This window comes from Candidatus Lernaella stagnicola (genome assembly GCA_030765525.1).
Classification (GTDB): Bacteria; Lernaellota; Lernaellaia; order Lernaellales; family Lernaellaceae; genus Lernaella; species Lernaella stagnicola.
In genome coordinates this window covers 230,686-346,028 of the sequence record JAVCCK010000034.1, presented here as the reverse complement: position 1 = coordinate 346,028, position 115,343 = coordinate 230,686, and the positions used below count along the sequence as shown (strand labels likewise).

General features: G+C 60.3%; 95 protein-coding genes and 1 tRNA gene (2 of these 96 only partly in view). 35 read left to right on the top strand and 61 right to left on the bottom strand.

Annotated features, from left to right (window positions below; all coding sequences use genetic code 11):
• The 6 genes from P9L99_16190 to P9L99_16165 all read right to left on the bottom strand — a co-directional run.
• Positions 1-463 carry the start of a diacylglycerol kinase family lipid kinase gene (locus P9L99_16190; protein ID MDP8224900.1) on the bottom strand. Its footprint begins 470 nt before the window's first position, so only the first 463 of its 933 coding nucleotides appear in the window; its start codon is at positions 461-463; its stop codon lies off the left edge, out of view.
• A 14-nt stretch (positions 464-477) separates the two neighbouring features.
• Positions 478-1,272 (bottom strand): ABC transporter permease, encoded by a 795-nt coding sequence (locus P9L99_16185; GenBank protein ID MDP8224899.1) that lies wholly within the window; start codon positions 1,270-1,272, stop codon positions 478-480.
• The gene (gene alr, locus P9L99_16180) at positions 1,232-2,383 is read right to left on the bottom strand and encodes an alanine racemase (GenBank protein MDP8224898.1); all 1,152 of its coding nucleotides are present in this window, start codon (positions 2,381-2,383) and stop codon (positions 1,232-1,234) included. The genes P9L99_16185 and alr overlap by 41 nt, the downstream gene beginning before the upstream one ends.
• 18 nt (positions 2,384-2,401) lie before the next feature.
• Entirely contained in the window at positions 2,402-3,496 is a 1,095-nt protein-coding gene (gene nagZ / locus P9L99_16175) for a beta-N-acetylhexosaminidase (protein ID MDP8224897.1), read from the bottom strand.
• A 61-nt stretch (positions 3,497-3,557) separates the two neighbouring features.
• A complete protein-coding gene (gene rlmN / locus P9L99_16170) occupies positions 3,558-4,592 on the bottom strand; it encodes a 23S rRNA (adenine(2503)-C(2))-methyltransferase RlmN (GenBank protein MDP8224896.1) in 1,035 nt (344 codons plus the stop codon).
• The gene (locus tag P9L99_16165) at positions 4,589-5,845 is read right to left on the bottom strand and encodes an aminoacetone oxidase family FAD-binding enzyme (GenBank protein MDP8224895.1); all 1,257 of its coding nucleotides are present in this window, start codon (positions 5,843-5,845) and stop codon (positions 4,589-4,591) included. The genes rlmN and P9L99_16165 overlap by 4 nt, the downstream gene beginning before the upstream one ends.
• 244 nt (positions 5,846-6,089) lie before the next feature.
• Between P9L99_16165 and P9L99_16160 the strand changes: the two genes are divergently transcribed.
• Entirely contained in the window at positions 6,090-7,778 is a 1,689-nt protein-coding gene (locus tag P9L99_16160; protein MDP8224894.1) for a S8 family serine peptidase, read from the top strand.
• A gap of 77 nt (positions 7,779-7,855) precedes the next feature.
• Here the strand turns inward: P9L99_16160 and P9L99_16155 are convergent, their stop codons facing one another.
• A complete protein-coding gene (locus tag P9L99_16155; protein MDP8224893.1) occupies positions 7,856-8,251 on the bottom strand; it encodes a hypothetical protein in 396 nt (131 codons plus the stop codon).
• A gap of 437 nt (positions 8,252-8,688) precedes the next feature.
• Between P9L99_16155 and P9L99_16150 the strand changes: the two genes are divergently transcribed.
• From P9L99_16150 to larC, 8 genes are all read left to right on the top strand, one after another.
• Positions 8,689-9,609 carry a nucleotide exchange factor GrpE gene (locus P9L99_16150; GenBank protein MDP8224892.1) on the top strand — a complete coding sequence of 307 codons (921 nt, stop codon included), beginning with the start codon at positions 8,689-8,691 and terminating at the stop codon, positions 9,607-9,609.
• 54 nt (positions 9,610-9,663) lie between these two features.
• A complete protein-coding gene (gene dnaK, locus P9L99_16145) occupies positions 9,664-11,547 on the top strand; it encodes a molecular chaperone DnaK (GenBank protein MDP8224891.1) in 1,884 nt (627 codons plus the stop codon).
• Positions 11,548-11,614: 67 nt separating this feature from the next.
• Positions 11,615-12,736 carry a DnaJ C-terminal domain-containing protein gene (locus P9L99_16140; protein MDP8224890.1) on the top strand — a complete coding sequence of 374 codons (1,122 nt, stop codon included), beginning with the start codon at positions 11,615-11,617 and terminating at the stop codon, positions 12,734-12,736.
• The gene (locus P9L99_16135) at positions 12,721-14,610 is read left to right on the top strand and encodes a penicillin-binding protein activator (GenBank protein ID MDP8224889.1); all 1,890 of its coding nucleotides are present in this window, start codon (positions 12,721-12,723) and stop codon (positions 14,608-14,610) included. The genes P9L99_16140 and P9L99_16135 overlap by 16 nt, the downstream gene beginning before the upstream one ends.
• A 2-nt stretch (positions 14,611-14,612) precedes the next feature.
• Complete coding sequence (locus P9L99_16130; GenBank protein MDP8224888.1) at positions 14,613-16,568, top strand: ATP-dependent DNA helicase; 1,956 nt, start codon at positions 14,613-14,615, stop codon at positions 16,566-16,568.
• Between the two features lie 21 nt (positions 16,569-16,589).
• Positions 16,590-17,552, top strand: coding sequence for a thiamine-phosphate kinase (gene thiL, locus P9L99_16125; protein ID MDP8224887.1), 963 nt, complete (start codon positions 16,590-16,592; stop codon positions 17,550-17,552).
• A gap of 5 nt (positions 17,553-17,557) precedes the next feature.
• Entirely contained in the window at positions 17,558-18,331 is a 774-nt protein-coding gene (gene larB, locus P9L99_16120) for a nickel pincer cofactor biosynthesis protein LarB (GenBank protein ID MDP8224886.1), read from the top strand.
• Entirely contained in the window at positions 18,324-19,490 is a 1,167-nt protein-coding gene (gene larC / locus P9L99_16115; protein ID MDP8224885.1) for a nickel pincer cofactor biosynthesis protein LarC, read from the top strand. Before larB ends, larC begins: the two co-directional genes overlap by 8 nt.
• A gap of 12 nt (positions 19,491-19,502) precedes the next feature.
• Here larC and P9L99_16110 read toward each other — a convergent pair whose 3' ends face one another.
• The 6 genes from P9L99_16110 to P9L99_16085 all read right to left on the bottom strand — a co-directional run bounded on the left by P9L99_16110 (position 19,503) and on the right by P9L99_16085 (position 25,884).
• Positions 19,503-20,057: a hypothetical protein gene (locus P9L99_16110; protein MDP8224884.1), complete on the bottom strand. Its 555-nt coding sequence runs from the start codon at positions 20,055-20,057 to the stop codon at positions 19,503-19,505.
• Between the two features lie 9 nt (positions 20,058-20,066).
• The gene (locus tag P9L99_16105) at positions 20,067-21,866 is read right to left on the bottom strand and encodes a hypothetical protein (GenBank protein ID MDP8224883.1); all 1,800 of its coding nucleotides are present in this window, start codon (positions 21,864-21,866) and stop codon (positions 20,067-20,069) included.
• Between the two features lie 78 nt (positions 21,867-21,944).
• On the bottom strand, positions 21,945-22,706 hold the full coding sequence (locus tag P9L99_16100; GenBank protein ID MDP8224882.1) for a rhomboid family intramembrane serine protease: 762 nt from the start codon (positions 22,704-22,706) through the stop codon (positions 21,945-21,947).
• A complete protein-coding gene (locus P9L99_16095) occupies positions 22,703-23,509 on the bottom strand; it encodes a hypothetical protein (protein MDP8224881.1) in 807 nt (268 codons plus the stop codon). Before P9L99_16095 ends, P9L99_16100 begins: the two co-directional genes overlap by 4 nt.
• Positions 23,510-23,522: 13 nt before the next feature.
• Complete coding sequence (locus tag P9L99_16090; GenBank protein MDP8224880.1) at positions 23,523-25,028, bottom strand: long-chain fatty acid--CoA ligase; 1,506 nt, start codon at positions 25,026-25,028, stop codon at positions 23,523-23,525.
• A gap of 16 nt (positions 25,029-25,044) precedes the next feature.
• Positions 25,045-25,884: a lysophospholipase gene (locus P9L99_16085; protein ID MDP8224879.1), complete on the bottom strand. Its 840-nt coding sequence runs from the start codon at positions 25,882-25,884 to the stop codon at positions 25,045-25,047.
• A gap of 167 nt (positions 25,885-26,051) precedes the next feature.
• Between P9L99_16085 and P9L99_16080 the strand changes: the two genes are divergently transcribed.
• Complete coding sequence (locus P9L99_16080) at positions 26,052-26,735, top strand: hypothetical protein (GenBank protein MDP8224878.1); 684 nt, start codon at positions 26,052-26,054, stop codon at positions 26,733-26,735.
• Between the two features lie 48 nt (positions 26,736-26,783).
• Here the strand turns inward: P9L99_16080 and P9L99_16075 are convergent, their stop codons facing one another.
• The 6 genes from P9L99_16075 to P9L99_16050 all read right to left on the bottom strand — a co-directional run bounded on the left by P9L99_16075 (position 26,784) and on the right by P9L99_16050 (position 31,625).
• Complete coding sequence (locus P9L99_16075) at positions 26,784-28,127, bottom strand: AgmX/PglI C-terminal domain-containing protein (protein MDP8224877.1); 1,344 nt, start codon at positions 28,125-28,127, stop codon at positions 26,784-26,786.
• 89 nt (positions 28,128-28,216) lie between these two features.
• A complete protein-coding gene (gene sucD, locus P9L99_16070; GenBank protein ID MDP8224876.1) occupies positions 28,217-29,095 on the bottom strand; it encodes a succinate--CoA ligase subunit alpha in 879 nt (292 codons plus the stop codon).
• The gene (gene sucC / locus P9L99_16065) at positions 29,092-30,264 is read right to left on the bottom strand and encodes an ADP-forming succinate--CoA ligase subunit beta (GenBank protein ID MDP8224875.1); all 1,173 of its coding nucleotides are present in this window, start codon (positions 30,262-30,264) and stop codon (positions 29,092-29,094) included. Before sucC ends, sucD begins: the two co-directional genes overlap by 4 nt.
• An 81-nt stretch (positions 30,265-30,345) precedes the next feature.
• Positions 30,346-30,675 (bottom strand): HU family DNA-binding protein, encoded by a 330-nt coding sequence (locus P9L99_16060; GenBank protein ID MDP8224874.1) that lies wholly within the window; start codon positions 30,673-30,675, stop codon positions 30,346-30,348.
• Positions 30,676-30,880: 205 nt separating this feature from the next.
• A complete protein-coding gene (locus P9L99_16055) occupies positions 30,881-31,447 on the bottom strand; it encodes a hypothetical protein (GenBank protein MDP8224873.1) in 567 nt (188 codons plus the stop codon).
• 104 nt (positions 31,448-31,551) lie between these two features.
• Positions 31,552-31,625 (bottom strand) — tRNA-Arg (locus P9L99_16050).
• Between the two features lie 106 nt (positions 31,626-31,731).
• Here P9L99_16050 and P9L99_16045 point away from each other — a divergent pair.
• Both P9L99_16045 and P9L99_16040 read left to right on the top strand, forming a co-directional pair.
• A complete protein-coding gene (locus tag P9L99_16045; GenBank protein ID MDP8224872.1) occupies positions 31,732-33,351 on the top strand; it encodes a HAMP domain-containing sensor histidine kinase in 1,620 nt (539 codons plus the stop codon).
• Entirely contained in the window at positions 33,351-33,746 is a 396-nt protein-coding gene (locus P9L99_16040; GenBank protein ID MDP8224871.1) for a response regulator transcription factor, read from the top strand. Before P9L99_16045 ends, P9L99_16040 begins: the two co-directional genes overlap by 1 nt.
• Before the next feature lie 88 nt (positions 33,747-33,834).
• On the opposite strand, the gene P9L99_16035 is transcribed toward P9L99_16040, so the two are convergent.
• The 9 genes from P9L99_16035 to P9L99_15995 form a co-directional block, all read right to left on the bottom strand.
• Entirely contained in the window at positions 33,835-34,638 is an 804-nt protein-coding gene (locus tag P9L99_16035) for a DUF92 domain-containing protein (protein MDP8224870.1), read from the bottom strand.
• Positions 34,639-34,641: 3 nt separating this feature from the next.
• Entirely contained in the window at positions 34,642-35,331 is a 690-nt protein-coding gene (locus tag P9L99_16030) for a hypothetical protein (protein ID MDP8224869.1), read from the bottom strand.
• Between the two features lie 300 nt (positions 35,332-35,631).
• Entirely contained in the window at positions 35,632-36,414 is a 783-nt protein-coding gene (locus P9L99_16025) for a hypothetical protein (GenBank protein ID MDP8224868.1), read from the bottom strand.
• Positions 36,415-36,574: 160 nt separating this feature from the next.
• On the bottom strand, positions 36,575-37,687 hold the full coding sequence (locus tag P9L99_16020) for a hypothetical protein (GenBank protein MDP8224867.1): 1,113 nt from the start codon (positions 37,685-37,687) through the stop codon (positions 36,575-36,577).
• 15 nt (positions 37,688-37,702) lie between these two features.
• A complete protein-coding gene (locus P9L99_16015) occupies positions 37,703-38,719 on the bottom strand; it encodes a hypothetical protein (GenBank protein ID MDP8224866.1) in 1,017 nt (338 codons plus the stop codon).
• 13 nt (positions 38,720-38,732) lie between these two features.
• The gene (locus P9L99_16010) at positions 38,733-40,112 is read right to left on the bottom strand and encodes a sigma-54 dependent transcriptional regulator (protein ID MDP8224865.1); all 1,380 of its coding nucleotides are present in this window, start codon (positions 40,110-40,112) and stop codon (positions 38,733-38,735) included.
• Positions 40,112-41,554, bottom strand: a complete 1,443-nt coding sequence (locus P9L99_16005) for a HAMP domain-containing sensor histidine kinase (GenBank protein ID MDP8224864.1) — start codon at positions 41,552-41,554, stop codon at positions 40,112-40,114. Before P9L99_16005 ends, P9L99_16010 begins: the two co-directional genes overlap by 1 nt.
• A 1-nt stretch (position 41,555) precedes the next feature.
• Positions 41,556-41,954 (bottom strand): YraN family protein, encoded by a 399-nt coding sequence (locus tag P9L99_16000; GenBank protein MDP8224863.1) that lies wholly within the window; start codon positions 41,952-41,954, stop codon positions 41,556-41,558.
• Complete coding sequence (locus tag P9L99_15995; GenBank protein MDP8224862.1) at positions 41,951-42,595, bottom strand: ribonuclease HII; 645 nt, start codon at positions 42,593-42,595, stop codon at positions 41,951-41,953. Before P9L99_15995 ends, P9L99_16000 begins: the two co-directional genes overlap by 4 nt.
• A 512-nt stretch (positions 42,596-43,107) precedes the next feature.
• Here P9L99_15995 and htpG point away from each other — a divergent pair.
• Entirely contained in the window at positions 43,108-45,027 is a 1,920-nt protein-coding gene (gene htpG / locus P9L99_15990) for a molecular chaperone HtpG (protein ID MDP8224861.1), read from the top strand.
• Positions 45,028-45,064: 37 nt separating this feature from the next.
• Here the strand turns inward: htpG and P9L99_15985 are convergent, their stop codons facing one another.
• From P9L99_15985 to P9L99_15975, 3 genes are all read right to left on the bottom strand, one after another.
• Complete coding sequence (locus tag P9L99_15985; protein MDP8224860.1) at positions 45,065-45,655, bottom strand: LemA family protein; 591 nt, start codon at positions 45,653-45,655, stop codon at positions 45,065-45,067.
• Between the two features lie 15 nt (positions 45,656-45,670).
• Complete coding sequence (locus P9L99_15980) at positions 45,671-47,557, bottom strand: GIDE domain-containing protein (GenBank protein MDP8224859.1); 1,887 nt, start codon at positions 47,555-47,557, stop codon at positions 45,671-45,673.
• Between the two features lie 99 nt (positions 47,558-47,656).
• Complete coding sequence (locus tag P9L99_15975) at positions 47,657-49,498, bottom strand: tetratricopeptide repeat protein (GenBank protein ID MDP8224858.1); 1,842 nt, start codon at positions 49,496-49,498, stop codon at positions 47,657-47,659.
• A 162-nt stretch (positions 49,499-49,660) separates the two neighbouring features.
• Between P9L99_15975 and P9L99_15970 the strand changes: the two genes are divergently transcribed.
• Positions 49,661-50,956, top strand: a complete 1,296-nt coding sequence (locus P9L99_15970) for an acetyl-CoA C-acyltransferase (GenBank protein ID MDP8224857.1) — start codon at positions 49,661-49,663, stop codon at positions 50,954-50,956.
• Here P9L99_15970 and phrB read toward each other — a convergent pair.
• The 3 genes from phrB to P9L99_15955 are packed head-to-tail and all read right to left on the bottom strand — an operon-like array spanning position 50,953 to position 55,702.
• Entirely contained in the window at positions 50,953-52,308 is a 1,356-nt protein-coding gene (phrB, locus tag P9L99_15965) for a deoxyribodipyrimidine photo-lyase (protein ID MDP8224856.1), read from the bottom strand. The two genes, P9L99_15970 and phrB, sit on opposite strands and share 4 nt — an antisense overlap.
• A gap of 11 nt (positions 52,309-52,319) precedes the next feature.
• Positions 52,320-54,416, bottom strand: coding sequence for a HEAT repeat domain-containing protein (locus tag P9L99_15960; protein MDP8224855.1), 2,097 nt, complete (start codon positions 54,414-54,416; stop codon positions 52,320-52,322).
• 26 nt (positions 54,417-54,442) lie between these two features.
• A complete protein-coding gene (locus tag P9L99_15955; protein MDP8224854.1) occupies positions 54,443-55,702 on the bottom strand; it encodes a hypothetical protein in 1,260 nt (419 codons plus the stop codon).
• A 208-nt stretch (positions 55,703-55,910) separates the two neighbouring features.
• On the opposite strand from P9L99_15955, the gene P9L99_15950 reads away from it, so the two are divergent.
• Positions 55,911-56,888, top strand: a complete 978-nt coding sequence (locus tag P9L99_15950) for an FHA domain-containing protein (protein ID MDP8224853.1) — start codon at positions 55,911-55,913, stop codon at positions 56,886-56,888.
• Positions 56,889-56,920: 32 nt separating this feature from the next.
• Here the strand turns inward: P9L99_15950 and P9L99_15945 are convergent, their stop codons facing one another.
• Complete coding sequence (locus tag P9L99_15945; GenBank protein MDP8224852.1) at positions 56,921-58,465, bottom strand: penicillin-insensitive murein endopeptidase; 1,545 nt, start codon at positions 58,463-58,465, stop codon at positions 56,921-56,923.
• A gap of 680 nt (positions 58,466-59,145) precedes the next feature.
• Here P9L99_15945 and P9L99_15940 point away from each other — a divergent pair.
• Genes P9L99_15940 through P9L99_15930 form a run of 3 tightly spaced genes read left to right on the top strand, consistent with a single transcriptional unit; the run spans position 59,146 to position 62,123 of the window.
• Positions 59,146-59,844: a hypothetical protein gene (locus P9L99_15940; protein MDP8224851.1), complete on the top strand. Its 699-nt coding sequence runs from the start codon at positions 59,146-59,148 to the stop codon at positions 59,842-59,844.
• 30 nt (positions 59,845-59,874) lie between these two features.
• On the top strand, positions 59,875-61,023 hold the full coding sequence (locus tag P9L99_15935; GenBank protein MDP8224850.1) for a glycosyltransferase: 1,149 nt from the start codon (positions 59,875-59,877) through the stop codon (positions 61,021-61,023).
• The gene (locus P9L99_15930) at positions 61,020-62,123 is read left to right on the top strand and encodes a glycosyltransferase (protein ID MDP8224849.1); all 1,104 of its coding nucleotides are present in this window, start codon (positions 61,020-61,022) and stop codon (positions 62,121-62,123) included. Before P9L99_15935 ends, P9L99_15930 begins: the two co-directional genes overlap by 4 nt.
• A gap of 58 nt (positions 62,124-62,181) precedes the next feature.
• Here the strand turns inward: P9L99_15930 and P9L99_15925 are convergent, their stop codons facing one another.
• Positions 62,182-64,248: a hypothetical protein gene (locus tag P9L99_15925; protein MDP8224848.1), complete on the bottom strand. Its 2,067-nt coding sequence runs from the start codon at positions 64,246-64,248 to the stop codon at positions 62,182-62,184.
• A 394-nt stretch (positions 64,249-64,642) separates the two neighbouring features.
• A complete protein-coding gene (locus P9L99_15920; protein MDP8224847.1) occupies positions 64,643-65,743 on the bottom strand; it encodes an alpha/beta fold hydrolase in 1,101 nt (366 codons plus the stop codon).
• 182 nt (positions 65,744-65,925) lie between these two features.
• On the opposite strand from P9L99_15920, the gene P9L99_15915 reads away from it, so the two are divergent.
• The 5 genes from P9L99_15915 to P9L99_15895 all read left to right on the top strand — a co-directional run bounded on the left by P9L99_15915 (position 65,926) and on the right by P9L99_15895 (position 72,260).
• Entirely contained in the window at positions 65,926-66,612 is a 687-nt protein-coding gene (locus tag P9L99_15915) for a hypothetical protein (GenBank protein ID MDP8224846.1), read from the top strand.
• Between the two features lie 128 nt (positions 66,613-66,740).
• Positions 66,741-67,775 carry a DUF2804 domain-containing protein gene (locus P9L99_15910; protein MDP8224845.1) on the top strand — a complete coding sequence of 345 codons (1,035 nt, stop codon included), beginning with the start codon at positions 66,741-66,743 and terminating at the stop codon, positions 67,773-67,775.
• A gap of 203 nt (positions 67,776-67,978) precedes the next feature.
• Positions 67,979-68,596, top strand: a complete 618-nt coding sequence (locus P9L99_15905; GenBank protein ID MDP8224844.1) for a hypothetical protein — start codon at positions 67,979-67,981, stop codon at positions 68,594-68,596.
• A gap of 40 nt (positions 68,597-68,636) precedes the next feature.
• Positions 68,637-70,010 (top strand): SPFH domain-containing protein, encoded by a 1,374-nt coding sequence (locus P9L99_15900; GenBank protein ID MDP8224843.1) that lies wholly within the window; start codon positions 68,637-68,639, stop codon positions 70,008-70,010.
• A 165-nt stretch (positions 70,011-70,175) separates the two neighbouring features.
• Complete coding sequence (locus tag P9L99_15895; GenBank protein ID MDP8224842.1) at positions 70,176-72,260, top strand: alpha-glucosidase; 2,085 nt, start codon at positions 70,176-70,178, stop codon at positions 72,258-72,260.
• Here P9L99_15895 and P9L99_15890 read toward each other — a convergent pair.
• Positions 72,257-72,631: a cytochrome c3 family protein gene (locus P9L99_15890; protein MDP8224841.1), complete on the bottom strand. Its 375-nt coding sequence runs from the start codon at positions 72,629-72,631 to the stop codon at positions 72,257-72,259. The genes P9L99_15895 and P9L99_15890 overlap by 4 nt on opposite strands.
• On the bottom strand, positions 72,628-73,806 hold the full coding sequence (locus P9L99_15885) for a hypothetical protein (protein ID MDP8224840.1): 1,179 nt from the start codon (positions 73,804-73,806) through the stop codon (positions 72,628-72,630). The genes P9L99_15890 and P9L99_15885 overlap by 4 nt, the downstream gene beginning before the upstream one ends.
• Before the next feature lie 148 nt (positions 73,807-73,954).
• Here P9L99_15885 and P9L99_15880 point away from each other — a divergent pair, with 148 nt between their 5' ends.
• On the top strand, positions 73,955-75,052 hold the full coding sequence (locus P9L99_15880) for a hypothetical protein (protein MDP8224839.1): 1,098 nt from the start codon (positions 73,955-73,957) through the stop codon (positions 75,050-75,052).
• A 7-nt stretch (positions 75,053-75,059) separates the two neighbouring features.
• Here P9L99_15880 and P9L99_15875 read toward each other — a convergent pair whose 3' ends face one another.
• Genes P9L99_15875 through obgE form a run of 3 tightly spaced genes read right to left on the bottom strand, consistent with a single transcriptional unit; the run spans position 75,060 to position 78,269 of the window.
• Positions 75,060-76,157 (bottom strand): DUF1343 domain-containing protein, encoded by a 1,098-nt coding sequence (locus P9L99_15875; GenBank protein ID MDP8224838.1) that lies wholly within the window; start codon positions 76,155-76,157, stop codon positions 75,060-75,062.
• Between the two features lie 10 nt (positions 76,158-76,167).
• On the bottom strand, positions 76,168-77,244 hold the full coding sequence (locus P9L99_15870; protein MDP8224837.1) for a sugar phosphate nucleotidyltransferase: 1,077 nt from the start codon (positions 77,242-77,244) through the stop codon (positions 76,168-76,170).
• Positions 77,241-78,269, bottom strand: coding sequence for a GTPase ObgE (gene obgE / locus P9L99_15865; protein MDP8224836.1), 1,029 nt, complete (start codon positions 78,267-78,269; stop codon positions 77,241-77,243). Before obgE ends, P9L99_15870 begins: the two co-directional genes overlap by 4 nt.
• A gap of 204 nt (positions 78,270-78,473) precedes the next feature.
• Between obgE and P9L99_15860 the strand changes: the two genes are divergently transcribed.
• From P9L99_15860 to P9L99_15840, 5 genes are all read left to right on the top strand, one after another.
• Positions 78,474-79,181 carry a hypothetical protein gene (locus P9L99_15860; GenBank protein MDP8224835.1) on the top strand — a complete coding sequence of 236 codons (708 nt, stop codon included), beginning with the start codon at positions 78,474-78,476 and terminating at the stop codon, positions 79,179-79,181.
• A complete protein-coding gene (locus tag P9L99_15855) occupies positions 79,178-80,518 on the top strand; it encodes a hypothetical protein (GenBank protein ID MDP8224834.1) in 1,341 nt (446 codons plus the stop codon). Before P9L99_15860 ends, P9L99_15855 begins: the two co-directional genes overlap by 4 nt.
• A gap of 149 nt (positions 80,519-80,667) precedes the next feature.
• Complete coding sequence (locus P9L99_15850) at positions 80,668-81,174, top strand: RNA polymerase sigma factor (GenBank protein MDP8224833.1); 507 nt, start codon at positions 80,668-80,670, stop codon at positions 81,172-81,174.
• Positions 81,164-81,610: a hypothetical protein gene (locus P9L99_15845; GenBank protein ID MDP8224832.1), complete on the top strand. Its 447-nt coding sequence runs from the start codon at positions 81,164-81,166 to the stop codon at positions 81,608-81,610. Before P9L99_15850 ends, P9L99_15845 begins: the two co-directional genes overlap by 11 nt.
• Positions 81,607-81,930 carry a YbjQ family protein gene (locus P9L99_15840; GenBank protein ID MDP8224831.1) on the top strand — a complete coding sequence of 108 codons (324 nt, stop codon included), beginning with the start codon at positions 81,607-81,609 and terminating at the stop codon, positions 81,928-81,930. The genes P9L99_15845 and P9L99_15840 overlap by 4 nt, the downstream gene beginning before the upstream one ends.
• A gap of 76 nt (positions 81,931-82,006) precedes the next feature.
• Here the strand turns inward: P9L99_15840 and rpmA are convergent, their stop codons facing one another.
• Both rpmA and rplU read right to left on the bottom strand, forming a co-directional pair.
• Positions 82,007-82,282, bottom strand: coding sequence for a 50S ribosomal protein L27 (gene rpmA, locus P9L99_15835; protein MDP8224830.1), 276 nt, complete (start codon positions 82,280-82,282; stop codon positions 82,007-82,009).
• Positions 82,283-82,295: 13 nt separating this feature from the next.
• Entirely contained in the window at positions 82,296-82,607 is a 312-nt protein-coding gene (gene rplU / locus P9L99_15830; protein ID MDP8224829.1) for a 50S ribosomal protein L21, read from the bottom strand.
• Between the two features lie 249 nt (positions 82,608-82,856).
• Here rplU and P9L99_15825 point away from each other — a divergent pair, with 249 nt between their 5' ends.
• Positions 82,857-83,204: a hypothetical protein gene (locus tag P9L99_15825; GenBank protein MDP8224828.1), complete on the top strand. Its 348-nt coding sequence runs from the start codon at positions 82,857-82,859 to the stop codon at positions 83,202-83,204.
• Here P9L99_15825 and P9L99_15820 read toward each other — a convergent pair.
• From P9L99_15820 to P9L99_15810, 3 genes are read right to left on the bottom strand one after another with little or no spacing between them, the layout of a single operon-like run.
• Complete coding sequence (locus P9L99_15820; GenBank protein MDP8224827.1) at positions 83,171-84,484, bottom strand: hypothetical protein; 1,314 nt, start codon at positions 84,482-84,484, stop codon at positions 83,171-83,173. The genes P9L99_15825 and P9L99_15820 overlap by 34 nt on opposite strands.
• Positions 84,481-86,103, bottom strand: a complete 1,623-nt coding sequence (locus P9L99_15815) for an SGNH/GDSL hydrolase family protein (GenBank protein MDP8224826.1) — start codon at positions 86,101-86,103, stop codon at positions 84,481-84,483. Before P9L99_15815 ends, P9L99_15820 begins: the two co-directional genes overlap by 4 nt.
• Positions 86,104-92,379 carry a tetratricopeptide repeat protein gene (locus tag P9L99_15810; protein MDP8224825.1) on the bottom strand — a complete coding sequence of 2,092 codons (6,276 nt, stop codon included), beginning with the start codon at positions 92,377-92,379 and terminating at the stop codon, positions 86,104-86,106.
• 206 nt (positions 92,380-92,585) lie between these two features.
• Here P9L99_15810 and P9L99_15805 point away from each other — a divergent pair, with 206 nt between their 5' ends.
• Positions 92,586-93,071: a hypothetical protein gene (locus P9L99_15805; GenBank protein ID MDP8224824.1), complete on the top strand. Its 486-nt coding sequence runs from the start codon at positions 92,586-92,588 to the stop codon at positions 93,069-93,071.
• Positions 93,071-93,571 carry a hypothetical protein gene (locus P9L99_15800; protein ID MDP8224823.1) on the top strand — a complete coding sequence of 167 codons (501 nt, stop codon included), beginning with the start codon at positions 93,071-93,073 and terminating at the stop codon, positions 93,569-93,571. Before P9L99_15805 ends, P9L99_15800 begins: the two co-directional genes overlap by 1 nt.
• Before the next feature lie 4 nt (positions 93,572-93,575).
• Here P9L99_15800 and P9L99_15795 read toward each other — a convergent pair whose 3' ends face one another.
• Both P9L99_15795 and P9L99_15790 read right to left on the bottom strand, forming a co-directional pair.
• Positions 93,576-95,360 (bottom strand): hypothetical protein, encoded by a 1,785-nt coding sequence (locus P9L99_15795; protein ID MDP8224822.1) that lies wholly within the window; start codon positions 95,358-95,360, stop codon positions 93,576-93,578.
• A complete protein-coding gene (locus tag P9L99_15790; protein ID MDP8224821.1) occupies positions 95,357-97,012 on the bottom strand; it encodes a hypothetical protein in 1,656 nt (551 codons plus the stop codon). Before P9L99_15790 ends, P9L99_15795 begins: the two co-directional genes overlap by 4 nt.
• 140 nt (positions 97,013-97,152) lie before the next feature.
• On the opposite strand from P9L99_15790, the gene P9L99_15785 reads away from it, so the two are divergent.
• The 3 genes from P9L99_15785 to P9L99_15775 are packed head-to-tail and all read left to right on the top strand — an operon-like array spanning position 97,153 to position 100,440.
• Positions 97,153-97,890, top strand: coding sequence for a glycosyltransferase family 2 protein (locus P9L99_15785; protein MDP8224820.1), 738 nt, complete (start codon positions 97,153-97,155; stop codon positions 97,888-97,890).
• The gene (gene asnB, locus P9L99_15780; GenBank protein ID MDP8224819.1) at positions 97,890-99,599 is read left to right on the top strand and encodes an asparagine synthase (glutamine-hydrolyzing); all 1,710 of its coding nucleotides are present in this window, start codon (positions 97,890-97,892) and stop codon (positions 99,597-99,599) included. The genes P9L99_15785 and asnB overlap by 1 nt, the downstream gene beginning before the upstream one ends.
• Positions 99,592-100,440, top strand: coding sequence for a glycosyltransferase (locus tag P9L99_15775; protein MDP8224818.1), 849 nt, complete (start codon positions 99,592-99,594; stop codon positions 100,438-100,440). The genes asnB and P9L99_15775 overlap by 8 nt, the downstream gene beginning before the upstream one ends.
• Positions 100,441-100,450: 10 nt before the next feature.
• Here P9L99_15775 and P9L99_15770 read toward each other — a convergent pair whose 3' ends face one another.
• The 12 genes from P9L99_15770 to P9L99_15715 all read right to left on the bottom strand — a co-directional run.
• On the bottom strand, positions 100,451-102,505 hold the full coding sequence (locus P9L99_15770) for an alkaline phosphatase family protein (protein ID MDP8224817.1): 2,055 nt from the start codon (positions 102,503-102,505) through the stop codon (positions 100,451-100,453).
• Positions 102,506-102,563: 58 nt separating this feature from the next.
• The gene (locus P9L99_15765; GenBank protein ID MDP8224816.1) at positions 102,564-105,236 is read right to left on the bottom strand and encodes an ATP-binding protein; all 2,673 of its coding nucleotides are present in this window, start codon (positions 105,234-105,236) and stop codon (positions 102,564-102,566) included.
• A 132-nt stretch (positions 105,237-105,368) separates the two neighbouring features.
• Positions 105,369-105,590: a hypothetical protein gene (locus P9L99_15760; protein ID MDP8224815.1), complete on the bottom strand. Its 222-nt coding sequence runs from the start codon at positions 105,588-105,590 to the stop codon at positions 105,369-105,371.
• A gap of 232 nt (positions 105,591-105,822) precedes the next feature.
• Positions 105,823-106,749 (bottom strand): tRNA (adenosine(37)-N6)-dimethylallyltransferase MiaA, encoded by a 927-nt coding sequence (miaA, locus tag P9L99_15755; protein ID MDP8224814.1) that lies wholly within the window; start codon positions 106,747-106,749, stop codon positions 105,823-105,825.
• Positions 106,749-108,284 (bottom strand): kelch repeat-containing protein, encoded by a 1,536-nt coding sequence (locus P9L99_15750; GenBank protein MDP8224813.1) that lies wholly within the window; start codon positions 108,282-108,284, stop codon positions 106,749-106,751. Before P9L99_15750 ends, miaA begins: the two co-directional genes overlap by 1 nt.
• A 9-nt stretch (positions 108,285-108,293) precedes the next feature.
• Positions 108,294-109,262: a methylmalonyl Co-A mutase-associated GTPase MeaB gene (meaB, locus tag P9L99_15745; GenBank protein MDP8224812.1), complete on the bottom strand. Its 969-nt coding sequence runs from the start codon at positions 109,260-109,262 to the stop codon at positions 108,294-108,296.
• Between the two features lie 3 nt (positions 109,263-109,265).
• Positions 109,266-111,077 (bottom strand): DNA mismatch repair endonuclease MutL, encoded by a 1,812-nt coding sequence (gene mutL / locus P9L99_15740; GenBank protein MDP8224811.1) that lies wholly within the window; start codon positions 111,075-111,077, stop codon positions 109,266-109,268.
• Positions 111,078-111,183: 106 nt separating this feature from the next.
• On the bottom strand, positions 111,184-111,603 hold the full coding sequence (locus P9L99_15735; GenBank protein ID MDP8224810.1) for a hypothetical protein: 420 nt from the start codon (positions 111,601-111,603) through the stop codon (positions 111,184-111,186).
• 109 nt (positions 111,604-111,712) lie between these two features.
• Entirely contained in the window at positions 111,713-112,300 is a 588-nt protein-coding gene (gene thpR, locus P9L99_15730; GenBank protein ID MDP8224809.1) for an RNA 2',3'-cyclic phosphodiesterase, read from the bottom strand.
• On the bottom strand, positions 112,297-113,529 hold the full coding sequence (locus P9L99_15725; GenBank protein MDP8224808.1) for a competence/damage-inducible protein A: 1,233 nt from the start codon (positions 113,527-113,529) through the stop codon (positions 112,297-112,299). Before P9L99_15725 ends, thpR begins: the two co-directional genes overlap by 4 nt.
• Complete coding sequence (locus P9L99_15720; GenBank protein MDP8224807.1) at positions 113,514-113,984, bottom strand: phosphatidylglycerophosphatase A; 471 nt, start codon at positions 113,982-113,984, stop codon at positions 113,514-113,516. The genes P9L99_15725 and P9L99_15720 overlap by 16 nt, the downstream gene beginning before the upstream one ends.
• A 64-nt stretch (positions 113,985-114,048) precedes the next feature.
• Positions 114,049-115,343, bottom strand: partial view of a phosphodiester glycosidase family protein gene (locus P9L99_15715; GenBank protein MDP8224806.1) — the 3' portion only. Its footprint extends 379 nt past the window's final position; only the last 1,295 of its 1,674 coding nucleotides appear in the window; its start codon lies beyond the right edge, outside the window; its stop codon occupies positions 114,049-114,051.

Genomic DNA, 115,343 nt, shown 5'->3' with positions numbered 1-115,343 from the left:
CGATGCCGGCCGACGCGATGTTGACGAAATACCGGACCTGCGGTTCCCCGTCGTGTCCGGTCATTTCCATGCGTCCCACGTCGATGGGTCGGACGGCGTCGCCAACCAGCCAGTCGAAGGCCGCGTCGATATCTTTGGGCAAACCGGTGGTTTTGCGAAAGTCGCCGCCGGTACCGATGGAAATTTGTCCCACGGCGATTTGCGGATTGACCGGTGTGCCGTCCTCGTTCATCAGGCCGTTGGCAACCTCGTTCATCGTGCCGTCGCCGCCGACCGAGACAATCAGGTCCGCGCCGCCTGCCGCGGCACCGCGGGCGAGTTCCATCGCGTGGCCGACGCGTTCGGTGAACAAGGTTTCAAATGTACCGAGGCGCTTTTGAGCCATGTCGGCGATCTGGGGCCATTGTGCTGCCGCGGTACCGTTGGCCGCATTTGGATTGACGACAAACACGATCTTGCCCATCACAGCGCCCTTCCCTAGAACATCAACGCGGTCAAGAAATAATTGGCGATCATCACCGCCACCGAAGCCAGCACGACGCTTTCGGTCGTTGCGCGCCCCACCCCTTCGGCGCCGCCGCTCGTGTAATAGCCTTTGTAACAACCAATCGTGGCCATAATCAGCCCAAAGACGGCCGCCTTGACGATACCGATGTAAAAGTCGTCGAAATCGACGTAGTACACGACCTGCTCGACGAACTCATCGGACGGGATGCTCAGCAAAACCGTCGTCACGAAGTACGAACCCATCGTGCCGATGAAGTCGAACAAGGTCGTGAGCATCGGCATCATGATGACCGAGGCGATCAACCGCGGCACCACGAGGTAGTGGATGGGGCTGACCGCCATGGTTTCGAGCGCATCGATCTGCTCGGTAACGCGCATCGTGCCGATTTCGGCGGCCATACTCGAGCCGACGCGGCCGATAACCATCAACGCCGTAAGCACCGGTCCCAGTTCACGCGTCAAGGCCAGCACGACCGTCGGCCCGACCATCGTGTTGGCTTCAAACAAGCGGAACGCTTGGGAACTTTGCAGCGAAAACACGCCGCCGGTGAAAAGGCTGGTCAAGAAAATGATGAAGGTCGACTGCACGCCGATGAAATCGAATTGCTTGATGAGTAGCTTGAACCGGAAGGGACGGCGGGGCAGCCATTTCATCGCCAACACGAAAATGAGCGTGATCGCCCCCACCTGCTCGACAAAGCGTAGCAGGCTGGCGCCGAGACGCTCAAACGGACGCGTAAGAATCGCCGCCGTTTCGCTTGACATAAATGCGTCCCACCCGGTGGTTGATATTACAGAATATCTCGTATGGAATCGTATTGCACAACTCGGCTACTTCTTCCGACCTGATCTCTTCGTCGCCCTGCCGCCCGATGAACACCACTTCGTCGCCGTTGGCCGCGCTGGGAATATCGGTAACGTCGAGCATGCAAAGGTCCATGCACACGGCGCCTACGATCGGCGCGCGTTTGCCGCGCACGAGCGCGGAGCCGCGGTTGGACAGAAGGCGGTTGAGGCCGTCGGCATAACCGACCGGCAATGTGGCGATCATACTTTCCCGCTGCGTGACGAATTTGCCGCCGTAGCTGATGGGCGTTCCCACCGGCACGCGGCTGAGGCGGATGATTTGCGTCGTGAAGCGAAACACCGGGCGTAGGTCCATCACCTTTTCAAAACCCGGCATTTTTGTCGCGCCCAGCAGCATGATACCCGGACGCACCATGTTGAAGGGCGGCTTGGGCGCACCGAGGATCGCCGTGGACGCCGACATGTGCTTGATCGGCGGATCGACTCCTTTTGACTGGAGTTGATCGACCACGCCGCGGAATTTGGCCAGTTGGTCCCAGTAATCCGGCCCGAGATTCGGGCTGACGGTGGCAAAGTGACTGAGCAATCCCTCGATTTCCAGCACGGGTTCGCGCGCCAGGCGCAAGATGCCTTCCACGGCTTCGCGCACCGGTATGCCCAGGCGCGTCATGCCTGTGTCGACTTTGACGTGCACTTTGATTTTCAGCCCCAGGTCCGTGGCTTCACGCGCCAATTCCAGACCGCGTTCCAAGGAGACGACCACCGGGGTCAGGCCGTGCGTGTGGGCTTTGAGCGCTTCGCCCGGGTAGATACCGCCCAATATCAGAATCGGCTTGGAGATGCCGCCATTGCGCAACTCCATGCCTTCCTCGACGAAGGCGACGCCGAAACAATCGGCGCCGTGCCGCTCCAAGGTCGTGGCGACGGGAATCGCGCCGTGGCCGTAAGCGTCCGCTTTGACGACGGCGAGAATGGCAATGTCGGCACCGACGCGTTTGCGCAAGGCGCGAAAATTGTATTCAAGCGCGTCGAGGTCGATCCAGGCAAAAGTCGGGCGGTTTGTGTACATCGCTTCTTCGGCTCCGGTTTATGTCTGCTTAGACCCCGTGTTCTGTCCCGTCAAGCCGTCCGGTGGCCGGGCGGCAATCTCACGCGATAAGGCTCGATGCGCCTGGCATCCGACGACGGATAAATCACCTGTGGCGGGCACGGGCAGCCACGCCGCCAGGCGGTCGAGCCGTTGCTCCATCTGCCCCATCCGCTCGGCCGGCAACACACCGCGCCGGGGGCCATCGTACAACGCCCGAAACACGGCTTCCTGCATATCCATCTCGAGGCAGATCAAAAGCATGTCGCACCCCGCCCGCGCCGCCGACAAAGCCGCTTCGCCGACATCGTAGTTGTCGGCAATGGCCCGCATTTCCAGGTCGTCGGAGAAGATGACTCCCGGAAAGCCGATTTCGTTCCGCAACAGGCCTAAAAGGTGCGGTGACATTGTCGCCGGAGTGGCCGGATCGATTTTCTCGGCGACTAAGTGCGCTGTCATCACACCTTGCACGCCCGCCGCCACCGCCCGCCGAAAAGGAACCCATTCCACTTGTTCCAAACGTTCTCGATCGTGGCGGACGACCGGCAACTCGTAGTGGCTGTCAGCGACGGTATCGCCGTGACCCGGAAAATGCTTCGCGCACGCGGCAACGCCCTGCCCCTGAATCGCCCGGATAAAGGCCTCAGTCAAATCCGCTACCGTCTCCGGATCGCTACCGAAGCTTCGGTCGCCGATCACCGGGTTGCCCGCATTGGAATCGACGTCGACCACCGGCGCAAAATCAATATCGAAGCCCAGGGCGCGCAACTCGGTTCCCAGCGCCGCGCCGAATTGTCGCACCGGCTCGGCGTCCGCCGCCGCGCCGATCACCCTTGCCGGAGGCCACGCGGTGCCGAACTCGCGCAAGCGCTGCACGCGCCCGCCTTCTTCGTCGATGGCGAAAAGCAACCGACGGGTTTCGGCCAGGGATCGGATTTCGGCAATCAGGCCCGCTGTTTGTTCGGCACTTTCCAGATTGCGGCGAAATAGGACGAAACCGCCGACGCCGAACTTCAACAGTTCGCGGACCTGCTCGTTGACCTGCGTTCCTTCAAATCCGACCAGCATAACGCGGCCGGGTTCGCGCCGTTTCATCGCACCCCCTCAAGTGGAATGCTCATGGTAAGCCGACGAGGCGGGAAACGGAAGCAGGTCTTCAGGTTTCGGCGTCGCAACGTGGCGCGGCCAACTGACCGCACGCGGCGAGAATGTCACGACCGCGCGGCTTGCGGACCATGCAGGTGATGTTGTGGTCGCGGAGAATTTCTTGAAAGCGACGAACGCGCTCCTCGGTGGGAGCAGCGAATTGCTCGTCGGACGGATTGACGGCAATCAAATTGACCTTGGGCCGCAGGTCGCCCACCAGGCGCACGAGGCGTTCCGCGTCGTCGTCGGAATCGTTGACGCCGGCAATCAACGCGTACTCGAAGGTGACGCGACGCCGGTGCGACATCGGGAATACTCGGCAGGCATCGATGAGTTCCCGCAGCGGCCACTTTCGATTGGCCGGCACGAGTTGGCTTCGGGTTTCATCGTCGGCGGCATGTAGGCTGACGGCCAAGCTGACGTCGACCCGCAGCGCGAGCTTCGGCAACTGCGGCACAATACCGACGGTGGACAGCGTCACCTTGCGCGGGCTGAGATTGACGCCGTGATCGGCGTAGAAAATCTCAATCGCGCGCGTCACGTGGTCCAGGTTGTCCAAAGGCTCGCCCATGCCCATCAGCACGACGTTGCTCACGCGGCGATCGCCGGCGATTCGCTGGGCGGCGAGGTATTGCTCGACGATTTCACCCGCCGTCAGATCCCGTATAAAGCCCATCTGCCCGGTGCGACAAAAGCCGCAGCCCCAGCGGCAGCCGACCTGGCTGGAGACGCACACGGTCAGACGTCGCGTTTCGGGGATCAACACGCATTCAATACGGTGACCGTCGGCTAGTTCGAGTACGATTTTGCGCGTCCCGTCCTCGCCAACCATTTCGTCGACAACCGGGAGACGGCCGATGTGAAATTTCTCGGCCAGTTTTGCGCGTAGCTCGCACGATAGATCCGTCATTTCGTCAAAGGATTCGACGTCGTCTTTGTAAAGCCAGCGGAACACCTGCCGCGCACGGAACGATTGTTCACCCATCTCCACGAACGCCGCGGCGAGTTCATCGATCGTGAAGTCTCTGATCCACGGGCGCGTCATCGCAGCTTCTCCGCCGCCGCGGTCCCGGCTACGTAACCGGTTGAAAAGGCGGCTTGAAGGTTAAACCCACCGGTGATGCCGTCCACGTCCAGCACTTCGCCGGCAAAATGCAGCCCCGGCACGAGGCGGCTTTCCAGGCTGATGGGATCGATTTCCTCCAACGCCACGCCGCCGGCGGTGATCAGCGCCTCGTCGAATCCCCGCGTGCCGATGACGCGCAGGCGCATGTCTTTAAGCAGCGAGCCCAACGCCAGCCGTGTTTTCTTGCCGACCTCGGCGCACTTCTTTCCCACGTCCAGGCCAAGCAACGAGACAAAGATCGGGATCGCGGCTTGCGGCAACAAACCGTCCAGCACCCGTTGCAGGGGCTGCTTGCCGTTGCCATCGAGGTCGCGCCGCAAACGAGCGTCGAGCTTGTCCGGCCCGAGCCCCGGTTTCCAATCAATGGCGATGTGGGGCGCGTGAAGGTCCATAATATCGCGTGAGAGGTCGAGCGGAATCGCGCCACCCAACCAGCGCGTCCGCAAGTGCGCTTCACCGAAACCATCGGCGACTTTTCGCGATCCATCCCACAGGCTGACGCCCACGTTGTGCAGCAACAAGTCGATCGACACGGGCAACGCCTCGATCACCAGCGGCACGAGGGCGGGACGCGGCGGTAGGATGTGGTGGCCGAACTTCTGCGCGAGTTGGTAGCCGTCGCCGGTCGAGCCGGTCTTGGGGTAACTCTTGCCCCCGGTCGCGATAATTACCCGGCGGGCGTGCAATTCCTCGCCCTGGGTTTGCAGCCGAAAAGCCACCGGGTCGGTGTCGATGGATATCACCCGGGCTTTGGTGCGAACCGCTGCGCCTTCACTGCGGGCGTAGCGATACAGCGCGTTGACGACATCGCGCGCCTCTCCGGATTCCGGGAACACCCGCCGCCCGCGTTCGGTGGCGCAGGGCACGCCGCGTCGTTCCAAAATTTCGATAACGTCGGGGGCGTAGAAGCGACTGAAGCAGTTGCGTAGAAAATCTCCGCCCCGCGGATACGCCGCCGGCGCTTCAGCCATCGACCACGTGGTGGTCACGTTGCAGCGGCCCTTGCCGGTGATGCCCACTTTTCTGGCGACGCGGTGGGCTTTTTCCAACACGAGCGTCTGGGCGCCGCCGCGCGATGCCGCGCCCGCCGCCACGAGTCCGGCAGCCCCGCCGCCGACTATGATTACGTCCCACTGTTCCATCGGGCGGATCGTAGAGGATTTCGGTCGCATTGCAAGTTACCCCGCGCGGGGCGCGTCGTCGCGATTCCACCGCCTTACTTTGACTCGTGAAATTGTATCTCGACGCGCGAGATTTTTTCTGATAATCAGCGAATGAGTGTTTATCTTTTTCTGCAAGTCGGTTCAGAGATTCGGCGCTACGCACGCAGGCCGGTTCCGGAAACGGGACAGCGTGTGTCCTACCTCAGCGATGCGATCGCAACCGGCGAAAACGAATATCCGAGGGAGTCTTTCGATGAAAGTATTTGCTTATACTGTACCCTTCCTACTGGTCTTGTTGACGCTGGCCCTCGCGCCCGCCGCGCAGGCGGCTTGGTTGGACCCCACGTTGTCCGATCAAATCGACGCGGCCGATGCCGAGGAGTACGTCAACATCTACGTCGTATTGAAAGAGCAAGCCGACCTCCAGACCGCCCTGGCAGAAGCGGAATTGGCCGGCGGCGATCGCGCGCAACGCCATTTCGAAGTGATTTCGCGCCTTCATGAAACGGCCGACCTCACGCAAGGTCCGATTCTTGAAATGCTGCAAATCCATCGCGCCAATGGCCTGGTCAAAGAATTCAAGGCGTTTTGGATCGCTAATGCCTTTGCGATCCAGGCCAAACCGGGTTTCGTCCTGTTGATCGCCGAGCATCCGGCGGTCGCTTCGGTTTACAACGATTACGAGATCGCGCTTGTCGATCCGACCGAAATCCATGCTGATACGCCGCGGGCCGTCGCTGCGGTAGAGAGCGGCATTACCTCTTCGCGCGCCCCCGAATTGTGGGCGTTGGGCATCGACGGCTCCGGCGCTCTGGCCTGCGATCAGGACACGGGCGCGGACGGCTCGCACGCCGCCTTTGCCGGCCGCTGGCGGGGACTTGATGCCGGTGTACCGGCGGGCGAAGCCTGGTTCGATCCGCTGGATAACGAAACCTTCCCGAGCGAATCCTGCCCCTCCTGGTGGAGCTGCAACGAACACGGCACCCACACGTTGGGCACGATGGTCGGTGACGACGGTTCCGGCAACCAAGTCGGCATGGCGCCCGGCGCGAAGTGGATCGGCGCCAAAACCATCGACACCGGTGGCAACATCTTTTCCGACGCCGTCGCCGCGTTCCAATGGATGGTCGATCCGGACGGCAACCCCGCGACGGTCGAAGACGTGCCCGACGTCTGCAACAACAGTTGGGGATTGACTCAAAGTTACTACGGTTCCTGCCGCGGTGACTTCAACACGGCGATCGACGCGGCCGAAGCGGCTGGAGTCGTAGTGGTCTTTTCAGCCGGAAACTCCGGACCGGGAAGCCAAACCATCGGCTCGCCCGCCAACCGGGTCGCAAGTTCGTGGACCGTGTTTTCGGTGGGCGCGTTGGAGCAAAACAACGCCACGATCGCCAGTTTTTCCAGTCGCGGTCCCTCCGATTGCGACGGTTACTCGATCAAACCGGAAATCAGCGCGGTCGGCGTCGATGTACGAAGCGCCAAACCGGGCGGCGGCTACCAATACATGAGCGGCACGTCGATGTCGGCACCGCACGTGTCCGGCGGCGTCTTACTGCTTCGTCAGGCCTTCCCGGATGCCACGCCGGATGAAATCAAAATGGCGCTCTACTACGGGGCTTATGACCTCGGAACCGCCGGTGACGATAACACCTACGGCAACGGGCGGTTGGACATGGTTGAGTCCTATGAGTTCCTGGTCGACTATTTTGGCGGCGGCGACGACGATGACGACGACGATAATGATGACAACGATGACAACGACAACAATGATGACAACGACGACAACGATGACAACGACGACAACGATGATAACGACGACAACGACGACAACGACGACAACGATGATAACGATGACAATGATACGGCCGGTGACGATGACGATGACGACGACAGCGGTTGCGGCATGACCGCGGGCGACGTCGTCAAATACATATTCTGACCCTTCGCCCCACCGTCACGCAATAAGGAAGGCCGCGGAAATCCGCGGCCTTTTCACTCAATATCGCAGGTTTTGTCTTATCCGCAGTTAGCTTCCCAGCAAGCCAATTCACAGTCGTTGTAGAAGTCGTCGCAACTGGTCGCGTCGCCGATGCAGGCGCAGACGCAAGCCTCGTACGCCACTTCGTCCATGTCGCCGCACGGGTCGTACCATGTGGATTCGCAAAACTCCTGCGTGCTCCAGTGGCCGTCGTCGCAAACGTTCTCGACGACAAACTCGCAAATTTCCGTTAGACCGCACTCGCCGCCGGCGTCGTCGTCGGTGGCGTCGTCGTCGGTGGCGTCGTCATCCACGGCGTCATCATCCACGGCGTCGTCATCATCGTCGTCGTCGTCGCCGCACGCGGCGAGAACAGTTCCCATAGCCATCATCGCCGCTAACGCGACAATCAACCAAAGCTTCCAATGAGTCATGATACCCCTCCCCAAACAGTGGTAAACTCCAGATTCCGCACAAACTGTAGAATAGCTCGCGATGTCTGGCAAGTAAGTGTCGACCGGTCTCAATACCGGGGAGAAGCGATTGTCAATGCCGACCGCGGGCTAGACATTTTCGGGTCACGGGGGGCAACCGGATAATTAAAATACGGGCGTTGCAAATAGAGTTATCGTAGTTAGAATACAGATCGGTCCCTTTGTTCACATAGGAATACCGGGCAAAATTCGGAAGGTTAGAGCAAAAGGAAAAAGTCTTGTTCGGCCGCGGCCTTGGGACCGCAACGGCTTTCGTCTTGACACCCTTCTGACTCATGCAATATATAAGTAAGCTTTTCTCGGGCGGGCTGGGTTCGGACAAGGACGACATAAAGACTTGGTACGTTGACTAGGGAACGCTCACGGAGACGAGAAAATTGCCTGATGACAAGAACGACGATAACGGTCTGACCGCCGATATTCCCGAGTCGGTATTCGAAGAAGCGCTTCGCGCCGTGGAAAAAATCCAATCGGAATCCCGACAAAGCGGCGGTGCCGAAACGGCCGCCCCGAAATCCAAGCCTCGGAAGAAATCTGCGGCACGTGACGACGAAGATTTAGCCGATTTAATCGGCTTGCTCGAAACCGAAGCGGACGCCCCGGCAACCGCGCCCTCCTCGCCGGCGGCAGATCCCAGCGCCAGCTTGGAATCAGACCTGCAGGTACTATCCAAGTTGCTGGAAAGGGAGTATAGTCTCGAGCGTGAGGCGGATTTTTTCCGTTCCGTTTTGTGGGAGGACCTCCGAAGCCCAGACCAGCAGGTCGACGAGGCTGTAGTCAAGCAGAAGGAAGGTCAAATTCAGGAGCTCATGGCGAACCTGAGAGAGCTCCAGTCTGAGTTTGAGAAATTCCGTACACGCTTGACCAAGGAAGCCGAAACTGCAAAACGTTTTGGCAACGAAGCTTTGATATTGATATTGTTGCCGATTATCGATAATCTAGAGCGCGCAATTGAACATGCGGACGCGACCGAGGATAAAGCTGCCATGGTGCAGGGGGTCCGTATGATTTTGAAGCAGTTGCTGGGCGCGCTCGGTGGCGCAGGGTTAACGACGGTAGCGGCAAAGGGCCGGAAGTTCGATCCGAACTTCCATGAGGCTCTGACGACTGTGGAAACGATGGAAATGCCGCCGAACATTGTGATCAGCGAATATCAGAAAGGCTACCTCTTGTTCGACCGTTTGATTCGTCCGTCGCGGGTTGTGGTGAGTATGCATCCGGAAGGGAATAACGATAACGCTAAAGGCGAGTCGTTGCCGGAAAACAGCCCGCCCGGTCCCAATGACGAGGAAGCCTAAACGCCGGGGTAAAACCTTTCGGGCCAAACTGTTTGTTTGCGAGGAGGTAGGGATATGAGCAAGGTGATCGGTATCGACCTGGGAACCACGAATAGCTGCGTGGCTCTCATTGAGGGGGGGGAGCCGATCGTAATCGCCAACGCCGAGGGGGCCCGTACGACCCCGTCGATGGTGGCGTTTACCGAAAACGACGAGCGCCCTGTCGGGCAAGTCGCTAAGCGGCAAGCGATCACCAATCCACGGAATACCGTCTTCGCGGTTAAGCGGCTAATCGGTCGCAAATTCCACAGCAGGGAAATTGAGCATGTGATGAACATGGTGCCGTTCACCATCGTCGAGGCCGAAAACGGCGACGCATGGGTCGAGGTGAACGGGCGCGCATACTCCCCGGCGCAGATCAGCGCCATGATCCTGGAAAAAATGAAGCAGATCGCTGAAGATTATCTCGGCGAAGAGGTCACCGAAGCCGTCATCACGGTGCCCGCGTATTTCGATGACTCACAGCGCCAGGCCACCAAAGACGCCGGCACGATCGCCGGTTTGAGCGTGCTGCGCATCATCAATGAGCCCACAGCGGCGAGCCTCGCCTATGGCTTGGACAAGCGCGAACAAGAGAAAATCGGCGTGTTCGACCTCGGCGGCGGTACCTTCGATATTTCGATTTTGGAAATCGGCGACGGCGTGTTTGAGGTCAAGTCGACCAACGGCGACACCTTGCTGGGCGGCGAAGACTTCGATCAGCGCATCATCGATTTCCTGGTTGCCGAGTTCAAATCGATGCACGGCACCGACCTTCGCGAAGACAAGATGGCGATGCAGCGCTTGAAGGAAGCGGCCGAGAAAGCCAAACACGAACTTTCCTCGGCATATGAAACCGATATCAACCTTCCCTTCATCACGGCCGACGCCAGCGGTCCGAAGCACCTGAACATTAACCTGACTCGCGAGAAGCTTGAGGAACTCGTCGACGACCTGATTAAGCGACTCGACGGCCCCTGCCAGCAAGCCATGGAAGACGCCGATCTCGCGTCGGCGGAAATCGACCGCATCATTCTCGTCGGTGGCATGACCCGTATGCCGCGCGTCCAACAGGCCGTGCGCGACATTTTCGCCATGGAGCCTTACGGCGGCATCAACCCGGACGAAGTCGTCGCCATCGGTGCCGCGATTCAGGGTGGTGTTCTGCGCGGCGACGTCAAAGACGTACTGCTGCTCGATGTTACCCCGCTGTCCCTCGGCATCGAAACGATGGGCGGCATCTTTACCCAAATTATCGAACGTAATACGACGATCCCGACCAAGAAAAGCCAGGTCTTCTCAACGGCCGCCGACAATCAACCCGCGGTGACGGTTCACGTCCTGCAGGGCGAGCGCGACATGGCGGTCGATAACCGCAGCCTTGGTCGATTCGAGTTGGTCGGCATTCCGCCGGCGCCGCGCGGTGTCCCGCAAATCGAGGTCACCTTCGATATCGATGCCAACGGTATCGTCCACGTTTCCGCCAAGGACCTGGGCACCGGCAAGAAGCAACAGATTCAAATCACCGGCGCCTCCGGTTTGTCCGAGGCCGACATCGACCGGATGGTCCGCGACGCGGAATCCACGCGCGACACCGACCGTTCCAGGCGCGAACTGGCCGAGTTGAAAAACAACGCCGACGGCCTGATCTACACCGCCGAAAAGAGCATGAAGGAATATGCCGACAAGCTCTCGGACCGCGAGATCGATCAAATCGAAAACGCGATTTACGAATTGCGTGAAGCTTTGAAAAACGATGATCCAAGGGTTATTCGCGCCGCGATCGACGAACTCAACCGCGCCAGTCACAAGCTGGCCGAAACGATGTACGCCACGAGCTACGAAGGTGTCGACATCGAAGACGAAGACTTCGACGATAGCTTTGACGACGAATTCGACGACGAAGACGAATTCGCCTAATTCGACGTTTCGAACTGTATAAGGGGCGCGGCCGATTGCGGCGTGCCCCTTTTCAATATGTGACACGATGCTGCAAGACCACTACAAAATCCTGGGCGTCACCCCCCGTACCGACGCCGATGCGATTCGAGCCGCATATCGGCGCTTGGTCCGTGAAACCCATCCGGACATGACCGACGATACGACTGCACATCAACGATTTAAGGCCGTCTCAGAGGCGTACCGCGTCCTCTCCGACGCCAAGCAACGACGCCAGTACGACGCGCTGCGCTTCTTCCTGCTTGCCGCCCCCCTGCGGCGACTGGCCAATGTGCTGACCGATCCACAATCCCGCACGCGCCTCGGCGGTGCGTTGCTCACCGTCGCCCGTCGCCTTGCCCGCGCGCCGTTTGAAGATGTCTCGCTCGACGGAGCGAACATCGACATGGCCCGCGGCATCAGCTTCGTGGAAAGTTTCACCGGCACAACACTGAGCTTGCGGTACGAACGCCTACTCCGCTGCGTCGACTGCGAGGGCGCGGGATGGGAAGAACACGAAGCCTGTCCTCTGTGCCACGGTCGCGGCGTGCTGACCTTCCCCATCGCGGGCGTGATTCACAAACGATGCCCCAAATGTTCGGGGCGCGGCGTGGTCGGCGCCGGTCGGTGTCGCCCCTGCCACGGCCAGGGACGTGTGCCATCGGAAACGAATGTCACCGTGCGGGTACCGCCGGGCGTCGACTCAGACACCCTGCTACGCGCCAAAGGAAAAGGGCATCAAGGCCTAGCCGGGCACGAAGACGGCGACCTGTTCCTAAGCGTGAGCGTCGACGGATCGCTTCACTTCTCGCGCAACGCCTTAGACCTACATGTCGAAAAAGCGATTCCGCTGTGCATTGCCATTTCCGGCGGTCGCGCGGCCGTGGCGCTTCCCGACGACACGGCGATTGAGATCGTCATTCCGCCGGGAACCTACCCCGGTTCGAAATTGCGGGCCGCGGCGCGGGGTTTTCACTCGCCGCCGCACAAAAAACGAGGCGACCTTATTGTCCACCTCGACGTGTATCTGCCGGATGATTTGGATCATAATCAGCGAGCGCTGGCCGACGAATGGTTCCACGCCGCACATACCGGTGACGAGGCCGCGGTGAACCGCCATGCCGCGCAATTGTTACGCCAACTTGAGGGACTAGTATGTTGCGAAGACTAATCCCGATCTTGATTCTCGTCGCGCTTGTCGCGGGCTGCGCGCCGCGCAGTGGTACTGTGAAAACCGTGCCTTCTCAAGAGGCGTCGGAGATCTTCACGCTTGCCAACACGTATTACAACAACAACCTTCCCACAAAGGCCTTACAGCATTATTTGGCCGTTCTCGAGCGCTTCCCGCAGAGCCCGGAAGCCCCGTTGGCGGCGTTGAAAATCGCGCGGATATATTACAAGAAAAAGCAACTAGCCAAATCGGCGTACTATTTCGAATGGATGATCAGTCGCTTCCCCGACCATCCCGAATCCGTGGAAGCGCACTACTTCCTGGGTGTGTGCCGGCAGCAGTTGGACAAACACGACGCGGCCATCACAGCCTTCGGTTACTACATCCATGTTGACGGCGCCAAGCGCGTCAATGACGCTCGCTTGCGACTGGCCGATTGCTATACGGCCGCGGAAAAGTACCACGAGGCGTTGCGCTACTACGCTGCCGCGCCGGTTGATCTGTCCAAGGCCGAACTGATCGACGCGTTGAAAAAAGCGCGCTGGATTATCGACGAGAAGCTCGCCCCGGCCGAACTGCTTACCCTGATTCCCGCCCTGCCCGACGGGCCCGTCGCCGATTTCGCGCGGTACCGCGCCGCGCAGGATTTGATCGCACAAGCGCGCCGTGACGAAGCGGCAAAAGTACTGAACGATATCAGCTTCTCACAGCCGATTTTCCCCTTTTATGAAAAGGCTGAGCAACTGCTCGCCGTCGCTCAATCCCGCACTCCGACGGCCGTTGTTCCGAACGCAGGTGACGCAGGCCTCGACACGCCCTTGGCGCCGCTGCCGTCCCAAGCGCAATTCGCCGTCGGCATTCTCCTGCCGCTATCGGGATCGCGAGCCGTGTTCGGCCGCGAAGTGCTGCACGGCCTGATGCAGGGTGCCGATCTGTTCCGGGTCGAGAGTGCAGGTAATTACCGCATGGTGATCCGCGACACGGAGGGCGATCCCGAAACCGCCGCGCGCCTGGTCGACGAATTGGCCGACGATCCCAGCATCCTTGCTTTGGTGGGGCCGTTGTTGGGCAAATGCGCCGCCGCTGCGGCCGAAGTGGCCGAACGGCGCGCCGTACCGTTGCTGACGCTGACAACTCGCGAAGACATCCTCGAAGCGCGGCAGTGGACCTTCCGCAATTTCCTCACGGCCTCCGAGCAGGTACGCACGCTGATTCGTTACGCCACCGACCACCAAGGCGCCCTACGCTTCGGCGTTTTGTATCCGGATACGGCGCCGGGTCGCCGATACTACCGCCTCTTCGAAAGCACGCTGAACCGAAATCGCTTCCGCATCACCGCAGTCGCCTCCTACGCCGCCGATGAAACCGATTTCCGCCACGTCGTATCTAACCTGCGCGCCCAGGGGGATTTCGACGCGTTGTTCATTCCGGACAATGCGCGCCGTGTCGCGTTGCTGGCGCCGCAGTTGGTGTATTACGGCGTGAAGAACGTCATGCTGCTGGGCATCAACTCGTGGAACGACGAGGACCTGGCGCGCAAGGCGGGAAGTTACCTGACGCGTTCGGTTTTCGTCACGGGTTTCTTTCCGCGCAGTCGGCAGAACCTGGAAGTCGCGCGTTTCGTCTCGACCTTTGAAGACACCTTTCAGCACGAGCCGAGCTTCCTGGCCGCCGTCGGTTACGACACCGCGCGGATGATCGGCGATGTCATGCGCCACGACGTGCGCGACCGCGTCGGTATGCGACGGCAACTGTTTCGCGTCCGTGATTTCGCCGGCGTGACCGGCGATTTGACCATCGATGAAACCCGCGATACCCGCCGACGGCTGTACCTGCTGCGCGTCGGTGAAAGCGGTATTGAAGAATTGCTCTGATCTTGCCTTACGATTTACCGGCGATTTTTGGCCCCGATGGAACACTGGCGCGCGTCTTCTCGCGCTATGAACACCGGCCCGGCCAATTACGGATGGCCGAGTTGGTTGCCGGCGCCCTCGCCGACGATGAAGTCGTCCTGGTCGAAGCCCCGACCGGCACGGGCAAAACCATCGCCTACCTCATTCCCGCCCTCGTGACCGACCGGCCGGCGATCATCTCAACCGGAACCAAGGCGCTGCAGGAACAAATCGTCGGCAAGGACATTCCGCTGGCCGAGCAAGTACTGAACCGGCCGATCAAAGCCGTAGTCATGAAAGGCCGGCAGAATTACCTTTGCCACCACCGCTTCGCCATGTTTCGACGCGAGCCGACGTTTGAATTCAGGTCCGAAATCAATCTGCTGCCGATCCTCGAGCGCTGGCTCGAAACCACGGAAACCGGCGACCGGGCCGAGATTAGCGAGTTGCCGGACGACGCCGCCGTGTGGCGGGACATTTGCGCAACGTCCGATACGTGTCTCGGGCAATCGTGCGGCCACCACGAGGACTGCTTCTTACTGCGCCTGCGCCGTCGCGCCGTGCAGGCCGATCTCGTGGTCGTCAATCACCACCTGCTTTTTGCCGATCTATCCGTGCGCAAAAGCACCAACGATGTGGGACGCGTCCTGCCGGAATACGACGCGGTAATCCTCGACGAAGCACACCAGATCGAAGACGTCGCCACCAGCATGTTCGGCGCCATCGCGAGCCGCTATCGTTTTATCGACTGGGAACGCGACTTGTCGCGAATGTTAGCGGCGAGCAAGCTCGCGGATCATCCGTTGATGACGTTGGTGACCCTCAACGCCCGCCTTGTCGAAGAGCTTTTCCAGCACTATGCGCAGGTGTCGGCGGACGGCGGCCGTTTGCGTCCGGAACACACGACCGATGAAATCCGCGACCTACTGGTTCGCCTGGAAAAGAACACGGAGCAAATCGCGAAGCGCTTGAACGAATTGGGTAAAGACAACGACGTGGCCGATTTGCCGATCCTCGCCCAGCGATTGCAGAATGTGGTGCGGGAAACCGACGATGTCTGTGACATCGGCAACCCGGGTTTCGTTTACTGGCGCGAGACTCGACCGCGCGCAGTCATCCTCCATAAGGACCCCATCGAGCTCGCCGAGGCGATGCAGGACACGCTGTTCGCGCAGACGCACGCAGTGGTGTTCACCAGTGCCACGCTCACGTCGCAAAACGGTTTCACGTATATGCGGCAGCGGCTCGGCATCACCTACGACGGCGTCATCGAGGAAATTTTGCCCACCTGCTTCGACTACCGGCGCCAGGGCGTATTCTATCTCCCCAAGGATATCCCCGACCCGCGCAACCCTGGTTTTCTCGAGTCCGTCATTCCGCAAATCCGCCAGTTGGTGGAAGCAGCCGGCGGTCGGACGATGTGCCTTTTCACCTCGCTGGCCAACATGGAAGCGGCCTACGAAGCCCTCGCCGACGATTTGCCGTTTCCCTGCATGCTTCAGGGCGAGGCACCTAAACACCAACTGCTGGAGCGCAAGCGGGACGAGCCGCAAAGTGTCTTGTTCGCCACGGCAAGCTTTTGGGGCGGCGTGGATATCGCCGGCGACGCCCTGCGTTGCGTGATCATCGACAAGCTGCCCTTTGCCAGCCCGAGCGACCCGGTCACCGCGGCGCGCATCGAAAAGATCAAGCTCGACGGCGGCAATCCGTTTATGGACTTTCAACTCCCGGCCGCCATCATCACCTTGAAGCAAGGGTTGGGCAGGTTGATTCGCACGATCGACGACAACGGCGTGTTGGCTCTGCTCGACAGTCGCATGCATACCAAGGGATACGGTCGACGCATTCTGGACAACCTGCCGGAGTTTTCCAAAACGAGTAAATTGCCCGATGTGCTTCGCTACCTGCAGTCGCTCGCATCGCGTGACGATAATCGTTAAGCTTTCGGCGAGGAGTAGATTGTGCGCGAGTTCACATGGATAAAAAAAGCGCGGGACCTGTTCGGCGATGCGCACGATGGCGCGCCGGTCGGCATCGGCGACGACTGCGCAGTGCTCGAGCTTGACGGCGAGACGCTCGTTAGCACCGACACGGTGGTGGACGGTGTACATCTCGATTTACATCTCATTACTCACGAAGATGCCGGATGGCGGGCGCTGGCCGTTGCGCTTTCCGATTTGGCAGCCGGCGGGGTTGACCCGCGTCGCCCGATTCACGCGCTGGTGTCTTTGCAGGCGCCGGCGAAATGCGGTGACGAGCAATACCTCGAATTGGCGCGCGGCCTGCTCGCCTGCGCCCAATCCCACGGTTGCCATATCGTCGGCGGCGATACGGTAACCACCCCCGGTCCGCTGGCGCTGACGATCACCGTGATCGGTTCGACCGACCGGCCGGTGCTACGACGCGGCGCACGCGTCGGCGATCTCGTGGTCGTCACCGGCCCGCTCGGCGCGGCGGGAGTTGGTTTGAGCGCCCTGCGCGCCGGCCTGAGCGATCCCGACGCGGAGGCCTGCGCCACGGCCTACCGCCACCCGCGCGCTCAGCTTGAAATCGGCGAACAGCTCGCTCCCGCGGCCACGGCCATGATCGACATATCCGACGGCCTTTTGCAGGACCTCGGCCATATCTGTGAGGCAAGCCGGGTCGGCGCCGACATCGTTTGGGAGCGCCTCCCGGTAGACGCGGCGACCCGTCACACCGCGTCGCGCCTCGAGATGGATCCCATAGAGACGGCCGCGACTTTCGGCGACGACTACCAATTGCTCGCTTGCATTCCGCCGACCGGTTTGGAAGAGTTGCACAATCGCATCCCCGGCCTAACGGAAATCGGCTGCGTCACGCGCGGCTCCGAGATCCGCCTTTTGCGCGGGGGACAGCCACTGGAGTTCACCCGCCGCGGCTATGAACACGGCTCACAGGAGTAGAAACGATGAGCGCCTTCAATCAATGGATTCGTGAGATTCTCGAGGGACTGGCCGCCGGCAACATCGACGTCGCCGAGGCGTTGGGGAAGCTCAAAGACCTGCCTTATGAAGACCTCGGTTTTGCCAAGCTCGACCACCACCGCGCCATGCGCGCCGGTTTTCCCGAGGTCGTTCTTGCGGAAGGCAAAACACCGAGCCAGGTCGGTGAAATTCTCGCCCATCTCGCCGATAAAGGCGGCAACGTGCTGGTCACGCGGGCCAATGCGCATCACGCCGAAGCGATGATTGAAGTCGCGCCGGAAATCCTCTACGACCCGGTCAGCCGCTGCGCCCGCTTGGTGCAGCAAGTCGTGACGCCCCGCGGCCACGGCCCGGTGCTCGTGGCGTCCGCCGGTACGGCCGACGCCTCCGTCGCCGAGGAAGCCGCGCAAAGCGCCGAACTGATGGGCAATCGCGTGGAGCGAATGTACGACGTGGGCGTAGCCGGAATACACCGCCTGTTCGGCAACATCGAGGTGATTCGTCGCGCCGCTGTGCTGATTGTCGTGGCGGGTATGGAGGGCGCTTTGCCCAGCGTCGTGGGCGGCCTGACCAATCGTCCGGTCATCGCCGTGCCGACGAGCGTCGGCTACGGAGCCAGTTTTAATGGTCTCGCGGCGCTGTTGGGAATGCTTAACTCGTGCGCCAGCGGCACGCTGGTTGTCAATATCGATAATGGTTTCGGCGCCGCGTATGCCGCAACACGCATCGCTCAACTTGGAGTGACGGACGATGAATAAGGTTTTGTATCTCGAATGCTTCGCGGGCGCGGCCGGCGATATGTTGGTATCGGCGCTGATCGACCTCGGTTTCGCGCCCGAGCGTTTGGAAGAATTACTGGATATGCTCCACTTGGAAAACGCCGGCATCAAAGTGAATCACGTCATGCGCGGCGCGATCCATGCGACGCTGCTCAGCGTGGAATCCGGCGACGAGCAACCGCATCGGCATTGGACGCACATCGACGCCCTGCTGGCCGACTCGTCGCTTCCGCCCGAGGTCAAAAAGAATGCACGCCGGGTTTTCCGGCGGCTCGCGGAGGCCGAAGGGGCGGTTCACGGTCACTCGCCGGAGACGATCCACTTTCACGAAGTCGGCGCTGTGGACGCCATTGTGGACATCACGGGCTTCTGCCTCGGTCTGTACGATTTGGGAATCACGCGACTGATCAGCAGCCCACTGCCATTGGGAGCCGGCGAAACGCAAAGCGCCCACGGCATCATTCCCCTACCCGCGCCGGCCACGGTTAAACTGCTGGCCGACGTCCCGGTGTACGCGTACCCGAAGCCGGTCGAAACCGTCACGCCCACCGGCGCTGCCTTGATCGCCACGCTCGCCGAATCCTTTGGGCCGATTCCGTCGATGGTTTTGCGCGGCGTGGGCTACGGCGCGGGCACCCGCGTCGATCCGGACGGCCCGCCCAACGTTGTGCGCGCGCTGCTTGGCGAAGACGAGTCGCAACCCGAGACGACCGAGCGAACCGTTGTCATCGAGGCCAACATCGACGACATGAGCCCCGAATATTACGAACCATTGATCGACGCTCTCGAACAGGCGGGAGCACTGGATGTCACGTTGATCCCGGTGATCATGAAGCGCGGCCGGCCGGGCGTTTTGCTCCAGGTTACCGCGCAGCAAAGTGCGCTCGACTTCTTGTTGGAGACGACTTTCACGCACTCGACGACTCTGGGCGTGCGCTACTACGCGACCGAACGTGCGGTGTGCGAGCGCCGCGTGGAAACCGTGCAGACGCCGCATGGGCCCGTGCGTATCAAGCATGCGTACTACAAGGGTAAGGAAGTCGGCGCGAAGCCGGAATACAAAGACTTGTTGGCTCTCGGTCTGCCGATCCAGGAGGCGCTGGCTGCAGTTCGAGAAGCGCGTGCGAAAAAAGATTAGGGCCGCGCCGCGCTAATCGACCGCTTTGGGTTTTCCCGACAACCGCATCACTCGCGCCGGCTTGCCGGTGAAAGTGTCCTCACCGCAATAAGCCGTCAAACCGCCGACGTAGTAGAAATTGCCGTCCCGCGCCGTCAACGCCACGCTGTAGCTCATCGGCTGCGTGCCGCACTTGCCGCCGGTGACCGCCGGTCCTTGCAGTTTCAGCGCGAGCATGTGGGCGCGTGCTTCGGGTAGCGAGAGTATGTTGCCGGTGCCCAAGAGCGAAGTGCCGGCTCCGATGACGTCGAAGGCTTTCTGCGGAACCAGCACACCTTCGAGCGTCCCGTCCCCAAACACCTTAGTACGCAGCGTGGCCTGGAAATCCACTTCAAACGTCAAGTCGAACTCGTACTGCCCGATAAGGGGCGGTGGCGAGGAATCGTTATCGTCGTCATTGTCATCGTCGTCATCGTTGCCGTCGTTGCCCGAGACGTCGTTGTTATCCTCGTCGTCGCTTTTATCACAGGCCGCGGTAATGGCCAGAAGCAGCGCCGCGAGTAGGATCAACCACATGAAGCGTTTCATCGTCGCCTCCTATCGAGCCAGCGTGGGGTGAACGTTAATGCGGTCGGCCAAGTTCAACGCTTCGTCGTCGCTGCCCTCCAGCACGTAGAAAACCCACGTGGCGCTTTCAAAATAGGGAACCGACATGTCTTCGAACGTCACGTCACTGTCGGCGCTGGTGATCTCCGCCGCGACGTGCACCGTTGACGTGTCCTTGATCACCCACCAACCGTCGCCAAGACCGATCAAGCCGATCGGCCCGGGTAGGAACCACCAATCGAAAACAAAATCACTGCGCGAATACGTTTGGATTTCGTCGTCAATAAGCGCGGTCGTCGTTTTGATTTCGTCGCCGGTGCCGGGAAAGCGCACGAAGGTGCGGCGAGCAAAGGCGAAATCGCCGCGGCTGAAATCGATTTGCAGGCGCCACGTAGTCGGACTCTCCGACACCTTGTACCAACGCGTCTCGTAACCGCGCGCGGGCGCGTCGATGGCCAGATCGAACGGACCCGCCGTCGCCAACTCGCCGGGCGCATGGTATTCACCGGCCGTAACGTTGCCGGACCCGGTGTCAATCAACACGTGCTCTTCGCCGAGCACTTCCTTCGCTTCTGCGATGATATCCGCCGCCACGCGAATCGCTTCCGCGGCGCTGGCTATGCAGAATTCAACCTCGCCTCTATACGGGTTGATGCCCGAGCCGTCGGAGACTTGCGAGCGGTGTGCGTTGCGCCAGGCTTCGTCCAGTTCGGCTTCGCGATCCAGCCCGGCAGCCGCGGCGATCGTCTCGGCCGCCTTTAGCTCCTTGTGAGCGATGTACGCAAACGAACGCACGTGGTTATCGCGTTCGTCCTTGCCCCAGAGGCCGCGGTAGCCGAGCCAACGCGAGGTGCCGCGCGTACTGTCCGGCTGCCACGTTCCGTCCAGCAGCGGCGGCGGGTCGGCAGGCTGAATACCGGCGTCGATCAGTGCGTCGACATATTCGCCGATGCCGCCGATGATGTAGTCGTCCGCCTCGTGTCCCAGCAACTTCGCTTCGTATTCCGCGACCGCCTCTTCCCGGTAACGGAAGAACCACGGGAAGTACGGGTCCCAATCGCCGGTGGCCATCAGTTCGCCGTCGTTCAGGAAGTTCCACTTCGTATAGACATCGTTCACCGAATCGTTCACGTCGCGAGACGCGGTGACCAGCAACACGTCGCCGAAGTTGTAGTACGGAGCGGGATCCCACTCTCCGTGTTGGACCTTCCAGAGGTTGACGGGCCACGCCATGATTTCGTAGCCGCTTTCCTCCATGCGCCGGGCCATGCCCTCAGCGCCCTGCCCCTCCTGACAGAACACAACCGGCGAAAGCGTCAAGCCGTGCTCTTCCATCACCGCTTGCGTACGATCGTTGCTACGCTGCCAGTCTTCGTAGGGATAGGCGATGAACAACTGGTCCGCATAGTGAAAGCTGACCAACTCCACGTTGCCCGAATCCACCAAGTCACGAAGTTGATCGAGAGTGTCGGGGTGGCGTTCGGCGAGCACCTCGACGAAATAGGCCTGCATCTCCAACGTGAGCGTCCACTCCGGATGCTTATCCAGCAAGTCCAGCACCGGCGCGAAGCTCTCCACGATGATCATGTCTTCGGCTTCGTCCGGTCCGATTTCCCACCCCGGGTAGTTCAGGTCGAAGGGAAGGAAGCCGTAAAGACCGCCGATGACGTACTCAATGTTGAAATGGAAGACCGAGAGCGAGTACTTGATCGGCGCCGCGCCGGCTGCCACTGGAAGGGCCAAGAGGGCCAGCAGACACCAGAGGAAACGTTGGGGGCGAAAAAGGCTCATGATTCATTTCCATTACGTGAAGGGGCGCAGGCCGTTTTGTTTATTTGTTGTCTCGCACGCGGATATGTCAAGGACCGGTCAATGAACGTAGGGCGGCTCGTCTTCGTCGTCTTTCACGACGAAGATGTGGCTGTTTTTCTTACGGCGCTTTTCCAGTTTCCGCCGGTAATAACGGTCGCGCATGCGCAGAATCACTTTATCCCAACGTAGGAACAGGTAACCGAAGAGCATGCCGCCCAGGTGCGCCAAATGTGCAATGTTCGTTTGCGAACCCGGATTGAACGCCATCATGAATTCCATGACACCCAGCCCGATCACCAGCCACTTTACGCGCATGGGGATCACGAAAAACAGCAACACAATGCGGTTCGGGAAAGTGATGCCGAACGCCAGCAGCATGCCGTATACAATGCCCGACGCGCCAATCACCGGCACGGGCAGCAAGGGCGTAAACAGCAACTGACAAAGCGCGGCACCTACGGCCGTAATAATCATATACGCTGCGAAACGCTTTCGTCCCCAGAGCACCTCCAGTTCACCGGCGAACATCCACAACACGAGTAGATTGAAACCGAGATGCAGGGGCGACCCGTGTAAAAAGCTATAGGTGACGATTTGGAAAAAAGCACCGCGCCAAAAATACGGCGTGTAGAGCCCGAAAAGCTCTTCGAGCGTCGGCGTCATGCCCCATCCGCGCCACAGGAACTGCAGCACGAACACACCCGCGCAGGCAATCATGAAATACTTGAGCACCGGCGTGATCGGGCCGCCGAATCGGATTTGCGGCGTCTGCGGGCGGCCGTATCCCCCGTGTCCGTAGCCGCCAGGATCGAAGGTCATGAATTCCTCCCGGAAAACGCGGTTTTCATCGCACGCGTCAACACATCCAAATGTAACGCGGTGGATCCGAAACGTGAACCCAAGTTCGGTCGAATGCCTTTTCCGCAACTGAACAAGCGGCTCCGGTCGATGCGAATCACCAGAGTGCGATCGTTTTCCTCATAGCGGTCGGCCATAAAACTCAGCGTTTCCTGCGCCTGCTCCACCGCTTTCATCATATCCAACGGGTTGCGCACCAGCATCCCGGGGTCACTGCGCTTAAGCAGAAACAGGATGACGCGAAACCAAGCCTTCAGGTCGAGCAGCCGAATTTCCAGCCGGTCGTCGCGAGATGCCGCTTCGAGCAGTGGCCCCTCGGCGGTCTCGACCGTGTAGCCAAACGCTTCGTCGGACAGCCCGCCAAGATACGCAATACACAGGTCGATGATTTCGATGATGTCTTCATATTCAACTGCCGGCTCCAAGCGCCGATGCAGTTCCATGAGGTCGAAATCGTCCTCATGTAGAAAATCGAGAATAACCCTCGCGTGCCAGCCGTCATCGTATAGCAGGCGGGCGATGACCACGTCCTCAAAATAGAGAGTCAGTCCGCCTTCACACGCCGCGGCGTACCCCAAGAGCCGGTCGGCATGGGCGCGCGGTTCGTCACGCATTTCGTCCATGTAGTCTTCCAGGATCATCGTGCCGTCGGGACAAGCGGCCTCGAAGCGAAACCCTTCGCCGAACATCCGCCGCATCAGCGGAAACACCCGCCGTTGATGGCGGCTCATATACGCGATGACGCTGTGGACAAAATTCGGCATCCGAACTCCGGAATTATTCCTCGCGTAACGCCCAGCGCCGCGTTTTCATGAGAGCCGTTTTGGGCATTTGTTCGACATACACGACCGAGGTTGGACACTTGTAGTCGGCCAAATGTTGCCGGCAATATTCCATGAGCGTGGTGCGGCTCGGCTCCTCGCCCCCCTCCGGGATAATGTACGCCGTGACTTCCTCGCCCCAAATCGCGTGGGGCCTGCCGATCACCGCGACGTCGCCGACCGCCGGATGCTTGATGAGAACTTCCTCGACTTCCCGCGGATACACGTTCTCGCCGCCGCGGATGATCATTTCTTTCTTGCGCCCGCGAATGAAGAAGAAGCCATCTTCATCTTTGTAGCCGATGTCTCCGGTGTGCAGCCAACCGTCTCGAAGTGTCTCGGCCGTGGCTTCCTCGTCGTTGAAATAGCCGAGCATAACCAAGTCGCCGTGTACGACGATTTCGCCCTCTTCCCCCGCGGGCACATCGTTGCCGTCGTCGTCGACGATGCGCATATCCACGCCATGCAGCGGCTGGCCGATACTACCGATCTTCCGCTTACCGCGGATCGGATTGACGCTGCAGGCGCAGGTGGCTTCGGTCAAACCGTACCCCTCGATGATCTTGGCTTTGAAGCGGGCTTCGAATTGTTCGAACACGTCCACCGGCATCGGCGCCGCACCGCACACGCAAAGGCGCAGATGCGACAGGTCGTATTCCTCGGCGTCGGGCAATTGGTTGAGAATCGCGTAGACACTCGGCACGCCGGCAAAGGCGGTCGCGTTGAACAAGTCAAGGGCAGGCAGGAATTGACGGGCCGAAAAGCCGCGCATCAGCACCATTTGCGCGCCCGCGTATAGAGGTGCCAAGAGCGTCACAAGCTGCGCATTTACGTGCACGAGCGGCAGAATATTGAGGATGCGGTCGCTGTCGGAAATCTCCAAGCCGTGCACGATTTGCTTGGCATTGGTGAGGTAGTTCCGATGCGAAAGCGTCGCTCCCTTGGGGCGGCCGGTCATTCCGGAAGTGAAAATAATGCACGCGGGATCGGCTTCCTCGATCTGGATATCGGGCGGTGTCTCGGGGCCGACGAGCAAATCCTCAAACAGGCGCATGCCGCGCGGCGCCTCATCATCCAGTACGTAGACTTCCTTCAAATCGGGCAAATCCATCTGCATGTCGCGGATGCGGTCCGCAAACTGTGGAATCGTAATCAACCGCCGCGCTTCGCTGCTTTGCAGAATAAAATGGATTTCTTCCTTTTTGAGCAGACTGTTGATCGGTAGCGGCACGGCGCCGGCCTTAATAATGCCGAAGAAGGTAATGATCCATTCCGGAATATTCGGCAAAACAAAGGCGATGTGCTCCCCGTGGCGGCACCGTTGCTCCAAAAGACCGCCGGCCAGCGCGTTCGCCGTCGCCTCGAGTGTGGCGAAGGATAATTGTTCGTTCTCGAAATAGAGAAATGTCTTGTCACCGTATTTCTTCGCCTGCCGGGTTAGTAGGTTACCCAGTGTGTTCAATGCGTCCTCCGGACATTCAAACGTGGCTGTCGAGCCAGGCGATCAACATCGCGAACAACTCTTCTTTGGCCAGATCGTTGTGGACCTCGTGAAATTGCCCTTCGAATAAGCGAAACGTTTTGTCCTTGGAACCGGCGCGCTCGAAGAAAAGCTGCGTGCCGGCCGGCGAGGTTAGCGCGTCCTCACCACCGTGCCAGGACAAAAGCGGCATCTGCAGTGCTCCGGCCGCTAGTAAGGTACGATCCATCGCGGCGGAAAACTCGACGAAGAACCGGCTTGATACGCGATCGTGAACCAGCGGATCGTTCTCGTATTCACGAATCACTTCGGGGTCGTGCGAAAGAGTCCCGGGGTCGATTCCGTTACCCAAGGCCAACGTCGGCAGCAGCGAGGAGAGAAGCCGGCCCACCGTGGCCTTTAGGGCCGGCACTTCCAGCGCAAGTTTGAGCGCCGGGCTCGAGGCGATGACCCCATCGATGGTGTCGGCGTGGCGCAAGGCGTACGCGAGCACAATCAGACCGCCCAAAGAGTGCCCCATGAGAAAGATTTTCTTGTCGGGATAGGCTTCGCGCGCTTCGCCGATGACCATGTATTGGTCGTCGAGGAATTGGTCGAAACGGTCCACGTGGCCGCGTCGTCCAACGGTCTTCCCGTGACCGCGGTGGTCGTGAGCGAAGATTGCGTAGCCGGCGGGTAGACAGTTGGCTACGATGTTCTTGGATCGTCCGCCGTGCGAGCCGAGTCCGTGTGCGAACACGACCACGCCACGCGGGTTCTCGACCGGCCAATGGCGCAGAAAAACTTCGGTTCGGTCGGCGGCAGTCAAGGCTTTTTCGATGGGCGCGTTGGCTGTCATCATTTCCCCCAAAAATGGAAAAATTTAGGAAGCGTGGGAATTGTAGAGGCAAGCACCAGACAGGTCAAGCTTTGCGCCATTGCGGGGCCGGTCCGCCGATAATGATTGCTTGCCACTAAGCCGCAAAATTGCTAGTGTTTTCCCACTCATGTGACGGGAGATATGACATGGCGCAATGTTCCCAATGCGGCGACGATGCCCACTGGAAGATCGTCAAGCGGCTGAATTTTGTCCCTGTAAAGCCGTTTTTTCTTTGCGACGAGCACCGTCAAGAGATGGAACGCAAGGAATTTACTTTTATTATCGCCGGGCTCGTGATTTCGCTGGTCATTGTGCTGATCAGTTTAGCCCCGTGGCGTTTTCTGTCGAAGCAGGAATCCATTGCTCCGACTCCGATCCAAGCGGAAATGGTCGTCGCCGATCTCGACCGCGATGGTCGCGTGTCGTGGTTCGAGCAGCAAGCTGTAGCCAGCGATGAAGTCATGGCCAACTTCAAACAATTCAAATATCCTTTTGCCCGCGTACTCACGCCGGACAGCCCGACCCGGCCGATCAAAAAGAAGATCGCCCTCGATGCTTTCCTCAACGCTTCGCAAACATCCGGCACCGCTGGCGGCTCCCTCGTGAACCGCTTCAATCATCCTTTGCTTTTCGATCGTTTCGTGCAGCGCCACACCGACCCGACCGCCCAATTGCAGATACGCGCGTTGTACTTGACGCACGATCCCTACCTGGCGATCGTGCTGGCCAAGCCGGATACCGAGGAACCGTCTTTCATTTGCCTCGAGCGCCTCAGCCCCGACCAGGAGCAAGCGGTCGACGCACTGGAATCCCCGGCGGACAAGAACTAATAAAAAGGTCGACCGTCTGCGGCACCCCAACAACAAACGATTCGTTCGTTAAAAAGATTGTTCGAAAATGAACGGGAAAACGAAGGTAACTTCGCCCCCTTTGGGCGGGGGAAAGTTCATCCGGCGCACTTGCCTCGTCAGACATTCGGCGAAAGGGCCGTCCCCACTTGTGTTCTCCAACACGTTGACGGTTTTCACAACGCCATCCACGCCGATTGTGAACTCCACGAACACGCGCCCGGATAAGTCGGGGATCTCGCGCAACCGACGTTCGAAGCACGCCTTCACGCCGCCCACGTTGGCGCCGATTACCGCCGCGACGACCTTCTGATTCATCGATCCCTCGCCGCGACCGGTATTGAGGGCGGAGTCCGATATCTGCATAAACACGGGCCGCTCGGCGCGCGAGCCCAATTCAATGGACGAAATCCCTTCCATCTCGAATTGAAAATCGCCGACCGACACGCTGGTACCCGGCTTGATGCCGCCGCGCGTTTCGCTGAACTCGCGGCGCGTCCGTTTGACGTCGATGCCGAGCTTCTTCAAAGAAGCCAACGCCTCTTCGTCGAGGCCCTTCATGCGGTCAACGCCCTGGGAATCGACCCGGACGTTCGAGTTCGCGAGTTGATCGGCCGTTTGTCGTGCTTCATCACCGGTGACCGAAATGCCCTCATCAAAAACGAACTCGTTGCCGTCGTCGTCGCCGCCGCCCATTTTTATGGTTTTGATCACGCCACCCTGTTCGAGCGACTGGAGAGTGGCGGCCATATAACCGGTCACATCGACATCGACCGGCGGTCGGAAAGAGTCATCATCGGTATTCAGCGGCGGCGTCACCCGCGTGCCGACCGGTTGGCCGCGGCCCAGTTCGAAACCGGCGTCGTGGGCGGCCGAAGTCCACAGGTCGACGCCGGCGTTGACATACAGGTTGAATAAGTCGGCCCAGTAACGAGCGGCTTTCTGCGTATCGTCGCCCGCCTTTACCGCTCGGCGTATCGTTTCCTTGGAGGCCGCCTCAAGCTTCTTGGCAAAGGTTTCGCGTTCGATCACGTAATGGTAGCCGTCAAAATTCGCGAGCCCGATTTCCGGACTGCGGTCCAGTTTCGCGTACAAGCCATCGCGATCGCGCGGCGCCGCCTCGTCGATCAACGCCAAACTCATCGCCACCAAGGCGGGCAGCGCCTCGCCGACCGAGCCGGAGGCCAATGCCTTCTTCGCCCTGTCGTAGTCGGCGGCCAGTGTTCGCGCCTGTGTGCTTTGGGCTTGGTTGATCGCGGACAGCCAAGCGCTGTCGTCTTGCGGCATCTGTGATTTGAGACCTTCGGGCACGAGGGCGGCGGTCGCTTTGATAGCGCGAAGCTTGAAGGTATTCGTCCAGGAATTCGCAGCCATCGCTGCGCTAAAAAGGATAGCGAGAAGAATAACGGTCAGGCTAAGGCGGCAGAGCCTCCGCACGGTTTCATCCTTTCTCAACGGCGACTTTAGTCGGCGTCGGCCAGCATCTCCTCGACGGTGGCACCGATTTCCGACGCATCTTCTACCACATGGACGCCACCTTCGGCCAGCGCGTCGAGTTTGGCGCGCGCCGTACCTTTACCGCCGGCAATGATCGCTCCGGCATGGCCCATGCGTTTTCCCGGAGGCGCCGAGAGTCCGGCCACGAAACTCACGACCGGCTTCTTGACGTTGTCGGCAATGTATCGCGCGGCCCGCTCTTCCGCGTCGCCGCCGATTTCGCCGATCATCAAGATCACCTCAGTCTCCGGGTCGCGTTCAAAGGCTTCGAGGCAATCGATGAAATCCGTGCCGACGACCTGGTCGCCGCCGATACCGATACAGGTCGATTGTCCGATGCCTAATGCTGTCAATTGTGACACCACTTCGTAGGTCAGCGTTCCGCTGCGGCTGATCACGCCGACCTTTCCCGGCAAATGGATCTGCGCCGGCATGATGCCCACTTTGCATTTCCCGGGGGAAATCAGGCCGGGACAATTCGGGCCGACCACGCGGGTGGGCAGGCACGAGGTTTGCTGCAACACGCGGATCATGTCCATCGTGGGGATGCCGTCGCTGATCACGACGCACAGCCCGACCCCGGCGTCGGCCGCTTCCAGGATCGCATCAGCGGCGAACACCGGCGGCACGAAAATCAGGCTGACATCCGCTTTGGTGGCGTCCACGGCATCGGTCATCGTGTCGAACACCGGCACATAATCGACGTTTTGATTGCCCTTGCCCGGCGTAACGCCGGCGACGATTTTCGTGCCGTACGCCGCGCACTGCCGCGCGTGGAAACTACCTTCCTTCCCGGTGATTCCCTGGACGACGACCTTCGATTTTTCGTTGACAAAGATGCTCATGACGCACCTCCCGGCAACGCGGCCACGACTTTGCCCGCAGCGTCGGCCAATCCTTTAGCGAGGATGAATTCGTGGCCGGAATCTTCGAGCAGTTTGCGGCCTTCCTGGACGTTGGTTCCCTCCAAGCGAATCACAATCGGCAATTGAACGTCAATTTCCTCCAACGCCGACAAGATACCGGCCGCGACCATATCGCAGCGCACAATGCCGCCGAAAATATTGATCAGCACGACGCGAACGCGCTTATCGGCGGTCAGCAAACGGAAGGCGTTGACGACGTTTTCCTTGTTCGCCCCGCCCTTGATATCGAGGAAATTTGCCGGCTCGCCACCGGCCAGCTTGATCATATCCATCGTGGCCATCGCCAATCCCGCACCGTTGACTAGACAACCGATGTTACCGTCCAGCTTGACGTAGTCCACGCCGTAGCGCCGGGCGAGGATTTCCAGCGGCTCTTCCTCTTCGAAATCGCGGAAGCCCCGCACATCCGCATGCCGCGGTAGGGCGTTATCATCCAGAGTTACCTTCGCGTCCACCGCCCACAGGGCGCCGGCGGAATCCAGCACCAGCGGATTGATTTCGATAAGCGCACAGTCCTTCTCGACAAACAGACGATACATATTGCTGATCAAAGCGGCGCATTGATGCACCTGCTTGCCGGTGAGCCCCAACGCGAAAGCCACGCCGCGCGCGGCAAACGGCGACAGGCCGCACAGCAAATCCACATTCCGCAAAATGATTTTCTCGGGCGTTTCGGCCGCTACCTTCTCGATTTCCATACCGCCTTCGCGGCTGGCCATGACCGTGACGGAGCGCGTGGCGCGATCGATCAGCATCGCCAGATAATATTCCTTATCGATGTCGACGGCCTTGGTGATCATTAGCTTTTTCACGACGCGGCCCTGGGGACCGGTTTGCGGCGTGACGAGCCGTTTGCCGTGAATTTCGAGCGCCAGTTCGTGAACTTCTTCGAGACTTCGCGCGAGTTTGACGCCACCGGCCTTACCGCGTCCGCCGGCGTGAATCTGCGCTTTGACGACCCAGATGTCGCCGCCTAAATCCTGCGCCGTTTCGTAGGCTTCCCACGGATTGGATATCTTTCGAAACGGCGGCACCGGTACACCGAATTGTTGTAGTAGCTCTTTTGCTTGATATTCGTGAATATTCATGGGTAGTCCTCCCCTGGACAGCGCATAAACCTTAGTCGTCGTTCTGCGTTTCTAATCGTTGGCTACAACACTGGGTAAGGGTCAGTAATCTTCCGGCGCCGGCGTTGCGATCGAAACCACAACGTCTCCTATGCCATCCACCCTTTGCCGCAGTTCTTTGCCGACTTTGAAATATGGCAAGCGTTTGGGCGGTACGTGGATCTTTTCTTTTGTTTTCGGATTACGACCTACGTAAGACTCATACTCTTTGATGACGAAGCTTCCGAAACCTCGTATTTCGATGCGACTTCCTTTGACCAACTCTTGGGTCATTTCGTTGAATATCAAATCGACGACTTCCGCAGCCCTCTTGATGGTGATCCCCGCCCGTTTGGACAAAGCCTCGACAAGGTCCGACTTATTCATCGCCATCCCCCTGGGCATATCTGATGTGATTTTCTTTACAATTACCGCATGTTGAAACCACACCTGTCAAGTTAAAATAAACGCCGTAACGCGAAAAACAAGGTCTCTTACATCAGAAAATCAAAAATATGCGTGCTGTGAAAAAACCTTTTTTCCAATCCGGCTTCCAAGACGACCGTTTTGCGACGCCGCCCACCATGGCGATGGAGCCTCACAATTCGTTCGGACGCGCCTCGCGTTTGACGTCGAAATTGTACAGGTCCTTGCTGAAATAGTTGATACGCATGGAAATACGACCGTCTTTGCCCCCCAAAATTAGGAAGATTTCCGACGTGTCGGTCTTCCAGCCGGTAACGATGTTAACCTGTCCTTTGGCCAGCGCCTCGGCGAGTTGCTTGGTTTTCGTCTTGGCATTCGTGCCGGACCAGGTTTCGGCGTTAGAGCTGGGATTGCCGTATTTTTCAATCAACAACTTGCGAACCGCGGCGTGATCCTCCATGTACCGTTCGGCTTCCACATGCTTCTGCAAGAACAAGATTGTGCCGTGATCGAGTCCCGACGAGCTGAAGTGAAAGTACACTGCCGCCGGAAATCCCACCACCTTCCCGTGAAAGACGAGTTGGTTATCGCTCTTGTGATACAATGACAACATGCGCTCGTCATGCTCGACCTGCTCCGGCTTGGCGCCCCAGACCGCACTCCGGAAATCCTCGGCACCCGACACCATCGGCCAGGCCAATACCGAGAACACCAGCAGAAGAATGATGATGCGTTTCATAGACCCTCTCCACGTGATTCCAACCGGATCCGCCTTGGAATCATATCACCGCAGCCCGCAACAAAAAAGAAACCCGCCACCTAAACGGTCGCGGGTTTGCCGGCCGCCCCCAGTAGGACTCGAACCTACGGCACCAGGATTAGGAATCCTGAGCTCTATCCACCTGAGCTATGGGGGCCCACTATGTTGCGGGATTGTACTGCAAGCAGCGATGAAATCAATTGGCAGCTCGCGTCGCAACCATTGCCTTGACGCCCCGGCTTGAACGCGAGACCATGCGGCCGATGGACACCAAACCGGCTGTACTAATCGTCTGCGAACAGACACAAGAAGTCGACCGCTTGCGGGAATCGCAGCCCGATTTCGACCTACAACACGCCTATTCCATTCACGACATGGCTCCGCCTGACGACTTGGCATTTGTCCTGGTTGACTACGCCATTCTCGACGGTATCCCCAACCTGCCCGCGTGGCGGGAACGCACGCCCGTCATCGTCTACAACGCGCCGCGCCCGGGCACGCCGCGCCGATTCCCGCACTGCCTCGCCGGAGCTCTCGGCGTCGAATCACAATCGCTCGTCGAACTCGACCTGCCCGCTTGGCAAACGATTATCCAATTGCGGCACAGCCCGCAGGTGGGAGCGTCGCTCGATCAGGTCCTGAGTCGTATTGATGAATTTAGTCGGCGTATCTTAGCAACCAATAATCCCGCACTTCTCAAGCGACGTTTGCCCGCCTTGCTTTCCACGCTCGTTTTCTTTCACGGCATGGCCTTGTGGGATTGGTCGAGTAACGAGTTGGAAGTACACCTACCCGCCGATTGGTCTCCGGAACACAATGACCGGGTCGTGGCCCATGTTCGCGAGTTGTTGGCGGCCCGAGAAGCCCAGCGTTCTCTCCCCGAAAACGCTTCCCTCGTGGCGTTTCAAACGGCGGGCGAGCCCATTTCGCAAGCCGATATCCATCACCACATCACGGCGAACGTGGGATCCGGCGACGGCCTGTTGTGCGTGTTTCGCACCGGCGGTAACCCCTTCTCCGCGATCGAAAGACAAATGCTCGTGTTGGCGGCCAACCTGGTCGCCTACGCCCTGCGCAACGCCCGGCTTTTTGAGGGGCTGGAAGCGCAAGCCCGGAAAATCATCGAGAAGAACCGGGAACTGGCCAAGGCCAGTCGTTTGAAATCAAATTTCCTGGCTAACACGAGTCACGAACTCAAAACTCCTTTGCATTCGATTCTCGGGCTTGCCGAACTGCTGCCCGAGGCCGATTCCGCCGCCGAACTCCAGCAGATGACTGAACGTATCGGCGTCAACGCCCGACGCCTTCTCGATTTGGTCACCGATATCCTCGATTTCTCGCGTTTGCTGGTTGACGAAGAGACGATCTACGTCGACCAGTTTGACCTCGATGAGTTCCTTCGCGAACTCGCCGACGGCTTCATCGATGTGGCGCGCGTCAAGGGCGTGGCTCTGCGTTGGTCCAACGAAGTGCCTGCGAAAACGTTTCCCACCGACCGCGAAAAGTTGTTCCGGATCGCGGCCAACCTGTTATCCAACGCCTTCAAGTTCACGGTGCAAGGTGAAGTTGAACTGCGTTTCTCCGCACTAAACGGCGACCTGCTCGTTACCGTGAAAGACACCGGCGTCGGCATTCCCGAGGAAGAACTCGCTCGCATCTTCGAACAATTCCACCGTGTCAAAGGCCCGCTGCAGGACGCCGCCGAAGGCGCGGGGCTCGGGCTGGCCATCGCCCACCGGCTCACCCGCGTGCTGGGCGGGGAAATTCGCGTCACCAGTGCGGTGGGTCGCGGCAGTGTTTTCACGCTGCAGGTTCCACCTTGTCGCTCCGACGCTTCGCCTGAGTCGAATGCGGCGTTTCAACAGGAGAAAGGTACAGTTTGATGTCCGATAAACGAACGCTGATTCTGTTGATTGAAGACAATCCGGACCACGCCTTCTATATCGAAAAAGGCTTGAGCAACCGTGGATTTCAAGTGATCTGGTACGCCAACGGCGCCGACGGTTTGCGCGCCGCCCGCACCGAGAAGCCGGCGGTGATTCTGCTGGACGTCATGTTGCCGCATACCCACGGCCTGGATCTGCTGCGGGAATTGAAACGCGACGCGCAAACGGTGTCGATCCCGGTCATTGTCGTCACCGCCTATGCGACATTGCAGCTAAATCGCGAAAAGGAAATGGCGATGTCTTACGGCGCTGTGGATTTCCTCAAGAAGCCGTTTAAGGTCGGTGAACTGGCAGAGAAACTACATGCGCTGATCGACGAGCAGGAAGCCTAGGGCAGCATTTCGTTGATGATGGCTGTTAGGCGCACATCGGAGACATCCGAGGTTTCAACGACTTTGACCGACCCCGCGTCGCCGGCCATCAGGCCTCCGGAAAATTGGTGAAGAACAGCGTCAGCAATGCGCCGACCACACCACCCAGGAAGTTCAACGCGCGCTTATTCGGTCGGCGTTGAAACTGGCCGAGTATGCCGCTCACGACGCTCTCGATATGGTTGGCCAGCACCGCGGCGAAAATGAGAATCAACACCGCTTTGGCGCCGAACAACAGGTCGTGGGCGTCCACGTTAAAGCCCGCCGCATGAAATAGACCGAAGGCGAACCCGACGTATAAAATGATCGTCACCGCGCCATACAAGCTGCCCTCAAGGCTCACGCCGCCGCGCGTGCCGGCGCGCACGCGTTCCAACGTAATCAACTGGTACGTGCGCTTGCCGTATGCCTGGCCCAACTCCGTGCTGACCAGATCGCCCAGCGACGTGGTAAGCGATGCCACAAACGCCAGTAGGCTAAGAAACTGATGCGGTGCTTTGGTACTGAAAATCATGACCCACGCCGCCAGCAGTGGAATCGCGCTCGGCAATAAGACGGCGCCGAAATTCAGCGCCCCTTCCTTGCCCTCGGCGATGGCCTTGCTTTTCCGTTTGAGCACGTCCATCGCGAGCCGTTTCGAGACGTCGGCGAAAATGTAATACGACAGCAATAGAACCAAGCCCGCCCAACTGAACGCCGCGTAAACGGAGGTGCCGACGACAACGCCGCCCACCATGCCGCCGCGTGTCACCACGCGCAGTTTCCAGGCGAGTATGAGCAGTACAAACGCAAGAGCTAAACCGACACGAATGTCGCCATTGAATTGGAGGTTGAGCGGAAGATTCGAATCCATTTTCTAGTGGCGCGTTTCCTTTGCTGCTTCTTCCAGTTCTTTCTTGCTGGGTTCGATGACGAAATGGCGCACTTCGCTGCAATAGTAACGAACGTTGATCAGAGACGAATCGACGGCGCCGTTTTCCGGCACGACCCGCTCAAAGCTGACTTTCGCGCCGGTCACCCAATGTCCCTCGGGACAAACATTGGCCATCGAATCAAACCCTTTGCCGTAAAGATTTGGTCCCCGGCGTTCGTCGAAAGGCTGGTAACGCCGGCACACACGCCGAACCCCGGTCAAGTGAATGCGATCGCTTGTGTAGAAATCCGAACCGGACAACATGTAGCCGACCGGACAATAGTCGTTGATGACTTCGCCCGCGAATTTGTCGCCGCCGGCACCAACGAAAGTAGGGTTGCTGAAGGCGTTCGGGTCGCTGCACACCAAGCTGAGACCGGCGAGCATTTTCTCGCCGTCATCTTCCTTGATATTGTAAATCACGGCGTGCGCCACGGTTCCTATGGGGCAATTGTAGTTGCGTTCGCAATAATTGTCCGTCTCGGCGCGACACACGTTCCCGCTGCGCTCAGTCAGCAGCATCTCGGTCGTCTTGACGTACAACTTGCCCTTCATCCCGGCCACGGCCAAAGTACTAAGCACGAGCAGAGCGATCAACGCTCCACCGAACATGACGGTCGAAATTCGGCGCATTCGTTTACCCTTATGTGCTGTGGAACCTGATGGATCCGTTTCGCGTGCGTACACTAGCAGAGACACCCGAAGCGCGCAAGAGGATAAAGCTACGGCTTTCCGGCGAAAAACGGTTTATTTATCAAGTGTTACCACGAACATTCGATGTTCATTCCAACGCGACGATAGACATTCTTCGACCTTCTTCCCACCACTTCCGTGCGGTTTCCTCGCGCGGCATCCGGTCTACGTACTGGGATTGAAGTCCTCTACGTCAAAAGAAACGCGCCTCGGCTGCGTCAACGGAGATAACCGGGAAGCTTATTCGGCGAGCGAGATCGTGGCCGGCGTCAACTTGCTGAACAGCGAATTGTTGAGTTCGGCGGCGAGTTCGGAATCCGGCGAAAAGTAATCGGGATATTGGGCCGAGTTGGTCAGCACGGCATAGATGTCATAGTCGCCGGGCTCCAAATCGAAATTGTCGATGGTCCAACTCAGCGTGAAACTCAGCGTTTCGTAGGGCTGAAGCACCACTTCCTGCGGCTCGGAACCCTGGCCGGGGAAGAGACCTCCCACGACGGTCTCACTGTTGTGGCGAACCGCAAAGGCGGCCATGGGACTAGAGAGCGATTCGAGCTTTTGGATTTCCCCGGAGACATTCGTGGCATCCAAGGTGATGACAACTGTTTCGCCGTACGTGTAATAGGGCCGCTCGGGCCGGACGTCAAAAATCACGCGTTGGTCGAGTTTCATCGGATCGAGGTCGTTCTCGGGCCGGCCTTTGACGACCGTGAAGTTCTGCTCGGCGGTGGAAAAGAACGGATACGACGCAAACAGGGTCCATTCCCCTTCGGCCAGTTCACTAATCAACGCGAACTCACCCTTCTCGTCGGTCACTAAGCTGATCCCGATTTCCGCGAGTTCCACTGAAATTCCGGAGTGATTGTGCATGTTTTCCAGCGTCGCGCTGCCCTGCGCCTCGGGCGGTACACCTTCTTCGACCGGGTCGTCAAAGCCAACGTCGATACCAACGCCGTTGTCGCCGCACGCCACGAGCATCGCCGCGAGCAGTACCAGAAATCCAATGATTATCCTTGCTTGCAAACTGACTCTCCACCGGTTGCTTCGCATTCTATCACCGCGAACAGTTGCTCGCAACATCCGTGCCACGAACAATTTACCTTTTATTTCATACATTTGACAATCCATATAAACAAGCTTCACTTCAGTTATTCGTCATATTCATCAAGTTTTTGGTATCGACTCAGAATCGAAACGTGATGCCTAAGGCATACAAATTACGCACGAAACTGAGTCGGTCGTGATCGAAATTGCTCCAAAAACGCTGATAGCTTCCGTACAGGCTGAAGTACTCGGTGAAACTATGAGTAAGCCTCGCCTGGATCTGATTGTAGTTTTCGTCGTCCTCCTCGATTGAATAACTGTGCGGAATCAAAACCTTTTCTTTCGAATCGCGGAACTGGAACGTCCCGACGAAGTGCACGCTCGTATCTTCCAGCACATATTGAGACAGGCCCACCGTCACGCGGTGGTTGTCGTAAGCGTCACCGTAGGAGTTCGAGGCGTTGTTCTGGTAGGTGTAAGTCAGCGTCGTCATAAAGGGCAAGCGCTCGAAAAAGGCGGTTTGATAGCGAACCGATGCCCGCACCTCGTTGAGGTTGTCCTTGCGCTTGTCGTCCCTTTCCACCAACAGGATATTTTCCTCGCCGATATTGCGCAAGGCGTTGAAAGGATACGTTTTCCTTTCGTAGTTATAGCCCGCCCCGACCGAGAACGTGCGCTTGAAATCATATCGAAATTCGGCGCCGTACAATTGCGTCCAGTAATCGTAGTAATCCGACCCGCGAAAATCGAATTCGCTGTACTGAGCGTGAATTCCCGCGTAGATGCTGTCGATAAACCGCTTGCCGACGAAGGCGCGGCCGATGAACTTCAAGTAATCTTCTTCGGCACTGCGAATGTTGCGCAGCTTCGCCGAACCTTGCACACCCATCTGAACCGTGCGAATCGAGTAGTTCGTGTAACCGAGTTGCAGTTGGTTGATGATCGTGTCTTCCTCGGTTTCCTGCGCGTAGAGTTTTCCTCCCAGTTGGTAGTTCGTGAGCCATATATTGTTCGGCGTGATACGCCAGTTGAGTCCGAAATCGTAGAACAGCCGCCCCAGAAAATCGGCGGTGAGGTCCCGATTCGCCTTGTACACATTGTCGTCGTACTCGGCCGACAGCGAAGCCCGATTTTTCAAATCCACATCGCCCGCCCAAGCCGCACCCGCGCCCAGCGCCGCCCACAAACAGACGAACCACAAGACGGGCCCGGCCCGCCGTCGTACTTGATCGTGTATCCAAATCAGCCGCAAAACGCAGTCCCCTTTTTAGCGTCGCTTATCATCGCGAAGCGCCACCGCCTTCAAGCGAAGCTGCTTCGCTTTTCCGGCGAGATCGCCGGCCAGTTTTTCCAACAATTTCTTCTCGGCTTTCAGTCGCTTGATTTCCGCTTCAATCGATCTCCCGGCGCGCACCGAACCCGGCGGCGCTTGTTCGGAAGAATCAATCGGCGGCACGTGCAAGCCCGAATCGTCCACCTCGGGCTGCACCGCCTCGTCGCCGTCGTCACGGCCTTCGTCGGCGCGCCGCATGAAGCGGGCACCCTCTTCAAAAAGGTTCATTTCCTTGACCATCGTGTCGAAATCTTCGCCCAGTTTCTTTTCCCGCTGCAGGCGCATGATGTCGCGGTTGATCTCGCGTATGGCGTCGCGAATCTTCCGCACGATGTCGCTGAGAATCTCCGCCTTGGCAAGCAATTCGTCGGGCCCGTCCGTGTCGTTCTCTTCGACAATCAGGCGACTGAAATCGCTTTCCACGGTGCGCGCGGTTCGCCACTTCCGCCGCGATTGCCGCAGTTCATAAAAACGATCGGCCAGATTCTTGGCATCCTTGCGGCCCTTGGCGTGACGCAACTTCCGAGCGACGCGCTCCATTTCGGTCGTGTACACCCGAAAAAGCGCCTCGCGTTTGGAGACGCGGGCTTCCTCATTGGCCGCCATGGATTTTGCGACTTCGTTGAGGCGGTTCGAAAGATCGAGATTCTCCGCCAGCAGGCGCTCTAGACGCATGCGTCCCAGAATCCCGGGATCGGAATCTTGTACCTTCTCGATTTCATCGGCGAGATCGCCTTGCTTGCGCAGTAGCTCGCGCTGCTGCTTCAGCAAAAGCCGGTGTTGGCCGGCCAGCGCCCCGTATTGAGCCTTGAGCAGCCTAATAGTTGACGTGTCGACGTCGATTCGGTTTTGCGCCGCTGCGCCGGACGGCGCGAAGAGCGCAACGAGAAACATCACCATCGCTACCGCGATTCCGCGGCACAAAAAGCGACTTCGATGTTTCTGCGTCAATGTCATCGATTCCTCAAATTAGTCCGTATTTCTCCAGTTTGTAATACAACGCACTGGTCTTGATGCCGAGCAGGCGCGCGGTTTCGGTTTTGACGCCGTTGGCTTGGTTGAACGCCTGCTTTATCAATTCGCGTTCGATATCATCGAGGATCTCCGGCAGCGGCTTGGTGCCCAATTCCGGCTTCAAGACCGCGCCGCCGTTACCGCCGGTGATAAAGCTGGGCAGATCCCCCACGTTGATGAAATCCGATTCGCAAAGCACCATCGATTGCTCGATGACGTTTTCGAGTTCTCGAATATTGCCCGGCCATTGGTAGCACCCGAGTTTCTTCATCGCCTCGTCGCTTAAGCCGCGAATTTGCTTGCGGGTGCGGGGCGCCAGTTTCGTGAGAAAATGCGTAACCAGGCGCGTCAAATCCTCGAGTCGATCCCGCAAGGGCGGCACTTCCACCGGGATAATATGCAGACGGTAGTACAGGTCCTCCCGGAAGTTGCCGGCTTTGATTTCCTCCAGCAGATCCTTATTCGTCGAAGTCACCACCCGCACGTCAACGCGGATGGTCGTCGCGCCGCCAACCCGCTCGAATTCCCGCTCCTGCAATACGCGCAACAGCTTCAATTGGATCATCGGGCTGATGTCGCCGATCTCGTCGAGGAACAACGTCCCCTTGTCGGCCAGTTCGAAACGGCCGATGCGCCGCTTGTGCGCCCCCGTGAACGATCCCTTCTCATGCCCGAACAGCTCGCTCTCCAAAACGCCCTCGGCCAGCGCCGAGCAATTCAACTTGATAAAGGGCCCCGAAGCCCGCGGGCTGGCCTCGTGAATCGCCCGCGCGATCAACTCCTTGCCCGTGCCGCTTTCGCCGCAGATGAACACTGTCGAATCGCCCTGCGCGATCTTTTTGATCGTGTCCTTGATTTGATGAATCGCGTCCGATTCGCCGATCATTTCGTCGGTGCCGAGGCTGTCGACCTCGGCCTCGCGCAGGTACAGGTTTTCGTTTTCCAGGCGCGCTTTTTCGTGAGTCAGTTCTTGATGCTCGACGGCCTTCTCGACCCGGAAGCGCAATTCGTCCTGCGAGAACGGTTTGGTGATGAAATCGAAAGCGCCCTTGCGCATTGCGTCCACGGCCGTTTCGATCGATCCGTACGCGGTGATCACCATCACGACGGTCTCGGGGCTGCGGGACTTCACCTCTTCGAGCACTTCAATGCCGTCCATCCCCTCCATGCGCAGGTCGGTCAGCACGATGTCGACGGGGTTCATTTCCAGAATCTGCAAGCCCTCGGGTCCGTTGCCGGCCGAGAACACCTTGTGGCCCATTTTAGCGATGATGACTTCCATGCCCTCGCGCATCGTTTGGTTGTCGTCGATCACCAGTACGTGTTTCATCAACTCTCCTCGCTTTCCGGTTGCGGCAACCGTATGACAATGCCGGTGCCGCGGCCGACTTCGCTTTGCAGTTTCAAATCGCCGCCGTGGCCTTCCACGATCTTGCGCGCAAAAGGCAGCCCCAAGCCGGTGCCCTTTTCCTTGGTGGTATAAAACGGACTGAACACGTTTTCCAGGTTCTCCGTCGCGATGCCGCGACCGGTGTCGGTGATGGAAATTCGCAAATCGTGGCCGGCGCGACCGACGGTCACCTCCAAGCGTCCGCCTTCGAGCATCGATTGCACGGCGTTGAGCAACAGGTTGTGCAACACGCGCCGCATGAGGTCGGGATCGAAGAAGGCCGCATTCAAATCCGGGGCGATGTCCTTGATAAGCTGAATGCCCTGCTTCTCGCAGCGCCCGGCGTATTCCATCATCAGTTCGGCGAAGAATTCATGCAAATCGACGCGCCGCACGTCCGGCACGTGGTCCCGCGTGAAATCGAGGAATTCGTTGACGACCTGCCCCAGCACGCGGATTTCGCGCTCGATCTTTCGCACGTGTTGAATGAGATCCTGCCGGTCTCTGAGTTCGTCGCTGAGGATGCCACAGTAAAGCTCCATGCCGCCGAGCGGATTCCGCACCTCGTGCGCAATGCCTCGCTGCATCATGTGCATCTCGCGTTCGCGTTCGACGATGCTCTTGCGCATGTCGTTGAGCGTCACGGCCAGCAGTTCAATTTCATCGCCCGTCTGCTCGGCGATCTCGGTTTCGTAATTCCCCTCGCCGATGCGCGCCGCGCTGCGCGCCAGCCGCCTTAGGGGGTTGGCCAGACGCCGCGCGAAAATAATCCCGGTAATGGCAAAGGCCAGCAACGACGCCAGGCTGATCAGCACCAGATTGAGACGAATGGCGCGCAAGCGCCCGAAAAAGCGCACGTCGGCGTCCACGCCCACCATCGCCACGACCTCGCCGTCCAACAGCAGCGGCGCATAGCCGGCTAAGTACATCTCGCCATCCGCGCCGCTGAACATCGTCGAAGCGACCGCCCGGCCCTGGCGTACTCGTTTGACCTCCCGCCGGTGCCCCGCGAGGTGATACATCTTCTCGCCGATCTCCCCCTGGCGCTCGGTCGTGAAAATGACCTTGTGCTCGAAATCGGCGACATACACGCGCCGCACGTCGTTGGTCTCAGCCAGCAGCGCCAGTTTGTCACGCACGGACCGATAACTGCGCGTGGCCTCATCACCGGGTAGAAAGGCGAACACCTGCGTGGCGTCGACCTGCCCGGCGGCGCTACGGGCCAGGCCGATCAGCCGGCGCGCCATTTCATCCTCGAGGCTCGCCCGCGCTTGAAAGTAGAAGTAGAAACTGATGATCGTCAGAAACAGAAAGGTCGGCGCGAGCATCACCACCAACAATTTGCCGAGCAGGCTATGGCGAATGTTCAGAGGCTCGGCCACGTCACTCCCCCGCCAGCCACGCGCCGCGAATCCACTCGATCCGGGGCGGGTCCGACCAAATCACTTCCACGACGTCGAAACGCATCACCGGCGGGTCCAGCTTCTTTTTGCCGCAAAACGCCATGGCCAGCCGCTCGATGCGCCGCCGCTTGCCGAAGTTCACTTGCTCGGCCGGGCGACCGTACTCATCGTCGCGCTTGCTTTTCACCTCCACAAAAACCAACTCATCGCCTTCCACGGCAACCAAGTCCAGTTCCCCGAGTTTCGTCGACCAGTTGCGGGTTACGATCCGCATGCCGTGACGCTTGAGATGGCGCGCCGCGAGCCGCTCGGCTTTCGGACCCAACGGTTCATCCTCACCGCGCAACCTGGCCAACAAACGGCGCCACGCGTCGCTCATTCCGGCTTCCTTACCACGCCGCGAAAGCTCATGCGGTGCAACGGACACGGCCCCACGCGCCGCAGCGCTTCGAGATGTTCGGCCGTCCCGTAGCCCTTGTTGGCGTGCCAGGCGTAGTCGCCGTAACGCTCGTGCAGGCGCAGCATCAAGTCGTCACGCGTCACCTTGGCCACGATCGACGCCGCCGCGATCGACAGGCAAATGCCGTCACCGCCGATTAGCGTCCGTTGTTGGATTGTGGTCGGTAGCCGCTGATTGCCGTCGATCAGCAAAAAGTCGGGAGCCTCCGGTAGCTTCGCCACGGCCCGCAGCATCGCGCTTTTGGTTTGCGTGAGGATATCGCTGGCGTCGATTCGCCGCGCGCTTCGCACTCCCACGCCCACGCCGCGGGCTTGTTCGAGAATCAGTGGCAACATAGAACGCCGTTGGCGGTCGCTGAGCTGTTTGGAATCCGTAACGCCGGGGAGATCCGCGTCGGCACCGAGCACGACCGCCGCCGCCACCACCGGCCCGGCCAGACAGCCGCGCCCCGCTTCATCGATGCCGGCCACGATCAGACCGTGCCGCCAGAGCGCCCGCTCGTGCGCGAGCATGTCTCCATCTTGCGGGATAAACAAAGTGTTTTCGGTCGTCTCGGCCACGCGCGCCTCCGCCCAAGTCGGCTCAGGATAGCCGCTTTCGTGCGGAGTGTCAAAAATTTGAGGGTGGTTGCGAAACCTGGATCGCGACTGAAGTCGCTCCTACGGTTTTGTGTGATGTCATTTCGCAGCCGGGCGCGGCTGCGCCACAAGTTGAGGGTTCCTGCCGTTGTGGTTTATGCAAAGCCGGTGATCGTGCATGCCGCAAGTGAGGCTCGCAAAGGCGACGAAGACGCCGGTCGCTGTGACGGCATTGTCGTCGGGTGCACGCGGTCCCCTTGTCCGGGCTCGCAAAGGCGGCGAAGACGCCGGTCGCTGCAACAACATCGTCGATAGATGCTCTCGGTCCTAGCCCCGGACCTTGTCCGGTCCAGGCTCAGCCTGGTTGCAGGGCTTACGGCACGCATCGATAAACGCGGCGGGCTTGAAATTGTGTGACGAGGTATTAAATTGCCGTTGCTCGAATCTCAAAACATTAACAATGCGTGAACCTTGAATCGACGGGAGAGATAGACATGGCGGCGAAGACGCGAAAATTCAAAGCGGAAATGAAGCAGTTGATGGATATCATCATCCATTCGCTGTATTCCAACCAGGAGATATTCCTGCGCGAACTGATTTCCAACGCGGTGGACGCGATCGATAAGGTGCGCTTTGAGGGCCTGACCAAGCCCGACGTGCTCGAAGACAACGCGGACTGGAAGATCAAACTCATTCCAAACCGGGAAACGAAGACCCTAACCATTTCGGATAACGGCCTCGGCATGTCGATGGAAACCGTCGGCGACCAGCTCGGTTCGATCGCCCGCTCGGGAACCGCTGAGTTCCTGGCCGAACTGCAGGATGCCGACGCCGCCAACCGGCCCGAGCTGATCGGCCAGTTCGGCGTGGGATTCTACGCGTCGTTCATGGTGGCCGAAAACGTGGTGGTGGAAAGCCGCATGGCGGGCGATCCAGAGTTGGGCGTGCGCTGGTCGTCCACCGGCCAGGGAACCTACAAGATCGAACAGATCCGCAAGGAAACGCGGGGCACGGACGTAACCCTGCACCTGCGCGAAGAGGCCTTGGAGTACTTGGACGAGTACTTCCTGCGCACGGTGGTCAAGAAGTTTTCGGATTTCGTCGAGCATCCGGTGGTGATGGACGTGGAAAAGACCGTGTCACCCACCAACGGCGAAGAAGACGCTCCAGAGAAGGTCGAGATCGTCGAGGAGGTCCTGAATTCGGGCCAGGCGATTTGGCGGCGGGCCAAAAGCGACATCGAACAAGAGGAATACCACGACTTCTACAAGCACCTGGCCCGCGATTCGGAAGACCCGGCCCGCGTAATCCATTACGTGGCCGAGGGCAACCTGGAGTTCCGTGCCCTGCTCTATCTGCCGGCGAAACGGCCGCCGTTTTTCGCGTCGCAGGACCCGACGAAGCAAGGTCCGCATTTGTACATCCGCCGCGTGTTCATCACCGACAACGCCGAGGCTTTGCTGCCGCCCTACCTGCGTTTCGTGCGCGGCTTGGTGGACGCGTCGGACCTGCCGCTGAACGTGTCGCGCGAAATGATGCAGGACAATCCGTTGATCGCCCGCATCCAGAAAGCGTTGGTCAACAAAATCCTATCCACGCTTGAGGAGATGGCGACCGAAGACCCGACAGCCTACGACGCCTTTTTCCAGGAATGGGGCTCGTTGCTCAAGATGGGTGTCTACACCGACTTCGCCAACCGCGAACGATTGGCCGACCTGTTGCGCTTCGAGTCGACGAAAACCCAACCGGGCGCGTTTACGTCGCTGGCGAAATATCTCGTGTCGATGCCCGTGGCCCAAACCGACATCTTTTACCTGGTCGGATCGAGCCGGGAGGTGATGGAGAGTTCGGCCTACCTCGAGCTTTTCCGCGCCCGCGATCAGGAAGTACTGCTGATGACCGACCCGATCGACGAATGGGTGACCAGCCACTTGATGGCCTACAAGGAAAAACCGTTCAAAGCCGTCGACAAGGGCGACCTGAGCGACGAGGCGGAAAAAGCGGCCCGCGAGGAAACCGGAAAGACGTTTGCAGGTCTGCTCGACTTGTTCCGGCAGGCCGTCCCCGAGGTCAAGGATGTCCGGCTCTCCGGGCGGCTGAAGGACAGCGCGGTCGTGCTCGTCGTGGAGGAAGGCGCGCTCAATCCTCACATGCAGGCGCTGCTCAAGACCTTAGGGCAGGAGGACGTGCCGGACGCAGCGCGCATTCTGGAACTCAACGCCGAACATGCGTCGGTGGCGGCGATTCAAGCGCTCTTCGAGAAGAACCCCGACGACCCGCGTCTGCAAAGTTACGCGAGATTGCTTTACGACCAGGCTCTCTTGGGGGAAGGTTCACGCGTGACCGACGTCCAAGCTTTCGCGGCGCGCATCAATGAAATGATTGCAAAGGATGCCTCACCAGGAGATGAATAGCCCTTATTATTCATGGTATTATAGCATATAACTTAAACTACTGCTTTATACTTGCGGAAGGCACGGCGCGGTCTTCGGCGGCGATTTCCCAGAGTACCCGCGGCCGGCATCCGGCCAGGCGCGCGATGATTGCGTCGGGAAACTGCTCGATGGCGATGTTGTAGAGGTTGACCGATTCGTTGAAGAATTCGCGCCGGTCGGCGATCTGATCTTCGAGCTGCGTGATGCGGTTCTGCAACTGCCGAAACGCCTGGTCGGCCTTCAGGTCGGGATAATTTTCGACTACGGCAAAAAGCGATTTCAGCGCATGGCTGATGTTGTTCTGCGCCGTAATTTCCTGTTGGCCCGCAGTGGCTCCGCCGCCGGGCCGAATCGCCGACGCCCGCGCCTGGGTAACGGCTTCCAACGTATTGCGTTCGTGCCGCATGTACCCCTCGCAAACGGCGACCAGGCGAGGAATTTCGTCGGTGCGTTGTTTGAGCAGCACGTCGATGTTGCTCCAGTTCCGGTCGATGTTGTTGCGCAGGCGCACCAAGCCGTTATAGATCACGACCGCGTAGATTCCCGCGGAGATGAGCAGCACGACGATCACGGCAAAAACGATGAACACGGCGGATAGGAAAATCATCTGCCCTCCCGAATTCTATCCTAGCAGTAAGACCAAGCCCGTGGCGAGCGAACCGATCGCCAGCGCCAGGAACCCGACGGCTGAGAATCCATAGATCGTGGTCATGGTTTCTTCGCTTTTTTCGGCGATCACGAAAGGCAGGCCGGCCGGCGGCTTGCGAATCACCGCTTGCGGTCCGGCGCCTCCCTCCGCCAGCGAGGCTTCGACGGTATCGCGATAAACCTCGTCATGCACGGCGGCGCGCGCTTGATCCCATTCGTGCTCGTCGATGCGGTCGTCGCGGTTGGCGTCAAATTCCATCAACTTGTTTTTATTCTGCTTCAAGAAGCGAAGTTTCTCCAGCACGCGGCGACGCAAATCGGGTTTTTCGGTTTCCCCCGGCTCGGCGAAACCGAGCACGTAAACGGACGTTCCCTCGGGGATGATTTCCTCCACGTGCTTGACGTCACTTTCCATGCTGGCTCCCGACCCGAGAAAGACGTCCATTTCGCCCATCGAGCTTCGCTTGTGGGAAGCTTTGACCTTCGCGCCACGCGGGTCGATCGTGACCGCGCCGGTTTCGTCGCGCAGCTCGAAGGGCACCGAACCGCTTTCCTTTACGGAAACCGGCACCCAGTAGTCTTCGCCGTGACGGCCGCTGCGTTTTTCGTAGCGGCGCACGCGGTAGAACACGCAGGGCGTCTGGCTGATCGGCGAGATCAAATTGAACCGCCGCCACGCCGTGCCTTTCATTTCCACAAATCCCATGGCCATTGATCGCGCTTTGGAGGTCGGCGTGTTGTCCATCAAACGTTTGCGCCGCAGAAAGAAAAAACTGAGGTGGATCAGTATCGCTGTCGAAGCAACGAAAAACAGACCGCGCTGCCAACCCCAATGAAAAAGGGTGTCGGCGACACCAGAACGCGCTACGCGAGTCAACAATGGAAAACCGAGAAACCAAAGAGAGTAGAAACCCACCGCGAACACGTGCCAAACCTGAAACGTCCGCCACCATGCCAGCGGCGCGATCGGCGGCGGCGGAGGCAGAAAGCTGTCGACGACTCCGGCTAATTCCGCGGCTTGAGCAACGGCTTCCCTGGTTTTTCCCTCGCTGTCGTCAGCCCCGAATACACTTCGGCTCACTTTGGCGGAGGATGGATCCTGCTGCTGCAGCGCGCAAACGTAGGCGCCGTACGCCAGGGCGTTGGCTAGGTTGTTTTCACGGGCTTCGGGTCCGCCCGCTGTGTCGAAAATGCAATGTGGAAGTTGGAACAAACCGAAATCGGTTTCCACAATCAACTCGCCGGCAAAGTCGTCGAGCAGCCGCAACACGCGTCGGAAATTTTCGACCGCGCTGGCGGTAGCGGCTTCGCCGAGCGAGGAGGCATCGAATCGTCCCGGCATGATGCGCAATATCGGCAGGCCCGAGTCGGCGTCGAGTTCGTAAATATCAAGCGTCGGCCCGGCGCGGAAAATGGCGTCGCGCTTTTCCACTTCGGCGATCCTGGGCTTGCGGCCGCCCGTATACACGGAACGAAGCATGAGCTTGCTGATCAACGCCGGCTCGGTCGCCGCCAGCACAACGATGAGCCGCGCCCCTTTCCGCAGCGAGCGTGTCTCGAAGTGGCCTTCGAAATCGATGCGGTCTTCGTATGCCGTAAACCGTCGAACAAGGTCGGCTTGCCGCCGCGGCCGTTCGTTGGGCACCAGCGCGGTTTGATAGCCCAGGTCGCGCATGTCGGCGGCCAACGCTTCGACCTGCGCGGCGTCGCCGGGCCGCAACATGCCCAGCCCCTGCCCGCTCAACGCCAGACGAGTTTGGTACAGGGCGAGACCGAAGCGTTCGTGCAATCGCTTGGCGCGAGCGACCAGGTCGTCTTCAGAGAGCGGCGCTTTACGAAACAGGACGGCTTGCTCGTTCATATCGACTCTTCGGATTAATGGGGCACCACGGCGCGGCGTGAGTTCGCTCTACTCCATCGGACAATCTTTGTTTGGCCGCGGTTCCCGGGCGCGCGGCGCCTAGTCTTCTCGACGGCGCAGGGCATTCAGGCGGCGTTTGGTGCGTCGGGCTCCTTTGCGATCGTCCAGGGCGTCGTGGATTTGCAGCATTTCTTCCAGCGTCGCTTCGGCCGCGCCATCCATTGTCAGATTGCTGAAGAGCGCGGCGGCTTCTTCGAAGAACGGCAGCGCGCCGGCATGGTCGCGGCGGACCAGTTGCACGCGTCCCAATTCGCGATAGCTATCGGCGCGGTAGTACATCGCCTGCTCGGCGTCGAGCTTTTCGGCTTCCGCGATGGCGGCCTTCAAACACTTTTCGGCTTTTTTCACCGCCCGTTTGGCGCGGTAGATGATTCCGCACCGGCTATTGACGATGACACGCGCGAGTTGATCGCCGGGCATTTTCTCAACCAGTTTACGGAGTTCATCCAGCACGACTTCGGCTTTGTCGAGGCGCTGGAAATGGATGTAAAAATCGGCCATCGCGGTCATAAGTTTGATGCGGTGGCCACCGTCGCGACCTTCCTTTTTCTGAAGCAGCACGACGGCGCGGCGGTATTTCGTTTCCAGACGGCGGATGCCGGCGTGAATGCGCCGCTCGAGTTTGTCGGGCTTAATGTATTCGCGCCGTTCAAAGACGGTCATGCGGCCGATGGCCACGTTGAGCGCGCTTTCCTCCCACCAAAGGACGGTGGCGAGCCACTCGAAGGTGTCGAGCAGCATGTCGGGATCGAAGCGGCGGTTGTCGAGTTGCAGTTCGAGCGAGCGCTCCAAGTTGCGAATCGCCGCGTAGTAGCGGCTTTGCTGGTAATACACGCGGCCGAGATCGAGCAACGCTGGGGCCATCTTCGGGCTGTCCCAACCGTGCATCCGTTCCAGCATGCGCACGCCCTGAGAGAGCAGCAGTTGGGCGGTGTCGAAGTCGCCGAGAATGCTGCTGTAATACCCGAGGAAGTTGTAGAACGCGGCCTTATCCGGATGGTCGGGCAGATGATAGATTTGGCGCTCGGATTCGTTGACGATCATCAACTCGGCCTTCTGCAGTTCACCGTGTTGGATGTATTTCTGAATCAGGCGCGTGATCGCCCACAAACAGTGCGGGTGATCGTGTCCGAACACCTGCCGCTGAACGACCTCGGCATAATGAAAAAGGACCAGCGCGTTGTCGGGCTTGCCGAAGTTTTCGAGTTGCTGCGCCACCTGCGCCAGCACCTCGCCAAAATTAAACTGCTCGGGGTGCTTCTCGTGAGCCAGCATGTCGGTCGCGTAGCGATAGAACTGGCCCGCAAGGCCGGCCTGCAAGGCGCGCTCGCACGAAAGCCCGAGTAGTTGAATTTCATCGAGCGCAAAATGCGCCAACTTGTTGCGCTTGAGCAGCGGCGCCACGAACTTGCCGACTACCAGCCCGATTTCCTGCGATAGCCCCATCATGTTGAGGCTGAGCAAAAGCTCGGTCGCGGCCGATCTGACGTGCGACTTGCGCACGTCGAGACGACGAGTGGTCGTGTCCATGAATATCTTGTGGGCACGAAGCGCGAGTTCATGGGCGCGCTTCACCTCGCCGACGATAAATAAGTTCAAACCGATGTCGGCCAGGTCAGGCACGATGCTTATGTCGTCCGGAAGTCTCCCGATGATGCGGGCGGCCTCGTGCAACGCCGCGGCAGCGCTCTCGCGGTCGTCACGGTACCAGATGTGCGCGTTGGCGATTTCGGCGATCACCTCGGCTTCGCAACAGTGATCTTCGCCGTGTTCGGCCACGACTTCCTCGTGAGCTCGTTCAAAGAGCATCAGCGCCGCCTTTGCATTGCGTTTTTCTAACTGTCGGCGGGCTTCGGCAAGGGTTTCTTCCCACTTAGGCATGGTGGACCTCGTCTTTCATGCACGACGAATGCAGAGGGTTTCAGTGATTTCAGAATACGTTCTCTAAAAAGGAGAAGTCAAACCGTGCGTTTGCTTCACGTGTTCGCTGTTGGTACCGTGAGAGGCAACCTTCATACATGTAAACTTATCCGGGGGTCGGAGATGGCAACAAAAGGCTCTACGAATGTCCCGGCGCGCGTCGTGCTCATTGACGGCGTCCGCGTACCTTTTCAGCGCAGCGCTACCGGCTATAAGAATTTGATGGGTTATCAGCTCGGCGAATTCGCGGTGCGGGCGTTGATGGAAAAAACGGGGCTGCCGAGCAGCGAAGTGGAGTACCTGATTTTCGGGACGACGGTACACGAAGTCAAAACGCATAACATCGCCCGTGAAGTGGGCTTCGCCGCCGAACTACCGCACACGATCAACGCCCATACGGTTTCCGCAGCTTGCGTGTCGGCCAACCAAGCCATCACCGGCGCCGCGGATATCATTTACCGCGGCTATGCCGACGTCGCCTTGGCCGGGGGCGTGGACACGCTCTCGGACCCGCCCCTGCACTACCAGCGCAAGATGCGGCAAAAGTTCATGGCCATGCGCAAGGCAAAGGGTTTCATGGATTACCTGCGCCTGTTCGCCGACGTGCGGCCGAAGGATCTGGCGCCCGAAGCTTTCGCCATCAATGAATTTTCGACGGGCCTTTCGATGGGCCAAAACGCAGACCGCCTCGCCAAGCGGCTGGGTATCAGTCGGGCGGAGCAGGATGAATTCGCGGTGCGCTCGCACAAGCTATCTGCCGCGGCGCAGGAATCGGGAATACTGGAATCCGAAATCGCTCCGGTGACGCTGAATGACAAAACGATTTCACGCGATAACGGCCCTCGGCCCGATACTTCATTGGAAAAGGTCGCATCCCTTCGTCCCGTGTTTTCGAAAGACGGCACCGTGACTGCGGCGAACGCCTCGTTCCTGACCGACGGCGCCGCAGTCGTCTTGTTGATGAGTGAAGACAAGGCGCGGGAGTTAGGTCTGGAACCCAAAGCCTACTTGCGGTCGTACGCCTACGCCGGGACCGATCCCTTGGAAGAGTTGCTGCTCGGGCCCGCATACGCCACGCCGCTGGCATTGGAGCGCGCGGGCCTGCAATTCAGCGACCTGGATATCATCGAGATTCACGAAGCGTTCGCCGCGCAAATGCTCGCGGTGATGCGCCTGCTGGAAAGCAAGGAGTTCGCCAAGGAGAAATTCGGCCGATCCTCGGCCATCGCCAAGATCGATATGGACCGCGTGAATCCGTTCGGCGGTTCGTTGTCGCTGGGGCACCCTTTCGGCGCGACGGGCGCGCGCTTGGCGACCACCTGCGCCAATCGCCTGCAACGCGAAGATGGGCGTTTCGGGCTCGTGGCCGCGTGCGGCGGCGGCGGTTGCGGCAGTGCGATGATTTGGGAACGCGCTTAAGGAGCGAGCGCCGCGACACGCCGCACATAAGCGTCGGCGTCGAATTTACGGCGTAGTCCTTTGTCGTTCATGTAGCGGATTTTGCCGAACACGGGCCGCTCGCCCCACGCACGGTCGTGCTTGCCGAGGCACCACGCAATGCCCGCGTATCCGTTGGGGTCGCGACCATCGAGTTCGTAGCGGTCGTTGAGCGCCACGGCGATTTCATACGCCCGCCTCGGATTGCGGGTCCACTCAAGGATTTTCTTTCCCCAATACATGCGCATGTAGCCGTGCATGCGGCCGGTGAAGCGCATTTCGTTTTGGGCCGCATTCCAATACGGGTCGTGCGTGGCGGCGTTTTCCCATTCGTCCCATTCGTACTCGTATTCCCGTGGATCGGCAGCGTGTTCGCCAAGGGTTTTGAGCGCCCACGGCGGCAAGCCGTCGAAGGAATCGTAACGCTCGTTGAAGAAGCAAAAGTTCATCGCCAACTCGCGGCGCACGATCAGTTCCTCGAGAAACGCCGCCTTGCCCTTCCCTTCCACCTTCCGTGTCGCCAGCGCAATCGTCAGTGGCGAGATGTTCCCGAAGTGCAGATAGGCGCTCAGCCCCGAGGTGGCGTTCGCGTTGGGATCGTTGCGCTCGTCGGCATAGCGATCCAAATCGCGCCGCAGAAAAGCCTGCAAACGCCGCTTGGCCGCGGCGGTTCCACCGGTCACGTTCACGACGGGCGCCACCGATCTATCGGTTCGCAGGCGTCGCAGGATCGCATCGACGTCCAAGGGCAAGACCCGCCCGTCAACCGACAATCCGAGAGACTGCTTCTTTACGCGGCGCTTTCGCACCGGCACGAGGAAGTCGTCCAGTAGGCGGTAGATCTTTGGCCGCAGCGTATACGCGCCGAATTCGTCCTTGCCGCTCGCGGTCGTCACGGGCACGACGACGTCGCTTTCCACCTGGATGAACGGCGCCTCCACGCGGGCGGCCAGATCGCGGCGCCAGTCCCTTTGCACGCGCGTGTACCCGCAATCGGTGACAACGATCGCCGCGCGGCGGGCCAGCCGTCGGGCTCCCATCGGCGGGGAGGTTTGCTGAACAACGAACTTGATGCCGCGGCGTTCGAGCGCGGCAGCGGTCTCGATGAGTCCTTCGATCATGAAACGGTAGTGGCGCAGGTTGGCCTGGGGGTAGACGCCGGTGAGCCCAAAAAAAACGAGCACCGGCAGGTCGCGTTGGTTAGCCAGATCGACGGCGTGTTCCAGCGCGTGGTTGTCGACCACCCGTTGCGAAACCTGCATCCAATACAGGACGTAATCGCCCCGTTCCCGTTTGCCGTGTTGGAGGACGCGAATTCGCTCGTTTTGAATCACGATGCGGTCCCTTAGGGTTCCGATTCGACGGCGGCGGCCCGCCAGCGGCGCATCGCCGGATGGGTCAACAATCGCGCCCGAATATCGTTGTTCAAGGGAACCCGCTTTTCGTAAGCCGCCAGGGACGGCGCGACAAAGCGGCGCACAATCGGCGAGGGGTCGGCCAGTCGCCGGAGGAGATCCTCGGCGTGTTCAGGCCCGCCGGTTTGGGCCAGCGCGACGGTCGCCGCCGCGCGCACGGTCGGGGCGGGATCATATACGGCGTGAACGAGGTCCTCGATCGCCACCGCCGCACCCAGTCGCCCCAATCCCGCAGCCGCCGCGGCTCGCACCGAGGGAGGCTCTTCGTTGTTGCGCAGCATGCTCAGCAAATCCCGGGCCGCCGACTCGCCGGCCACGGCCACCAATGCGGCAACGGCGGCCTCGCGCACCTGCGGATCGGTATCGCGAAGGGCCTCCCGCAAATCCGATTTCGCCACCGGGGAGGCAATGCCCCCGAGCGCATCGGCGACGGCGCGGCGCACGTTCGGGTCGGTATCGCGCAAGGAGGAAAGCAGGAAGCGGGCTGTGTTTTCCTCGCCGAGCGCCCCTAATGCCTTGGTTACGGCAAGGCGCGACTCACCTTCGGTGTTCGTAAAGGCGATCGACATCTGCGGCAATGCCGGTTTGAACTTCATCGCGGCCAACGCCAACGCGGCCTGCGCGACGACGTGCCGGTCAGTGTCCTTCAACGCCCCGGTGAGGGCCGTGCCAGCCGCCGGGTCGCCGATCAGCCCCAGCGCCGACGCCGCGGCCGCGCGCGCCTCAGCCGTACCGCCGCCCAGCGCCGCCAGCAAGGGATCAACCGCTTTCATTTCCCGCAGCCCACCCAACGCCAACGCCGCCGCCTGGAAGACTCGATCGTTGAAATCGTCTAGAGCCTTAAGCAACGGCGCCACCGCATCCTCGCCGCCGATGTCTCCCAGCGCGATCACGGCCGCTTCACGCACGAGCGGGTCTTCGTGGCCTAGGTTAGCCATGACGGCCTTACGGCCCTCTTCGGATGCCAAACGGCCCAGCGCCAAACACGCATGGCGGCGCACCTCCCGATCGGCATGGGCGGCCGCGCCGACCAGCGCCGGCACGACGTTCATCTCTTTACGCAACCGCTGTTTTTCCGCCGATAGCTCGCCGGTCCCGAACAACGATCCGAGGGCTTTGATCGCGGCGATCTTGCCCGATGTCGGGCCATCGCGCACGACGGTGACCAACGCAAACACCGCGTGCTCGTCGGCGGCCCTGGCCAGGGCTTGTGCGGCGCGCTCGTGGGTACGTGCCTGGTCGTCCCGCACGACGATGTCGTGCAGCACGTCCGCCGCTGCCTCGCCCCCGATCCGTCGTAGAGCGTCCACACATTGCGGTTCGCCAAGCATGTTGGCGGCGCGGCAACTCGCGGCGATGATGGTGACGGCTTCCGGGTCGCGCAGCACACCCAACGCCGAGACCAAGGCCGAGATATCGTCCCATCGCTCGCCGACTGCGGGTTGCAGCTTGCCGTTCTCGTCAATGACGCGTTTTTCCAGCGCCTCAATCAAAGGGGCGACGGCGCGGCGATCGCCCTGTTCGCCTAAAGCGCGCGCCGCAAATCGACGGACGACCGGATCGTGATCGGACAGATGCGCCAGCAAGGGATTGAAAATTCGCGTGTCGCGATACGCCGCCAGCGACGAAGCGCAGGCGCGCCGCAAGGCATCATCGCTTTCCTGCAGCCCCGCCAACAGCGAAGCCACGGCGCGTGGGTCGCCGACCTCGCCCAGTGCCGTGGCCGCAGCCACGCGGGCGGCGCGTTCCAGTGAGGGATTGTTGAAGGCGGTGATCAGCGGCGGTGCGGCGTCGCGTCCACCCACGGCGCCCAGCAGTTCGGCGGCTCGGATGCGGGCTTCTGGGTTGCGGGCGGTCAGCAGTATTTCGCCGAGCGAGTCCACGTTGCCGCGCACGGCCATCCGCTCCACGGTCTCGAGCGGAACCTGCCCCGTCAACGGCGGCGGGGATTTGCCGCAAGCGACCAGCAGCATCGTCGCAGCCAGGGCGACGGTCAGCCACGCGCGGGCCCGAAGTAACCAAGACATGCCGGCAGCGCTCCCCTTTGGTTTGATCATTGTGGAAACGTCAGCGTGACGCGCACGATGACCGTTTTACCCAACTGCCCCATCAACCACACGTAATCCGGCTCCTGAAGCGGTGATGTGTAATTGTACACCTCGTAGGCGTGTTCGCCCTCCCCAATAATTCCCGCAAATGACGTGTCGCCGCGGGACGGGAAATCGTCCACGAAAGAGACCGTCAGCGTCTCGGGGTTCACACGCCAAAGGGACGTGCGTTTGGGCGCAATCCAATAATCGAGTTCGTAGATCAGATACTGCAACAAGTCCGGAAGCGTGTCGTAACCCAGGTTGTAATTGCCGTCCGCCGTCAGGTTGCGCCGACCAATCAGGTAAATGTCGTCGCCCTCGCGGAACAGCAGCGGCGAGTCGTACTTCTTAGGATCCATGACGCACTCCCACCGGCCGAGATCCTCCGCGGGAGCGCGGCAAATGCGCATACCGAAGCCCAACGTGTCGCGGGCTTCGCAGCGGCTGACCGCCACCAAGTCGCCGTTGTCGAGAAAGACGACATCGGTTTCGGTGCAGCCGCCTTCGATGACGACCGGCTGTCCCGGCACGACCGGAACCCACGTGTAGCCGTCGGCGGTGGTCAGAAAGTGTACGTCGATGGGTTCGGGGTCGATGCTGTAAACGCTCTCGCCTCCCACGTACGTCAACATGTACGGCACGCCGTCGATGGTCTTGGTGCGCCAAGGGATGAAACCTTGGCCGTAGAATTCGGCGGGTTCGGTCCAGTCGCCAGGTCCGAGGTATTCGGCGACCATCATGCCGCCGGGCTCAAAGTTGATCGGATTCGTGCCGAGGAAAGCGAAATAGAGAAACAGGCCGCCGTCCCACGAGAGCAGGCGGGGTTCACGTAGGTCGCGTCCGAGGTGGAATGACATCTCGTGGTCCCAATGGACTTGGTCGAGGCTGGAGACAACGTGGATTTCCGCCGTTTCAGCGGCAAAGTGACTGGGTGCGGTGCGAAAGGCCAGGAAGACGCGGTCGTCGTGACGGGTGACATCCAGGTTGTTGTTGGCGTCCTGCAAGGCCAAGTCCGGCGGCAAACCGCTCGAGGGTACGACGCGGGTCGGCGGGCCGATGATCGGCGCGGGCGTGGCGTCATCGTCGTCGTCGTTGTTATCGTCGTCGTCGACCGGCGGGCAATCGTCGCATTCGGTTTCGGTTTCGTTGTCACTGCACGCGGGCAGGATCAAAAAAAGGGCCGAGGCCATCGCGCAACATACAATCCACATTGAAGGTTTCACGGCCGTCTCCATTGATGATCGGTGAATTATAACCGGGATGCCGCCGCTTTTCCATTTCGGCGCAATCACGGCGCGACGCCTTGCACCCGGGCACGGGCAATGGCACACTTTCGCATCATTCCCATGAGCTAGCTTTTTCGTTCGGAGTTATAGAATGGCGCGACCGCCGAATCGAACTCGATCGCGAAATCGGGACAAACGCGACGTCATGAGCGACTCGCTGATTCTGCGCAGATTGCGTGAGAATTTTCAGGACGCAGAATCCGGTTTACGTTGGCGCCTGCGCGGCATTCTGCATATTGCTTTCGTTCTGTTTTTCCTGGCGTTCACGTTCATTTTTATGGTCTGCGCCAACAATTACGTGACGGTGCTCTACCCGACGTTGTTGGTACTGATCGGCCTCTCGGTGGCAATTCGCAGGTTTCTCGGCGAGGCGCAGTTTTACGTGTGGCCGATCGTTTCGTTTTTCCTGATGATGTTCGCGTATTTCACCTCGAGCAATGATTTCATCAGTTCCGTGCTCTACAACGCGTCATTCTTCATGCTGATCCTGCCGGAACGGTGGTTCGACGCCCTCTGGTTTCTCGGGTATCTGATTCTGCTGTTGATCGTCTCGTTTATCTTCACGATGTATGGCGCCGGCGACCACGCTTTCCTGCTGGTCCCGCTCGTCGCCAACGCCCTTTTCATGCCGGCGTGGTTTTTGATCAACTTCCTGTTTCATCAGGAACGGTCCAAGCGGCCGCCATCGCCCTTTTCCGACGCCATCAGCGTCCCGCCGGCGCTGCCGCCGCGTCCGCATAAAATCCCGACCGCCCGACCGCTGGCGCCCGCCGCGGACGAACAAACGACGCGCTCGGTTACCGCTTCGCCCGATGACGCGACCAAGATCATCGCCGTGCGTCAACTGGAAGTCGTGGAAGGGCCGGACGCCGGATTGGTCTTCGGCTTGGATAGCGGCGAGCATCTTATCGGTCGATCGACTGACTGCAAATTCGTGTTACGCGACGCGATGGTCAGCAAGGCGCACGGGCGCTTTTCGGTGACCGGCCAATCCTTCTCCTACATGGATGTGGGCAGCAGCAACGGATCCTACTTGAACGAGCGCGCCATCGAACAGACGGAGTTGAACGTGGGGGATGTGTTGCGGATCGGGACGACGAAAATCAAAGTAACGCGTCGCTGAGCGGATTCAAACGGCAACATCGCGTCCCTCGCCTATCCCCTTTTTCGGTAGATCGTCAACCGCTGACCGGGCCGCAGTTTGTTGGATTTCAGCCCGTTCCAGCGCTTCAAGTCTTTGACCGAAACGCCGTAGCGACGAGCGATTGTCCACAAATTGTCGCCCGTGCGGACTTTGTACCGCAGGCGGGTCGGTGACGACTTCTTCTTCACTTTCGGCTTGGGCTTCGCGGGCACCGCCACCGCGGGCTCGGCCGCGGCGACCTGCAGGAAGGCAATCTTGTTGCCCCGCGAATCCGTGTCAAAAGCGAGCGGGCGGCGGATCGTCGGCGTCACCCCGCCGGTATTCGTCCAGTCGACGTGGGCGAGACACTTGGGCACGGTCGGCGGCACGCGCCGTGCCGGAACGTTGGCCGCCCCGGGAACGCGCTGCACGCCGCCTTTGCGCGGAATGCGATACGTGCGCCCGGCGCGAATCATGGAACTACGCAAACCGTTGGCGCGCATGATGGTTCGCACGGAGGTGCCGTAGCGGCGGGCCAAGTGGCCGAGAGTCTGGCCGCGTTTCACTTTGTGGTAGGTGTAGGAAACCGGCGGTTTGATCTTCTTTTGCGCCAACAGATGCCGATAGGCGCGGCGTCCGATTTCCTGGGCGCGCGGATTGTAAAAGCGTACGTGGTAGTGGGTGTGGTGCCGCCTCGCATGACGAATCACCGTATACCCGCGGCCGTTCGGATATTGAAAAACCGAATCCAACCAGTTCTTATCCTCGCCGATGCGGCGGGCATAGTTGTACAGCAGGATTTGAATCTTGCGATCTACCAGTATCAACTCGGCATCGGTGTGCACGAGCAACGCCCGCACCAGTGCCCAATTGCGCGCCAAATCGAGGTTGTTCTCGCCGCCTACGGCATACCACGTGCCCTGACCGCCTTTGAAGTAGAAGCCCAAATCGACGTCGCGCCCGGCTTGGTGGCTGGCGTGGCGGTTCAAGCGGCCGCCGTCGCGATCGCTGATGTCGCCGATATAAAGGGAAGCGGTGTTCTTCGGGTACGCCTCGTGCACCTTGGCGATGGCGGTCTGGATGAAGAATACGGTTTCTTCCGTACCCCAAGTTTCCACCGGATTGACGATGTTCCAACGTGGACCCGCCGGCAACTGTATTCCGTTCATCAACGCGCCGCTGTTGGTGAAGCCGATAGACATCGAGCCGAGGGACGTCGCGTCGGTCTTGAGCATCGCGGCGATTTGTTTGTCGGTCAGGTCGGCGAAGGGCAGCGTTTCCGGAAGTACGGGCGCCGCAATGCGTTCGGGCATTTGCCCGTCTTCCAAAACGCCTTCGAGCGCTTCGTCGTCTTCGGCATCGAGATCGTCGGTAGGTAAGCCCGCGTGCGGCGGAATCAACTCGACCGCCATCCCAATCTCGCCGCCGACCGGCAATCCGGGAATGCCGCCAATAGTGAACAGCGGCAAGTCGCCTTCATCCACATCACCGGGTTCCAAAGCCGCGGCGGGAGCGGCCATCAGACACGCAATCACTGCCACATAAATGAACAGAGCTTTTTTTTGAGATTTGGTCAAAGCTGTTTCGCTCCTCGCCCCCCGCTCCCCCGGTTCAAGCGTTGCGCGAATATAGCATGGCATAACCATTGAAAGCAAAGGGGTTTTCACCGCTTCCGGTTACGACTGTTTTGCGCGAACTACGCGGTGTAACACTGCAAGATCATTACAGCAATTAAGAATCCAACCGATTTAGACGTGATTGTTGCCCTCTTCAAGAAGTCAGCAACGTCCCGCGCTTGAGAAATTCGCCGCTGATGCACCATTCCCCGTTTTCACGAGCTAGTTTGAGCGGTATCCGTCTCACGTCGCGCGGCATGCTCTAAATTGAGTGCCGGTCATGTCCCTGGAGTTCCCGAATCGATTTTTCTTCTCAAGCCGGCAGCCGATCCATCCGAGTATTCAGGTATTACATCGGAAAAGCGATAGACGAGCTTGCAGATGAGAGAAATCATCGAGAGTTTTCGTCGCTGGATGATGTGGCGGTAAGTCCGGCGGCAGGCGTCCATGAAATTGGGCGTCGAACAATAGAACACCAGCGGATCGGTTTTCGTAGAACCAGGCGGTTCATCGCTTTCGTTTTCCTGCGAACATAGGAATCCCCGTGAGCACATTGCTGCAATCGCGTTTCGGGTTTGCACCAACGGTGCGAAGTATCCCATACTTCACCGTTGTTGGAGCAATGTCCCGAGGAGATATGCATGTTTCGTAGGGTGTTTTTTTTGGCGCTCGCGCTCGCGTTTGTTGCCACGGCGGCCCATGCTTCACAAACGGACGAGCCCCAGGGAGGTTCTGAAACCAACGAAATGGGGTATATCGTGTCGATCGGGCTGGCGCCGCTTTTCTTCGATCAAGAGCAGTTCAACGATGAAATCGAGGCGCTGGATATTGGAACTCTCCCCTTCGCGGCGGCCGGACAATTGAGTTTCGGACGTGACGTCGGCCAGGGGCCGCATTTCTTTCGCGCGATCAACACTTTCACCACCAATAACCAGGTTTCTCACCACAAAGGCGACTCCGCCGATCTCTCGTTCTGGTATTTCGACATTGCCTTCGGCTGGCGCTATCAAGCGACGTCATGGTTCAGTTTTCACGCGGATGCCGGTTTCGCCTTCGGCAATTGGAAGTACGTGGTGATCGACGAAAGTTTCAACGGGCAGGCAGCCGGGCGGCTGCTGGGTTTCACGCCGCGGGCCGGCCTGCTGTTTCGCGCTCTTCCGACGCTGGCTTTTGATTTGCACGGCGGGTATACCGGCTTTTTTTCCGAACGAGGCGAGTACTACTCGGGCGACATGAGCCGCAACGAGTATGACGATTTCGATTTCAACCACGCTTACGTCGGGCTCAATTTCGTGTTTCTGGTCGAGAGCCGTTTCGATAAACGGCGGGGACACAATTGATATCTTGACGCCATCAGAGGGAGGTTCGCGATGCGTTTCGTCAGAGGCCGAGCAGACTGCGCGCTGGTGATTCCAACCCGGGACCGTACCGAGCGCTTGCTGGCCACCCTCGCCCGCCTCGGCGCCACGCCTGGGCCGGATGTCGAAGTCGTGGTGGTCGACAACGGTAGCGTGGATAGCACTGTCGCGCGCGTACGCAAGGCGCACCCGGACATCCAAGTGCTGGAGATGGGCGCCAACCGCGGCATGGCGGCCCGAAACGAAGGCGCCACGCGGGCCGAATCAACGGTTGTGCTGATGCTCGACGACGACAGCGCACCGTCGGCCGGCACGTTGGAAAAGCTCCTCGAGGCGCTGCAAGATCCTTCGCTCGGTATCGCCGCCTGCGAAGTGACGCTACCCAATGGCGAGTATGAGGAAGGCGGCAGTCGTCACGTGCATATCGGGTGCGGCGCGGCCATGCGCCGCGACGTGCTACTCGATTTGGGCGGCTATCATCCGGAATACCAATGTTACGTCGATGAATACGACTTGGCTTACCGCGTGCTCGCCGCCGATCTACAGGTGCGCTATGTCGACGGCGCCCACGTGTGGCACGAGCCCGCCCAACGCAAATCCCTCGACTACATGATTGAGAGTCTAACTTCGAACAACGCGTATTTGGCCACGAAATTCCTGCCGCGCGACGAGGCACTGCGCTTTATCAGTTGGATCGTCTTTCGCTACGGCTACCTCGCCGCCAAACGTGGCGCATACGCCGGATTTAGACGCGGTCTGGAAGCATTGCCCCGCAAAGTAATGCGCGGCGACGCACATCGGAGCCCCCTGCCTGAGCGCGTGTTGGACCTCGTATTGTCCCATCGTGACACGGCCGCCTGCTTTTTTGAACTCATGGGTAAAGGAATTCACGGCATCCGCATCCTGCGAGCGGGCAAGGAGATCCCGGGCTTGATCCGGGCCGCTCAGCACGCCGCGCTGGAAGTGGACGCAATTTACGAACCGCCGGAAGGCTTGTTTGCTGATGTCGGGCAACTTTTCGATATACCGGTACGGCCCCTGGCGGAATTCAAACCGGATGCCGACCGGCCGCTCGTCGTGGGCGGCACGAGCCCCGGCTTCGTTCGCAATACGCTGGCGCTCGCGAAGCAGCACGGGCTGCCCGCACCGTTGGTCCCATGAAAAGCGCCCTGATCATCTGCGATACGACCGCGCCCGGCGGCGTCGACACCTACACGACGGGATTAGCGCGCGCGGCCCGCGCCGCCGGTTGGTTGATTCACGCCGTGATCGACCAGGATGAGGGAGCGGACCGCCTCGCCGCCGGAATGGCCGAGGCGAATATTCCTTGTCGGCGTATCCCCCTCCACAAGAAGTGGCCGGAGCAGGAGTGCACGGCGGCAATCGACGGCCTGCTCGAAGAGCTGGGTCCGGATTTCGTCCACGTCGTACTGCCGGTGCCCTGGGCCGGCGTGACGGCGCGCGAGTGCGTGATGCGCCGGGGCATTCCGTTCGCAGCGACGGAGCAATTGGTCGACGCATCCTTCACACTGGAACCGGAACTGCGCGCGCGAATCGAGGCGGTCTACGGCGCGTCGCGCGCTCACATCGCAGTGAGCGAAGCCAACCGCCGTGTGTTGGTGGAATCTTTCGGCCTGCCGGCCGAGCGAATCGTCATCGTGCCGAATCATGTTGACGTCGAGCGGATAGTGCCGTTGCCCACAGGACGACGGGAAGCGCTGCGCAAGCGTTTCGGCGTCACAACACAAAAAGTGGCGATCACGCTGGCGCGCCTGGATCATCAAAAGGGCATCGACGTGCTTCTGACCGCGGCGGCGCGGATTCACGATGTGGATTGGTTGCTGTGGATCGCCGGTGTCGGACCCGAAGCGGCGGCCCTGCGGACGCAAGCGGAGGAATCGGGAGTCGCCAAACGCGTACGGTGGATGGGCTGGCGTGACGACGCGGTACCCTTGCTGGCGGCGGCGGATGTCTTCGTGTTGCCCAGTCGTTACGAGGGTCAACCGATATCGTTACTCGAAGCCATGGCCGCGGGGATCCCGGTCATCGCCACAAGCGTGTCCGGTACTCCGGAAGCGCTATGCGACGGCGAACTGGGTACGCTGGTGCCGCCGGATAATCCCGCCGCGCTGGCTGCGGCGTTGTCGCGTTTTCTGCGCGGTGAATTGCCCGATCAAACGCACGCCGCACGCCAACACGTGCTGGCTCATCACAATGAAAAGACCAACCTGGCCCATACACTGGCCCTCTGGGATATCTAAAAAAAGGAGCGCCCCTTCGCGCGAAAATCAGCGTTAAGGGGCGCGAACTGTTTGCGGTTTATTCGAAGTCGATGGTAGCCATCCACATAGCCCGGTCGCCGTTGAAAAGAGCGTAGAGTCGACCGTCGAGTTCGAGCGTAAGCGCGGCATCGACAGCGCCGCCGGTGCTAATCGGGACGTACTCGACTTGCCAATCGTCCGACAGGTCGGGGATGCGGGTGAATATCCAGCCATCGCCGGAATCGGTCCACGCGACGGCCAAGTCAACGCCGCCCGGCTTTACCAGGATATCCGCGGACCGAAAGCCCGAGAGTGTGGTCCACGTCTTTGTGAACCACTTGCCGCCCTTGTTGGTGACGTAGTGCAACTCGCGGTGAACGTCGTATACCATGTGAACGGCGCCGCTTGCGTCGGTCTCCACGTCACCGAAATTGGCCCAGGGTTCTGATGTGAATTCCAACCTCCAACCGTCGAGCCGACGTTGGAATACGTGGATGGCGGAGTTTTGGTACTCAATCACAACGTAGATCGAGCCATCGGCCGCCACCCGCGCGTGGGGGTTGCCACGGTAAGCGAAATCCCCTTCGCCGATGATTTCCCTGTGCCACTCGCCGCCCCACCGCACCGCATACACGGGCCGGTCTTCTTCATCCCAGTAGACGACGTGCGGCCGACCGGCGGGATCCACCGTGATCGACGGCCTGTCGGCCCAGGGGGCGATTTGTTCCGTGCTCACGTCTTGCGGCGTCACGCGCGCATACTTCAGGACGCGGCTGGGATTGAAGACCACGTGCCAACTATTTTGCGGGGCACGAGCCAACGCGGCGTCGTATATGCCCTCCGGCCCTTCGTAAACGATCATGCGACGCCAAGCGCCCTGATCGCCGTACATGAGCAGTAGTTGGGAGTAAGCGGAGATTGTCGTATTGGATTTGGCAATGATCACGAGCGCCTTCTCGTCACCGCCAACAAACGATTCGACCTCGGGTGCATCGACATCGATGGGCCGGCGGACATAGCGCTCCACCCAGTGTTCGCCGTTGCGCCAGAGGAGATAGTAATCGTAGGGGGCTTCGGACCTACGGTGGGGGGCATGATTAAGGTACGCCGTGGTCGCGGAGACACCGACCGCGCCGGAAGTCCCGTAGCTGCGCAGCGCGATCTCGGACATCCACTCACCGGTGGCGTTGTTCGCGTACCAAGCAGCGTTCATGCCGTCTGCGGTGACGTGCACGACATTCCCGGGAGTCGAAATGGAAAGCTTGACCCGGAGCAGCATGCCGAAATAGCGGATGGCCTGTCTGCTTGTCCACTCACCTTCCACGAGCTGGGCGACGCTGGCGGTGAAGATGGAATCCAAGTAGGCGACAACAGGGCTTCCCTCGTTGTCGAATTCCAGGGCGGCAGGCAGATTGGTGTTAGGTAATGCGATTTCGGTTTGGCTATCCCAACCCTCGCCGTTGAAAATGCCATGCACCAATTTCGGGACGGCTTCTCCCTTGCCGATGACGACGTGGATTTCCCCGGCATCGTTGACGCCGACCTGTAGGGTGAAAAGGTCGCTGGTTCTTTCTACGTAGGGATCGCCGGGCGTTTGGGGGTCGTCGAAAATCGTCAGATTGTATGTGACTGGATCATGGGCGACCACGATCGCCCCGCCGCTGGGGACTGCGGCGACATCGAAGGTTGGGGGGTAAAATTCGACGTAGACGTACGGATCAATGAGAGTCGTGATGCGGAAGCCACCGTCGGCCTCGTTGGCGTAGCACAGGCTTTGGGCGTGGATATCCTCATACACGATGTGCGCTTCGCCGTTTTCGCCGATGTCGAAGGCTGCCAAACCGACTTGCGAGGCCACGAAGGAGAGATCGAATTCGCCCAGGCCATCGTGCCGCCCGACGTAAAGCGCGCCACCGATTTTAAGCAAGGCGATCGGGTTGCCATCGGGTCCCGCTTGCAGTTCAAAGTTTTCGATCAAACCACCTTCGAGGTGGCGGAGTTGGTAGAAGGGCGACACACCATCAGAATCGCCGTCGAGCACGTGGTACTGCGCACCGGCGCCCAGTGTGATCGTCGGCACGAGGATGAGCGCGAATACACATAAAACCGGACAGATGAATCTCACAGCAACCTCCTTGGTGCGGTAAGCGCGGTAGCCGGGTGTTTCGGATTTTGCCCCTGAGATGTGTCCGTCTATGTTGAGAATCCACTTACACGCCCGGCGATTTGCCATACGCAAACCAATGTGATTCCCCAATCCGTAACGGTTTTTTGAGATGCAATATCCATTCCGGATTTACGAAGTAGTATCAAAGGGTTACTTTGCCTTGTTTTCCGGCATGATAGGGCGCGGGTGGCCAACACCCGAAATCGAGGCTCACCTAAAATGTTGAAATTATTTCCAACAAACCGAAAAGTATTTCATAATTCGGTGACCTGCGCTCGGCCTGCAGCGAAAGAGACGAACGGTCACTCCGCGCCGAGAGTGGCTCCGGCAACCGCGCCGTTTTGTCGAAAATCTATTTCTTGGCCGAATGCGCCCCCAGCCAATCCAAAATTACCGGAAAGACTTCTTCGTCGGCGCGGCGGCCCACCAGCAGGTCGAAATGGCCGTAGGGCGTACTGTGGCCGTACTCGCTTCCGAAAAACGCGGTCTTGTGAGGACCGGCCGGCAGCAGGCCCAGCGTCTTCTCCGACGTGGTGGGCGAAGCTTGTTGGTCGGCGTCGCCGGCGATCAAAAGCACCGGCGTGGTGACGTTGACCAGCAGGTCCGCGTAGCGTACGCCGCCATCGAAAGTAGTCAGGCCGCCGGGCTGGAACATGGAAGCCAACTGGTAAAACACGCGCGCGCTGGTGTCTTGGATGCAATTCGCGGTTATCGTGCGCGCCGCGCGCGGCGCCGTGTTGGGCGGGTAGTAATTGAAGCCCTCCAAGAAGTCGCCGAGACCGCGACCGGCCAGCGGCGCGATCAACGTACTGAAAAAACCGGCCGGGATCCGACCCCAGTTTTTCACGAGACCGCGGATACCGGCGACAGGTTGGTATTTCGAGCCCGTGTCCAGGTAGTCGATACCGCTGCCGACGGTGATGCCGCTGGCGATTTTCGGCGAGCCGAACAAACCCAAATGGCAAAAGAGCAAAATGCCGCCCATGCTGTGACCGATCCAGTGCAGCTTTTGGTGAGGCGAGCGGCTCAGGATGTAATCGACGGCGGCCGGGTCGTCGAAGTTGACGTAATCGTCGACGGTCCACTTCCATGACTTGTCGCGCCAGATGCCGGCCCGTTCGCTCTCCCCCCGGCCCCGCAGGTCGATCACCCACACGTCGTAACCGCGATCGGCCAGCCAGTGCGCGATCGACGGCGCCGGATCCTCGGCCGCACCAACACCCAGGTCGTAGCCCCGGTGGTTGGCGGTCAGGCCGTGATGCAGCAACACCGGTTCAGCGTGCGGCTTCTCGCCGCGCGGCCGATAGCGATGCAGGGCGATGCGCCAGCCGTCGCCGGTGGAGACAAAGTGGGTTTCGTCTTGGGTGGGGCGGGCACGATAACGGGCGCGGATGATTTGCACCAAGGCGTAAATCGCCACGAGAATCGCAAACACTTTCAGCAACCAGAACATCGGCGTATTCCTCAAGGGCCTTCCGGGCCGGGGCGGCCGGCACCCGAGTGGGCGACCGGTGTCCGATTATCTTGGTAGCGTTTCGGTGCCGTCAAGCCGATTCGTCATTTCGCGCTGGCGAAGAAGAGGAAATCGCATTAAAGTAGCCTATTGAAGGAACTCGACGAACCTGGAGGAAATCCATGCGCAAATTAATGATTGCCGTTTTCGCCCTGGCGGCTTTGAGCCTGATTTTCGCGGCGTGCGAAAAACTCGAAGATGAAATCAACGACGCTGTGGGCCAAACCGAAAGCTTCGACTTGGATATTACCGACGAGCCGGTACCGATGTACGCCATCGAGCAGGCCGGCTACAAACTGACGGCCGTGTGCTATTCGGAGACCGTAACGATCAACACCCTCATGTCGGCCACGGATTACGCCGACCTGTGGAATTCCGCCAAAAGTCACATCGATGATATCGAAATCAAGGACATGACCTACAAGATTGGGAAAAATCGTGTTGCCGAGGGTGGCAATCTTGATATCTTCCTGCTTTCGTCTGTGCCCTCGCCGCTCGTTCCGCCCGACGGCGTGGATATCGATCTGTCCAGCCTCGATTTCGTGCTCGTCGACCCGACAAAGTTGCCGAACGATAAACGCATTGCGCGCATCGAAATCCCGGCGGGCACGAACGTGAACTCGTGGACCGACGCAACCTTCCTCAGCGGCGGCGAAAGCGAATTGGAGGATCAGTTGCTCGACTTCACCTCGCCGTTCGCATTCTGCCTGCGTCTGGCCGTGCCGACTCACGGTGTCGAACTGGACATGGAGCCGGATCTGGAAATCGAATTGGCGACGAGCTTCGACGTCACATTAACCCCGCTGTGAGTTACAGCTAACAATCGATTCCTGGAACGGCTCGCCACGGCGGGCCGTTTTTGTGCCGCCACGCGCTTGCAAGGCTTCCCGCCACGGGCCAAAATGCGCCCCACATACAACCGACAAAGGAACGAACCATGGCGCCCGTTGCTCTCACCGATGCTCCGGCGATTTTGATCGCCGAAAACGGTATCCCGAATTACGGAAACTTCCGCGGCCCGATCGCCGAATGTAATCACGAGTGTTTTGACTATACGGGCCTGCAACGCTGGCCGTGGTCGGCGCTCCACAGCACAGCCGACAAGCTGCTGAAACGCTGGCAGTTCGTTGGCGTGATCGACGAGGGGTTCGTTTTGGGCGCGGCAGTGATTCACCTGCAATACGCGGGCGCGGGTTTTGCTTACGTCTACGACCGCAATCGACGGCAACTCGCCGAAAAGAACCTGAAATCGCCGTTGGCCAAGAACACGGCATTCTCGCGCTCGGCCGCGCAAGGCGTCAGCGAGATTCGCGTCGGGAACGACTTCATCCGTATGCAGAATACGCCGGCGGACGGCCGTCGCGAGTTGCACCTGCGCTGCGGCGAGATCACTGCGGAAGTCGCGTTTAGTGAGAACGGCGACGGCGTTTCGACGGTCACGCGGATGGCGATGTACGGCTTCGGCCACACGTACAAATTCGTCGGCCTGCCGGCGACCGGGCACATCGTGGTCGGCGGCGAGAAGGTCGCGTTGTCGGACAAAGCGATGGCGATTCTGGATTGGTCTTCGGCCACGCCGCCGCGCAACACAATTTGGAACTGGGCCGCGGCCGCCGGGCACGCCGCCTCCGGCAAGGCGGTGGGCGTGAATTTCTCAACCGGATTGATCACCTCGGGTTACACCGAAAACACGGTGTGGATCGACGGCCAACCGCATATGATCGGCGGCGTCAATTTCGACTACGACCAGCGGGACGTGCTGGGCAAACCGTGGCGCGTGTGGACGCCGGAGGGGGACGTGGACCTCGAGTTCACCCCCGATCACGAGCGTTTTGAGGCGGCCAACCTGCTGATCGCCGCGAGCCGTTTGCATCAACCCTTCGGCCAGTTCGAGGGCGAGATCAAAGTCGGTCGCACAAAGCACGACGTGACGCTCTACGGGTTCTGTGAGGAACACTTCGCCAAGTGGTAGAGCGCCCGCACAGGCCGAAGGATACAAGGAACCAAACCGCGACGCGCGTGGTCTGATCAACCAGTCGACAAACTCGTAACTCCGACAATCGAAGGTCGATCGGCTTTTACCGTCGAATCCTTTCGGCTATAGTAGCCGAGCGGTTCAACAACACAGTTTCGCTTTCGACTTCGATTCAACGCCTACGTCAGGGAGGGTGCGTCATGACGGAATGGTGGGAGGCCCTGTCCCTCTTCCAAAAAGTCCTTTGGGTGATTGCGGTGCCCTCGTCGCTGCTGACGTTGCTGCAAGTCGTACTGGAACTGGTCGGCATCGGCGGCGAAACCGATACCGACGCCGATATGAGCGGCCTGGACGGCATCGACGCGGCGGATTTCGATGTCGACTCCGACACCGACGCGGCCGATCACGGCAGCGGGATAAGAATCTTCTCGGTCAAGGGCTTGATCATTTTCTTCACCGCGTTCGCCTGGATCGGCCTTGCCGGGGTCAACGCGGGCCTGGTCGCTTTCGTCGCCTCGTTGATTGCGACGGTCTCCGGTTTCGCGTTCATGCTGCTGTTCGCTTGGATTTTCTACACTCTGAACAAGTTATCCGAGGAAGGGACCGTACGCACGCGCAACGCGCTGTTCCAAACGGGCGAAGTGTATCTACGGATCCCGGCCGAACGGTCGGGCTACGGGAAAGTGACGGTAATAATCCAAGGGCACCTGCGCGAACTCAACGCGTATACTGACGGCGAAGAACTACCCACCGGCGCCCGAATCCAGGTCGTGGATATCATCGACCAAGATATGGTACTGGTGGTCAAAGAGACCTAAAACACATCTGTTGCGATAAGGAGGATGCACTGTGTATCTGATGATTTTCGTCACTATTCTGGCTTTCGCCTTCTTCGGGATTTTCCTCGCCGCCATTCGCCGGTACAAACGTTGTCCGTCGGACAAAGTTCTGGTTATCTACGGTAAAACCGGCACGGATTCCACCACAGGCCTGGCCCGCACGTCCAATTGCATACACGGAGGCGCAGCCTTCGTGTGGCCGCTTTTGCAGGACTACGCTTACCTCGATCTGACACCGATCGCCATCGACATCGACCTTCGTTCCGCGCTTTCCAAGCAGAACATCCGCATCAACGTACCTTCGGTGTTCACCGTTGGTATCTCGACGGACGAAGGCACGATGCAGAACGCTGCCGAGCGCCTGCTCGGTTTGCCCCACAACGCCATCCGTCAGGTCGCCGAAGATATTATTTTCGGCCAGTTGCGCCTGACGATCGCCACGATGGACATCGAGGAAATCAACGCCGACCGCGACAAGTTTCTGGCCAACGTCAGCCTGAACGTGGAAGGCGAGTTGCGCAAAGTCGGCCTGCGGCTGATCAACGTGAACATCAAGGACATCACCGACGAGTCGGGTTACATCGAAGCGCTGGGCAAGGAAGCAGCGGCTGAAGCGATCAACGAAGCGAAGATCAAGGTCGCGGAGAAAGAGCGTAACGGCGCCATCGGCGCGGCCGAAGCCAACCGCGAAAAGCGCATTCGGGTCGCCGCCGCCGATGCCGAAGCGGTAAACGGCGAGAACACCGCCCGCGTATCTGTCGCCAACTCCAACGCCGACCGGCAAGTCAAGGAAGCCGCGGCAAGCCGCCTCTCCGAAGCGGCCGAAAAGGTGCAACAAGCCAAGGCGCTGGAGGAAGCCTATCAGTCCGAAGCCGAAGCCGAGAAGCAACGCGCCGAGCGCGATCGCGCCACCCAATACGCGGACACGGTCGTTTTGGCCGAAATCGACAAAGAACAAATCCGCATCGCCGCCGAAGCCGAGGCCGATAAGTTGCGGCTGGAAGCCAAGGGTCGCGGCGACGCGCTCTACAACGAAATGGAAGGCCGGGCGCGCGGTATGTTCCAAACCCTGGCCAAACAAGCCGAGGGCCTCATGGAATACGTGCGGGCCGCCGGCGGCGACCCGGATAAGGCCGTGATGCTGATGATCGCCCAGCAAATGCCGGAAATCGCCCGGATCCAGGTCGAGGCGATCAAGAACCTGCACATCGACAACGTGACCGTGTGGGACAACATGAGCGGGCCGGACGGATCGCCCAAAACGGCTCAGTTTCTTTCGGGAATGATCAGTTCTCTGCCGCAGTTCCACGATTTGTTCAAGATGGTCGGCCTGAACCTGCCGGAGTACTTCGGCAAGCGCCAGGAAGAGGAGCCGCCCGTCACCGACGAGTAAGGCACGAACATAACGTCCCAAGGCGCGCCGCGGCGCGCCTTTTTTTATGGCCCCACGTCGACGCCGCAACAACATGATGAAGCGGGTCTTGCGTAAGAAGCGCACTCTCGAAAGAATGAACGTGCGGGCCATCAAGCCGTCGCAAAGTAATCTTAGGAATGCGGTATGCGCAAATACGTTTTCTTACTCGCTCTTTTGTTGGTGACTGTCGCGCTGGCGTCGTGCGCCGGCGACGATGATGACGACGACAATTCCTCCGCCTTCGTTCATCCGCCCGGCTGGCATTGGCTGGCAGGCGACGACGGCGCCCTGGAAATCTGGTACGGCGAGCGCCTCATGCAAGCCGTTACCGGCGTCGACGCCCTCACCTTCGACGTGCAGGTGCCGATGCTGTTCGGCCAGTTTCGCTTTCAGACCAAAAACGAGAAGGCGAGTCACTTTCAAATCAGCCTGCGTGACGGACGCCCCTATATCACGGCGGGCGGCGAAATCGTCGGAGCTATCATCTTCGAACACGCCGCGGGCGACAATCTGCGCATGCGCGTGGCCGTTGAGCAAGCCGGTTATGACGGGCTGAAACTGCGCTTTCGCCTCGAGGACGGTGCCCGATTTTGGGGCTTCGGCGAGCAATACAATTTCATCGAAATGCGCGGCAAGCGGGTGCCGATATGGGTCGCCGAGCAGGGCTTGGGCCGGCTGGCCTATCCGGCGCTGCCCCCCTTCGGCAGCAAGCTCGAAACCTATTTCCCAATGCCCTACTTCCTCGACCCGGAGGCCGGCAAGGGCTTACTGCTAGAAAACAGCGAGTTCTCGCGCTTCGACCTAGGTTCCGCCACGCCGCAGGAATGGACGCTGGAAGTGTGGAATGGCCGCGGCGCAAGCATTCTTCTGTTTCCGGGACCGACGGGCTACGACGTCATCGGCCAACTGACCCAAGAGGTCGGACGCCCTAAAACGTTGCCTCCCGATTGGGCCTTCGAGGGCGTCTGGATCGCCGCGCAGGGCGGCACGGAACTTGTCGCGCAGCGGGTGCGCAACGCGCTGGACGCGGGCGTGCCGGTCACCGCGGTGTGGGCGCAGGATTGGCTGGGCATTCGGAATTTCGGTTTGGGCAACTACGGTGTGAAGTACCGGTGGATTCACGACGAAGAGTTGTATCCGTTCTTGCCGGGATTCATCGACGCGCTGGCCGAAGAAGGCGTGCGCTTCTTGGGCTACTTCAATCCATTTGTCGCCCCGGCCTACGAGCACTACAACGAAATGCGGGAGCGCGGTTACCTGATCGAAACCCCTCGCGGCGATCCCTACCTGTTTCCCATCAGCACGTTTGTCGGAACGCTCGTCGACCTGACCGATCCCGGTGCGGTGGCGTACTTCAAGCATTACGCCCGGCGCGCGGTGGACCTGGGTATGAAGGGTTGGATGTGCGATTTCGGCGAGTGGCTGCCCTACAACGCGGCGCTGCACGAGGGCGACGCGGCGTGGTATCACAACCGCTATCCCAGCCAATGGCACCGCATCAATCGCGAGGTGCTCGAGCAGGCCTATCCGGACGGCGACTTCGCGATATTCACCCGTAGCGGCTACACCGGCGACCACCAGACGGCGCAGATCGTGTGGGCGGGCGACCAGGAGGCCACCTGGGACGAGGCCGACGGTTTCCCGACGGTGATTGCCGCCGGGTTGACCCTCGGGTTGGCGGGCATTCCCTTCTTCTCGCACGACATCGGCGGTTTTTCGGGCGGCCCGCGCGAAAAGGAACTCTTCTGGCGTTGGACGGAACTGGGAGCCTTCACGCCCGTGATGCGCAATCATGATGGCTTGCAGAAACTCGAAAATCACCAGTTCGATTCCGCCGCCGATACCCTGGCCATGTTCGCGCGATTCGGCAAAATTCACGCGGCCATGTTTCCCTATTTCAGGGAACTGGCGGAAGAGGCGCAGGCGACGGGGCTGCCGATTGTTCGCCACACGGCGCTGGTCGATCCCGATTGGGAACCAGCCTACTCAGCACACCGGCAGTGGATGATCGGCGAGGACATGGTGTTTGCACCGGTCGTGGAAAAAGGCGTCAAGGAAGTCACCGTCTACTTCCCCGACGGACAATGGGAAAACGTGTTCACCGGCGAAACATTTAGCGGCCGCCAAGTGACGCGGGCGGCGGCGCTCGTCGGCCAACCGGCAGTTTTCGCACGCGTCGGCGCGCTGGACGACATCGTGGCCGCGATTCGCGCGCTCCCGAAAAACTAGGCGGGCTCGTCCAGCTTCTTCACGTGGCATTGGCTGCACGTGACGGGCGGCGTCTTGCCCTGCTCCTTTTGTTCCTTGTGGCAATCCTTGCACATTTTATGGAACGCGGTTTTGGCCGAAGAGGTCTCGCCGTCCTCTTCCTTGTGGCAGGCACTGCATTTCTGTACCGCTTCCTCTTCGCCGCCGCCCCACTTGTGGTGGCATTTCGTGCATTCGAGTTGGCCGGTTTCAACGTGCTGTTTGTGGTCGAACTTCGAAACGACCGTCACTTTCACGTACGGCGAGAGGTCGACCGTCTCCGGCACATCAGCCGCCCAGACCGCCGTGATCACCAGCGCCAGCGCGAACGCTAACAACAAATATTTTTTCATAACGCTTCCTCCCACCCAGGGTTCGGTGTTTGCCCTTCATTGTTTACGCCGGGTAGTTTCCATTCGACCAGATCGGCCGAACGGGCGACGCCGATTTTGCCGTGCCCGCGTCCCTGAAAAGACGCGCTGTCGTTAGCGCCGGCGTAAAACAAATAGAAATAGCCGTCGTATTCGCGCCAGTCGCACAAATACGCCGAATCGGCATGCAGGATTTGATTCCAGTCTTCGAACGGCACTTCCAGATGCGTGCGTTCCTCCCAGTACTGCCAGTCGGGAAATGCGACGCCGCCGTTGCGCGCCCGATAGATGAACGGCTCGCGGCCGCTGGAGTATTTGCCGGTTGTCACGTTGGAGGTGGCGATCATGCGCCACGCACCGTCGATGCTGAGGAACTGGTAATTCTCGGCCCAATCCTCGTAACCGCCGGGGTAAGCGATTACCGGGTCGAGCCAGGCGTAAGGGTCAAGCGCGGCTTCGACCGACCGGGTTATGGAAAACTGCTCCCAGTGCTTATAGCCAAGCACGACATATCCGTCGACTTCCGCCAGGGCGCTGTGCGTGTGCCGCTGGAATGGCTGCACCCCGGGCAGCAACGGTTTGTCCTTCGACCAATCGACCAAATCCTCCGACGTGGAATAGTACAGACGGCTCATTTCTTCGAAATTGAGATTAAGTGGTTTCCAGAACGCCATGAACCATCGATCGCCCATGCGGATGACATCCGGCGAGCCGACGTAGCCGAGGTCGTCGTCCCACCATTCTTCGTAGTTGCGAAAGTCGCGGGTTTTGTACATTCGTTGTCGCGCAATGTTTTCCGACGCGTCGCCGTTTACGAACCGCGTCGAGGCGAAAATGTGAAACCAACCGTTGTGGTAAACGACGGCTTGGTCTTTGAGCATGCGATCGGGCCGCGCCAAGATGGGGTTTTCGAGACCCGCCCAATCGATATTCGGAAAACCCGCGGGGGAGCTGTCGTTATCGTTATCGTCATCATCATCATTGTCGTCGTCGATTTCGGCGCCCGCCGGACCGTCAAGGGAATTGCCGTCCTCTTCGGCCGAGTCGTCGTCGGCGATTTGCCGATCGTTCGTTTCCTCGCCCGCGCCTCCGCAGCCGACTATCAACAAAACGAGACAGCAAACAAGAAACAGCCGGCGCGAGAGCTCGGCGGTCATCAAACCCCTCCGTAAATGCAATTCGCTTTTTGTCATGGCCCAATATAGTAGTATGAATACGGCCGCACATTCAAAGGCCCGTATCTGGAAACACCGCTCCGGTTCTGCTAAGAATGAAGGACAACTAGGCACGTGAAGGAGTCCGACAATGCGCGCGAGGTTCGTATCGGCGTTGATCGTTACCGTTTTGTTGTTGGCGGCTTGCGCATCGGCGCCCACCACCACGTTCCCCTGGCGGGAATCCGTCGCTCCAACCACCGCATTGCCGGACCGCGTGGCGCTGTTCATCGACGCTTCCTATATTCTGCGGGCGCCGGATTATCGACAATACTTGGCGATCTCCGAGTCGATCGACTTGGCGACCGACGTTAACGATGCGGTGGAACTGGCGATTACCGGCGCGAAAATGAAGCTGGTCGCGCAAAAGAAATACTTTATCGGCGCTCACCGCAGCGGCCAACAACTCGTTGCGGAGAAAGAAGAAGCCGAACTTTATTTGCGGGATCTGCCGGTGCACCTCGATCCGACTATTTGCCGCACCGAGAAAACCACCGCCGCGGTGGTGGAACTATGGAAAGCGGCCCGCCGGGCTTACGACGGCGAGATAACGATGGATTCGAAAATCACCCGCGAAATCGCCGGACGTTTTCAGGCCGATACGCTGGCGCTGGTGTACGCCATTTCGCGGAAAGAAGATTCTTCCCCGGACGCGCCGCCGCTCGCGATAGGACCGGCGCTCGACACGGCGGCCGCCTCGATGATCGGCGTGGTGATGGTGCGAGCCATCGACGGCAAAATCGTGTATCAAGCCAAGCTGCCGATTTCGGGACCCCAACGCGTCGGCACCCTGCGCGTCGCCATTCGCGGCGTCTTCTCCGGGTTGCCCGAGCGGCAGAACCATCCGAAATTCCCCGTTCCGAGCCGCCTGAAAGGCGAAGACAATGCCGAGCCGGCGGACAACCCTTCGGATTCCCAGTGGGTCGGCACGACACCGGCTCCGGGATCGCGCGGCAGGCCCGAGGGCATCGGCGTCAAAGTTGATTTGAACGCCAGTCGCCCTGGCGTGCTGGGCGGCGTCGAAAAGATTTCGCTGCTGCGGCGTCCCATGGCCATCGCCGACCCAATTGCGATCACGGCGGACGGCACCGAAGTGCGCGTGCTGAAAAAAGACATGAACTGGTACTTGGTCATGCTGCCGGACGGGACGATGGGTTGGGTGTATCACACCTTCGTCACGGTGTACTGAGCGCCGGTCAGCCGATCTCGATGTCCCGGCGAATGCGGTCCGTGCCGCATAGTAGATCGAAGGCCGGGCGATCGTTTTCAAACTCGTAGGGTTCCGTGCGCCAGGCAAAATCGCCGGGCGCCTGTTTCCGCGCGGCCTTAATCAATTCCACATAAGCATCGAACGACCGGAAGCTATCGCGGTCGGTGACGTGCACGAACACGCCGCCGCAGACCTCGCCCGCGTACTTGTGAAAAGTCGGGATGAATTCAACGGGACGGAAGGTCACGCCGGGAAGCCCCCGTTGATTGAGCCGGTCGGCCAACTCGCGGCCGTTCAGCCACGGCGCGCCGACTGTTTCAAAAGGCTGCGTGGTCCCCCTGCCCTCCGATAAATTCGTGCCTTCCAACAAGCAGCCGCCAGGGTAGACGGTTGCCGTCGCCAACGTCGGCATGTTCGGACTTGGCGCGACAAAGGGCAGACCCGTTTCATCGAACCACATCGAGCGCCGCCAACCGAGCATGTCGATAACTTGCAGATCCGCGTTCCACCCTTCGGCGTCGTTCCACAGCCGCGCCAGTTCGCCGATGGTTTTCGCGTGCCGCACGGGCATCGGAAAGCGCCCGATAAAGGATGCAAACGCCCGGTCGAGAACCGGCCCCTCCTCGATTTCGCCACCGAGTGGATTGGGCCGGTCGCAAACAATGACCCGCGTGCCGTGCCGCGCACACTCTTCCAGGCAATACGCCATCGTGTACACGTAGGTGTAATAGCGCGCGCCGATATCCTGCAGGTCGACGACCAGCGTGTCGCACCGGGCTAACGCCTCGGCCGAGGGGCGCAACGTCGCGGCGGTCTCGCCGTAAAGCGAGTAAACCGGCACGCCGCGGTAGGTCGATTCGCCGACGCCCACTTGATCCTGCGCCGTGGCGAAAATGCCGTGTTCCGGTCCGAACAATACGGTGAGGTCGACGTCGGGAAGGTCGATCAGCCGATCGTGCAACGTCGAATAATCCGGCAGAACCGAAGCCGGATGCGCGAGTAGGCCGACGCGGACGCCGTCAAGCCAAGCCCCGGAGTCGGCCGCCAGCCGGGCGGCGCCGGTCGTCACCAGGGGACGGTTCATGCCACGCCCATCATCGATATTTGTCCCAGCCGTGCTTCTCCAGTTCGTCGAACACGTGCTTGACCTCCTGCGCCTGGTCGCGCCGCGCCACCAACGTCGCATCCGGCGTGTGCACGATAATCAGATCGTCCACGCCGATGGTCACCACGACGCCGTCCTTGGCGTACACGGTGTTGTTGCGGCTTTCACCCATCGCGACGTGTCTGCCCTCGGTGACGTTACCGGCCGTGTCAGGCTCGAAGAGTTCGCGCAGCGCGGTCCAAGAGCCGACGTCGCTCCACCCGATGTCGGCCGGAAACACCAACAGGTTGTCAACCTTTTCCATCACGCCAACGTCGATGCTCACTGGCGTCAGCGCCGGGTAGACGGCGTTGATTTGCGCCTTGAGGCGGTCGGCCGGCGCCCGGCCGTCGATCGGCCCGATTTGCTCATACAAATCCGGCAGTGTTTTCGCAACGGCGCGCAGGAGCGTGTCGGCGCGGAACACGAAAATGCCCGCGTTCCAAAAATAGCGCCCGCTTTCCGCAAACTTCTTGGCTCGGTGGGGTTCCGGCTTCTCGTGGAATTTGGTCACGTAGTGATAGTCACATTCGTCTTCCCGACCGGCGTGACCGCCGATTTCGATGTACCCGAAACCGGTGTCGGGACGTCGCGCGGTGATACCCAGAGTGATCAACACGTCTTCCCGTGCCGCCACGGTCATCGCCGCGCTAAGTATGCGAAGGAATTCCTCTGCTTTTAAAATCGCGTGATCCGCCGGCAACAAAGCCACGACGGCATCGGGGTCGCGGTCGACGAGAATCTTCGCCGCCACCGCCGCACAAGGCGCGGTATTGCGGCGGCACGGTTCGGAGACGAGATTCGCGGCAGCCGCCGGCGGCAATATCGCCGCACTCTCCTCGGCGATGGCGTCACCGGTTACAACCATGATGCGCTCGGCGGGAACCAAGGGTTGGATACGATGCACGGTTTGCTCGAGTAAGGTCTCGTCGCCGCCGATCACCAGCAGTTGCTTCGGCGTTTTCATGCGGCTGACCGGCCAAAAGCGCGTGCCGGTGCCGCCGGCCATGATCACCGCGTAGTTCATGGTGCCTCCTCGGAATCTTCAGTTCCGATTTCCCGCAAGCGCTTCTCCACCTCGTCGAGCAACTCCGCGACGCCCCGCCCTTCCTTGGCGCTGATGGCGAATACGACGATGTCGCGCTTGCCAAGCGCCGCCTGTAGTTCAGCAAGATTCTCGCCGGCGCCCTCCGCGTCGATTTTATTGGCGGCGACGATTTGCGGGCGCTGCCCGAGTTTTTCGTCATAGGCCGTCAGTTCTTCATTCAAGACATCGAAGTCTTCCAGCGGATCGCGACCGGTAAGCGGATCGAGATCCAACACGTGCACGAGTAGCTGCGTGCGTTCGATGTGCCGCAGGAAACGAAGTCCCAGGCCGATTCCTTGGTGGGCGCCTTCAATGATCCCGGGAATATCCGCGACGACGAACCGGCGGTTCATGTCGTATTCGACGGTGCCCAAATTGGGTTGCAGGGTCGTGAATGGGTAGGCGGCGATCTTGGGTCGGGCGGCGGATATCGCGCTGATCAACGTCGATTTCCCCGCCGAGGGGAACCCGACCAAACCGACGTCGGCGATGCTTTTGAGTTCGATCTTCAGCCAGCGCTGCTCGCCCGGCTGCCCCTCCTCCCAATGCGTCGGCGCCTTGTTCGCGTTGGTCAGGAAGCGGGCGTTGCCGCGCCCGCCGCGCCCGCCTTCGGCAGCGGTCCACGTGGCGGCGGGTGAATCCAGATCGGCCAGTAGGTCGCCGGTTTCGGCGTCATGCACGACCGTGCCGGGAGGCACGTGAATGTGAAGGTCGTCGGCGCCCTTGCCGTGCTGATTGCTGCCGCGTCCGTGCGTGCCTCGCTTGGCGCGGTGGTGCTGTTGGTAGGCCAAGTCGATCAGCGTGTTTTTCTGGCTGTCGGCAACAAAGATGACGCTGCCGCCGCGCCCGCCGTCGCCACCATCGGGTCCGCCCTTCGGCACGAACTTTTCGCGCCGGAACGACACGCACCCGTTTCCTCCGTCCCCCGATTGGACGAAGATCTTTACTTCGTCGATGTACCTCATACCCTGATATTTGGCACAGCCGAGTGTGTTTGCCAAGGCGAAGCCGCATATTTCGTGACCACGAAGCCGGGAAGAGGCCTGGCCGGGCGGCAATATCGGTAGGCAAAAAAACCGCCGGCCGGTTGGGATTTTGCGGCCGGATTCGCTACGATATGGCGTTTGTAGAAATCGAGTTCCTCGAACCTAAGGATACGGAGGTTCAATATGAAACGCTCGGTTCCATATCTCGCGGTGCTGGCGGCTCTCCTGGCTTTGGGTGTTACGTTTGCCGCGGCCCGTCCGGCATTTATGAATATTAAGCAGATGGCCGCCGAAGCCGACGTGGTTTTTGTCGGCACGGTGCGGCAGATCACCGAGGAGCCCAACGACGCCGGCCTGCCTACCACGGTCGTCGGTTTCGATATCGGGCAAGTATTGAAGGGCAAGAGCCAATTAGCGGACCCGTCGGTGGTTGAACTGCGTTTCGCCGGCGGCGCTGATGGTGCGCGGCGGCTGCGGGTATCGCACGTGCCGCGTTTTGCCGTCGGTGAACGTCTGGTGGTTTTCACGCGCTACGATGGACAGGCTTATGCCAGCCCGATCATCGGCCTGAATCAGGGCCTGTTCCGTGTCAAAACCGAACCGGCGACCGGCAAAGACTACGTCGTCGACTACGGCGGCAACGCCCTGCTGCATGCGCCCAACGGAGTGCGCATCGGCGACGTGATTCTGCCCAACGCGCAAGGACGATTCGAGGCCGTCACGCCCGCCGCCAGCCCGGCCGTACCGGCTCCACACAGCGCGGACCCCCAGCGCCTGCGAATCGACGGCGCGCGCCCGATCCCCCGCGGTACCACAAATCGGGCGCAGTTGATGACGCTGGCCGATTTCATCGCGTATCTGAATCCCCTATGCCATGGAGACGGGCAGTGAGATGGCGCGGCGTTGTCTGCGTCGGTTTGATCGCGGCCCTCGGTTTGGCGGTGTGTCTGGCGTCGGCCGACCCGCCGATCCACGACTACGTGCGCTGCGCGGCCCCGTACATGATTTATCCGCTCGGCAACAACGAAGACCCATGGGAACAACAGGACGAGCGCATGATCGGCCAATGGGCTTCATTCGGCGACATCATGACGGCGAAGGCCAATCCGCCGGGCAGTGACTCCTATTGGGGCGGCAACCGACGCAACGAAATCCAGGGTTTCGTCGACGACTCGGAAATGTACCGCCGCTTTGGCTTTCATTGGGGTTCGGCCGCGGGCGTGTGCATCACGTGGGTCGACCACTCGAACTGCGTGGCCGAGTCGGATATCGCTTTCAACCCCGAATACGACTGGTCGACCGACACCTGGGCGATATTGGAGGACCCGGACTCCGAGCTCGCGTACCAGCACGTCTTATTGCATGAGTTGGGCCACACGATCGGCTTTGCCGACTACAACTACAAAAGCAGCGAGAGCAAAGGGCTCGGTTACAATACGATCATGAATTACGCCTACCCGTGGAACTACTGGGTGTTGGGCGTGGACGACGCGATGGGCGTGGATACGATTTTCCCGGAACGGGTCGGCAGGCAATATGACTTCGGCGTCTACGCTTTCCATTGCGAGAGCAAAACCAAGTGTCCGATGGCCACCGTCTCGCCGGGCATGGTGTCGACGGGCGGTTCAATCAGTATCCATGACCTGCAGGTGGCCTCGCTGGGCCGGGGCAAGCTATCCAACGCCCGCGTGACCGTCACGCTGCTATCCTACCCGGACCACAATCAATCGTACGAACTCGAATCCGTGGTGTGGGACACCTTCCCCGGCTACGGGAGCCAGTTGGTCGACTTGACCGTCAGCGTGCCGTCCGGCGTACCCGCCGGAACGTACTACGTGGAACTCGTGGCAAGCCATTCGCGGTCGGCGCAGGACCCCTACGCTAAAAACGACAGCGTCGTCCTACCGACGCACGTGCGCGTATTGGACGAGGGCGAGCAAGACCCAACCGGCCCGGGACACTCGGCGTGTTACGAGATGGTCGGCGTGATGTACCAACAATGCGGCCTGAAACTCGACAGCGGCGGATCGGAAATCAGTTATAACGACGCTGTCTTGCTTTGCTACGACAACAACGGCCCCTGGTCGTGCGCCAAGACGTGCTTTGACACCAGTATCGCCGCCGGTGGATGCGGCACTTTCGAATCTTGCTTGACCGACTATTGCGGGATGCCGTTGGCCGATGAAGAGGCGGAGGACGAAGAGGACGACGGCGGCTGCGGCGGATAACGGGACGCGTTTTCATGAAAACCATGTCGAGAATCAATTCTTCTTTTTTTGACGGAATAAGAAACCTACCGAAGAAAACCGATCGACCGGGCGTATAGCTAATGGAAGGACAAAGGCGCGCGATGCTTGCAGCGACCGATGAAGTCCTGATGGGCTGCGTAAAAAACCAACAGAGCCGGGAGGCTTTTTCCGTGCTGATGAGTCGTCACAAAAACCATGCCTATCGGCTCGCCCTGCAACTGACCGGCGACCACGACGACGCAATGGACGGCGCACAGGAAGCCTTCGTCAAAGTATTCACCAAGGCTCGATTGTTCGACGAAGGGCGGCGTTTCTGGCCGTGGTTCGCCACGATCCTGCGCAATACGGTGCGCAGCATGCAACGCAGCCGGGCGCGGCGGCGGCGGGCCGGCAACGAGGAACTTGCGCAGCACATCGCCGATCCAACCGCCGATACCACGGTCCGGGCGCGCGCGGCGGAGGCGTGGGGGCGGGTCTTGGCCCTGCCGCCCAAGTTGCGGGAAGTCGTCGTGCTGCGCCATCTGGAGGGGATGAGCTACGAGGACATCGGCGCGGTGCTCGACATTTCGCCCAACACGGTCGCCACGCGATTGCACGCGGCCCGAAAGAAACTGGCAGGCGACGATGAAGCGTGAAGAAGCCGAACTGCTGCTCTCGATGAAGCAAGACGGCGAACTGCCGCCGGATAAAGCGGTACAACTCGAAGCCTATCTGCGCGATCACCCCGAGCTAGCGCAGCGGGCCGCCGCCTGGGAAACATTGGGGAAGGAGTTGGAGTCCATGAAGATTTCTGCCGACAACGACCAGCGGCTCGACCGTTTCGAGTCGCATGTCTACGCGCGGCTCGAACGCGGCGCCGCGTGGATTCTACTTTCGGCGGGAGCCGCGCTAATGCTGGCGGGCGCCCTTTTCTACCTAGTGCGTGATTTCTTTTTCAACGACGCCATTTTCCTGCCCGTGCGCCTGGGCGGCGGCTTCGTTCTGGCCGGCGTGTGCGTGCTGGCGGTATCGATCGTACGCCATCGATTGGCGACCTATCACGGCGACAAATACAAAGGAGTTGTTCGATGATCGTGACCAATACCGAGCAAATCGTCGGCATGCGTATCAAACGGGTTTACGGGCTTGCCATGGGCAACACGATGAGGGCGCGACACGTCGGGCGCGATATCATGGCCGTGTTTCGCATGCTGGTGGGCGGCGAGATCACCGAATACACCAAGATGATTGCGGAGTCGCGGGAGCAGTCGCTGGACCGCATGAAACAGCAGACAAAAGAGATGGGGGCGAACGCCGTGGTCAACGTCCGGTTTACGACCAGCGCCATTGCCGCCGGCGCCGCCGAATTGCTCGCCTACGGAACTGCGGTCGAGATCGAGCCGGTCGAATAAGCTTCCGAGTGCGGTATTCAGACATAAAAAAAGCGCCACGCTTCGTGCGCGGCGCTTTGTCTTAATCTTTTCGCGCTTATTTGTCGGTCTGGGCCTGCTCGGCGGGGATGATGTTCGCCCGTTTCCGGTCGCGACCCCAACGGCAAATTTTCACGGTGCCCGGGATCTTGGCGTACAGCGTGTAGTCACGCCCCATGCCGACATTCTCACCTGGGTGAATCAGCGTGCCCAGTTGCCGAATGATGATCGTTCCGCCGGTCACAAACTGCCCGTCCTGGGCCTTCATGCCAAAGCGGCGACCTTGGCTGTCGCGGCCGTTCCGACTGCTTCCGCCTGCTTTTTTGTGAGCCATGACAGTCTCCTTCTCAGCCGACGATCTGCGAGATCTTCAGGGCCGTGTAGTGTTGCCGGTGGCCCCGCTTCACATGCGAGTCCAGGCGACGCCGAAACTTGAAAACCGTGACCTTCTTGGCACGATCCTGTTCGACGATTTCGCCGACAACCTTTGCGCCGTCCACGTACGGGGCGCCAACTTTAATATCGTCTTCGGAGCGGATCATCAGCACCTTGTCGATTTCCACTTTATGACCGACTTCGCCGTCCAGTTTCTCAACCTTTAGAAGGTCGCCTTCCTGGACTCGAAATTGCTGACCGCCGGTTTCAATAATCGCATACATCGTGTAGTTCCTTTTCGCACGTAACACTCAAGAGCGCTGGAACATAATGAAATTCAAGGTTTTTGTCAAGAGCTTTTTTCCGCCGGTATTACGCGTTTACGCAACAACTGTGGCGTTTTAGCAACACCTCGTGATCACCTCGCTCATGACTCTTCTAGGGCGTTTCTTCGGGCGCTCGGTCGCGCCGGGCTTTGACTTCGCCCACCCCGCGGTGTAACGTCGGCAACGTTAATTTTCCTGGGAGTCACCATGGAGCAGCAGGACTGGATCGGAATCGGCATCCTGGCCTCGGCAATCATCTTTCTGGCGATATTGCTCCGTTTTCGGGCGATCCGGCAAAACCCCTTCATGTTGATCGTGTTTTCAATCAATCCGGGATTGGTGGGCGTACTCGCCGCGTGCGCCTTTTTGTTTCGTAATTACAACAACATATCGCAGCCTTGCTGGTACACATCCTTGGTGCTGGCAGTAACCTCGACCTTCATTGTGGCATTCGCGCTGCCTCGCATGTTTTTGCAGCACGTCCGTGAACAAATTGAGGATACCGACGGACAGGACCCCGATCAGGGAGAATCGCAGAACTCCAACACGCCTTGACGGTGGCCCGCAGATAATAGCGCCTCGGCATACTCGCGGCCTAATCGACACGCCTCGCCCCGCCGCCCGGCAGCGGCCAAACGCTTTTGACCGAAGCGCAGAATCTCCAGCAACAGACGTTCGTGAGCGGTCCATCGACGGGCCAACTCGCCATAGCGCTTAAGCGCGACGCCCGGATCCACGTCATCCAGTTCAAGCCGCAGAAGCTGCAAATGCCCGAATTCCGGCTCGTCGAGCTGCAAATCGAGACCGGCGCGTATCGCCGCATCGGCCCGCGGTACGTTGCCGCGCGAGAACCAAAAGTTCGCCGCGAGAAAGTGACCGTGCAGTTTTTCGACATCGGAAAACCGCTCGCGTGGCAGGGCTTCCAGCAAGCCTTCCGCGGCAACATCGTCGATCGCTTGGCGCAGGCCGTATTCGACGAGGTTCAACGCCATTTGGCTGTCCATGGCGGGCAGTAGTGTCCGCACCTGTTGCCATCGGTCGCCCAGCGCGGCCTCAAGGCCGCTCATCTCGATCCGCCAGCGCTCGTCGGTCAAGTTGTCGCGGGCGCGGCCCACGACGCCCCGGCTCGCCTCGTAGGGGGCTAATCGTGACGGCATAAGAATCGACGGAATATTGTAGCCCGAGTCCGCTGCGGCCCAACGACGCAGTTTTTCTACCGCCGCATCCAACCGTGCGGTCGCCAGGTATGCCTCGAGCAAGTGGGCGGCGATCAAATCGCGATCCTCCGGGAAAAGAGTCGTGGCGTCGATTTCAGCGGCCAGATCGACCACCCTCTCCCATTGGCCGTCGAGTGCGGCTTGGGTAATGCGGGCCGCGGCGTCGCGCCCGACAAGTCGCCTCAGCGCGCTCTGCGCCTCCAACGCCTGCGGATGATCCCAATACTTCTCCAAGACCTCCTCGTACAAACGCCGGGCTTCACGCGGACGCCTGCCCATGACCGCGGCCTCGGCACGCCACAGCAGCGCGGTCGCTCGGATCGGGTCCGTCGGCGCAACGCTTTCCTCCACCAAGGCCGCGTACTGCTCCACGACAGCCGGTTCGTTCAACGCCCCCAGGCGTTGTCCGAGGCGAGTCAGTTCGAGCGGCGTGTACTCGAAAGCGTCGATAAACAGCGGCAGCAGTCGCGAGGCGCGGCGGTCGTCGGATTCGTAGATGGCCGCCTCCATCGCTTGTTTGACGCGGCCGGGCGACGCCAACCGTGGGCTCGCCGCGCCGACCGCCAGCAGGCCGAGGATCGCGCCGTACGCGAGTCGAACAAGCCACCGGCGCTTCATGGTCCAATCTCCATGTTTTGCCACGCATCGGCGATGATATCGGCCACGATCTCGTTGCCGCGCGGTGTGAGATGAACGACATCGGTATGGATCTCACCCGGCGCGTTGCGCCGTCGCACGAGGTCGTACACGTCCACGAAGCCCGCGTGATGTTGTCTCGCCAGGCGTTTCATGATGCGGCGATAGATCACTTCGTCGTTTTGATGCGCTTCGGCGGCGACCAAAACGCGAATCTGCGCGTCTTCCAGGTAGGATAAAAGTTCGTCGAGCGTGCGGGCGAATTCCGGCGGCGTGGAAATCGGCACCTTCTCCGGGCTCCAACGGCGGCGCGCGCCGGTTAGCGTATGGGCGTAAAGGTTGTACAGCCGCGAGCGCTGGAGGAAATTCCCTAGCCGCATCCGCCACGTCCCCCGCCCGACGCGGTAAGCCTGCCACATGGCGTAAAGTTCTCGCTCGGTGTAAGGGCCGCGGGTCAATTGGCTGTCGTTGTAGCCAATGTACAGGATGACGCCGTCGGGATCGTAGTCAGGCACGAGAAAATGCTTGAGCAGCAAGTGAATCTGAAACGCGGTGTAGCCCGGTTCCCCGGCGTTGAGCAGTTCGATGCGCCGCCCGCTATCGTGCAGGCGCTTTTCGGCCAGGGTCACCCACACCTTCTCCGGCGGCAACTTGACGCCGAAGGTCGTGGAGCCGCCGCAGCAAATCACGCGCGTGATGTCCGCAGTCTTTTTCTTCGGAACTTCGCGGCCACGGATCTTGACGCGGGCCACGCCGAAATCGATGTCGCCGCGAAACACGTCTTTGTGAATCCAGAACAGCGCGTCGTGCACCTGCACGTCGGCCGATAGATGCCGCGAGGTCAACGCATCGGCCCACGGCGAACGGCGCAGCGATCCGTCGATCATCCAAAACGCGATCAATGCCGCGGCCAACATCACCAGCCCATAACCGCGGCGACGGAGCCAACGGGAGTAGGCCCACAAACGCCCCAGGCCCCACGCCGTCACTCCCGCCACGCCCGCCCAGCGGTTGCCGGTGACCGCGAAGGCAAGCAAGCCGAGAAGGCCGGGTAGCGCGGCAATGCCTTCGGTTGCCGCCAATCGGCGGAAATCGCGCAGAAACAGGCCACCGATGAGGATCATCACCAGCGCCGGCGCGAGCCAGAAGCCGCCGAGATTACCGCCGTACACGCCGGCCAGCGCCAGCGTCGGCAGCCATAAGAAGCCGGCGTACCAAGACGGCATCTTTTCCGTCCCGCGCAGCGACCACACGGAGACGGCGCGCAGGCCGACGGTCAGCAACGCAACGAGCGCGAGTGCGCCGGAGTCGATGTCCCAACTGCCGCGGAAGAGAAACAGGATGAGAAGCGGCGATAGTTCGATGACCAGACGACGCCTGAGTTTCGTTTCGTTTGCGGTGAAGACCTTGGCCAGTCGGCGCGGCTCGAATCGCAGGGTGAGCAAAACGAGAGAGACGGCGAGAAGGTTGAGGAGCACCGCATTGCCGGCGTCGGGAATCAGGCGCAGGCCGAACAGGTCGTCGAACACCAGCGCCACCGGCAGGGCGGCGACCAACCCGGCCGCATACGCGGCAATGTCCATAGCATCGGTTTTACGCAATTAATTCCGTTTGTAAATTTCTTCCAGAAATTGCTTGGCGCCCGAAACCGCTTCGTGATCCTCGGGGAATCCGTTGATCACTTCCTCGATCAAACCAACGGCCACTTTTTCTTCGCCGATCTGGTAGTACAAGCGAGCCGCCGCGCCTTTGGCCCATGCGGCTTGGTCGGCCGAGGGGTGGTTTTCGTAGATCGCCTTATACTGCTCGAGGGCCTTGGTCGTCAGGTTTCGCGTGCGGTACAGGTTCCCCAGCGCGAGGCGGGCGTTGAGCAAGGTCTCACGATCGCCCGGGTGTTCGTTAACGATGCGTTGGTACGCCTGTTCCTGCTCGTAGGTGCGACCGCGCTCCCCGTAAATGTCGGCCATGGCCTGCAGACCGCGGACCGCCTGGCTGTAATCGCGATAGCGGTTGGCGACACGCTCGTAGATTTCGAGAGCCCGATCCGTTTCCCCCTGGCCGTGCAACAAATCCGCTTCGCCGAGCTCGGCATCGATCACTGCCACGAGGTTGCCGCTGAACTCTTCTTTGATTTCGCGGTAGATTTCAGTGGCGCGGCCGAAACGTCGCTGCGCCAACGCACTTTGAGCCTGCGCGTGTCTGACCCACGCGGTTTGCGGCAATCCCTTGTATCGTTCCAGCACGCGCGCGAGACGTTGGTCGGCGGCAGCGAACTGCTTTTCGGCGATCAACTTATTGGCCACGTTCATGTGCACGTTGATGGCCGCGTTGGGGTCGTCGCCGTGTTCGTTTTCGATCCGCGTGATGATGGTTTCGACGCCCTCGATGTTGCCCGCGGCGATCTCGGCGCTCGCCCACGCCTGCAACGCCCCGCCCGCCATCGGCTTCCGGCGGAACTCTTCGGCGACTTTCTTGAACAAATCGGCAGCTTCTTGGAAGCGACCTTGCGTCATTCGGAGGTTGCCACGACCCATATTGGCTTCCGATCGCGCCCATGGGCGGTCGGAATACTGGTTCATCAGACGGTCGAACACCGCCTCGGCTTCCTGATTGCGGCCGGTCTCCTGGAGCGTCTGCGCGAGAAACACGAGGGCTTGAACTTGGTCGTCGGGCCGCTTGGCTTCGCCGGCGACTTTTTCGAACTCGGCGACGGCTTTATCGGTTTCACCTTGCTGCCGCGCCACATTGGCGAGCCCCAGACGGGCGCGCGTGGTGACCGACGGATCGGAACTGAAATCCTCCAACAACTTCTGGAAATTCTGAAGCGCCTGGTCGTAGTCCTGGTATTCGATGCCGATCTGCGCCAAGCCCTCGACGGCCGCCGCGGTCTGCCGCGACCCCGGGTAGGTTTCGATGATTTCCCGGAACTCTTTTTCGGCTTCGGTTCGTCGCCCGGTGGCCTTGAACATGTTGGCTTGGTTCAGTTTTGCATCGGCTAGGCCTGCGGCATTTTCGGGAAAGCGGCGCGCGATTTCGTCATACGCTTGTTGCGCCAAGTCGACGCTTCCGCGTTGTCCTTCGATTTGGGCGATGCCGGACAATGCCCAATAAACCTGGTTGGCGTTGCCGTATGTGTCGGCGATTTCCCGGTACGCACCGAGAGCTTCTTCGACGTCGCCGCGATCCCGCAAGAGGTTCGCTTTGGCGAGTTGTGCGTCGATCTTGGCCTGGGCGTTGCTGCCGTGTTTTTCCAGAATCTCGTCGTACGCGGCTTCGGCCCGCGCGAATTTCTTCTCGGCCGTGTAAGACTGCGCGATGGCCGTCAACGCGTTCAAATCGCTTTGGACGTCAACCGCCGCCTGCCGAACCCGCCGATAGAAACCGCGCGCCTTTTCATATTCGCCCCGTCGCATCGCGACATCGGCCAGCCCCATCATTCCGCCGGCGGTACGTGCCGCGCCGCCCGGCGCTTTGGACATCGCGCGGAATATTTTCTCGGCCTCGTCCAGACGGTTTTGTTCCAGGCGAATGCCGGCGATGGCCTGCCTCGCACCTTGCTTGACGTTTTCGTCACTGGTTTCCGCGACGATTTTTTCGTAGGCGTCGGCCGCTGCGTCCATCTCGCCCGCTCGACGCAACAGGTCCGCCAAGGCGGTGCGGGCTTCGAGTTTTTGCAGCGCCGGAGCGAGATTGTCCTCGACGACTTCCGCGAAAGCCTGCCGGGCCTCGGCAAATTTCTGTTGGTCGAGATAAGCGCGGCCGATGGATATGCGAGCCCGTGTCTTAACGGCCGGGTTGGCCGAACCGTCGCGCAATTCGTTGTAGATCGCCGCCGCCTTTTCGTACTGGCCGTTTTGACGCAAAGTCTCGGCCTCGCCGAAACGCGCCGCGACGAGATGCTCGGCGTTTTGCGGGAATCGTTGACCCAGTTCCTCGTAGATCTCCCGCGCCTGGGTGAAAAGCCCCTGCTGCATGTAGAGCTGCGCCAGCGCATGATACGCGCCGATTTTCAGCGTATCTTCGACCGCGAGATCCAGCACCTGCCGGTAGCCCTCCATGGCCTTGTCGACCTCGCCGCCCCGCGCCTGCAAGTCCGCCAAGCCCATCATCGCCGTAGCCTGGGCCGAGGCCGATTCGCCCGCATTGTCCAACAACGCCTGATAGGTTTCGCGAGCCTTGTCCAACTCGCCCATTTCGGCGTAGAGACCGGCGATGGCCGCCAAGCCCTGACGCCGAGTCGCCGAGTCATCGTAGCGATCAACGACTTTCCGGTAAGCGGTAAGCGCCCGTTTGAAATCGCCGCGCTGCCGGAAAAGACCGGCCAGACCGAGGTCCGCTGCGCGCAGTTGCAGGGGGTCGTCGGCGAACTCACGCCGTAAGCGACCGTACGCGGTTTCGGCCTCGCGCAGCCGTCCCCGGCTCAGTTGGATTTGCGCGATGGAATTGAGCGCGGCGGCCTTGTTGTTATCATCGTCCGTTTCTGCGGCAATGCGCTCGTATCCGGTGAGGGCTTCCTCAATACGCCCATCCCGCGCCAGAGCGCCCAGAATGTTCATTTGCGCAGCTTCGATCATCCCGACTTGCTGGGAGTCGCGCTGCTTCATTTGGGTGATGAGGGCTTCGGCTTCGTCCACGTTGCCCTGCTCGGCCAAGGCGCGCACGATGGCTTGCTCGATGCCGATTTTGTCGTCGTCGGATTCGGCGAGGTCGAGCGCTTTGCGGTATTCGGTGACGGCGCCGTCATGATCGCGCGCCGTTTCCGCAATCATCCCCAATCCCTGGCGGGCGCGCATGGCTTCCTCTGGGTGCTTTTTCGCCGCCGGATCTTCCAGCATGCGCCGGTAGGCGGCCGCGGCTTCAGTCGTGCGATTCTGTTCGAGATGGAATTGCGCGAGCCCCGCCAACGCCCACAGGCCGTGGATCTGGCCGGCATTCTCGGCAATCAACTTGTCGTAAAGCACCTCGGCCTCGGCACCGCGCCCGCTCTTGCGCAACAGTTGCGCGTAGACAAGCGTCGCGTTGGCGATGTCGTCTAACTTGGCGGGGAATTCCTGTTTGATGGTTTCGTAGAAGCGTTCGGCGTCTTGCGTCTCACCACGGTCCACATGCAATTGCAGCAACGCGAGCAGAGCCTGACGGCGAAAATTGGACTCGCCGGCGGCGGCAATGGCTTCGTATTCGCGCTTCGCTTCGTCGTTTTTCCCTTGCCGCACCAGCAGGTTTGCCGCTTCAATGCGAGCGGTCAGCCCGGCGCGGCGATCTTGCGGAAAGCGCTTTTGGATTTCCGCTCCCACCTCGGCCACCCGGTCCGCATCGCCCTGCCGCGAGTAAATTTGCAGCATTGCCTGCAACGCCTCGACCGGCCGGTTCGGCACTTCCATTTCCGCCACGCGACGCAGCAGTTCCAAGGCTTTGTCGGCTTTCCCGACGCGGCGTTGATTTTCCGCCAACAGAAGCATCACCTGCGCCGTGACGATTGGCGTCTCGGCGAAACGCTTTTCCATGGCGCGCAGTTCGCGTTCTTCGGCATCCCAATTTCCAACCTCGCGGCGCAATGCGGCGATGTTTTGCAGCGCATCGAATTCCGACAGCGGCTGATCGGCCAAATCGGCCGCTTGGCGATAGAGGACGACGGCCTGCTCGGTTTCGCCCGCGGTGGCGAGCAACCTCGCCTCGCCGATCAAAGCCTGAAAGCGCGTACCGACATCTTCGGGGAACAATTCGGCGAGACGACGGAAGGTGATCTGCGCTCGTTTCACCTGGCCGGACGCGGCCAAGGCCCGCGCCTGCAAATCCAGTACGATACGCGCCTGCCCCGGCTCCGCCAACAAATCGGTGACGGCCTGCAATCGTTCCAGCGCCTGTTCCGGCTGTCCTCGCAGCAGGTCAATCTCGGCAAAGGCGGCGATAATTTCGATACGATGACGCACGTTGCCGGAGAAGTTTTCCTGCAACTTGGCAAGGATTTGCAGAGCCTGCTCGTACTTTTCGACGCGCTTGTAGTATTCGGCGATTCCCTTGCCGGACCAATATCCCTTGTCTGTTGTCGGGTTCTGTTCAAAAATTTTCTGGAGGCGACGCAGCCCTTCCCGCTCGAAATTGCTGTCGTTCAACATGGCGCTGCCGTAGAAGATTTCGCCGTCCAGCACGCTGTCGGTTTCCTCGGGATATTTGCGCTTTAACTCCTCGAGCACCAAGGCCGCGGCCTGGAGTTCCTGCCGTTCCACCTCGATCTGGATAATGGAGGATAGCGCCGCGGCCCCGGCGCGGTCGTCCTGGAAGCGCTGCGCGATTTCGCGGTACTTGGTAATCGCGCCGTCGTAATCCTTGTTGTCGTGCAGCATTTGCGCGAGCTCGAATTGGGCGCGCACGATCGTATTTTCGTCTAGGGCGGTTTGCCCGATGACCTGCTCGTAAATCTCCCGCGCGCGATCCGGTCGTCCCTGCAGCTTGGCCAGTTGCGCGAGGCGGTCCCAGGCGTCGATCACCTGCGGGTGTTCGGCGAATTTGTCGGTGGTGGCCAGAAGCCTATGTTCGCACGCTTCGTATTGCTTCTGCTCGCGCAGAATGTCGGCAATGCCGATTTCCGCGCCGAGTACCGCGCCCGTCTGATCGGGAAAATCGGCAATCACGCTGTTGAACAGGTTTTCGGATTCCTCGAAGCGCTTGGTTTCAATCAGCAAGCGGGCCAACGCGTTGCGGGCCGCCGCCACCTTCGAAGCCTGCTCGCTGAAGTTGGACAGCATGACACGGTACAGTTCCTCGGCGCCCGCGAAATCGGCGTTGCCCCGTCGTTCCTGCGCGACGCGCTCGAGCTTGGCGTAGCTCCAATGCACGGGATTGTTGATGTACCAGTGGATGCCGACGCCCGCGGCAATCAGCAGCAACGCCGCGACGGCTTGCGCCGCGCGACTGCGCCACAACAAACGCAGAAATCGGCGCAGCAGAAACTTGTCCACCTTCGCGCCGCGCTCGGCCAATGCCGCCAACTCCTCTTCCGAATAGCCGACCATGGATTTGAGCGACGCCCCGGTCAAATCGGCGCCCTCGAGAGTCACTTCGCGATGCTCGCTGACGTTGAAGATGGCGCCGGTCAGTTTGGCGTTTTTGAACGACACCCGTTCCAGGAAGGCATTGGAGATATCACCTTTGACCAGTTCGGCGTCGGTGAAATCGGCGTCGGTCACCGCCGCGAGGTTCAGGTTGATCCGCTCGGCGCTTGCGCCAACGGCCGAAAACCGTTCGATTTGCGAATTCTGCAGCGTCGTACGAGTGAGGGTCGCGCCGTTCCAATTGACGCCGGTCAGTTTGGCGTCGGCGAAATTGGCGTCGGTGAAATCCGCCTCGCGGAAATCGGCGTTCTCTACCTCGGCGCGCGGCATATCGGCGAACGTGAAATCCGTACCGATAGCGCTCACACCGATCCACTTCGCACCCGAAGCGCCAACGTTTTTCGCATCGGCACGATCGAGCACCGCGCCCGTGAGGTCGGCATCTTTCAAGTTCGCGCCGGAAAGGTCCGCACCCAGCAGCACGGCTCCAGACAGATCCGCGCCCGACAAATCGGTTCCACTGAGAAGCGCCCCGGCTAGGTCTGCCTCACGCAAATTGCAGCGGCCGAGTTTGGCTTTCGTGAAATCGACGCCGGCCAGTCTCGCACCACTCAGGTCCTTTTTCCGCCAATTAACGCGCGCGAAATCGCCACGCGCCAGCTTGCCGGTGGTCAATTCGTCCTGCACGTCGGCGAAGTTTGGGCGTCCTTCGCGGGGCGGCGGGTCGGGCAGGATCGCCGCCAGTTTCTCGCGATATTGCACGCTGGTGATCGACCCGTCTCGCAACTGCTGGTCGAGCGTCGTTCTCTCAGCGATTTCGGTCATGGACGATTCCCTCTTTGGCTCGGTACGGCTTCTTGTCTTTTTCTTCGCCTCAGTACTGTTACACGCGTATCCCGCTTGATGCACCTTTTACGCCACGTGCTGGCACCATAGCGAGACCACGCGCGATTCGTCAACATGGCCGCGGGTCTTCCGCGTCTCGCGGTGCGGTGCTACCATAGCGCCGACTCGAGTTTCGGGAGGCGGCGATGCGTTTTCGTTTGGTGATGATTTTACTCGTTTTTCTCACGGCGTGCGCGACGGCAAAGATGGTCGGCCCAGGCGGTGCGACGTTGAAAACCCACACCGATAAAACCTTGCGGATGCAGATCCCCGTGCCCGAAGGTTGGACTGTGCAATGGCGCAACGAACCGGTTCGTTCGCTGCACATCCAAGAGGAGTCAGGCGACAGCCGCATCGTCGTCTACGTCAACCCTCAAGCGATTTCCGCGCGCCAAGTGTATGAAGAGATTCTCAAGGACCGCAAATACCAAGACGCCGCGGCGCTACAGGGCATTGTCGATGAACGGCCGGCCCTGGGCCTCCGGAAAACAAAACATGGCATGACCGCCACGGCCTTCGTCATCGACCACGATAACGGCGTGTACGTGATGGTGATGTTGGCCGACGACGCGGCGGACCAGGAATTGATGGACTTCATTTTCGCTCGCGTGCGCTTTACCGGGAGCCCGTGATGCGACGGCTCTGGGCGCTATGGCTCCTGCTCGCCGTGGTTGGGTGTGCGGGGCGTACGCCGCAACCGGCGCTACTACCACCGGCCTCCGATTTGGAATTGCGTCGCGTCGACCTTCCCGACTTCGGCATGCGCATCTCGATACCCGTGAACTGGGCGGCCAAGCCGACGCTGCCGGGCAACCGTGTGTGGATCGGTCCCCGCCGCGCCCGCGGCCGTGCCGATTTGCGCCTCGTGACCGGCACCGAGTACCGTCGGCCTTTAGAAGACCTTGTCGTAGGCTTGGCGCGTATGCGGGGCGTCGCGACTCCCACCGGCGTCAACGCGACGACGGTCGCCGGCCACGAAGCAATGACTTGTTCCGGACACCGGGGCGGCCGACGTATGGTGGCGTTCGCGTGGCAAGAGGACGAGCGCACGACGGTGATCGTGGCCAGTTGGATCGACGATGAAGACGGTGCGGCGTTAGCGACGATGATCGCCACACTCGCCGAACGTTAGCGCCTTAGCCGCGACGCGCGATCGCCAAGACGCCGCGCACCACGATGAGGCCGCCCACCACGCCGCCCAGGACGACGAGGCCCCCAAGTAGCCAGAACAAAAGAATCCACATCGCGTTCGCGTCGCGCGATTCGCCAAGGCCGATGTCCATATTCAGGTCGGCCAGGAATTTGACGCCGGCGCCGGTCTCCACCGCCCCGACAGCCAGGCGCGGCCGTTTGGCCGATAGCCACGCGAGCGGATGGCTCAAGTCACCGGCGCTCTTGTCCAGCAGCGGCACCAGGTTGATCCACGCGACGAGAGGTCCGTCTTGCGGCACGAAATCCGCGGCGCGGGCAAATTCATCAGGCGGTCGCCCGCTTTCCAGGTTGCGGTGGTAACGGTCGGCCAGAGTTCGCGATTGCGACAGCACCAAGCGGTTGTCCGAGATGCGCCAAAAGAGGCTGGTCGTTCCCAGCGTGAGGTGTTGAGTGTCGGTCAGCAGGCGTTGTAGATCCGCGCCTCCGGTTACCTGGTCCGCGACGGCCGCGACTTTTTCGCGAACCCCGGCCGGTAACTGTTGCAGCAGGGAGTTGAGTTGTGCGGAGTCGGCCACTTCCGCGAGCTTTTCGCCGACGCTTTGGCCGTCTGTACCGACGGGAGCCTGCAACGCCGCGGCCTGTTCATTGGCGGTTTTGGACAGTTTCTCAAGCATGGACGTCATTTCGGCGGGATCTTCGACGAGGAAAACATACACCGGCTCGCTTAGCATTTTCTCTTCGGAAAACACGATCGCAAGTTCGTGCCCGGCGTGGTCGAGCAGACTTTGCAGCGCGAGCGAAAGCAGTTGGCGCCGCAGCTTCGTGAGTCGACCCTCGCTGTCGAATATGCCGATCATGACCGGCGCCAGTTCCGAGGCGCGATTTATGCGAAGCGCCGCATACCCGACCGTGCCGCTATCCGGGAGACTGAGCGTCGCGAAAGGATCGCCGGTTCTCTGCGTATAGGGGCTGACGATTTTTCCCGGTACGGCGACGATTTCGAATTCGGCCCGCCACCGCCCGTTTTCGATGTCCAGCCCGCCGACCGCATAGTCGATGCCGGTGGCGTTGACGAAAGTGCGGGCGTCGATTTTTCCGGTCGGCTTCGACGGAACCCGAAACGGCGTTCGCGATAGTACGTAGAACACGATGTCGGCGTCCGGTGCGTTGCGCCGCGCCCGCGCCAAGCGCTTTCCAGCGGCATCGACGCCGGACTCGACCCCGGCCATCGTGGCGACGCTTGCCATCACGTTGTCCGCCGATCCGGCCACGAAATAGTTATCCAGAAAGGCGTACGCCATCGGCGGTTGCACGATGACGGGCCGACCGTGGTGCGTCACAGCCTGCCCTTTGAGAAAGCCGACGCCGAAGTTCATCAGGTCGGAGGCGACGCGCCCGGCAAAGCCCAAATCGACGTAGAAGGTCATGATCTCGGGTTGTTGCAAGTTGGGTGTGCGATCGTGCGGGAACGCGATGTAGACGCGGCGCACGAAGTGCCGCAGCCCGGTGAACAGCCAATCCTTTTCGCGGGATTTGCGCCACAGATCGAACGCCGGTTTCAGCGCTTTTCCGGTTTCGTGATTTTCCAGTTGAAGGGCCAGTTCCGAATTCGCGGCGCGGTCCACCCAATCCACGGGATCGTTAACCATGATCAGCGCTTCGGTGTTCCCGGGGGCCAAGTCGGCGATGTCGCTGTAACCGAAAAACAAATAAAACGGCCAAGGTAACAGCAATGCGGCAACAAGGAATTGGAGCCAAAGTCGTTTCAAGGACTGTTTCCTCCGTCGAAGGGCGCCAGCCGTCCGTGATCGAATACCATAATCTTCGCGCCGGGCTTGTCGAGAAGTTGCGGATCGACGCCGACCGCCACCGCCGTCAGACCGAAGGGCCGCGACGCGGCGACGGCCTGATAGTAAAACGGGCCGAGGCGTCGATCCATCCCCGGCTGCAGGTCGCGGTTCGCATCGGGCGGCAGCAAGTAATTGTGAACCGAACCCGGTGGCTGCCGGACCTCGAAACCCGCCTGCCCCGTACGGCGACACACCGGACCGGGCGCATCCGACGCGGCCAAGCCCGCCAGCAGTACGTGGTGTACGACCACGGCTGTATTCGGTCGACGCAAGCGCAGCGCCTGATGCAAACCGTTGCGCATGACAAAGGCACCGCGCAACGTGTCGGGTACGGTAAGTACGATGATGTCGGTGGTCGGCGGGTCGGCGGCTTTGTCCAGATCATCCACGACCGTAGCGGCCAAGTCGGCTGCCTCACGCCAGAGCATGGATTGTCCCGCGGCCACGCCGAGACACAATGCGAGCCACGCACCGAACCCGAGGTACGCCACTTTGCGCAGTAGCGGCCGCCGGTCGTTGAGTCCCGCCGCAACCAAACCGCCCACGGCCACGGCCCACCAGGCGCTCGCCGCGAAAATGTGTAGGCGTCGCGGATAAAGATGCGCCACCGGCGCCAACGCCAGCAAACCCGCGATCGCGCCGCAACGAAACGCCGGGATGCGCCATAGCCGCGCGGCGAAAAACACGATGGCGCCCAGCACGACAACCGCCGGTCCCAACACCGCCCACGGGTGCGTCATTACCCACGGGATGGCGTCATCCAGACCCAGCGGCAAAAAATAGAGTTGCAGGTAACGAGCGACGTCTCGAAGGACGAACAGGCCGTAGTGCGACGGTAACGCGAAACCGACAACGACGGCGCGGATCAATGCCCATATCGCCAAAGCGGCCAGCCAAATGCCTGCTGCGGAAAGGGAGGCGCGCCACGTCGGACGGGGGGTCAGGTGGCGATCGATAAGCAAGAGGATCAGCGGCGCGAGACAAACGACCTCGTGGGCGAACAGGGCCGCGAAAAAAGCCAGCGCGCCCAACGGCGCCACCACGTCGCGTTCCGTGCGTCGCGCCCAAACGTGTATCCACAGGCCGCCCAACAACAACGCCGTGGCCGGCACTTGTCCGACGCCGGAAATCCAGACGACGTTTTCTACGTGGGCCGGAGCGACGGCGAACGCGAGCGCCGCAAGTAGGGCGACGCGGCGATCGAAACAGGCTTCGACGAGCAGGAAGAGAAGCACGGCGGCGAGCATGCCAAGAATCAAGTGGACAGCGTGAAAAGCCATTGGGTGAGCGCCGAAAGCGTGAAGTTCCAGCCAAATCATCGCCAAAGTCAGGGGGCGATAATCGGCCGTGCCACCAAGGTTGTCGCCGTTGAGAATGTGCCCGAGCGTGTCGTTTCCCAAGGTGTGCATCTTCACGAAATCGTCGCTGACGAACGAGTCGGCAAGATTGGGCGCGAAGATAAGCCCGGCCGCGGCCACGATCACAATCATGAGCCAACGTGCGTGACGCGACGCCGTGTCGTCCTTTGGTGCCATGGCGAAAAGGATGCGCGAGGGCGGCTTTGGGGTCAACCGCCTCCTGTCGCTTTCCGACGCCTTATGCTAGGGTTTTGACACAATTTTTCAGCCGGGGGACGGCTCGTGCGAATGAAGCGCGCCGCGCCGCGAATGGTTTTCGCTCCCCCGCGCCAACCGACGATGGTAAAACGCCAATGAGCGACAAAACGCCTGATTTGAGCATCATTATTCCTTGCTTCAATGAAGAGGGCGCCATATCTCAACTGGGCGAGCGCATCGCCGAGTTGCGCGAACACTTGGATTGGTCGTACGAGTTGGTGCTGATCGACGACGGCAGCGGCGACAACACGTGGCTGGAGATTCAAAAGCTGCAGCAACGATACGACTTCGTCGCGCCGGTGCAGCACCCCGAAAACCGGGGCATCGTCGCCGGCTGGCATACCGGCTTCGCGGCGGCGAAAGGGCGTTACGTGGTCACGATGGACGCCGACCTGCAGTATCGGCCGGAGGACATCATCGCCTTGAAGCGGAAGCTCGACGAGACCGGCGCCGAAGTCGTGCAGGGCGCTCGCGTAAAGGAACTTGAGCGCTCCGCGTTGCGCCGCCTGATGACCGCCGGGCTCTCATGGCTACTAAATCTGATGTTCGGGATGAAACTCGTCGACAACAAAAGCGGCTTCATTCTCTGCCGCCGCGAAGTCTTCGGCGACATCCTGACGACTCGCTACCAATACCGCCACTTCCAGCATTTCATCGCCGTTTCGGCGCACGCCAAGGGATACCGCATCGTGCAAGTGCCCGTCGTGTTCGACCCACGTGTCGCCGGGCAATCGTTCATGCGCCATCCGGTCCACTTTGCCTTCACTGCCATCGCCGACCTGCCCTGGGCGTTATGGGAATTTCGCTTCAGGCGTCGAAAGGCGGTGAACTGATGTGCGGCATCGCAGCGATATGGGGACGAGGCGACATCGAGCCGATGACGCGGATGCTCGCGCACCGTGGCCCCGATGAAGAGGGATTCTATCGCGACGGCCCCGTGCAACTGGGCAGCCGGCGGCTGAAAGTTATCGACCTGGTCACCGGTACGCAGCCGATTCAGAGTCCGGACGGCAAATTCGTCATCGTCTACAACGGCGAAGTATTCAATTACAAGGAGCTGCGCGCCGAACTGGAGAGTGAATACGAGTTTCGAACCCAAACCGACACCGAGGTCATTCTCAACGCCTACCGCAAATGGGGCAAAGACTGCGTCACGCGCTTCAATGGACAATTCGCCTTTGTGATTTACGACGGCGAGCGTTTTTTCTGCGCCCGCGACCGCCTCGGTGAAAAGCCGTTCTACTGGGCCCATAACGAACACGGTTTTTACGTCGCCAGCGAAATCAAAGCGCTGCTGACCCAAATCGAATCGGCGCCGCGCATCACGGAGGCATTCTGGGTGTTTGACGCTCCGCTTGCCCCCGACACGATTTTCGAGGGCGTGTGCGAATTGGGCCACGGGCGCACGCTGACCTACGACGGTCATGAAGTGACGATCGAGAGCTATTGGGAATCGCCGCGCCCCGACGGCGACGACGACCGGAGTGACGACGAACTGGTGGAAGAACTCGCCGCATTAATCGAGGATGCCGTTCGCATTCGCATGGTCGCCGACGTGCCGGTGGGGTTGTTTCTATCCGGCGGCTTGGATTCCAGCATCATGGCGGCGGTGGCGCGCCCGAGCCAGGTTTTCAGTTGTCGCTTTCCTCTTGGCGTAGCATTCGACGAGTTCGAGCACGCGAAGACGATGGCGGACCACATTGGCGCCGCGCAGCACGTCGTCACGCCCAAACCCGAAGATTTGCAGACGGAACTTGAAAACATCATCTGGCACCTGGACCAGCCGATCGCCACGGCCTCGACGATCAGCGAGTTCGCGCTGGCACGCACCGCGGCGAACCACGTGACGGTCGTGTTGGGCGGCCAAGGCGCCGATGAAATATTCGCCGGGTACGTGCGTTACTTGCTGATGCAAGTCGAGCACGAACTGGGCCGCCGCACCGAACTCAAAGCGTACCATCCCCTGGCCCGTTTCTTTTGGCGGCACGACATGTTCGGTGACGTGGTCGGCCGCTATTTCCACTTGATTCATCGCGCGCAGGTCGCCGACCCGACCGCGCACATTGACCGCATTCGCGCTTTCTTCCAGGCGGGCCGCAGCCTGCCGGACTGCCTCGGCTTGACAGACCTGCACATCTCGCTGCCGAGCCTGATCCAGATGAACGACCGCGCCGCGGCCGCGTTCGGCCTGGAGAATCGTTGCCCCTTCCTCGATCATCGCATTGTCGAATTCGCGTTCCGCCTGCCGCCGCACCTTAAAATCCACGACCTGACAACCAAGGTCATCCTGCGGCGCGCCGCAACGCGTTGGGTGCCGGACTCCATCGTCAACCGCAAGGACAAAAAAGGTCTCGTCGTACCCATCGACCGGTGGCTGAACGGTCCGCTCAAGACGTGGGCGAACGAACTGATCGGGTCGCTGGAAAGCCGCGGCTTGGACATCCCGCCGCCGACGCCCCGAGGCGAATTCGATCGCAGCCGTTACACGAAGGCGTGTCTCGAGTTGTGGTTCCGTCGATTCTTCCCCGGTTGGCATGCCTAGAATCAGCGCCATTGTTGCCACGCGCGACCGCCCGGAATGGGCTCGGGAAGCGGTGGCGTCGATCGCGGCGCAAACGTATCCACCGATGGAAATCATTGTGGCCGACGATGGCGACGGCCGCACCGGAACGCAACTCGCCGCGGAATTCGACGCGACGGCGATTCACACACAAGGTGTGGGTCCGGCCCGCGCCCGACATGCGGCGATTGAGCGAGCCGGCGGCGACTGGCTGGCCTTTTGCGATGACGACGACACGTGGCACCCGGAGCGCCTGGCGCGACAAGTGGAGATCATCGAAGCGGCAACGGCGCTGGTCTACTCGGACGCGCAACGCAGCGACGGGCACCTGGAGTTCACCCACCGTAATCCGAGCGCGGGTCGCGTGTTCGGCAGCTTGCTGCTCGACAATTGGATACCGACCAGCACCGTTCTACTGCGCCGCGAAGTCTACGACCGCGCGGGCGGTTTCGACGACCGTTACGTGCCGGCCGAAGATTACGCGTTGTGGCTGGCGGTCAGCCGACTCGGCCGCTTCGCTCGCGTCGACGAGCCACTGGCAACTTATCGGATTCACGAAGCGCAACTGCAAAGCGATCGCGCGGCGATGGCCAAGGCAACGGCCGACGTGGTCGAAGACGCGTTGAGGCATATCGGCTGGCGCGCCCAACAGATACCCAACCTCGCGATGCGTCTGCGTCAATTGCGTTTCATGCAGGGGCGGGCGTTGGCGGCCCAAAGCGACTATGCTGCGGCCCGCAAAGCATATGCGCAAGCTTGGGCTCACCAGCGCGCCTACCTGAAAGCGCCCATCTTTTTCGCACTCAGCTATTTCCGGATGTAAGGCGGCAGCCTCAGAACGGCAAGGTTTGCACAGCAATGGCGCCGCGGGCGGCGGCTAATACGCGTTCGGCCTCGTCGTGACGACCGGTTCGTTGCAGCAAACGGCGCAAAGCGACCCATGCGTCGACGTTGTCCGGCGCAATGCGCAAGCAAGCCAACAGCGCTTCCTCTTCTTGCTCGGTGTCGCCGATTTGGCCGTACGCCTGCGCGAGTTGCAGCCACGCATAGGTACCGGTCGGATCCGCTTCCGTCGCGTTGCGTAGCGGTTTGACGGCCCGGCGCCACTGGTTGCGTTCGACGAACACGAGGCCGAGTTCAAGTTGGGCAACCGGCATCGGCTCGGAAGAAAACGTGATCGCGTTTTCCAGGGCGTCGACCGCGGCGTCCAAATGGCCGAGCTTACGTTCGGCCCGTCCCAGCACCAGCCAGAGGTTGGCATCTTTCTCATGATCGCCAAGCACGACTTTGACCACCGCGGCGGCTTTTTTGGGGTCGCGAGCGGTTAGATGGATTTCGGCCAGAACAAGCACCGGCGCGACCAAACCGCGATTCATGGCGAGGGCCGGCCGCAGATCGCGCTCGGCCAAATCCGTTCGCGCCCCGGCCAAATGGGCCTCCGCCGCCGCCATCGCCACCGCGCTACGTAGTCCGCGTTCGGCATGACTTTTCGGCGAGTCGCCCAACGCGGCCGCCGCTTCGGCGAAATTCGTCAACGCCTCGCCGATTCCTCGGGCGTACAAGCGCACCTCTCCCAGCACGTATTGGCTGACCGGATTCGACGCGTCATTATCCAAATCGCGCAGGGCTTCGGTCGCGGCGCCGGTCACCTGTCCCCGCTCCAGCAATTCAAGGGCGTACCGGTTGCGGGGATTGAACGGCCGACCCTGCGATCCGGCCAGATCGCGCACCCAGGCCGCGCGTGCCCGCAGGCGCCGGTCGGTCAGCGGTGTTTCTTTGGGATAGGGCCGCCGCAGAAAAATGTCGTGGCTGGCAATTTTCGGCCGGAGCGAAGGCTTCTGTTTCCACGCCTCCTCGAAGGGATTGCCGGGCATCTGTTCCGACAACGGCAAATCCATGTGGGCAAGAGCCATGGGCACGAAATCCAGCACCGTGGGATTCTCCATACGACGACCGGGTTCAATGCCCGGCCCTATCACGCCGACGACGCCGTTGATTCGGTGCGCGTACTCGCGCCCTTCCCCGCGCCACGGCCCGGGACTGGCATTGTTGGAGGCAACCATGATCAACGTGCGCGGCCCGGCTAAATCCAACAACCGGCCTAGGGCCTCGTCGATGCGGCGCACGTGCTTGCGCGAGACTTTCGCATACGCCGGACGGCGGCGATTTTCCCCCAACAAGCGGCCGATGCCGGCAAAATGTCGCGGCGAGTTGACGCCTTCCAGGTACACGGCCAGAAACCGGACGCGCGGCCAAGCCTGCTTTGCCAAGTCCGGCACTTGGGACAGCGACGCGACAGCAATACGAGCGCGTAGCGAACCGCCCGGCGGCGTCGTGATCGCGAAATGCGGGTAGTCTTCGGGCAACTCCGGAACCGGCAGGGTTTGCCCGGCGATGGCTGAAATGGCGCCGAGACCGCGATAGAAAGCCAGATCATCGATGCCGATTTCCAATTCCGAAGGCAGCGGCGCGCTACCCGGCCAGCCGATGACGCCGGCGGGAATATGGTTCTGCGCCATGATTTCCCAAACGGCGCTCGCGTCCCTTTCGGGTACGACCAACTCGCCTTTTTTTTCGTCGTAGACAATCGGTTCAATAACGTGGTGGTCGGCATCGGTGCGACCGGTCGCGACGGTGACCCAGAAGCCGGCCGAGAAGATGGGTTCCGGGCTTTCCAGCACGCCCCACGCGCCGTCACGACGCAGGCGGGCGAAGTTCGGCGCCTCCCCGGCCTTGACCATGGCGTTGATGAGATCCCAACTCACGCCCTCGATACCGATCAACAAAACCCGCGGCTGTTCCTCCCATTTCGACAGGCACGCAATCGGCGACAGCAACACAATCGCGAGGACGAGCGCCACGACAATCTTGGCGGTCGCCTGCCGCATCACGCAAAAAAGGCCCCTTGCGGGGCCCTTCGTGTTGGTTTTGACTGGCACGCGTCGGCTATTTCCCGTCACCGGATTTCTTCTTCGTCTTCTTCTTCGTTTTTGTTTCTTTCGCCTTCTTCTTTTTACCGTCTTCGCTTTTCTTTGACGGCGCCTTGCTTTTCACCGGGGCCGTTTTCTTTGCGGGTTTGACTTTTTTCACCGGAGCCGTTTTCTTTGCGGGTTTGGTTTTTTTCACCGGTGATTGGACATCGATCCCGTCGTCATCGGCAGCGTCGTTCCGGTCCGGCGGCCGACCAAACTTACGCAGTCCGAGCGCCATTTCACGCAGTCGTTTGTCGACGAGGAAATTGACCGTGCCTTCCGGGTAGTTGCCATCCTTGCCGCGTCGGCCGGCTGCAACGCCGGTCAGGACACTGATGCCTTCGTCGAGGTTTTGGACGGCCCAGATATGGAACTTGCCTCGTCTGACCGCGGCGACCACTTCCTTGTTGAGCATAAGATCCTCGACGTTTTGGACGGGGATCATCACTCCCTGCTTGCCGTTGAGTCCGCGGGCTTTGCATACTTCGAAGAAGCCTTCGATTTTTTCGTTTGCACCGCCGATCGGTTGGACTTCGCCTTTTTGGTTCATCGAACCGGTTACGGCGATGCCCTGTTCGATGGGCAGGCCCGACAATTCGGAAAGCAGCGCGTACATTTCGGTGGAGCTGGCGCTGTCGCCGTCGATGCCGCCGTAGCTTTGTTCGAAGGTCAGGCTGGCGTGGATGCTCAACGGTTTGTCGTGTGCAAAGCGGCCGCGCAGGTAGCCGGTCAGAATCAGAATGCCTTTGTCGTGGATCTTGCCCGACAGCTTGCTCTCCCGTTCAATGTTGACGATCGAGCCGCTGCCCATACCGACCTCGGCGGTGATCCGCGAGGGGTGTCCGAAGTCGTAATCGCCAAGCATGGAAACGGCCAAGGCGTTCACTTGTCCCACGACGCCACCGTCGGAGCTGATCATGATGACGCCGTCGGCGATCAATTCCTGCAGCTTGTCTTCGTATAGCGATAGGCGTTCGCGGCGCGCATCCAGCGCCATTTGGATGTGCTTGTCGGAGATCAGTTTCTTTTTCTGGTCTCTTGCGTAGTAATTCGCCTCACGCAGAATGTCGGCGATGATGGAAAAACGCGTGGAGAGTTTCTTCTGCGTGCCGGCGATACGCACGCCCTCCTCGACAATCGCCGCGACGCCCTTCGAGGTGAGATGGAGAAGGTTTTCGTCGGTCACGACCTTGTGGAGGAACGAGGCGTAGCGAACGATCATCTCCTCGTTCTTGTCCATCTCGTGATCGAAGTCCGCCTTGATCTTGAATATCTTTTTGAAGTCTTCGTCGTGACGACTCAGCAAGTGGAAAAGCCACGCGTCGCCGATGGCCACGATTTTCAGTTGAATGGGAATGGGTTCGGGTTTCAAACTGGAGACCAGCATCCAGTAGAAAGCGTCCCAACCCTCGATTTCCAGTTCGTGGGTTTTCATCGCGCGTTTCAGGTTGATCCACACACCGGGTTCGGAAACGGCGTCTAACAAGTCGATAACCAGCACGCCGCCGTCCGCTCTCGCGATGCTGCCGGCGCGGATCTTCGTAAAATCGGTCGACCAGTTGCCGTTCTTGCCGATGGTCTTTTCGATGAAGCCAAACAGGTTCTTATACGTGGGCGTGTTTTCGATGATGACAGGGCGGCTTTTGGATCGGGAGTTGTCGACCAACACGTTCACTTGAAATTCGATGAACTCGTCTTTGTTCTGGCCTTCGAGAATCATCATCGGCTGCGCCGCCTGCTGTTGCGGCTGCTCCTCGCCGTCTTTGAAACGGGACAAACCCGAAAGGACCGCGTGCTGAACTTGTTCGAGATACTCGCGCACCGCCTCGGACTTGAACTTCTCGCGAATGTCGGAAAGCAAGTCCGACACGAGCGAAATACCGTAACTCTGTTCGAGCTCGTTGAGCGCCTCCTTCATATCCTTTTCGATCTGCCGCACGCGCTTCATGGTCGATTCCAACTCGTTGCGCAGCATGGCGTGCTGTTCTTTGAGGCGCGCCAGCGTTTCGGCAGGGAAGTTGCCGTTGGCCGCAAGATTCTCGAGTTGTTCGAACTGAACGGGTTGGTTTTCGATGAGCGGCAAAATCATCGGCCGGGTGAAGGGACCCATCTGCACCTGCACCATGGCAAAACTCTCGGCCTTGATCCGGCTTTCGAGCTGCCGGAAGTGCTCCTTCTGAAGATTCCGATGCTCTTCAATAATTTCGTCGCGTCGGTCTTTGTATTCGGTGTTGTCGAATATCGTGGGGATCGTGCGCTTCATGTCCTCGACGAATTCCGCCATCTCTTTTTTGAACAACGCGCCCTGCCCGGGCGAAAGCTTCAAGCAAAGGGGCTTCTGCGGTTCGTCGAAATTGTGAACGTACAAAATGTCCCGCGCCGGCGGGAGTGACTCGTCCATGCGTTTCAACAAAGCCTTGACTGTGGCCATCTTGCCGGTGCCGGAAAGCCCGCTGACATAAATGTTATAACCGTGAGCCTCGAGATTCAGACCCAGTTCAATCGCCCGCAATGCCCGCCCTTGGCCGAGCACACCGTCGAGCGGTTTAGCGTCTTTGGTCGTACGAAAACCGAAACAAGTCGGATCGCAACGCCAGCGGAGCTTCTTTGTGGGAACTCGAAATGCGTCGCGTTTGACCGTGGCCATCACACCTCCTGCGCATTAATATTCGTTCGATATTAGAGTTGAGAAGCATACCGGCGCAAGGTGCCGCCCGCACTTTTGGTAACCCTTGATTTCAACGCTGTCGGACGGAAGGTTTTTGGGGAGTGTGAACGGCTACGGTAGGGCCGTGTCGGCGACCGCGGGCAAGTCGTAATTCGCCACGCTGGAGACTTTTGCGGGAGGTTCGCCGCTCGAGGAATACGGCGACGTGCCGTCCGCAGCCGGAACAACCGACGCCCCACCAACGGCGATGAAAAGGATGACGGCGAATAGGAAAATCGCCAGCCACGCGGCCAGTTCCAGGTATCGACGTTGCTGCAAAGTCAGGGCCGTCATGTGCCAAACCTCCTGATGGCGGATGCCGCGGCGTCCGCTTGCATTTCTCCGATGATGATACGCCGCAAGAACCGTACCGATATTTTGGCTGGTCACCATGCTTTTGCATGATGGCTTATCTTATTGTTTTCATAGATATTATCGAATTATTTCGGTTGATCATCGAGCGCGGTGTTTTGCGGAATTAGTATGGATTCTTATCAATACCGCTGAAAATTCAGCGGCGCGCGCGTCATTCCTCGGCTAAGAAAGCGGATGCTGCGACGCCGGCAGCGTCGCATTCGGCGACGTCGAACCAGCGAATCGCGTCGTCGGCGCCAAACCACGTTCGCTGGCGCTTGGCGAATTTCCGCGTGCTGGTCTTGGTTCGGCGAAGGGCATCGGCCAGCGTCAATTCACCATCCAGATGCTGGTGCAGTTCCTTGTAGCCGATGGCCGCTTGACTGGGCAGCGACGCCTCGTATCCACGGCGGCGCAAATCGCGCACTTCGCCGAGCCATCCTTGTTCCATCATCCGGTCGACCCGGCCCTCGACCGCCGCGGCAAGTTCGTCCCGGTCGCGGTGCAATCCGATTTTCAACACCCGGTACAGGGATTCCGAGAAGCGGTGCTCTTGTTGAAACTCGCTAAGCGGGCGGCCGGTTACATCGAACACTTCCAGCGCCCGCTCAATACGCACGAAGTCGGCGGGGTGAACTTCGGCGGCGCGCACGGCGTCGACGCGGCGCAAGCGTTCATACAACACTCCCGGTTTTTCTTTCTCTTGAGCTTTGTAGCGGTGGCGCAGGTCGGGATCGGCTGACGGGCCTTCCCACAAGCCGTGCACGAGCGCCTTGATATACAGCCCGGTGCCGCCGGCAATGATCGGCACGCGGCCGCGCGCCAGGATGTCGACCGCAGCGCGATCGGCGGCTTTCTTAAAACGGCCGGTGGAGAAAGTGTCGTCGGGGTCGGCGACATCGATCACATGAAAGGCGGCGCGTTGTCGTTCCGCGGCGTCGGGTTTGGCCGTGCCGATATTCATGTATCGGTAAACCTGCATGGAATCCGCGTTGATGATTTCGCCGTTCAATGTTTCGGCAAGCCGAATCGCCAGGGCCGTCTTACCGGTCGCCGTGGGACCGCATACGACAAGGAGCTTGGGTCGCGCCGCGCTCACTACTCTGCGCCGACGACCGTAAACCCCGAGGTCAATGGATCGAAAATTTCGGCGGTGGGCGCGGGCTCGGGCTGGAATAGATTGATCGACTGATTGCCGCCGGTCACGAGTACGCGGCCGTCGGGCAGCACACTGGCTTTGGCAACGGTGCGCGGTGTAATCAGCGGCTCGACTTCCACAAAGAGGTCGTCGTTCGGATCGTATATCTCGACGCCGGCCAGGATGGTGTCGTCGGGTCCGATGCCGCCGATGATCAGTACCGTACCGTCGCCTAAATCCGTCGAGCAGTGCCCGCTGCGGGCTTGGGTAAGCGAAGCGGTCGTGGCGAAAAAGGGATCGCCCGCGAAGTCGAACAGTTCGGCGGACGCAACTTCAACCCCCGACTCCAACGCGCCGGAAAAACCGCCGGCAATCAGCCAACGGCCGTCGGGAAGTTCGTTCGCCGTCGCGTTGAGGCGTCCGGCTTTCATGGGCGTTTCTTCGTAGTTGATATTGGTGAGGCTGGCGACGCGGAAGTCGCCCAGGCGTACCGAGGTCGCGTAGGGCACCGTAGTGAATCCGTCGAAGCCGCCAAAGACGATCACGTATTGATCCACGACGGCCGCGTTGTGTCCGTAGCGTTCACGCCACAGCTCGTGCGGCAGGAGTTGGAAGGTTTCGGTCTCCGGATCGTACAGTTCCAGCGTGGCCAGGGCGTTGACGCCGTCGGTACCGCCGGTGATCAGCACGGTGCCGTCTGGCAGTTGGGTAGCGGTGTGCAGGGCGCGGCCGATGTCCGTTTCGGACGCCACGCGTCGGAAGGTCTGCGTATCGGGGTCGAAAAGTTCGGCCTTGGAAAGCGTTTGGGCAAATCCGGCTTCATACCCACCGACCAGCAGCACTTCGCCATCGGCCAACAAGGTCGCGGTGTGGCCGAATCGCTCGAATTTCATTTCCTCGTAGACCGCCGTGAAGGTCTCAGTATCCGGATCGAAAATCTCGGCGCGGTCCAGCGGGCCACCGTAGCCCAATCCGCCGGCCAAGAGCACGCGCCCGTCGGCCAATGCAGTTTGCGTATGCGAAATACGGCCCCACACCTGCGAGCCCGGCGTGGCGGCCACTTGCGTCGCCTGCGAGTAATTCGGCACTTCGTCGAAGGTGAAGGCTTCGTAGTAGTAGGTCGTGCCCGCTTCGATGTTGATATCCACAAACTCTTCGAAACGCGGGTCGATCAGGGCGATGACAATGCCGCCGCCGATCACGTCGCCGATCGTATACTTGTCTTCGCGCACCGGCACGGCATTCGGGAAGCCGTTTTCGCCGCGCACGATCATGACGTCTTCAAGATCCTTATTGATTCCGTCGTCCAATTCCTCCGGTGACACCCAACTTAGCGCCACGGTTTCGCTGGTCGCCTGGGCCTTTAAGCCGTACACGGGTTGCGGCGGTTCGATATCGGGCCGATCCTCATCGGTTTCGACGACGTTTTCCGGACAGCCCGCCGCCGCGAGCATCATCAGCATCAATATAAGGATCACGACAAAGTTGCGTCGCATCGTTTAGCCTCACTCCTTCGCGTCACTCGCGAAAAGCCCTTCGAGCATGACCGGGTCGCCCAGCACCTGCAGAGCGCCCTTGTACGGATTGACTTCGCCCAGCTTAACGCGCCGGACCAAGCCCGCCAGGTCGCTGTCGACTTGATCCTCGCGCAGCCGCCCGCTGATTTCACCGACGATGACCTCAACGAATTCGGCCAAGCGGGAAGTCTCGCGCCTTCGATCCAAATCGCCGCTTTGCAGCGTATAGTCGTGATGCTTGTCAATCATTTCCACGACCGCCTCGACACCCTCGCTGCGGACGGCAGTGGTCATCAACACGGGAATATCCCATTTCTTGGCGCGATTGTTGAGTTCCACCATCAAAGACAATTCGCGCGCCATACGGTCGGCGCCGTCCCGGTCGGCTTTGTTAACAACAAACAGATCGGCGATTTCCGTCAAACCGGCTTTCATCGTCTGCACGGTATCGCCGCTTTCGGGCACGAGTACGACCACGACCGTGTGCGCCAGTTCCATGATGTCCAGTTCGGTCTGGCCCACGCCGACGGTCTCCACGAGCACGATGTCGTATCCCGCCGCGTCGAGCAAGTGCACCACTTCCCGGGTCGCCAACGAAAGCCCGCCGTGACTACCGCGGCTGCCCAGCGAACGAATGAAAACGTCCTCGTCGGCGGCGTGCTGCATCATGCGCACGCGGTCACCCAAAAGTGCTCCGCCGGAAAAGGGGCTGGAGGGATCGATCGCCACGATGCCCACGGTTTTTCCCGCTTGGCGATACGCAACGGTCAGTTTGTCCACCAGAGTCGATTTGCCGGCGCCCGGCGGCCCGGTCACGCCGATGATTTGCGCCCCGCCCGCCCTGCTGTACACCTCGTCCATCACCGCGGGCATATCCGGGTGGTGGTTTTCGATCAGCGTTATCAAGCGCGGTAACGCCCGGGGATCGCCGGTCATCATGCGTTCGAGAAGCTGCACGCGTTATCTCCTGGCAAAGGCCCGTTCTATATCGTCTAGCGGGTACTCACGAATTGTCGGCCGCCCGTGCGGACAGGTCGTAGGTTGCTCACATCCGTCAAGGCCTCGCAATATCTCTCGCATCTGCGGCACCGTCAAGGCCTGACCGGCGCGCACGCTCCCGTGACACGAGGCAGTGATCAAAATCGCCTCGATACGCTCGGCCGCGTTGCCTCCGGTTCCGGTTTGCCGCACGTGTTCAATCGCATCGAGCACGACGTCGCGGGCTTGTCCTTCGTGGAGGATGGCCGGGGCCGCTTCAAGCCGCCAGCTACCGGGGCCGAAGGGCTCGACAACCACGCCGATACGCCCGAGGTCCTCCAGGACGACTTGCAACGCTTTTTCCTCCACCGACCGCAACTCGAGAGTCAGCGGGATCAACAAATTCTGCACTTCGACGGCACCGCCGAGCATGCCCTGGCGAAGTCGCTCGTAGTTGATGCGCTCGTGCGCCGCATGTTGATCGATCAGCAGCAGTGATCCGGCGCCGGCGCGGTTTTCGCACACAATGTAGGAATCGACGAACTGCCCGATGATATGCAGCCCGGAAAACCGCCCGATCTCCGGTTCAGGTGCATCGGCATTCACCTCGATATCCAGGCGCGTGGGCGTGTGTTGCGGAAGCGCAGGCGCGTGCAGATCGCCCTGGTGACCCGGGATGCGAAACAGATCGCCGCCCGCGCTCGGGGCGGAATCAGTGGCGGCATGTTCGGGCGTGCCCGAGGGCACCGACTCGGCCGAGCGGCCGTATTGGGAAAGGAAGCCACGGTCGGCCGGTTGCACAAACCGGGCCGCCAGCGCGTTTTTCAGGGTGCGCCGCAGGTTTTCAAACACGCCGGCCGGTTGGCGAAAACGTACCTCGGCCTTGGCCGGGTGCACGTTGACGTCCACCAGTGACGGATCGATTTCGATGTTGAACACGGCGGCCGGGTAACGCCCCTTGATCAAGTGCCCGGCATACGCACCGGTGACCGCAGCAATCAGCACACGGTCGCGCACGTGACGCTGATTGATATAGGGGAAAATATGTTTCGTGCTGCCGCGGTGAAAATCGGGGTTCGTGGCGTAGCCGTGCATCTCGAAAAACGGGAAGCTCTCCGTAAATTCGAAAAGATGGCTGAGCACCTGTCGGCCCAACAGGGCACTGATGCGTTCGGGCAGCGATTCGGTCGCGGGCACCTGCATAATGGTCTTGCCCGCTTCACTGAATTCGAAATAGACGCCCGGTCGCCACAGCGCGAGCCGCGTGATCGCTTCGGCCACGTGGGAGAGTTCGGTTTTGCTTGAGCGAAGAAATTTGCGTCGCGCGGGCGTATTGAAAAAGAGGTCTCGCACGGCCAAGACGGTTCCGGCCGGTATTCCGGCTTCGCCCGTTGCGCGGATTTCGCCGCCCTCGGCCTCGATGGTGGCGCCGACCATGGCGTCGGTTTCTTTGGTTTCCAACGTGAGGCGGGATACCGAGGCAATGGCCGGCAGGGCCTCGCCGCGAAACCCCAACGTGGCGATGCGCCAAAGGTCGGCTTCGGTGCGGATCTTACTGGTGGCATGCCGCCGCAGGCTGAGCGCCGCGTCTTCCGCAGTCATGCCGTGGCCGTTGTCGGTAACCCGAATCAACTGACGCCCGCCGTCCTCGACCTCCACAATCACGCGCGTGGCGCCGGCATCCAGTGCGTTTTCGACCAACTCCTTGACGACCGAAGCGGGTTTCTCGACGACTTCGCCGGCGGCGATTTGGTTCGCCAGTTGGTCGGTCATGACGTGAATGCGCGAACTCATGGGCGGTCACACCTTAACGAAAAGCCCCCCGCGGATCATCGTCGGGGGGCAAGATTGATCGCGTTTTTTCGCACATCAGTTGATTCGGAACCGACGCGCGTTTTGATTATAGGCCGAGGTAAACCTTGCACTCGTCGAAGCAGGTGTCGTCTTTTTCGCGCGCACCACACATGCTGACGCATCCCAAAATGCACCAATTGTAGCGCTCGTAGTCGGCCTTGCTCAGTTCGTGATCTTCCTGGTACTGACGCATCAAAAGGAAGCTGCAGTCCTCGACGCAGTCCGCGTTGTTATCTTCCTGGCCAAGATAGCAGCACGAGCAGGCGTCGTAGCAATCCTCGACACGCAGGTCGCTGTTCGCGCAGGTGAGATCCCCATCCTTGTTTTTCGCGTCCTGGTTGCCGTCATCTTGTGTAATCCGGTTATCGGGCTTTTCCCGGAGATAACCATTTTCTTCACAGGCGATCAACGAAAGGGCGATAACCAAGGAAAAGACGATGATCAGCGAAAGCAGAAACTTCTTCATTCCGAAAACTCCGTGAGATTCGTTCGACGCCGTGCGCCGCTGCCAAAAGTCCATTTTTCTTAGCAAGAAACGGCGTCTAAATCAAGCGCCAAGTTAAAAGCGTTTTTCGTCACCGGGCCCCACCGCTGCGCGGCAAGACAATTCGCTCGATAGATGTATACACGGCTCCGGTGGGTTGCAACTCCGATTCGTAGAGCACCAGCGCCTCAGCTTCGAATTCGCCGAAACGCAGTGATTCAACTTGGTGAAACGCTTTGCGCAGTGAGCCCAGCATTTTCGGGGCTCTAACGCGCCCCAGGGTCAAATGCGGATGGAACGGGAGTTTCTCCGCCGCAAACCCGGCGTCGGCCAGCACGCGGTCCAAAATGCGGTGCAGTTTGATCAGCGCGGCGATGTCGCCCTCGAGCCCCGCCCAAAGCACGCGGGGTTTGTCTATGTCCGGGAAAACGCCGGTACGCTCGCACTGCAAACGAATCGGCTCGGACACCGTCGCGGCGGCCTTTTCCATGGCGACGCGAACCGCCCGGATGCGGTTGGGCGCCGTATCACCCAGGAATTTCAGCGTTAAATGAATACCTGTCGGAGGAACAATACGCACGTGCGGGTTGCCTTCACCCAATATCTTTTGGGCCGGCACTAATTCCTTCTTGATGTGCCCCGGCACGGGAATGGCAATAAACAATCGCATGGTTTTCATGAAATTAGCGTCCTCCGGAGTTGATCCAATGCCCGTTGGGCCGCAAAACGACGTACCCGCCCGCGGTCGCCGGGGAAACGGTCGTGCCAGGTTTCGGCTCCGGCGGGGCCGACCAATGCGCCGAATACCGTACCCACGGGTTTGGCGGCGCTGCCTCCGGTCGGACCGGCGATACCCGTAACGGCCAGCGCCCAATCGCTTTGGGAGCTTTGGCGCATACCCGCCGCCATTGCCTCGGCAACTTCTCGGCTAACCGCGCCATGCTCTTCCAGCAACGCGGCCGCCACATCAAGACGCTGAATTTTCGCCTCGTTGCTATAGGTCACGGCCCCCTGCAGGAACCACTCGGAACTCCCCGGCACATCCGTGCATCGCATGGCAATCAAGCCGCCGGTGCAACTTTCGGCGATGGCGAGGGTTTGCCCGCGGCGCGTTAGTTCGGTGCCAATCACCTCTTCCAGCGTACGGCCGTCGTCGGAAATGACCGCGTCGGCGACGATGGGTTGGATGAGATGTCGGGCGTCCGCCACTTTCGCTTCGGCGGCTTGCGCGTCAGCGCCGGCGGCGGTGAGGGTCAGGATGATTTCCGGGGCGGAAGCTGTGTAGGCGAGTTCGACATCACCGAAGTCGATCTCGCGCAGCCGTTTGTCCAAGCCGCTCTCGGTGAAGCCGAAGGTGCGCAATGACGTCGTGGCAATCGCTTGCCGCGGCGGCAGGACATCCTCCAGCAGCGGCACGATTTGTTCGCGCGCCATGAGTTCCAACTCGGCTGGCGGCCCCGGCGCGAATATCGCCCACTTGCCGCTTTTCTCGACGGCGAAACCCGGCGCGGTGCCGGCTTGGTTCGGTAGGATGCGCGCTCCTTGGGGAAACATCGCCTGGCGTCGGTTGTTGGATTTCATTTCGCGGCCGAAGCGCCCGAACAGTTCTTGCAGCCACGCCACAGTCGGGGCGTCTTCCACCAGCGGAAGGTCCAACACCACAGCGGCCGCATCGCGCGTGCGATCGTCGATCGTCGGGCCCAAACCGCCGGTGCACAGGACGATATCCACTCGCTGCAGCGCGCCGCGCAGCGCGTCCTCGATATCGGTTTGACGGTCGCCCACGAGCGTCGCGCGTCCGACCGACAGGCCCACCGGACGCAGAATATTCGCCAACCGTTGCGCGTGCGTATCGACGCGCCGGCCGTCCAGCAGTTCCCCGCCGGTGAGAACTAGTTCCAACCGCACCCGAACCATCCAAACGCCACCATGAATTGCAGCACCATATTTGCGTAAACGGCGGCCGCAACGTCGTCGGCCATCACGCCCATGCCGCCATAGCCGCCGCGGTCGATTTGTCGCGCCGGCCACAGTTTGACGATGTCGAAGAAACGAAAAATGAAAAAGGCCCACAGCATGTTCCAGAAGGTCACCGGCACCAGCAGCATCGTCACCATGTAACCGACGATCTCGTCGATGACGATCTTCGATGAATCACTTTCGTTCCAATGTTTTTCCGCCACCTCAGAGGCGAGCACGCCGATGAAAAACAGCGCCACGGTCACCATGAGATACCAAAAAGGATTGAGTGCGGACACCAGCAGGACGATGGGGATCCCGACAAGCGTGCCCCATGTGCCGGATGCCGGCCGCATAAAGCCGCTTCCGAAACCGGTTGCTAAAGCCAACATGAGAAATTTCAAATCCATCTCCTTAAAATCAACGTTGAATCAGCGTGCCAACGCGTTAGTCGACCGTCAAGCGATATCACCTCTCGACAATCAGCACCGCGCTCGAGAGCGCGACTCCCGCAGCCGGGTCGTCCGCCGGGAGCAGATCGCTGCCTTCGTTGGCATCAACATAGTTGCCCGCGACCACCATGCGCGCGGCGCCGTTGGCGGCGAAATGGACGGCTCGCACGCATCCCAAAGCCCGCATCAAACGCGCCGTTTCGTCCAAGGTGAGCCCGACACTCTCAGCAACGCGGTGACCGTCCACGCAAAGTGCGAACAAGCGGTAGTCTTCGGTGACGCCCCAAGCCAAGCGGGGGCCGACCTGCTTGGCGGCGCGGGTGCGTGGGGCCAACGCCAGCGGCGGCGAGTCGGCGGTAAAGCCGTCGGCCACGAGGTTGCCGTCGCGCTGCCCATCGGTCACCAGGGCCGGACCGCCGGCGAGCGCTCCGTGCAGGGGCCCGAGGCCGCGCATGGCCGGCAATTCAAAGCGTACGCGGTCACCGGGCTCGATGGTCGCTAACGGCCCGGGATCGGCCGGTCCAGGGTTAATCGCGACGACCAGCCCGTTGATCGGCACGTCGACATCTTCGGCGAGATGCAGCCCCACAACCTGGAAGCCGAGAATCGTCAGCATGATCGGCGCGGCCGGCACGCGTCGACCGAAAGCGGGACTGTAAACGCCGATCTCTCCCGGTCCAAGGCGCCCGTCGTTAACCTTTCGCACGACGATAGTCGCCTTCCCGATATGTAGGCGGGTGCCGATCAGGCCGACGCGCCAGATGTCGACTTTGCCCTCGGCGTCGGTCAGCAGCGCCGTGCGGCGATACGTCGGGGGCCATAGCACTTCGCCCCGACTGACCAACAAACCGATCGGCTCTCCGAGGCGTCCGGGTTCGATGCTTTCCAATTCGCTGGTGAGCGAGAAGCCGCCGCCGGTGGCAAATGCGGCTCCCCCGGCCTGGGCCACTTGGATCAATGAGCGTTTGTCGGGGGCAAGTTCACGGGCGTCCACAATGTCGAGGCGCCATTTTTTGGGCGAGATTTCCAGCAAATTAGCCCGCAGAGATCCAAAGCGGTATTGCCCGGTCAAAACGCCGTGCCGCAAACCGGGGGCGAGCTTGTTCCACTTGATCTCCTCGCGTTGGGGCCGCTTGGCCGCGTATGGCGCGACCGCACCGGCACGCATGCGCATCATCTGCGTGTAATAAAAGCCGATGGCGTCTTCGACGTCGCGCGCCAGCAGACTGTGCGGCTGGTCGATCCGGGTCGCGATTTCATGCGAGCACGCCGCTTGAAGCACGGTCAGCGCTTCGGCCTTCGTACTTTCCC

Excerpts from the sequence above, each read along its gene's own strand:
- P9L99_16185 (MDP8224899.1), bottom strand. The coding sequence starts at position 1,272 with ATGTCAAGCGAAACGGCGGCGATTCTTACGCGTCCGTTTGAGCGTCTC.
- alr (MDP8224898.1), bottom strand. The coding sequence starts at position 2,383 with ATGTACACAAACCGCCCGACTTTTGCCTGGATCGACCTCGACGCGCTT.
- nagZ (MDP8224897.1), bottom strand. The coding sequence starts at position 3,496 with ATGAAACGGCGCGAACCCGGCCGCGTTATGCTGGTCGGATTTGAAGGA.
- rlmN (MDP8224896.1), bottom strand. The coding sequence starts at position 4,592 with ATGACGCGCCCGTGGATCAGAGACTTCACGATCGATGAACTCGCCGCG.
- P9L99_16165 (MDP8224895.1), bottom strand. The coding sequence starts at position 5,845 with ATGCGACCGAAATCCTCTACGATCCGCCCGATGGAACAGTGGGACGTA.
- P9L99_16160 (MDP8224894.1), top strand. The coding sequence starts at position 6,090 with ATGAAAGTATTTGCTTATACTGTACCCTTCCTACTGGTCTTGTTGACG.
- P9L99_16155 (MDP8224893.1), bottom strand. The coding sequence starts at position 8,251 with ATGACTCATTGGAAGCTTTGGTTGATTGTCGCGTTAGCGGCGATGATG.
- dnaK (MDP8224891.1), top strand. The coding sequence starts at position 9,664 with ATGAGCAAGGTGATCGGTATCGACCTGGGAACCACGAATAGCTGCGTG.
- P9L99_16140 (MDP8224890.1), top strand. The coding sequence starts at position 11,615 with ATGCTGCAAGACCACTACAAAATCCTGGGCGTCACCCCCCGTACCGAC.
- P9L99_16135 (MDP8224889.1), top strand. The coding sequence starts at position 12,721 with ATGTTGCGAAGACTAATCCCGATCTTGATTCTCGTCGCGCTTGTCGCG.
- larB (MDP8224886.1), top strand. The coding sequence starts at position 17,558 with ATGAGCGCCTTCAATCAATGGATTCGTGAGATTCTCGAGGGACTGGCC.
- larC (MDP8224885.1), top strand. The coding sequence starts at position 18,324 with ATGAATAAGGTTTTGTATCTCGAATGCTTCGCGGGCGCGGCCGGCGAT.
- P9L99_16110 (MDP8224884.1), bottom strand. The coding sequence starts at position 20,057 with ATGAAACGCTTCATGTGGTTGATCCTACTCGCGGCGCTGCTTCTGGCC.
- P9L99_16105 (MDP8224883.1), bottom strand. The coding sequence starts at position 21,866 with ATGAGCCTTTTTCGCCCCCAACGTTTCCTCTGGTGTCTGCTGGCCCTC.
- P9L99_16100 (MDP8224882.1), bottom strand. The coding sequence starts at position 22,706 with ATGACCTTCGATCCTGGCGGCTACGGACACGGGGGATACGGCCGCCCG.
- P9L99_16095 (MDP8224881.1), bottom strand. The coding sequence starts at position 23,509 with ATGCCGAATTTTGTCCACAGCGTCATCGCGTATATGAGCCGCCATCAA.
- P9L99_16085 (MDP8224879.1), bottom strand. The coding sequence starts at position 25,884 with ATGACAGCCAACGCGCCCATCGAAAAAGCCTTGACTGCCGCCGACCGA.
- P9L99_16080 (MDP8224878.1), top strand. The coding sequence starts at position 26,052 with ATGGCGCAATGTTCCCAATGCGGCGACGATGCCCACTGGAAGATCGTC.
- P9L99_16075 (MDP8224877.1), bottom strand. The coding sequence starts at position 28,127 with ATGGCTGCGAATTCCTGGACGAATACCTTCAAGCTTCGCGCTATCAAA.
- sucD (MDP8224876.1), bottom strand. The coding sequence starts at position 29,095 with ATGAGCATCTTTGTCAACGAAAAATCGAAGGTCGTCGTCCAGGGAATC.
- sucC (MDP8224875.1), bottom strand. The coding sequence starts at position 30,264 with ATGAATATTCACGAATATCAAGCAAAAGAGCTACTACAACAATTCGGT.
- P9L99_16060 (MDP8224874.1), bottom strand. The coding sequence starts at position 30,675 with ATGGCGATGAATAAGTCGGACCTTGTCGAGGCTTTGTCCAAACGGGCG.
- P9L99_16055 (MDP8224873.1), bottom strand. The coding sequence starts at position 31,447 with ATGAAACGCATCATCATTCTTCTGCTGGTGTTCTCGGTATTGGCCTGG.
- P9L99_16045 (MDP8224872.1), top strand. The coding sequence starts at position 31,732 with ATGGACACCAAACCGGCTGTACTAATCGTCTGCGAACAGACACAAGAA.
- P9L99_16040 (MDP8224871.1), top strand. The coding sequence starts at position 33,351 with ATGTCCGATAAACGAACGCTGATTCTGTTGATTGAAGACAATCCGGAC.
- P9L99_16035 (MDP8224870.1), bottom strand. The coding sequence starts at position 34,638 with ATGGATTCGAATCTTCCGCTCAACCTCCAATTCAATGGCGACATTCGT.
- P9L99_16030 (MDP8224869.1), bottom strand. The coding sequence starts at position 35,331 with ATGCGCCGAATTTCGACCGTCATGTTCGGTGGAGCGTTGATCGCTCTG.
- P9L99_16010 (MDP8224865.1), bottom strand. The coding sequence starts at position 40,112 with ATGAAACACGTACTGGTGATCGACGACAACCAAACGATGCGCGAGGGC.
- P9L99_16000 (MDP8224863.1), bottom strand. The coding sequence starts at position 41,954 with ATGAGCGACGCGTGGCGCCGTTTGTTGGCCAGGTTGCGCGGTGAGGAT.
- htpG (MDP8224861.1), top strand. The coding sequence starts at position 43,108 with ATGGCGGCGAAGACGCGAAAATTCAAAGCGGAAATGAAGCAGTTGATG.
- P9L99_15985 (MDP8224860.1), bottom strand. The coding sequence starts at position 45,655 with ATGATTTTCCTATCCGCCGTGTTCATCGTTTTTGCCGTGATCGTCGTG.
- P9L99_15980 (MDP8224859.1), bottom strand. The coding sequence starts at position 47,557 with ATGAACGAGCAAGCCGTCCTGTTTCGTAAAGCGCCGCTCTCTGAAGAC.
- P9L99_15975 (MDP8224858.1), bottom strand. The coding sequence starts at position 49,498 with ATGCCTAAGTGGGAAGAAACCCTTGCCGAAGCCCGCCGACAGTTAGAA.
- P9L99_15970 (MDP8224857.1), top strand. The coding sequence starts at position 49,661 with ATGGCAACAAAAGGCTCTACGAATGTCCCGGCGCGCGTCGTGCTCATT.
- P9L99_15960 (MDP8224855.1), bottom strand. The coding sequence starts at position 54,416 with ATGTCTTGGTTACTTCGGGCCCGCGCGTGGCTGACCGTCGCCCTGGCT.
- P9L99_15950 (MDP8224853.1), top strand. The coding sequence starts at position 55,911 with ATGAGCGACTCGCTGATTCTGCGCAGATTGCGTGAGAATTTTCAGGAC.
- P9L99_15940 (MDP8224851.1), top strand. The coding sequence starts at position 59,146 with ATGTTTCGTAGGGTGTTTTTTTTGGCGCTCGCGCTCGCGTTTGTTGCC.
- P9L99_15935 (MDP8224850.1), top strand. The coding sequence starts at position 59,875 with ATGCGTTTCGTCAGAGGCCGAGCAGACTGCGCGCTGGTGATTCCAACC.
- P9L99_15930 (MDP8224849.1), top strand. The coding sequence starts at position 61,020 with ATGAAAAGCGCCCTGATCATCTGCGATACGACCGCGCCCGGCGGCGTC.
- P9L99_15920 (MDP8224847.1), bottom strand. The coding sequence starts at position 65,743 with ATGTTCTGGTTGCTGAAAGTGTTTGCGATTCTCGTGGCGATTTACGCC.
- P9L99_15915 (MDP8224846.1), top strand. The coding sequence starts at position 65,926 with ATGCGCAAATTAATGATTGCCGTTTTCGCCCTGGCGGCTTTGAGCCTG.
- P9L99_15910 (MDP8224845.1), top strand. The coding sequence starts at position 66,741 with ATGGCGCCCGTTGCTCTCACCGATGCTCCGGCGATTTTGATCGCCGAA.
- P9L99_15905 (MDP8224844.1), top strand. The coding sequence starts at position 67,979 with ATGACGGAATGGTGGGAGGCCCTGTCCCTCTTCCAAAAAGTCCTTTGG.
- P9L99_15900 (MDP8224843.1), top strand. The coding sequence starts at position 68,637 with ATGATTTTCGTCACTATTCTGGCTTTCGCCTTCTTCGGGATTTTCCTC.
- P9L99_15895 (MDP8224842.1), top strand. The coding sequence starts at position 70,176 with ATGCGCAAATACGTTTTCTTACTCGCTCTTTTGTTGGTGACTGTCGCG.
- P9L99_15890 (MDP8224841.1), bottom strand. The coding sequence starts at position 72,631 with ATGAAAAAATATTTGTTGTTAGCGTTCGCGCTGGCGCTGGTGATCACG.
- P9L99_15885 (MDP8224840.1), bottom strand. The coding sequence starts at position 73,806 with ATGACCGCCGAGCTCTCGCGCCGGCTGTTTCTTGTTTGCTGTCTCGTT.
- P9L99_15880 (MDP8224839.1), top strand. The coding sequence starts at position 73,955 with ATGCGCGCGAGGTTCGTATCGGCGTTGATCGTTACCGTTTTGTTGTTG.
- P9L99_15875 (MDP8224838.1), bottom strand. The coding sequence starts at position 76,157 with ATGAACCGTCCCCTGGTGACGACCGGCGCCGCCCGGCTGGCGGCCGAC.
- P9L99_15870 (MDP8224837.1), bottom strand. The coding sequence starts at position 77,244 with ATGAACTACGCGGTGATCATGGCCGGCGGCACCGGCACGCGCTTTTGG.
- obgE (MDP8224836.1), bottom strand. The coding sequence starts at position 78,269 with ATGAGGTACATCGACGAAGTAAAGATCTTCGTCCAATCGGGGGACGGA.
- P9L99_15860 (MDP8224835.1), top strand. The coding sequence starts at position 78,474 with ATGAAACGCTCGGTTCCATATCTCGCGGTGCTGGCGGCTCTCCTGGCT.
- P9L99_15850 (MDP8224833.1), top strand. The coding sequence starts at position 80,668 with ATGGGCTGCGTAAAAAACCAACAGAGCCGGGAGGCTTTTTCCGTGCTG.
- P9L99_15845 (MDP8224832.1), top strand. The coding sequence starts at position 81,164 with ATGAAGCGTGAAGAAGCCGAACTGCTGCTCTCGATGAAGCAAGACGGC.
- P9L99_15840 (MDP8224831.1), top strand. The coding sequence starts at position 81,607 with ATGATCGTGACCAATACCGAGCAAATCGTCGGCATGCGTATCAAACGG.
- rpmA (MDP8224830.1), bottom strand. The coding sequence starts at position 82,282 with ATGGCTCACAAAAAAGCAGGCGGAAGCAGTCGGAACGGCCGCGACAGC.
- rplU (MDP8224829.1), bottom strand. The coding sequence starts at position 82,607 with ATGTATGCGATTATTGAAACCGGCGGTCAGCAATTTCGAGTCCAGGAA.
- P9L99_15825 (MDP8224828.1), top strand. The coding sequence starts at position 82,857 with ATGGAGCAGCAGGACTGGATCGGAATCGGCATCCTGGCCTCGGCAATC.
- P9L99_15820 (MDP8224827.1), bottom strand. The coding sequence starts at position 84,484 with ATGAAGCGCCGGTGGCTTGTTCGACTCGCGTACGGCGCGATCCTCGGC.
- P9L99_15810 (MDP8224825.1), bottom strand. The coding sequence starts at position 92,379 with ATGACCGAAATCGCTGAGAGAACGACGCTCGACCAGCAGTTGCGAGAC.
- P9L99_15805 (MDP8224824.1), top strand. The coding sequence starts at position 92,586 with ATGCGTTTTCGTTTGGTGATGATTTTACTCGTTTTTCTCACGGCGTGC.
- P9L99_15800 (MDP8224823.1), top strand. The coding sequence starts at position 93,071 with ATGCGACGGCTCTGGGCGCTATGGCTCCTGCTCGCCGTGGTTGGGTGT.
- P9L99_15785 (MDP8224820.1), top strand. The coding sequence starts at position 97,153 with ATGAGCGACAAAACGCCTGATTTGAGCATCATTATTCCTTGCTTCAAT.
- asnB (MDP8224819.1), top strand. The coding sequence starts at position 97,890 with ATGTGCGGCATCGCAGCGATATGGGGACGAGGCGACATCGAGCCGATG.
- P9L99_15775 (MDP8224818.1), top strand. The coding sequence starts at position 99,592 with ATGCCTAGAATCAGCGCCATTGTTGCCACGCGCGACCGCCCGGAATGG.
- P9L99_15770 (MDP8224817.1), bottom strand. The coding sequence starts at position 102,505 with ATGCGGCAGGCGACCGCCAAGATTGTCGTGGCGCTCGTCCTCGCGATT.
- P9L99_15765 (MDP8224816.1), bottom strand. The coding sequence starts at position 105,236 with ATGGCCACGGTCAAACGCGACGCATTTCGAGTTCCCACAAAGAAGCTC.
- P9L99_15760 (MDP8224815.1), bottom strand. The coding sequence starts at position 105,590 with ATGACGGCCCTGACTTTGCAGCAACGTCGATACCTGGAACTGGCCGCG.
- P9L99_15750 (MDP8224813.1), bottom strand. The coding sequence starts at position 108,284 with ATGCGACGCAACTTTGTCGTGATCCTTATATTGATGCTGATGATGCTC.
- mutL (MDP8224811.1), bottom strand. The coding sequence starts at position 111,077 with ATGAGTTCGCGCATTCACGTCATGACCGACCAACTGGCGAACCAAATC.
- P9L99_15735 (MDP8224810.1), bottom strand. The coding sequence starts at position 111,603 with ATGAAGAAGTTTCTGCTTTCGCTGATCATCGTCTTTTCCTTGGTTATC.
- thpR (MDP8224809.1), bottom strand. The coding sequence starts at position 112,300 with ATGAAAACCATGCGATTGTTTATTGCCATTCCCGTGCCGGGGCACATC.